Genomic DNA, 115,343 nt, shown 5'->3' on the forward strand with positions numbered 1-115,343 from the left:
AAACACCTTTGAGACGTTCCCTCTGTTTAGCTCATCAATGACCATAACGTAGGGTTTATCGTCCTCCTTCTGCTCTATAAACACTCCGTACTTCTCAAGGATGGCCTCTACATCTTCGACATGTATCGACTTCAAACGATAGACAGTAGACTCTACCATCTCCTTACCATCGTTTGTCTCCACGATATTCTCTCGCTTACCTTTTATTAGCCAGTGTACTGGTCGGATACGCTTATAGGCTGGTAGGCTTTCATCATACCGATAGTCATCCGTGATAACACCTATCGCATCTATCTCTTTACTTGAATAACAAGACATTACAATATCCCCTACTTTCATCTTATTGATGTAGGCATCTAATATCAGCTTACCCTTCTCATTGCGACTACTACCATCTGTCTCGTCTGAAATGTCAGTTCCATACTCATCCCAACCGATACGGATATAGTCATTCTCCATACAGTCTTTGCGCACATCATTGTCTCCTGTCCGTTTAAGCGAAACCTTCCAAACGTCAGACTCCGAAGTGATACCGTACTGATTACCCTCGAGTTTAGAACGTTCGGCAGCCTCGCAAAGCCTCTTGAACACACCGTTCTCTATCTCGTAGGTCACCTGACTCGCCTCGTTTACCACAGGGCGCAATCCCTCAATCCAGTCCTCATAGTCTAAAGACTGATGGAAGGTAGTGAACATAAGGCGCCCATCGTCCTTAAGCTGATTGTATCTGCTTACTATCTCCTCCCTACTCCGTCCATTGCTCATAAAGCTTGGGTCGCATAGCCGCACAGCCAATTCAGGTACATCGTAAGTCTTACCTGTACCCGGTGCACCGTGCAAAACGATGTTCTTACGCCGTCTCCATATACCGACAATATCGTCATACCGAGTACTTTTTGAGCTATTATTTGTATCTGTATTCATCTTCTTATCCAATTTATCTTGCATATAGTCTTTCATGCACCAGAATAAAGTCTGAACCGCAAGGTTGAGTGGTTTGTTTTTGAATCGTTCGATTTCTTTCAGCATAATCTGCTGTATCTCTTCTCCATAATGTTCTACAAAGCCATTAATAAGTTCCATAAAATGGACATACTTCTCCCCTGCCTTTCGAGGAGTATAACCAAAATAGCGCCAAATATTACGATAGATTTCATCCTTATAGAAGGTGTATTTCTCTGGATAAACACATGTTAGCAAGGCTGCGGCTGTACGTTCATCATTTGCATTGTTCTTCCATTTACCTGAACATAATGATTCCATCTCTGACTTAAAAGCAGCCAATCGAGTCGTCAATGGGATAGACTCGTTAATCAAATGTTGACAACAAACACTTGTCTTGTCGGCTTCATTATCCACCAAATACTTAATAACAGTATCAACACGAGGGTTGTCTACTATGTTTTCTCCCCTAAGAGAGTCAAAGACTTTAAGAACTTCTTTTCCCTCCACCCTATCGAGTAAGTCCCATTTATAGTATTCTCCATATTCTATAAATAGCTTTTCTTTCTCAAAGATGTCGATGAGTTCTTCCATAAGATAGACTCTGAAAGCATCTACAAGTTCATCACGCATCTGCCATAGGAAACCTTGTCTTGTCTCCCGACCTTTCTTCATTGCAATGCACCAGTAGGTTTCTTTATTATCTGCCCCTACTACTCTAAATCTATTTAATCGCCTTTGTACCCACTTAGAGAAGTTATATACCTTACTGTTATAGTACTGGGCAGGTTTTCCATACTGTTTAGAGACCTTTGTACAAGTTGCCATATTCCCATCTTGACGTAGGAAACACAGCAATGCTTCATGATATGGCATCGACCGCTCATCACGTAATATATCAAGCCACTCAGCCGTAGTGATTCCTATATCACCACAACTATAATCTCCGTTTGTATTGACAGTTTTATATAATGTCTTTATTGCCATAACTCAACAATCGTATGTTGTTTATTCATTTTATTATCGTTTCAGACCCAAGATTAAAATCATCAAGATAGAAAACAGCCCACCATCAAGCAATTAAATGTAGTCCTCTCTCACAGCATTTGGCTATGGGAAGAGCGAGAGGAGGGCTGGGGGAAGAGGCCACCCAGCCTATTCTTTCTCCGAGGTGGTAAGCTTCTTTCTATTCTGAATCCACCATTTCACTGCGGCTTGCATGATAGCTTGCATACCATTGCAGATTTCGTCGATATTAGCTTGCGTCAGTTCACCATTGCCCTCGCCACCCGCATGCTTCAAGATGAAGGTCTTGTCTTGTAGAGAATAGCCACAGAGCGAACGGCTCTTCACCTCCTTCAAGTCTGCTTCGAAGCGTTCTGGCGTGGTGTGTAACACTTGTACATTAAGGCGAGGCCACGTAGTGCACTCAATTAACTCAAACTCTTTTCCGTCTACTTCACGAACGGAATAATGGAAATCAAATGTTTTCATTGTCTTATTTTGTCTTTATTAAACTCATTTTGTCGCCTGTTCTCCCTTGCTTCCAACGCTGGTGTTCTCCATAAACTCACAAGAGTTACAGCAGTACTAAAGCCCATCCACAAAGTAGCAACAGCCCATGTATGTAAATATTTTTCATCCCCTCCCTATCAGTGTACGCCCTTCTTGCTTCAAGCGGACGCCCTTCTTGCCTGCAGAACATGCCCTTCTTGGGTATTGCGAAGGCCCTTCTTGATGCTTACTAAGGCCCTTCTTGCATCGAGTTTATAAGTGATTGATATCTTGTTAGTTGCGATTTCGGTTTTTAATCATATCACTCTAAATTCATAAGGGGTTTCTCGTGCGCTTTTGTCAGGTTTTTTCATGAACTCTGTAAAACCCTTGGAGTTTTTTCTCTCACAGAGTTTAGAACGCAAGAGGCTCGTTAGGTATTTTGTCTCTCACAGATTTTCACAGATGAACAGAAGCCTTTCTGCGAACGTTTAGAACTCACAAACGCCTGCAAGCAGGCGACAGATATCACAGAATTTACTGCTAACGTGAGCTGAAAGGCTCTGTGTTTTCGGTTGACTTAATGTCTCTGTGCACCCTTGTAAGTTCTGTTCTTCTGTGTAGTTCTGTGAGAGAAAGAACGCAAGAGGCTCGTTGGATATTTTATCTCTCACAGATTTTCACAGATGAACAGAAGCCTTTCTGCGAACATTTAGAACTCACAAACGCCTGCAGGCAGGCGACAGATATCACAGAATTTACTGCTAACGTGAGTTGAAAGGCTCTGTGTTCTCTGTATGCCGGAGGCCTTCTGTGGGCTCGAAATGTGCGCCTAAACGCTCAGTGAACTCTGTGCGCTCTGTGAGAGATAAAACTCCCCAGGTTGAGAGAAAAAACTCCCCACGCCTCATGCAAGCAGCCCAAAAGGGGTAACCTCACATATTAACTGCCATCGGCCCCTCCCCCATCCCCTCCCCCGAAGGGAAGGGGCGTGATCACCGAGATACCCCTATAAGCTGGATGTAGGCTTCGTTATGCCTCTTATTGGTAGTCTTGTAGGGGTAACCTCACATATTACTCCCCTCCCTATGGGGGAGGGGCAAGGGGGAGGGGCCTGCTGGTTTTGCACCCTCTACCACTCGTTTACAGTATCATTTCACCCTCAGCAAGAGGAACAAAAAAAGCCTGCTACGACCATGCAGCAGACTTTCAAACTAATACCTTATGCTTTTAACTTAAACGAGTTTTCAATACTTGCGAGCTCAGCATGGAAGCCCTTGTCAACCTTCAGACGGTCTTCTATCTTCGAACAACTGTGGATTACGGTGCTGTGGTCGCGGTTTCCGACCAGCTTACCGATACGGCTTGCAGGCATCTTAGTGTATTTCTGCGCCATATACATGCTCACTTGGCGTGCCATCACTATGTCTTTCTTACGCGAACGAGAGTTGACAGCTGTCATCGTAACATTATAATGCGAGCAAACCTTATCTAAGATATCATCGATGGTCAGCGGTTCATCATCAATCTTCACGGCACGCTTGATGACACGCTCAGCCAGTCGCATATCAATATTACTGTTATAGACAACGCTGTAAGCAAGGAGCGAGTTGATAACACCCTGCAGATCGCGCACGCTACCATTAGCTGTTTCGGCAATGAAGCGCACCACGTCCTCTGGTATATTGAGTCCGTCGCGTTTTATCTTACTATGGAGAATATCCACACAGAGCTGTACGTTAGGTTTTTCTAACTCTGCTATCAAACCACAAGAGAAACGTGTTAGCAGGCGGTCGTTCATTCCCTTGAGGTCGACAGGTGGTCGGTCGCTTGCTAAGATAATTCGTTTACCGTTACGGAAGAGGTGGTTGAAGATATGGAAGAAGGTGTCTTGCGTCTTCGTAGCAGTAACCCATTCCTGTATGTCATCGACTATCAAGACATCAATCGTTTGATAGAAATTAATAAAGTCGTTGGTAGTGTTCTGTCGAACAGAGTCTGTGTACTGCACCTGAAAGAGGCGAGCAGAGACGTATAACACACGTTTCTGCGGATAAAGCTGCTTAGCTTTTAATCCGATAGCATTAATAAGGTGGGTCTTACCGCAGCCCGATGGACCATAGATGAACATAGGGTTAAACTGCGTTGTGTTAGGGTGCTCTGCGATAGAAAGGCCGATAGAACGAGGTAGCTTATTACTGTCACCTTCCACATAGTTGCTGAATGACTTATGAGGGTCGAGTTGTGAGTCGAGGTCCTGTGGTACAGTGTCGAGCACTGTTGGGCTCTGGTTAGCCCGTGCGGTAGGGCGTTGTGAAGCCACGTCCTCGATGGTGTCCTGCTCTAAGTCTTGTGATAAGTGATTTTCCTGGTCAACCATCACGCGGTAAGTAAGCTGTACTCCCTGTCCAAAAACACGTGTGAGGACCTTACGTAGCAAGTCTACGTAATGTCCTTCCAGATACTCATATACGAACTGACTTGGGACCTGCACTAACAAAGTCTTTGATGCTGGCTTGTACGATTGGAGTACAATCGGACGGAACCAAGTGTCAAATTGCTGCTCGGTCACATTCTCCTTTATGAGCTGGAGACAACTATCCCAAAGTGTTTTAGGACTCGCGTTCATAACTGGTTGTCTATCGTTTCTATGTCTTTCTATGGGCTATTGGCATGCCAACTACCCCTTGTTTATTATTTAATAGTGCAAAGATAGTAATTTATTTATAAAGAGAACTATCGCTAACTCTATACCTCTTAATTATAAAAAGGTGTAAAACGTTATATTTGTGGACTTTGCGTCATCTTGTATCTCAGGTAGCATATAAGCGTAGTTGTGTATTTCTAAGTATTTGAAGAACAAGTACTTTACTACTGCTAACCACAAAAACGACCCAAGTAGTGAAACAATAGCAAGGGAGACGGGAAGGAGCTGATACTCAAAAGGCTTCAACACGCATCCCTTGTGTGTGAAACATCGACCGTTCTATTTAGACCTTATTTAAATTACTTGTCCTTTCTTCCGAATAGAGAGAAGTGTACATAACGTTTCGGATGAGCCTTGACATTGATCAAAAGACTATCTGCTGTGCGCACTGTATTATTCAGATTATTATACAGATTAGCGTCGTTAAGCATTAAGCCTAATGTTCCCTCGTTGCTATTCAGCTTAGCTGTAAAGGCGTTCATATTGTCGATAGTAGCGTTCACCTTAGCCATTGTCGTCGCAATGTCAAGTTCGTTCACCTTATTATTAAGGTTGCCCATCATCGTGTTAGCACCACGGATGGCCCCACGAGCCTCTGTTATGCCCTTGTTAGCATTGAGCATTACGCCGTTGGCATTGTCCATCACTCGGCCAGCCTTCCCTACCACAGTAGGCAAAGCACCATTGGCTTGTGCGAGCAGTTGGTTGAGTTCGCGAGAGGTGGTGGTGAGGTTGGTGGTTATATCTTCCACATTATGAAGCGAAGTACGCAGGGCTGGGTCGGCAAGGAGGCTGTTCACGCTTCCAAGGATGCTATCTACCTTAGGTAACATCTTCTGAATAGCAGGCACCATACCCTTTATGTCGCCCAAAGTACCATCGTTGATGCACCCATCTATCCACCCATTAGCAGCCAACAACTTCTTGCTGTCGCCAAGTTTCAGGACTACCTTCACATTACCCATAATGTCGCTAATAATCTCAGCAGTAGTACCTTCTGGCACCTTCATGGTCTTGTCTACATCGATATCAACGGTGATAGACTCGCCTAACTTATCATAGTTGTAGTCGATATCACGCACTACACCGACCTTAAAGCCGCGAGCGTAGACAGGAGTAGACGTGGATAAGCCCGTGATATCATTGAACTTAATCCTATAATGCGCATCATTCGAGAAGAGAGACAGACCTTTCAGGAACTGGATCCCAAAGAACAATACAACGATCGCAAGTAGTGCTACTACGGCAATCTTTACTTGTGGCGTAAATACTTTCTTCATATCTTGTTTACTTTACTTATTCTTTTTATTCCTTAGAAACTCTGATATCGCTTGGTTGACATCCATTCGTGAGCCGTCTTTATAGGCAATAATAAATGATTGTGGGAAGTCTTTTAATAGATTGTTACGCATGCGCGCTATCTCATTATAATTCGTACTTGACCCTACCGTGTACTTATAATAATTGCCCTCTTGCGTACAGTTGATGTCTGTGCGGCCTCGGAACAGCGGACTACCAGCGCGTAGCTGTTTGTTGGAGGCCATGACCTGTATCTTAAACACTGGTACGCTCGTCTGGGCAGTAGTACGGTCGTCGCACGTCGGCAGGAGGTCTTTGATAGCAGCCGATATCCGCTTCTTAGCCTCTTCCACCTTACTCATACGACGGGGCTTCTCAGTCTGTGAGACAGTCTGACGTCGCTCCGTTGGCACAACCGTACGAGGTTTGTCGACAGGGGCCGTTGGGATGACACGATCGATGACTATCTTCTTATTCTCAACAGGCCGGTAAGGGACAACGATGCGGGTGTCGTACTTGTTCTTATACTGTACGAAAGCATTGTAGATACCCTTCGCCATGGCATCAATACCCTCTGGTGAGTTAAGATACTCCTCCTCGTCTGCGGCAGTGATAAAGCCTAACTCTATCAGACAACTCGGCATATAACTCTCACGAAGGACGAGGAAACCAGCCTGATGAACACCCTTGTCGATACGACCAGCCGATGAGCAGACAGCGTTCTGTATCATTCTTGCCAGCTCAACACTCCTTTCCATGTTCGCATTCTGCATGAACTCGAACATAATATAGCTCTCTGACGAATTAGGGTCAAAGCCCTGATAGGTCTGCTGATAGCCTTTCTCCATCGAGATAACGCTGTTCTCTCGCTTAGCCACGTCAAGGTTATCCTTCGCACGGTGCATACCTAAGGTGTAAACTTGGAACCCTTTCACATACCGACCAGAGGCAACTGAGTTCGTGTGGACCGATACAAAGAGGTCGGCCTTTGCTTTGTTGGCTATATCAGCACGCTGATGTAAAGGAATGAACACATCGCTCTTACGCGTATATATCACATTGACGTCGGGCATATTACGCTCTACATAACGCCCAAAAGCCAAGGCTATATTCAAGTTGATGTCCTTCTCTTTGGATATAGCACCTATCGCACCAGCATCATGACCACCATGACCGGGGTCGATAACCAGTGTGAAACGCCCGTTTGCAGCCCATGTAAGACCAGCAAACATGACCAAGAAGACAAAGAGAAGCGATATTTTCTTAAACATACTTAATTCTTTAGGGAACAAAGATACGGCTTTTCGGTGGGAAACCATGGCTCTAATCTTTGGTTTTATCATTTATTAAGTGTAATTCAACGCCTGCCCCTTCACTATCAGCACCCATGGGTGGGTTTTTCTTGACTATCTTTAAGTCGATACTACTTATCTCTGGGAAGGCGACTGACAGCTCTTTAACAAGGGAACCAGCAGCTGACTCTAACAGACGGGCGGGTCGGCTCATCACTTCTCTAACGATGTCGAATACCGTTGCATAGTTCAGCGTGTCGGCAACATCATCGCTCTCCATGGCCTTAGCAAACGGATAGCCTATACGGAGATCGACAACATAAAGATTACCAACAACACGCTCCTGCGCTCCAACTCCTATGCGAGCATGGAAGTGGAGACCCTGCAGAAGAATGTAACTTGTCATTATTTTCATCATTACTTACGAGAAATGAGGACAAAAGAAGGCCTTTGTCCTCTGGGTTCATACTGACTGCTATCCGCAACGTGAGGCCCCACAGTTGGTGCAGATAAGGCAGCCTTCTTGATAGACAAGGGTCTCCTGCCCACAAACAGGACATTTTAAGCCTGAAGCACTGGTCCCATCAGTGACGTACTTCTTCAACGCGCGCTCCACACCATTCTTCCATGTATTAATGCTTTCACTCTTTAGTTGCAACGAGCCAACGAGCTTGATGACATGATCGATTGGCATTCTGTAGCGTAAGACACCAGAGATCAGCTTCGCATAGTTCCAATACTCTGGATTAAACTTCTCTGATAAGCCCTCGACAGTGGTCTTATAACCACGCTTGTTCTCAAACTGAAAGTCGTAACGATGCGTACCGTCTTCTGCGGTCTGCTTGATAATCTTACCCTTTGTAACGCTCTTTGGCAGGGCAATACCCTCCTCGTCATCTTGCAAGCCCGTGAAGATCTCGTAGGGATAACCATCTAACAAACCAACGAAGGCCACCCATTTCTCTTTGTTGTTTTGGAACCTCACGACATCACACTCCAGTTCCTTTGGTCGTACCTCAATGACTTGTGGATGATTGCAGATGTGCTCGTGATGCTCTTCGGCTGAGTTTAAGTCCTTTGCCTTCTCCTCATCAGCAGGCTTGTCCTCCTTGGTCTTGTCTTTCTTTGACACTGATATCATCACACCCGAACGGCTTCCATCACGATAGATGGTGCAACCCTTGCATCCACTACGCCATGCCTCGACATAAAGCTTATTAACCAGAGCCTCATCAACTTGGTTAGGTAGGTTCACTGTCACGGATATGGAGTGGTCAACCCATTTCTGTATCTCACCTTGCATACGCACCTTCATCAGCCAGTCGACGTCGTTTGCCGTTGCTTTATAATAAGGAGAGCGTTTCACAAGTTCGTCTATTTCTTCTTGGCTATACCTCTTTTGTGTGTCAATCCCGTTCACCTCCATCCATGTAAGGAACTTACGGTGGTAGACTATGTACTCTTCGAAGGAATCGCCAACCTCGTCGACGAAGTCTACATGTACGTCTGTATCATTAGGATTAACCTTACGACGACGCTTATAGACAGGCATGAAGACTGGTTCGATACCTGATGTCGTCTGTGTCATGAGCGAGGTTGTACCCGTAGGGGCTATCGTCAAGCAGGCTATATTCCTACGACCATACCTCTTCATATCCTCGTAGAGCTGCGTATCGGCCTCCTTCAATCGTAGAATAAACGGATTGTTCTCCTCACGCTTAGCATCATATATCTCGAAGGCACCACGCTCCTGTGCCATTGTCACTGATGAGCGATAAGCATTCAGGGCTAATGCACGATGAATGGAAACGGAGAAATCGGTTGCTTCCTGCGTTCCATAACGTAGCCCCATAGCAGCTATCATATCGCCCTCGGCCGTGATACCCACTCCTGTGCGTCGGCCCAGACAACTCTTCTTCTTTATCTTCTCCCAGAGATGATACTCTGCACTCTTCACCTCATCTTGCTGTGGATCGCTCTTAATCTTCGTTAGGATGAGGTCTATCTTCTCCATTTCAAGGTCGATGATGTCGTCCATGAGTCGCTGTGCGAGCTGTGCATGACGTTCAAACAACTCTTTGTCAAAGCGTGCATGGTCTGTGAATGGATCGATAACGTAGGAGTAGAGGTTCAATGACAAGAGTCTACAACTATCGTAAGGACAGAGGGGTATCTCTCCACATGGGTTTGTTGAAACGGTCTGGAAACCAAGGTCAGCATAACAGTCGGGGATACTCTCACGGATAATCGTGTCCCAGAACAGCACGCCTGGCTCGGCACTCTTCCATGCGTTATGTACTATCTTCTCCCACAGTTCCTTGGCCGATACCTCCTTGGTAACGGCTGGCTCATCGCTATCAATAGGGAACTGCTGTACGTAAGGTTTACCTTCAACGACGGCTTGCATGAACTCGTCGGTTATCTTCACAGACACATTAGCACCTGTCACCTTACCTTCTTCCATCTTGGCATCGATGAATGCCTCTGAATCGGGGTGTTTGATACTTACCGAAAGCATCAAGGCTCCACGCCTACCGTCCTGTGCCACCTCACGTGTACTGTTTGAATAACGCTCCATGAAAGGGACAAGACCTGTAGAGGTCAGGGCTGAGTTGTTCACTGGCGAACCTTTCGGACGAATGTGAGAGAGGTCATGACCAACGCCACCGCGGCGCTTCATCAACTGTACCTGCTCTTCGTCGATACGCATGATTGCACCGTATGAATCGGCATTACCGTCTAAGCCGATGACAAAACAGTTAGAGAGCGATGCCACCTGATAGTTATTACCGATACCAGTCATCGGACTACCAGCTGGGATAATATATCTGAAATGGTCTAAGAGGTCGAACACCTCTTGTGCCGTCAATGGATTCTTATATTTCTGCTCAATACGTGCTATCTCGTTAGCTATGCGCCAGTGCATCTGTTCTGGCGACTTCTCGTAGATGTTACCATAGCTATCTTTCATCGCATACTTATTGACCCACACTCGAGCAGCAAGTTCGTCGCCACCGAAATAAGCTAAGGTAGCTTGAAAGGCTTCGTCGAAAGAGTAAGTTTGATTGGTTGTCATTATCGCTGTTTTAGATTTTTTTCGTCTGCGAAGTTACGAATTGTTTTCCAAAATAGAAAACATTTACTTAACTTTGTAGCATTAAAATCATCTAAAATGGAAATGTTTAATAACAGAAAGACTATAAGGAAATATACCTCAAAGGAGGTGTCTGAGGATTTAGTAAGAACTTTGTTGGAGAAGGCGGAACGTACCCCTACAATGGGTAACCTGCAGCTCTACTCGGTTGTCATTACTCGGGAGACGGAGAAGAAGGCGCAACTTGCACCGGCTCACTTTAATCAACCGATGGTAACTGGGGCTCCAGTTGTTCTCACATTTTGTGCTGACTTTCGTCGTACTACACTCTGGGCGGAGAACCGTAAGGCAATGCCTGGCTACGACAATTTCCTTTCGTTCCTCAATGCGGCTACTGATGCGCTGCTCTACTGTCAGACCTTCTGCAACCTTGCCGAGGAGGAGGGATTAGGCACATGTTTCTTAGGAACAACCATCTATAACCCACAGTCGATTATTAAGACGCTCGGTCTGCCTCGCCTTGTGATGCCTGTTGCAACCATCACCCTCGGTTGGCCTGATGAAAACCCACCCCTCACCGACCGCCTGCCTATCGATAGTATCATCCATAACGAGACTTACAACGATTATACTCCAGCCCGCATTGATACGTTCTACACCCCTAAGGAACAACTCGAAGAGAATAAACACTTTGTGGAAATCAACCATAAAGAGACGCTCGCACAGGTGTTCACTGACCTAAGATATACTAAGGAGGCGAATGAAGCAATCTCGGAAGTGTTACTGAAGACGCTGAAAGAACAAGGTTTTATGTAGGATTAACAACCCACTAACAGCCCACCTTCAACACCCAACACCTAACACCCATCACCCAACAGAGAACCTCTCCCCAACCCCTCTCCGAATGGAGAGGGGCGTGATTACCGTGATACCCCTATTTACTCGATATAGTTATCCAAATTACTCTCCCTACTTTTCGAGAGAGACGGCTATTATTATGCTATCTATCATCCCATACTTTACACACTACCAGACAATTACAACGCCATCCCCTACCCTATCTTATTATTACACCAATACTCCGCACGTCACATAGTTACACCCAACATTCTCCGTGCTAAGACCTAACACATCATGTACCAATATCCTGCACGTACTTAGTCAATGTACTTAACACCACCTGTTAACAACCAACATTCTGGTAGCTAATATCTAATACGTAAGCCACTAACGCTCCCCTCATATTCTATTATTGTCATCCGTCAATATTCTTAACCAACTACTCCTTATTATATATAGCCAAGTTAGGGGTTGAGTGGTGGGTGTTAGGGGTTGAGTGATGGGTGTTAGGTGTTGAATGTTGGGTGTTAATGATTAGCTTTGGTGGGTGTTAGCTGTTGAGTGTTGGGTGTTAATGAATAGCTTTGGTGGGTGTTAGGTGTTGAGTGTTGGGTGTTAATGAATAGCTTTGGTGGGTGTTGGGTGATGAGTGTTAGGTGCTGATGATTAGCTAACGTTGGCTGTAAGGTTCTGTGAAATCGGTTGACTTAATGTCTCTGTGGAAACCTGTGTATTCTGTTCTTCTGTGTCTTTCTGTGAGAAATAGAACGCACCCACTCTATGAGATGACACACAAACAACTCGCTGGAGAGTTTTTTCTCTCACAAAGGACATTTCTTTCTCTCACAGAACTCACAGAACCAACAGAACCTTTTGGCGCACATTTCGAACCCACAGAAGGCCTTCGGCATACAGAGAACACAGAACGTTACAGCTAAAGGTGGGTGTTGGGTGTTGGTTGTTAGGTGTTGATGATTAGTCAAAGAGGCGTCAGAGTAAATGCAAGTTCCTATCACGACACAAGCAGCGAAGTAGGGGTAACCTCGGTAATCACTCCCCTCTCCATTCGGAGAGGGGTCGGGGGTGAGGTCCCAGAACGCCTCCGGCATACAGAATTCACAGAACGTTTCAGCTATCGTAAATACCGATAAGGGGCAACAAGTAGCCTACATCCAGTCCATAGGGGTATCTCGGTGATTACGCCCCTCCCTTTTGGGGAGGGGACGGGGGAGGGGCCAGCTGGGGACGGGGGAGGGGGCCGCTATTTTTCTGACCCCTGTGTATTCTGTTCATCTGTGTTTTTCTGTGAGAAATAGAACGTACCCTCTGGATGAGTAAAACGCTAAACATTCAATAGGGATTGTCAAGATATTTCAGTTGTCATACCCCTCTCTTTTCATCGAAAGGCCGGGCTTGATGCAAGAAGAGGGCTTTCAACGTTCGAGAACATGGCTTTCTTGTCCCATGAAGGGCGTCTTCTGCAAGCAAGGAGGGCATATACTCAAATGCTAAATGTAATTAGCTGATTTCTTGTGGGTTATATGCTTGGTTGTAAATGATGATTTTTGCTTGTCTTGTGGTAGTTAGTTTGATAATGTGTAATGATTTTTCACGACAGGGAAGAATTGTTGCATGGAGAGGAAGGGGGCTACGAGGCAGTGTCTCGGAGGTCTGAACAGCAGGACACGGAGGGGTGAATGGCAGGGGTCGAGGGAGGGCAAACCTCTCTCTATGAGCCCTGTGCGTTCTGCTCATCTGTGTTCTCTGTGAGAAAAAGAACGTTTTTGAGATTCGCTGGGGAGTTTTTTCTCTCACAGAACTCACAGATTTAACAGAACATTTTGCGCACAGTTTCGAACTCATAAGAGAGTGGCCCCTCCCCCAACCCCTCCCCCGCAGGGAGGGGCGTGATATGTGAGGTTACCCCTACAAGACCGCCATTAAGGGACATAACAAAACCTACATCCTTTTTATAGGGGTATCTCGGTGATTACTCCCCTTCCCTTCGGGGGAGGGGAAAGGGGAGGGGCCGCTCTCTCTCTCATGTTTTCTCTTTTCTTTCTCTCACAGAGTTACACAGAAGAACAGAGCGTACAGGGTTGCACAGAGACATTAAGTCAACCGATAACACAGAGCGTTTAAGCTAATCTCAGCAGTAAATTCTGTGATATCTGTCGCCTGCTTGCAGGCGTTTGTGGGTTCCCCCTGTTAGCAGAAAGGCCTCTGTTCATCTGTGAAAATCTGTGAGAGATATAATTTCCAACGAGCCTCTTGCGTTCTTTCTCTCACAGAGTTACACAGAAGAACAGAACGTACAAGGGTGCACAGCCCCATTAAGACACAAGCAGCGAAGTAGGGGTAACCTCGGTGATCACGCCCCTCCCTTCGGGGGAGGGGAAGGGGGAGGGGCCGCTAACCAATAGGGGTATCTCGGTGATCACTCCCCTCTCCATTCGGAGAGGGGCTGGGGGTGAGGCCGATTGGGGGTCGGGGGTGAGGTCCTTTATAGCTTCATTCAATTTTACTATGGCATTTTCTCCTATCTTTTTTACCCCAAATCACTTGACAATCAATATTTTTTTATATATTTGCGACATCTTTGAATCTATTATAACAACAACCTAAAAACTTCGAATTATGGAACACATTCCACTAGTCTTTTGGCTTATTCCCATCGCATCGGTGTGCGCCTTGGGGATGGCATGGTATTTCTTCAAATCTATGATGAGGTCTGAAGAGGGCACACCCCGCATGATTGAGATTGCTGAATACGTGCGTCGTGGTGCTATGGCCTACCTGAAACAGCAGTACAAGGTCGTATTGATTGTCTTTATTATCCTTGCGATTGTCTTCGCAATCATGGCTTACGGCTTCAATGCACAGAACGAATGGGTGCCGTTCGCATTCCTTACTGGTGGTTTCTTCTCTGGTCTTGCAGGCTTCTTCGGGATGAAGACTGCCACCTACGCCAGTGCCAGAACGGCCAATGCAGCACGTAATGGACTCAACGACGGACTCAAGATTGCCTTCCGTTCGGGCGCTGTCATGGGTCTTGTTGTCGTTGGATTAGGCTTGTTAGACATAGCCATCTGGTTCATTGTCCTCACTTGGTTCTATGCTGACAAGATGACGACAAGCGAGATGCTCATCACTATCACGACTACGATGTTGACCTTCGGTATGGGCGCTTCGACGCAGGCGTTGTTTGCTCGTGTGGGTGGTGGTATCTATACGAAGGCTGCCGATGTGGGGGCCGACCTCGTTGGTAAGGTGGAAGCAAACATCCCTGAAGACGACCCACGCAACCCGGCTACGATTGCCGACAACGTGGGCGACAACGTAGGCGACGTCGCTGGAATGGGTGCCGACCTATACGAAAGCTATTGTGGGTCTATCCTCTCTACGGCTGCCTTGGGTGCAACGGCTTTCGCAGCATCGTCAGGTGATATGCAACTAAAGGCTGTCATCGCGCCAATGCTCATCGCTGCAGTCGGTGTCTTCCTTAGTCTCTTTGGTATCTTCCTCGTGAGAACGAAGGAGGGAGCTACGATGAAAGACCTTCTCCACGCTTTAGGTCTTGGTACGAATACGGCGGCTGTACTCATTGCAGCTGTTAGCTTCCTCATTCTCTACCTCTTAGGACTGGAGAACTGGCTTGGTGTTAGCTTCTCGGTCATCACGGGCTTGGCGGCAGGAGTTATCATCGGACAGGCAACGGAGTACTATACCTCACAGAGTTACATGCCTACGAAGGCTATCTCTGAGGCCAGTCACACGGGTGCGGCAACGGTGATTATAAAAGGTATCGGTACGGGTATGATTTCTACTTGTGTCCCTGTCCTCTCTATCTCAGTGGCTATCATGCTGAGTTATCTCTGTGCCAACGGCTTCGATATGTCGATGTCAGCCCTCTCTATTCAGCATGGCTTGTATGGAATAGGTATCGCTGCAGTCGGCATGCTATCTACTTTAGGTATCACCTTAGCGACAGATGCCTACGGACCAATTGCTGATAATGCAGGCGGAAATGCGGAGATGAGCGAGTTAGGAGCGGAGGTGCGCCATCGCACTGACGCCCTCGACGCCTTAGGTAACACTACGGCTGCTACGGGTAAGGGCTTTGCCATCGGTTCGGCAGCACTGACGGCTTTGGCGCTGTTGGCCTCTTATATCGAAGAGATAAAGATTGCCATGGCACGTGTCGGTACACAGATGACGAACGTTGCAGGCGAGACCATCGATGCCACAAAGGCTACTATCCCTGACTTCATGAACTTCTTCCAAGTGAACCTGATGAACCCGAAGGTGCTTGTCGGTGCTTTCATCGGTGCGATGGCGGCCTTCCTCTTCTGCGGACTAACGATGGGCGCAGTGGGTAGAGCTGCTGGTAAGATGGTGGCAGAGGTGCGTCGTCAGTTCCGTGAGATTAAGGGTATATTAGAAGGAACAGGTACACCAGACTACGGCCGATGTGTGGAAATCAGTACACAAAGTGCTCAACACGAGATGATTATCCCATCGCTCTTGGCCATCATCATCCCTGTCATCGTGGGTCTTCTGCTCGGAGTGGCAGGCGTATTGGGTTTGTTGGTAGGCGGTTTGGCCGCTGGCTTCACCCTTGCTGTATTCATGTCGAATGCTGGTGGTGCATGGGATAATGCAAAGAAGTATGTCGAAGAGGGTAATTTCGGTGGTAAAGGCTCTGATGCTCATAAGGCTACTGTGGTCGGAGACACCGTTGGCGACCCCTTCAAAGACACTTCTGGGCCATCGCTCAACATCCTTATTAAACTCATGAGCATGGTCAGCATCGTCATGGCGGGTCTCACTGTCGCTTGCCTCTAACGGTCTGCTCGGATTTATTTTCACGAGTGGAAAGATTTTTTTTCATGAAAAGAAATATTTTTCTTCACGACAAGAAATATTTCTTTTCATGAACATAATTCGTTGTGATGTTATTTTTCTACGGTCAACATCTTTGTTTTCAGCATACTGCCGACAAAGTTCTCAGACCGTTAAGGGGCTTGTTATGCCTCTAAAAGAGAATATGATAAGAACTTAAAAACTTTTCTCTGAAATATTTGCGAGCATCGTCTCCTTTCCTTATATTTGTACGCAACATTGATAAAGAACCTAAAAAAGAGTCATCATGAGAAGAGTTATATTCCTTCTGTCTATTTATATCCTTGGCCTTGTATTACTGTTATTAGGAACAGAGGGCAGACTTTCTATCCCACTCATTACTTTAATCATAATGAGTTCGTTTGGTACGCTCTACCTTATTAGGCATCCTAAGAAGGACAAAGAGGCTTAACGAATAAGAAAGGAGAAATCATGAACCGTCACTAAACGGCTCATAACCATGCAATTATGATATCAGCATCACGCTTATCTATAGCATTCTGACAAGCGTCAAAGTCCATGAAAGGTTTGATGAGTCCCTATTCAGTCAGGCCCATCAGCTGCTTTGCTGCCTGAAGAATCTCTTTATGGTCGAACGCTAAGTCGGGTAATTCGGTCAAGAGGAACCACTTTGCTTGTGCAGCATCATCCAAGCCGCTGACCTCCGCAGGCTTATCAAGTATCGTGTAATAGGCCACCGTGATAACTCGCTCACGTGGGTCGCGGTCGACAGCATCATAGACTCCCACACGGTGAAGGTCTTCAACGATTAGTCCCGTCTCTTCTTTCAACTCACGACGAGCAGCGTCAGCGGTCGTCTCGTCGATATTCATAAAGCCACCAGGGAAAGCCCATTTCCCTTTACAAGGCTCGTTTCTACGCTGAATAAGCAACAACTCCAAGCCGTTTTCAGTGTGTGCAAACACCAAGCAGTCGGCCGTCACTGCTGGGTGTGGATATTTGTATGTGTACATTTCAGTCCTCTTTTGTTTATAAAACACCTTTCTCTCAACACATGTCTGTTAGGTTATCCATCATATAAATCCGTCTATGTGTTATCACTTGTTACGATAGCTTCAATATAACTGACAACTACACGATTTGTAAAGCGACACCTGTAAAGGCTAATTGAGCCACAACGATATACGAACTAAGATTTTCGAGCCTAATAGTAAGGCAAATATACAAATAATATATGAAATGATAACACATCCAAGAGATTATTTACAAAAGGGAAATATTTAGACAAATAAAAGTATTCAAAATAATCTTTAAGGATAAACATTCTCTATTTATTTTCGTTAACTTTGCGTCTATGGAATTTAGGACCATTGTCAACATCCCCCGTCCGACATTCGAATTGGAGCCTTGCGAACGCATCCTTTTCGTCGGATCATGCTTTGCCGATAATATTGGCAAGCGTTTCGAAGAAGAGAAATTCCGTGCTGTGGTAAACCCCTTTGGCGTGATGTATAATCCTGTGTCTGTGCTACATACAGCAAGGAAGATGGCAGGTACGCCGTTCGACACAGCCGTCTTCACCTTAGGAACCAACCATGTCTATGTGGAGCGAGCCACAGGCGAGATTGTAGACAACTGCCAGAAACGCCCTCAACGAGCATTTGAAGAGCGCGAGCTAACGATTGACGAGTGTGCTGATGCGCTACGTGAGGCCATCAGCCTATTGCGAACAAGTAACCCGAGACTTAGGGTTATCCTTACCGTCAGCCCTATCCGCTATGCCAAATATGGCTATCATGAGAGCCAACTATCGAAGGCTGTGTTGCTGCTTGCTGCCGATAAGCTAACGAAGGAAGCCAGTGGGGAGGTCTATTACTTCCCTGCCTACGAGATAGTGAACGACGAGTTGCGCGACTATCGGTTCTATAAAGCAGACATGCTCCACCCCAACGAGCAGGCAGTGGCTTATATATGGGAACAGCTGGTGGCAACTTGTTTCTCTGCCACAGCCAAGCAATTCCTCAAAGAATGGCGTCCCATCAAAGAAGCCTTAGCCCATCGTCCATTCCATCCAGAGGCCGCAAGCTATCAAGACTTCCTAAAGAAGACAAAAGAAGCAGCACGATTACTGAAACAAAAATATCCCAACTTGGAACTGAAAGAATAATTATGGAAGAATTAAATGATAAGCAGACAGAACTGCTACTTAAGGAACATGGCATCAGATTGACCGCTAATCGCATACTCATCGCACGTACCTTATCCACAATGAGCTATCCTGCATCAATGAAGGAACTGGAGGCTAAGATTCAGACAATCGATAAGTCAAATATCTTCCGAACCTTACTACTGTTTAAGCAGCACCATCTTGTTCATCAGATGGAGGACGGCAATGATGTAGTACGCTTCGAACTCTGCCAGAGTCAGGACGAGAATACCGACGACGACATGCACGTACACTTCTATTGCGAACGCTGCCAACACACCTACTGCCTTAGTGACACACCCATTCCACAGGTCGAACTACCTGCAGGATTCGAACAGTCATCCGTCAACTACATGGTGAAAGGACTCTGTCCTAAGTGTTCGCACAGATATTATCTTAAGTGAAATGACAAAAAACAGCCCATAGAATAGGCCTGTCTTAAGACTTTTCATTACCTTTGCAAGAGATATAAAAAAATATAAATAGTAATGAATTATACTATTGAGAAAGTAACGACGCTCATCGGCGCACGCCGTTATGGTGACCAGGACGCAAACATCAGCTTTGTACTTACCGACAGCCGTTCTCTTTGTTTCCCTGAGGAAACACTCTTCTTTGCCCTCAAGTCTGAGCGCAACGATGGACATAACTATATCCCAGAACTCTATGCAAGGGGCGTGAGGAACTTTGTTGTGGAAGTAATACCAGATGATTGGGCTACACGCTATCCTGCTTCTAACTTCTTAAAGGTCGTTGGCTCGTTGGAAGCCTTGCAACGACTGGCTGAACGTCATCGTGATGAATACTTGATACCGATAGTCGGCATCACAGGTTCTAACGGTAAGACGATGGTGAAAGAGTGGCTTTATCAGTTGCTCTCTCCGCAGATGATTGTCACACGCTCACCTCGTAGTTATAATTCTCAGATAGGTGTTCCACTGTCTGTATTGCTCTTGAACGAGAATACACAGGTCGGTGTCTTCGAGGCGGGAATAAGTCAACCGGGCGAGATGATGGCTTTGCGCGATATTATTCAGCCTACCATTGGTGTGTTCACTTCCCTTGGTACGGCCCATCAGGAGAATTTCTCTTCTATTGAAGATAAGTGTAACGAGAAGATAAAACTCTTCCATGACACGGAGGCCATTGTCTATCCTGCTGATGAAGAGGTCATTACACGCTGCTTAGCACCCTACGATTATAAGGGAAAGAAGCTGGACTGGTCTGTAAAACAGCAGCAGGCAGCTTTCTTTGTGACGTCTATTGAGAAGAAGGACATAGCGACCACGGTCTCATACGTGTGGCAGGGAGAGACGAAAGGACAGTATATACTACCGTTCATCGACGATGCCAGCATAGAAAACTCAATCACTTGTGCGGTCGTCTCACTCCATCTTGGTATTACGCCTGCCGTCCTCAGCGAGCGAATGGCACAATTAGAGCCTGTTGCCATGCGCCTTGAGGTGAAGGAGGGCCAGCATGGCTGTACGCTTATCAACGACTCTTATAACTCTGACTTCAACTCCTTAGACATAGCACTCGACTTTATGAATCGTCGTCCCGACCACAAGGGTCGCAAGCGCACATTGGTGCTTAGCGACATACTACAGAGTGGTGACACGGATAAAGACCTATATAATAAGGTGGCATTCCTATGTGAGAAGCGTGGTGTTGAGAAGTTTATCGGTATTGGCGAGGGCCTGTTGTCACAGCGTTCTGCCTTTAAGCACCTGAGAGAGAAGCATTTCTTCGCTACGGTCAATGCCTTTATTCATAGCGACATCTTCGCTAACCTCCATGACGAAGTAATCCTATTAAAGGGCGCACGACAGTTTGGCTTCGACCGTCTAACAGAACTCTTGGTGAAGAAGGTACATGAGACTGTGTTAGAGGTGAACCTCAATGCCGTGGTTGACAACCTCAACTGGTATCGCTCTTTCCTCAAACCTACGACCAAGTTGGTATGTATGATAAAGGCCGATGCCTATGGGGCTGGCGCCGTAGAGATAGCCAAGACTTTGCAAGACCATCGTGTCGACTATCTTGCTGTGGCTGTGGCTGATGAGGGTGTGACACTCCGTAAGAATGGTATCACAAGTAATATCATGATTATGAACCCAGAGATGACGTCCTTCAAGACGCTCTTCGACTACGACCTTGAGCCTGAGGTGTATAGTTTCCGACTCCTCGATGCGTTGGTGAAGGCGGCCCAGAAGGAGGGTATCACGGGCTTCCCTGTTCATATCAAGCTCGATACAGGTATGCACCGATTAGGGTTTGACCCACAGAAGGATATGGACGAACTCATTAAACGGCTGAAACAACAGAACGCTATCATCCCTCGTTCGGTCTTCTCTCACTTTGTTGGATCTGATGCCGATAGCTTCGATGACTTCTCTGCACGTCAGTTTGCACTCTTCGATGAGGGGAGTAAGAAACTGCAAGCTGCCTTCAGCCACATGATCATACGCCACATGGACAACTCTTCTGGCATTGAGCATTTCCCTGAACGTCAGATGGATATGTGTCGATTGGGCTTGGGCTTATATGGTATCAACCCACGAACGAATAAGACAATCAACAATATATCTACCTTGAAGACGACCATCCTTCAGCTACGTAACGTACCGGCTGGCGACACGGTGGGCTATTCTCGTAAGGGAACCATCGACCATGACAGTGTGATTGCAGCCATCCCTATCGGCTACGCTGACGGTTTGAACCGCCATTTAGGTAATCGTCACTGCTATTGTTTAGTGAACGGTAAGAAGGCAGAATACGTCGGTAATATCTGCATGGATGTAGCGATGATCGATGTCACAGGCATTGACTGTAAAGAAGGCGACAGTGTTGAGATCTTCGGCGACCACCTTCCTGTGACCGTCCTCAGCGATGCCCTCGACACCATCCCTTACGAGGTTCTGACCACCATCAGCACCCGCGTGAAGCGAGTTTACTATCAGGACTAAAAAAGGAAACACCATACTATCTGGCCCCTCCCACTTCTCTCACAGGGAGGGGTTCAATCACAGGGATGTTCCCAATCACTGGAAGAAATGCTGGGGGCTATCTTTTCTCACAGAGAACACAGAAGAACAGAACCTACAGACGTCTTTCACAGAGCCCTAAAGGATACAGATTTCACAGAACATTACACCCAAAACAAGGAACGACACTACCTACAACCGATACTATACATATAACCTTAGCTCATTTATCATGAAAGAGAACGATATCACATATCGCATTATTGGTGCAATCTACAAAGTTTACAGAGCCTTAGGACCCGGCTTACTTGAATCAATCTATGAAGAGGCTTTAACCTATCAGCTGGTGTTGGATGGTCTAAAAGTTGAACGACAAGTGAATATCCCTATAATATATCAAGGTAAAGAACTTGCTGATAAACTAAAGTTAGACATCTTAGTTGAAGACCAGATTATCGTAGAATTAAAAGCTGTAAAAGAACTATTAGATGTACATTATAAGCAGTTACTGACTTATCTCAAACTTGCTAACCTCCATATTGGGCTACTTGTAAATTTCCAAACAGCAAATATTCAAAATGAGATTCATAGGGTTATCAATGGCTATCGATAGTATCCTCACAGCTTACACCCCGTTAGGCTCTGTGACATCTGTATCCTTTAGGGGTCTGTGAGGGACTTCTGTAAATTCTGTTCTTCTGTGTGCTCTGTGAGAGACAGAAACATCCAACGCATCCCATGTGCGTCACCTCATAAAGAGGAAACGCCTCTCTCTCACAGAGTAACACAAGGGTATGAACACAGGCAGGGGCAAAAAGAGATCTGCACAGGCACATGAGAGCAAAGAACTCCATAGCATTAAGAATGTTATTAAGGATATTCACGCAGCTTGCACCCCGTTAGGTTCTGTGACATCTGTATCCTTTAGGGGTCTTGTGAGGGACTTCTGTAAATTCTGTTCTTCTGTGTACTCTGTGAGAGACAGAAACATCTAACGCATCCCACGTGCGTCGGCTCATAAAGAGGAAAAGCCTCTCTCTCACAGAGGAATGCAAAGGCATGAACACAGGCAGGGGCAAAAAGAGATCTGCACAGGCACATGAGAGCAAAGAACTCCATAGCATTAAGAATGTTATTAAGGATATTCACGCAGCTTACACTCCGTTAGGTTCTGTGACATCTGTATCCTTTAGGGGTCTTGTGAGGGACTTCTGTAAATTCTGTTCTTCTGTGTGCTCTGTGAGAGACAGAAACATCTAACGCATCCCACGTGCGTCGGCTCATAAAGAGGAAAAGCCTCTCTCTCACAGAGGAATGCAAAGGCATGAACACAGGCAGGGGCAAAAAGAGATCTGCACAGGCACATGAGAGCAAAGAACTCCATAGCATTAAGAATGTTATTAAGGATATTCAAGCAGCTTGCACCCCGTTAGGTTCTGTGACATCTGTATCCTTTAGGGGTCTGTGAGCGACTTCTGTAAATTCTGTTCTTCTGTGTGCTCTGTGAGAGACAGAAACATCCAACGCATCCCATGTGCGTCGGCTCATAAAGAGGAAAAGCCTCTCTCTCACAGAGTAACGCAAGGGTATGAACACAGACAAGGTACAAAAGAGTCCTGTACAGGCACATGAGAGCAAAGAACTCCATAGCGTTAAGAATATTATCAAGGATATTCAAGCAGCTTACACCCCGTTAGGTTCTGTGACATCTGTATCCTTTAGGGCTCTGTGAGCGACTTCTGTAAATTCTGTTCTTCTGTGTGCTCTGTGAGAGACAGAAACATCCAACGCATCCCATGTGCGTCACCTCATAAAGAGAAGACGCCTCTCTCTCACAGAGGAATGCAAAGGCATGAACACAGACAAGGTACAAAAGAGTCCTGCACAGGCACATGAGAGCAAAGAACTCCATAGCGTTAAGAATATTATCAAGGATATTCAAGCAGCTTACACTCCGTTAGGTTCTGTGATATCTGTATCCTTTAGGGCTCTGTGAGGGACTTCTGTAAATTCTGTTCTTCTGTGTGCTCTGTGAGAGACAGAAACATCCAACGCATCCCATGTGCGTCACCTCATAAAGAGGAAACGCCTCTCTCTCACAGAGTAACACAAGGGTATGAACACAGGCAGGGGCAAAAAGAGATCTGCACAGGCACATGAGAGCAAAGAACTCCATAGCATTAAGAATGTTATTAAGGATATTCACGCAGCTTACACTCCGTTAGGTTCTGTGACATCTGTATCCTTTAGGGGTCTTGTGAGGGACTTCTGTAAATTCTGTTCTTCTGTGTACTCTGTGAGAGACAGAAACATCTAACGCATCCCACGTGCGTCGGCTCATAAAGAGGAAAAGCCTCTCTCTCACAGAGGAATGCAAAGGCATGAACACAGGCAGGGGCAAAAAGAGATCTGCACAGGCACATGAGAGCAAAGAACTCCATAGCATTAAGAATGTTATTAAGGATATTCAAGCAGCTTGCACCCCGTTAGGTTCTGTGACATCTGTATCCTTTAGGGGTCTGTGAGAGCATTCTGTAAATTCTGTTCTTCTGTGTGCTCTGTGAGAGACAGATAGACCCTACGACACTCCTAAGATGTGAAGAGGACTCTATTCGGCAATTTGTTTTTTTGAGATTATTTATTATTATTATAGCACTATGTCTATCTTTTATTTCCTTATCGGTATCTTCATCGGCGCAATCATCATGCTGCTGTGGATGAAGAACAAATCAACACAAGACTTGAGGACGGTCAGCGAGCAACTGGCTGTGGTACGTAACCAACTCGAAACGGAGCGGAAAGGCGTCGACGAACGTATCGCTGCGGTGAAAGAGGCGGCTCGACAACAATTAGAGGCAGAACGGAGACATGGCGAACAGCTGCGTGATGAACTGCAAAAACAGGCTGAAGCGAAGAATAAACTCCTGCAAGAGGAGGTGCGCAACATGGCTGCAAAGATGTTAGATGAGAGTCGGGAGAAGATGAATACGGCTGACAAAGAACGCTTGGATGCCCTCCTCTCACCACTGAAAGAGCGCTTAGAGGCTTTTAATCAGACTGTTACGAACAACAGCAAAGAGAATACTGCGAACAAGACGGAGATTAAGACGACCTTTGAGGAGGCGATGAAACGACTTCACACAGAGCAGGAGATGACCATCAAGACGATGCGTGAGGACCAAGAGCGGGCTGTGAAGGAACTGCGCGAACAGACGGAACGTATCGGCAATGATGCTGCCTCGCTCACTCAGGCCCTCAAAGGCGACTCTAAGATGCAGGGCGATTGGGGTGAGATGATTCTTGAGAAGACCTTAGAAGACTGTGGACTCACGAAAGACTCGGAGTATTTCTTGCAGAAGAACTATAGGGACAATGACGGTAATAACTACCGCCCAGATGCTGTGATAGCCTTCCCTCACAACGAGTGTGCCGTCATCGACGCTAAGGTTTCACTAACGGCTTACCAGGCGGCCATCAAAGAGGAGGATGCTGCGAAGCGTGAATGCTACCTGAGAGAACACGTCGCTTCTATCAAGAAGCATGTCGACGAGTTGGCAAAAAAGGACTATGAGAGTCTTGTACCGCATTGTATCGGTTACGTACTGATGTTCGTTCCTTACGAGAGTGGCTATTCTGCGGCTTTGAAGAGTGACCCATCCATCCTTCAATACGCTTATCAAAAACATATCATCATACTGAGTCCGAGCAACCTGCTCATGGCCTTGCAACTTACACACGCCATGTGGCAGAATTTCCGTATAACAGAAAACGTAGAGAAAATACTCAATGAGTCGAATGAACTGTATAATAAGTTTGTCAACTTTGCTGAGTCTTTCGTTAAGATAGGTACAAACATCGAACGACTACAGCAAGATTTCAATCGTGCAAAGGGCCAGCTTAACGAGGGCAAAGGTAATATCGTTCGCCGCTTGGAGGGCTTGCGCACATTGGGTATCAACCCGAAGAAGCAAATACCGGAGGGGTTGTAACTTTCTTTCTCACTATTTATTTATCTTCGTTTTCTCACAGAACAACACAGATAAACAGATTTCACAAAGGTGCATAGAGGACTATTTTCTTTGTATTTCTGTGTTACTCTGTGAAAGAAAAAACATTGGAGACTCGTCTGGGGAGTTCTTTCTCTCACTGTGAGTATTTCTTTCTCTCACTGTGAGTATTTCTTTCTCTCACAGAGCGCACAGAGTTCACTGAGCCTTTTGGCGCACAGTTTCGAGCCCACAGAACGCCTCCGGCATACAGAGAACACAGAGCGTTTCAGCTATTGTAGATACTAAAAAGGAACATAACGAAGCTTCCATCCACTCTATAGGGGTATCTCGGTGATTACTCCCCTTCCCTTCGGGGGAGGGGAAGGGGGAGGGGCCAGTTTCTCTCTGCGTGCTCTCCCTATTAGCAAGTAGGCTTCTGTTCATCTGTGAAAATCTGTGAGAGGGAAATTTCCAACGAGTAGTTTTAACCTATGAAAAAACTTAACAAGAATACATGCAAAAGTCCTTACTATGAGAGAGAGACATGAGCAAAGGCCAAGAACGCAACTAACAAGATATCAAACAGATACAGAACCGAAAGGAGAAGGGCATGTTCAAGGGTGAAGAAGGGCCTCTTCATGGGGCAAGAAAGGCATGTTCTTGAACGCTGAAGGGCCTTGTCTTGCACACTGTTAAGCCTTAGCAATAATAGAGGAGAGGAAATAATTTTACAGTACCAAGCCCTACCTGTAAAACTATCTACCATTAAAGCCAACGATGACCCTACTTCAACAGATACTTTCTTCTCGACTCAATAATATCATCCATGTTCTCGCTCGCCCATGAAAGGAGGTTATCAATAAGCGGCAGAAGACTTTTCCCCTTCTCTGTAAGCGAGTACTCGACACGAGGCGGCACCTCTGGGAACACTTCACGATGGATGAGTCCATCACCCTCCAGCATCTTTAGTGTTGTCGTCAACATCTTTTGAGAGATGTCTGGTATATTGCGTTGCAGCTCCTTAAAGCGTTGGCAACGGTTGTTTTCCAACGTGAAAAGCACCAACATCGACCACTTGTCTCCTATTCTCGACAGTACATTTCGAACAGGACAGTTTGGGTAAAGGGCATCTCTGACCTCATTTCTATTCATACTCATAAACTCTTTTGGACATATTAGTAAACAAAAGTAACTATTAAAAGCTAAGGTTCGCATCTTAATGATGTTAAACTATGTAAAACATCCACCCTTCAACCACCTTATTTTCAGCATTACTTACCTCGAAGTAACCGACTGACATTTACGTGCCTACTTGTAGAATCGCTTGAAGATCAATACCTTTGCAACATCAAAACAAACAAAACAATAAAACAAAAAAGAATTATGAAAACAGTTGAAACAATTCAGAGCGGCAAGAACTTCACAGCAGTTAACGTTGGTAAACTCAGTGATATCAAGGATTATGTACTCCCTTTCGGAGACATCGAGATTCCTGGTAAGGTATTCGTTGGGCAGACATTACAGGCAACAGGGAGTGAACTTTCATTCCAGACTCTTGTTCCTGGGCAGGATAGCGGCTTCCTTCACAGCCACAAGACACACGAGGAACTTTACTTTATCCTCCGTGGTCAGGGTGAGTATCAGGTAGATGGTGAGGTCTTCCCAGTGACAGAAGGCAGTATTATTCGTGTTGCTCCAGAGGGCAAACGTGCGTTGAAGAATACGGGAAATGACGAGATGTTAATGCTTTGTATTCAGCATAGAGCAAACAGCTTTGGCAAGGACGACACACCAGCAGATGACGGTGTGATACTGAATGAAGAACTGAAATGGTAATAGACCCACTGTTTCCAACGTGTCCGATACGTAATATTCTCTCACGGATATGCGTTGCGGACACGCTTTGCCTTATCCAAGCGCTTGGTAAGAGAGGCAGAGCAACTTACGAAGAGTTAAGGCATAACCTGCCCGACTCTTCCTTATCCACCTCGCTAAATGTACTAAAAGAAGATCGAATTATCGTTGAAAGCGACAAACAATATATGCTTTCAAACATTGGGAAAGAGCTTTTTCCACTCATCTCAACGCTCATCGCTTGGTGTGAGAGGAATGTTTCCCCATCTCTAAGGCAATAGTTCAAATGAAGTGTAATATTGTATTTTGCAACATTTCAGGCTTTCACGAAACGAAAAGGAGTGAAAGAAAACGTCGTTTCTTCCACTCCTTTTTTGTTATATAAATATAGTCTGTTAGCTAAAAGATCTATCCGTTAAAAATATAGGATAACAAAAGCGCTATAGCTATATGCTTAATATACTTCTTATCATTTGTCAACCAGCACTATTTATAGACCCCTTGTCTAATAAGAAATCATAGATATCTATAAATAAAATACCATCTTCATTCTGATAACGAGGACTATGATCACCAATTATAACCACTTTCTGAAACGAATCATCAATTCTTCTAAGTGATTGTAATTCTTGGTCACGTTTCGTATCGTCAGGAATACTGAAAGCAGACTGGATATAAGCTCTCTTATAACCTTGGTTACAAACAAAGTCTACTTCAAGTATCTTTCTAATCTTCTTCCCATCTTCGTCCTTAGTATTCCAAATAACCTCACCTACATCAACAGCCATTCCACGAGTACGTAATTCGTTGTAGATGGCATTTTCCATCAAGTGAGTTTTTTCTACTTGTCGGAAATTAAGAAGCGCATTCCTCAGTCCTAAGTCTTCAAAATAAAACTTAGAAGGCGTATCTATATAACGTCTACCCTTAATATCATAACGTAGAGCGCGTTCAATAATAAATGCATCTTGCAAGTAATCAATATAAACTTTGATGGTATCTTGACTAATCGTACTTTTCTTTACTGTTCGGAAAGTATCAGCAAGCTTTCTTGGATTAGTCAAGCCACCCACTGTAGAAGCTAACGTGCTTATGAGTTCTTCAAGATCACCATCTAATTTTATATCATAACGCTCCTTAATATCCTTTAAATAAGTATGCTTAAACAAACTTTTTAGATAGACTACTTTCTCTTGAGCGGAAGTCATTGTGACTACTTGTGGTAATCCACCATAAGTCATATATTCCACCCAAAGATTCTCTACAGGTTCATCTGGTCTTGCATCACGTATTTCAAGAAAAGAAAGAGGATGTACTTTAATCTCTAATCCACGACCGCGAAACCCAGTTACTATATCCTTAGATAAGAAACGAGCATTAGAACCTGTGACATATAGATCAGCATTCTTTACCTGTAAGTATGAATTAAGTACGTCTTCAAAATCACTAACAAGTTGCACTTCATCAAGTAAAACATAATGCATCTGATCATCCTTCAATTTACTATCAATATATTCAAGTAACTTATCAGGGTCTCTTAACACTTTGTTTCTGCGGTCTTCAAGATTTACCATAACAATGTGTTCATCACTCACACCTTCAGCTTTTAGAGCCTCAGAGAATAACCTAAAGAGAAGATATGATTTACCACATCTCCTCATACCAGTAATGACCTTAATCATTCCATTATGTCTCAAATCCATCAATCGTTTGAGTAATGCATCACGTCTTATCTCCATTCTATTGTATATTTTTGCACCTATCCGCATTTTTATCGACTACAAATGTAATCAATTATTGAGATAAAAGCAAATCTATTTTAAGATAATTCTAACGTATGAAAGAAAGTATCTGCTTTGTGTTACATACATAAATAAAAGACTTCATGCACTGCATAGCTGAAATAGAACGACGAGTGGATGCAAATATGATTCGAACGGATTACAGACAATTAGTAAGAACGCAAAAAAGATAGGGAACGACAAATTGTGATTCCCTATCTTTTTATTTATAAAATGACTATAATAAGCTATTTACTTCTCCAATACTTTGAACTCAGCACCTGTTGCGAAGTCCTGACCCGACTGTTCGCTGAGGGCAGTCAGACGTACGAAGCGGGCCTTGACAGGGGTGGTGAGGAGGACGGTCTTTTCTTTTCTGTTGTTCTCAAACTCACCTTCTGCAACGGCTTTGCCCCATGTCTTGCCGTCATTACTTACTTGTATGCTATACTTCTTGATGTTACCATTATTGCTGTCTTGGCGTGGCAGATAGGTGAAACCCTTGATTATCTTCACGCCACCACAGTCGAAATCAACCCAGTGAGGGTGGTTCGCTACCGTAACAGAATACATGGTGTGCCAATAAGTACTTGGGTCGCCATCGGTGAGGTGGCTTGCGTCGCCCTCACCACTCTCCTGACTTGATGCGAAGACAACCGATAGTGGGATGCTCTCGATGCGTGAGAAGGATTGAGAAGCTACGAGCCAGTCGTTCTCCTTGGCCCAAGCTGAGATCGTTCCACCCTCGCGCAGGCTGACAGGACCAGTGTATTTCACGGCCTTCTTACTGCCATTGACACGATAGAAAATGTCGTCCTTCGCACCGTTCGCATTGATTGTCACATTGCCCTCAGCGTCACGCACTATGGTAAGTGGCGTTGAGCCGTTCAGACTAACGTTCGCATTGCTAACGAGGTCATTGGTCTCAACAGAGTTCATTGGACGTATCATGTAACCGAAGGTATGTGGCGTTGCCATCACACGGTCGCGCTGTAACGGTCCACCCTGCCCACAGCTGTTACCACCAAGACCCGTGATAGCCATGTCGAGGTGTAGGTAAGTGTAATCACTCTGAGGCAGTTCGTGTGGGTGGTTAGCCATAGCGATGGTGTTATCCGACCATGGAAGGGCAGAGAAACTCATCTTGTCTTTGGCCACGAAGAGGGCCCCATAGAGCGCATCCTGTCCACCATTGCCAGCGAGCGAGAGCCAACGAGTGTCCTGATGGTTACCCGTGTCTTGTGGTTTAGGGAATGCCACAAACTCTTCCTCCACGTCCTGCTGCTCATAGATACCAATCATCTGGCCCGTCTTACGGTCTGGATAGTTATCAATAGTACCACGTCCATAGTAATTCAACAGTCTGAGTGCCTTTGGAAGACGTACCGTATAACCGAGTTTAGCGAGCGTCAGATTAGGCTTGTTGCTGGTGATTGCGCTCTCACTCTCAATACTTCCATCAGGGAAGATGGTGTAGACAACCTGCGTCGTAAAGCGGAAGTCGTCCTTACCGAAAGGCTTTTCTTTGTTTTCGATGAGCTTCTTCCAGTTGGCATTACCGCCCTCAAGGCGATAGCTATAGGGTGCTTGCGACTCTACGTTGCACACAACAGAGACAGAGCCGTTGGCATTAGCGTGGGTAGTATAGCTCGTACACTTGTGTTGAAGATTATTCAATCCGTTCGCATACCATCCTTCGTAAGCCCAGTTATCATTGTTGACCCATGCACGGAAGGCGTTCAACTCTGGTCCACAACCGTCTGGAATGATGGTCTTACCATCGTACTGAAGGTTATAGATCGTACCCTTCGTGAGGTCGAAAGTGGTTGTGAAGGCTTTTCCAGAGAGCACTATCTTATTGTCCTTCACGGCCGACATGTTCACCTTACCAGCCGTTGCGATAGCTGGACGAGCTGCTGCTGCCTGCACAGGAAGCTGCTCCTCGGCCTGAATATAGCCCGCCTTCGCCCAAGGCATATCCTCTTTAAGACGATAGACAATGTGTAGGAGATACTCCTTATTAGGGTCGAGACCCTCGTTGAGACCCGTGATGGTGATTGCCTTATGTGTCCTTGCGGGTACGCTACCCAAGTCAAGTTCGCCCTTCTTAACGGCTACTCCGTCGGCAGTCAGCACGTAAGACATAGCATAACCACTGAGGTCATCTGTGTAGTAGTTCTTATTAAACACATCCAACGTGGCCGTCTTAGCATCCTTCCAACTGGTACCAATATACTGATAGACCTTCTTCACCTCGTAATACTGCGGTTTAGGCTGCTCGTCACCGAAGATGATACCGTTCATAACAAACTGTCCGTCGTTAGGCGTATCACCAAAGTCACCACCGTAGGCAAGGTATCTCTTGCCCTCTTTCGTGTAGTTATACATACTCTGATCAATCCAATCCCAGATGGCACCACCCATGAAGAAGTTCGTAGACTCCATCGCTTCCCAGTAGTCAACGAGGTTTCCTACGGCGTTACCCATCGAGTGAGCGTACTCAGAGATATGGAAAGGATACTTAATGCCCATCCTTCCCTTGACCGCATCACGGGTCCATGCGATACTTGGATACTGGTTAGAACCCATGTCGACAATGTCGTTGTTGCGCTCATATTGTACTGGTCTTGAAGCGTCGTAAGCCTTCAGAGAGTCGTAGGCAACAACGAAATTATGACCAGGACCAGCCTCATTGCCTAAGCTCCAGATAACTATTGAAGGATTATTAACCAACTGATGCGCCATTGTCATCACACGGTCAACATGCGCCGCTTGGAACTCTGGCACATGAGACAACGATGCCTTCCCATAGAAATATTCGTGGCTTTCGATGTTGGCCTCGCTCTCTAAATAGATACCATACTTATTACAGAGATAGTAGAAGTAAGGATCATTAGGATAATGCGAGGTTCGGATGTGATTGATATTAGCCCGTTTCATCAGCATAATCTCATGTTCCATCTGCTCACGAGAGATGACCTTACCCGTTAATGGGTTCGTATCATGGCGGTTGACACCCTTGAGTTTGACGGGTTTACCGTTGATGTAATAGTATCTTCCAGCCAGTCCGAACTCGTCCTGACTTGCTGGTGTATCCTTAATCTCCACTGTTCGGAATCCAGTTTGGAAACTTATCGTCTCAAGAACTTTCTTTCCTTGCATCAGTTCACCCACGACAACATACACGTTAGGTGCTTCTGCGGTCCAGGCAGCCACGTTGTCGACCGTTAAAGTCTGTCGGATAGCAGCCTGACCCTTGCTGTTACAAGTCGCTTTAGCCTTAGCATCCTCGAAGGTAGCCACCAACTCGTTGTCATCCGCAAAGAGTCTGTTCTTATAAAGACTCCATCGTATGTGCAAGTCCTTGGCTGTCTTCGCTGTAAGGTTCTGCAGTGTTGTGTTGAGGTTCACGGTTCCCTTGCCGTCAGTATATGCAGGGATAGCCTTCACGTCGGCAACATGTACCTTCGGAGTAGCCGTCACGCTGACATTACGGAAGATACCCGGAAGGCGGAACATGTCCTGTGCTTCGAGGAAGCTACCGTCTGACGAGCGATAAACCTCAACTGCTATCTCGTTCTTACCCTTGTTAATATAAGGGCTGATATCGAACCGTGCCGTGTTACGAGAGTTCTTTGAGAAACCAACATAACGGCCGTTAATCCACAAATAGAAGAACGAGTCGACACCATCAAAGTTCAGATAGACCTCCTTACCATCCCATGTAGCAGGGATGTCAAAGCTCCTTCTGAACGAGCCAACCTCGTTTCGGTATTCGTAAGTGGTGTAGTTCTTTGGCGGTTCACGCATAACTCCCTTCTTCCAGTCGCCCGGCTCGATGTTATACTTGAATATAACCCACTGATTAACATAGATAGGTACACCATACTTCAGCGTACCGTCCTTCTGAATACCCGCCATATTCCAACTTACAGGCACCTGCAGACGGTCCCACCGACTATCATCGTAGCCCCTTGTGAAGAAGTCTTTTGGACGCTCATCAGGGTTCTTTGAGAAGTGAAAACGCCACTCTCCGTCAAGCGAGAGATAGTCTTTTGCAAACTCTGGTAATACCTTCCTCGCCTCGTCGACCGATGAGAAAGAGGAGAATAACGCACGTGCTGGCAACTTGTTATAGCCTAACTCGCCCGGAGCCTGCCACTCATTACCAGTTGGTGCTGCCGCCTGTCCGAAGAGATAACCACCTGTTGGGTGGTCGTCAGCATGCACAGGTGCAGCCATTAATGACGATAATAATAATCCGAATAAAAATTGTTTATGCATAATAGTTAGGTGTTATACTTTATCAGATTGCTCTTGCGCCCTATCGTGACGACCCTCCTTAGCCTGCTATATCGACACTGCTTACACGCTACATCGACTCTGCTTACACGTCTCATCGACATTGCTTACATGTCACATCGGCACTGCTCAGCACGCTATAAGGTCGTGACTCAGAACACAAATCTTACCCTTCTTCCATCGAAGGCAAAGTTAATAAAAAAAAACAAATATCCCACATGAATGAAAGGATATTATGTAAATAATACACTGTAAAGCACTCTGTCTACAAATAAATGGCTTTGTGTCGTTGATAAGGAGGCCTCTTCTTTACAGATAAACGCAGAGAATTACAACGAGAGAGAACCCAAAGTAAGAGAGGGAATCTCTCCTCCATACCCATCCCCAAAGGGAGAAGAAACATCCTCTCCAGCCCCTTTCCATTCGGAGAGGAGTTGGGAGTGGCGTAAAAAAGGTCCTTGTGACCAACCGATAACACAGAGCGTTACAGCTAACGTTAGCAGTAAAGTCTGTGATATCTGTCGCCTGTTAGTAGGCGTTTGTGGGCTCTAAACGTTAGCAGAAAGGCTTCTGGTCAATCTATGAACTCTGTGAGACAAAAAAATCCCAACAAGTATATAAAGTCGTAAAAAGACATTACATAACACCCTGCTAAGCACCCACAAAACAAGAGCATATCATCGCCCATAGCCAAACTCATAACCCACAAGTATTCAGCCTATTACAAACAGCGATTAAGAACATGCTCTTCTTGCATGAAGAAGACGCCCTTCTTGAACGTTGAAAGGCATGTTCTCGAACATAGAAGGGCCTCTTCTTGCTTCAAGCACAGCCCCTTCTTGAAAAGAGAAGGAAGCTCTCTGTAAAATATCTTGACATTCTCTGTTTATATAGTTAGTATTCTGTCTCTCAATGATGACCTTTTTTCTCTCACAGAAGAACACAGAAGAACAGAACACACAAAGGCCCACAGAGACATTAAGTCAACCGATATCACAGAACCTTACAGCCACCTTTAGCAGTAACGCTCTGTGAACTCTGTATGCCGGAGGCCTTCTGTGTGCTCGAAACGTACGCCAAAAGGCTCAGTGAACTCTGTGCGCTCTGTGAGAGATAAAACTCCCCAGCGTGTTGTTTGTGTGTCATCTCATCAAGTGGGTGCGTTCTATTTCTCACAGAAAAACACAGATGAACAGAACACACAAAGGCCCACAGAGACATTAAGTCAACCGATTTCACAGAACCTTACAGCCACCTTTAGCAGTAACGTTCTGTGAACTCTGTATGCCGGAGGCCTTCTGTGGGATCGAAATGTGCGCCAAAAACGCTCTGTTAAATCTGTGAGATCTGTGAGAGAAAAAACTACCCAGCAAGCCTCATAGGCCTAATCTCATCGAGAGGGTGCGTTCTATTTCTCACAGAAGAACACAGAAGAACAGAACACACAGCATTCCACAGAGACATTAAGTCAACCGATTTCACAGAACCTTACAGCTAACGTTAGCTAATCATCAACACCTAACACTCAACACTCAACACCCGTCTTTAGCTGTAACGCTCTGTGATATCTGTATGCCGAAGGCCTTCTGTGAGCTCGAAATTGTGCGCAAAGAGGTTCTGTTAAATCTGTGAGATCTGTGAGAGAAAAAACTCCCATGCATAAGAGAAAAACCTCATAACAACCCATGCAAGCAGGCCAGTAGGGGTAACCTCACATTTCACTCCCCTCCCTGCGGGGGAGGGGTTGGGGGAGGGGCCAGTCGTTTCGGGACGAGGGGCCAGCTGCTACCAAGTTTATACTCACCTCTTTAACCTCACCCACGTACCCTTCGGGAGGTTATAACCAGCACAGATACCCATGCCATTGAGGACATTGCTGTAGGTAGTACGGATTGAAGACAGACCTGCCTGGGCAAGGGAATTGTTAGAGACATCGTTTAACGCTTGTAGGAAACGGTAGTATTCGGGTGTGAGGTGATAGAACTCTAATATGAAACCCTGCTCTATTCCGTAGCGTTCCTTCATCTCTTTCAGAGCCTCATCAGAGAGGTTCATCAACGCAGTGTTGGGTTGAACGTTCAGGTGGAGTGTGTATTCTCTGCCGTTGATCGTAGCGTCATCGAAGATATAGAAGTCCTGATAGAAGTCACTACTAAAGTCGAAATCATCGTCAATGTCCGACAATGGGTTGAGTAAAGGTTCACTTGCCGTATAGATAGGTATGTCATCCTCTTGCAAGAGGTAGTTGACCGCCACCGAATCCCACTGTTCGTTCTGCCGCACCTGCAAGTAGTTATCATAGTCGAAGAAGGTAGCCACCTCGTTAAAGTCGCCCACAATGTCCCTACGGAAACAGTCGATACGACAGCTCATCAGACGTTTTATCTTGACACGCACAGCATAGTAGTCGTGCGACTGAGCAGGGTCGGTGAAGGTGGCCTGCACCTGCAGGAAGTCTCGCAAGTAGGATGAGGGATCTTCCTTCATCCTCACCATACGTGTAGAAGTACTGCTGATGGCTACTGGTTGAGGTATCTCAGTTGTCGACTCAACCGTCTCCAATCCCTGCGCCTCAACCTGTAAGTGCACCTTATCACCCGCCTTCTGCTGTCCGACGACATAGTATCGTCCTTGTCCCACGGCCGTTACAGGCAACGACTGTCCGTTGAGTTGATAGCTGATGTTGGCATCGTCGATAAGAACATTCGGTTGTGTCGCATTATAATGCTTCAAGGGAACACTCCGCAAGACGGTGATATAGGTGGTATCGGCAGTAGAAGGCATACAATAGACCACCATCTTTGGTTTCGCATCGGGGAGGTTGCTAACACTAAAATCGTCCTTACACCCTGTCATCAACAAGGCGAGGAGAAGGAAAAGATATATCTTTCTCATGTTCAGAACTTAAAATTTTATGGTGTAACTAAAGGACGGTATCACTGGGATAAAGGCATTATTCTTTATCATAATCTTGTTTTCACTATTGACTTTCACACGCACCCAGAGTGAGTTCAGATGACAATAAGCGTTATAGAGACTAATGTTCCAGATGCGCTCGTGCCCCTTCTTGGTGGTATGACGGAAGTCTATGCCTAAGTCTAAACGGTGATAAGCCGGCAAGACAACGTTGTTAGGCTGCTCGTAAGCAAAGTTTAAGAGATTGTCATCGGGCGAGGTAAAGGTGATGCCCCCGCCAGTCTGTGCCGGAACCGTTGGCAGACCGATATACTGAGTAGGGACAGTCATGCGGTTACCCGTATGGAACGTCCATGCAGCGAAGGCCGAAATCTTCTTCGTAATGTTCCATCTTCCACTGAGCGTAAGGCGGTGTCGGTTGTCAAACTTATCATAGTACCAATCGTTATGGAAGTCATCAAACTTCTTCTCGGCCCATGAGAGGGTGTAAGAACCGTGCAGGGCAAGGTTAGCGATGGTGTAGTCGGCATCCAACTCTACGCCATACGAGCGTCCTTCTCCCTCCATTACCATATAGTCCCAGTTGGCTGCGGGCGGCTCTAATCCAGCCCAGCTGGCATACTGAAGGATATGACTTGAGTGTTTATAATAGCCCTCTAAGGTCAGCAACCAGTGAGCGTTAGGTTTCAGATAAGCTCCGGCAGCCAACTGCCAAGCCCGCATAGGATGGAGGCGAGCTGTGGTTGGCACCCAATAGTCGGTTGGGAGGTCGAGAAAAGAGTTCGCTATCTTATGCACAAATTGGCTCATAAGGGTGTAGCTGGCCTTGAACGACAGGCGGTCGGAGGGTTGGAACTTCATCGACAGACGTGGACTAAGCGTTGAGAAGGTCTTACCACTAATACTGAACAGGTCTACGTTCAGTCCGCCATTGACGCTCCATCGTTCGTTGAGCGTCATCTCGTCCTCGGCATAGAGCGTCACTTGGTGGGCGATGTTCTTGTTATGACTATGGATAGCAATCGTGTCACCCTTCTCTTCTCGACCGCCTTGATAGCCGTCGAAGCGGTTGAATGTCTGTGGTTGGAAGCGATGGTAGGTGTACTCCTGACCGAAGAGGATGTGGTGACGAGGCGTGGGTCGGTAGTCGAAGGCGGCCCGATAGCCGATGTCATCGATAGCCGAGCGGTAGCCATGCGACGTCGTTGTCAACTGGTCCTTACCATCAGAACGCCTCACAGTCCACTCGTCCGAGCTGCTTACCGACGAACGGTTATGGGTGTAGAAGGCTGTGAAATTAGCGAAGAGCTTCGGTGAGAACTGGTAGTTCCAGTCTAAGGCAGCATTGAAGTTACCCCAGTGGAAGGAGTTCTTATATATGTCGTATTCACCGTATCCATTGTCGTCTCGGTGGTCGCCCCACTCGTCCTTTGCGTCTAAACGGTCTTCACCAGAGTAGACACTCAGCGACATTCGCGAGCGTTCATTGAAGATGTTGGTCAGTTTCAGGTTCATATCATGGAAGAAATAAGCCATACTAACCTTGTCTTCGTTGTCCCTCCGACTATTAATAATCGCAAAAGCAGGCCGTGTGAGGAGGTCTAACCAACTGCGTCGTATGCCGATGTTATAGGAAGTCTTACCTTTTCTGAGGGGTCCTTCAAGGTGGACTGATCCGTCTAAGAGACCGATACGGTAGCTGCCGTGTGTGTGATAGAGGTCGCCATCGGCCGTGCGCACATCCGTGACACTCGATAGTCTACCGCCATAACGGGCAGGGAAACCACTCTTATAGAAGTCTACGTTCTTCACTACATCTACGTTGAACGAAGAGAAAAGACCTAAGGTGTGATTGGTATGATAGAGCGGTGTACCGTCGAGCAAGAAGAGGTTTTCATCGTTGTTACCGCCATGTACGTAGAGACCGCTGGTCAGCTCCATTCCTTCCGCTACTCCACTCGTACGCTGTAAGGTCTTGATAACGTCAGGACTACTCATCAGTGCGTACTCAGTCATGATGTCTTTCTGTGAGAGAGAGAGCTTACCTGTCTGCGTCTTCAGTAGTGGCGAGTTCAAGTCGGTCGTCACCACCACCTCAGTAAGCTCTGCATCGTTCTGCAGCGTGATGTCATAGTTTCGATTGGCCGTGAGCGTCACCGCATCAGTCAGCGTCTTATAGCCCACGTAACTACATCTTATTTCATGGTTGCCCTCGGTCAGTGTGAGTGAGAAATGGCCGTATGCGTTCGTCATCGTACCCTGTCGTGTGGTGAGGTCGTAGACAGTTGCGTTGATAAGCGGTTCCCCATTGCGGTCCTTAACATATCCACTCAGCGTGAAGCGTCGCCGCCCCTTGTCCTCATCAGTAGATTTGCTTGTCGTCACGACCATCTCCTTATTCGTCATGACCATCGTCTTATTCGTCGGGTTTGTATGCTTCCACCCAGCCGTTTCATGTGCATATAGCATCAAGGGGGACAGCCAGATGGCAGCCAATAATAATGGTTTGTTCATAAGATATTAATTTGTTTAGGCTACAAAGATAAACATTTTTTCCGTTTCCAGCTGCTTTTCAGGTAATGTTTGGGTATTTTTTTTGGACAGAAGGGAGATGGGCTCAGTCCAAGCCCCTACTGGCCTCACCCCCAGCCCCTACTGGCCTCAGCCCCAACCCCAACTGGCCTCACCCCCAACCCCTCTCCGAATGGAGAGGGGAGTGATATGTGAGGTTACCCCTTTTGGCCTGCTGAAAGAAGGAGAAGGGATGCCAAACGGACGGAGGGAGAGCTACGAGGCAGTGCCTCGTAGGCCTGAACAGCAGGGAACAGAAGGACCAGCGCTTTCTATGAGCCCAGTGTTCTCTGTTCCTCTGCTACCCTGTCTCAACCATACCCTATCCCTGTCTTAAACATACCCTGCCCCTGTCTCAGACCTCTGTTACTCCCAGAACCTGTTCATCTGTTACCATGTCTTTCTCATACCCTGTCCCTATCTCAGCCCTCTGTTACTCCCAGAACCTGTTCATCTGTTACCCTGTCTCCTATTACAAGCAACTTGTTTACCCGTCTACTCGTCCACCTGTCAACTTGCCACGTTACCTTCTCTTTCTCATACCCTGACCCTGTCTCAGCCATACCCTGTCCCTGTCTCAAACATACCCTGCCTCTGCATCAGCCCTCTGTTACTCCCAGAACTTGTTCATCTGTTACCTTGTCTCCTATTACAAGCAACTTGTTTACCCGTCTACTCGTCCGCCTGTCAACTTGCCACGTTACCCTGTCTTTCTCATACCCTGACCCTATCTCAAACATACCCCGTCCCTCTCTCAGCCCTCTGTTACTCCCAGAACTTGTTCATCTGTTACCTTGTCTTTCTCATACCCTGTCCCCTATCCTCCTTACCCTATCCCCTTATCCACCTTACCCTGTCCCTATCCTGTCACAAAAAAAGTGAAGCCTTACAGCTTCACTTTCTTTTTCTTTCCGCTACTCTCGTTACTCATACGGTCGAGGGCAGTGACAACAAAGACGTATTTCGTTTGTCCACCTTGATAGTTGAGACGCAGTCTATTCTCGTAAGGCATAGCGACAATCTTCGACGGGTCGTCGAGGTTGATAGGTTCATGCGGTTGGAAACAATAGACAACATATCGGTAAGGAGCATCATTCCAGCCCTCTCCCCTTGGAGCCTTCCATGTGAGGTAATAGCCATCATCCTCATGTCGAGCCTTCACCCGCTTAGGTTTTGACGGAGCATCATCGTCGATGAACGGCATAGAAGGCTGCAGAGCAGGATAGCGCCAGTAGTTCGTGCGCAAGAGCGTACCGTAGTTACCAGGGTTATCGACCACCGACTTCGCATACCAAAGGACAGTACCATTGACGTTAGCCGACTGCTGATGCAAGTGACGTTTCGCTGGTAGCTGATTAGAGTTAGGGTTCTGTGGGTCGGCAAACTTCACCGTGCGCAGCACATCCTCACCTATATATAATGGTCGCTTAGCCGCATTACGGTTCCACCAGCCAATGAGCTCCTTATAGTCAGCAGCCTTATTACCAATCTCCCAATAGAGCTGAGGCACACAGTAGTCTATCCATCCGTTGTTAACCCACTTAAGGACATCGGCGTAGAGGTCGTCATAGTTCTGCAAACCATTGGTTCGACTGCCAATGCGTGGGTCGCTCTTTTGGTTGCGATAGATGCCGAAAGGCGACACACCAAACTTCACCCAAGGCTTACGACGATGGATAGTTTCGCCCAACTGCTTGACGAAGAGGTCCACATTATTACGTCTCCAATCATTGATATTCGTAAACCCTCGCCTGTCACGTTGGAAGTTCTGCTGGTCGGGAATGGTCTGTCCTGCAGCCGGATAGGGATAGAAGTAATCGTCAATATGGAGTCCGTCGACATCGTAACGGCTCACGATATCATCCACCACCGTACAGATGTAATTGCGATTCTCAGGTAGGGCCGGATTGAGAATATACTGCCCATCGTAAGAGAAGACACGGTCGGGGTGGGTTATGGCAACATGGTTGACAGCAAGCTGATTGGTGTTCTTCGTCTTAGCACGATAAGGATTGATCCACGCATGTAGCTCCATACCCCGCTTGTGGCACTCGTCGATCATCCATTGCAACGGATCCCAGTAAGGAGAAGGAGGTGTACCTTGTCGGCCGGAGAGGAACTTGCTCCACGGTTCATACTTACTCGCATAGAGGGCATCACACTCCGGACGCACCTGAAAGATGATGGCGTTGACCCCATCCTTCTTTAGTTCGTCTAACTGATAACGTAACGTACGCTGCATCTCCTGTGTGCCGAGTCCTTGGAACTGACCGTTGACACACTGAATCCACGCACCACGGAACTCTCGTTTCTTAGGCTGTGCCTGTGCGGATGTGGCATAGCTAAGGCCGATGAATACTACTGCGGCAATCAATAATCTCAATAGAGAATTAAACTGTCTCATGTCTTTTTAGCATTTATAAAGAGTAGCCTTGCTGCCTGTCTCCGCTCCGTAAGAAGCTGATGGTGCGGTATTTACACACCGCCACAGGGCATCAAGGCATTGAAATCACATCTACTTGTTTCTTATAACCTATTTAATGGTTCTCCCGTCGACCCTTTCCTTCTCCAGCCATCTTCCTAAACATCTGTCGATGGAAGCGCCGTTCGGCCTCTAATATTTGGAGTAGTTTGTCGGCAGGTATCACCTTTAGCATCTCTACATGATAACGTTGTTCTATATGCTTTAATTGTATTTCGAGCATATCCGACTTTGTTATGATGTCACTTGCCTCTCGTGCCGACTTCGGTTTGGTGTTATGAAGGGTTCGAATGCGGTCGAAATAGACTCGTTGTTTACTACGCATCTCATCGTAGATGAGGAAGAAGCGCGACGCTTCCTGTGCACTTAGATTAGCCTCTTTTGTAATGAATTTATGCGTCTCCAATCTTACCTTGTTCGGGTCGAAGCGCCCTTGTGCACAGACAAAGGCTGCATTGAGGATAAGACAAAGCATAAGGATTATTCTTTTCAGTCTCATATTGGTATCCTCCTTTCTATTGATTGTTTTCCATGTAAGCATACATATCCGACTCGTCAATCATGAAATAGTCGGCAGCCTGGTCGAATCCGTCCTCTGAAGTGGCCGAAAGTGCTGTCGATGCCTTCGTCCCATTGTGTCCAGTCAATGCGCTCTCGTCCTGCTGACCCTCGAAGGCATGATAAGAGAGGAAGCCGACCAATACGATACCCACCGTCACGGCTGCGGCAGCCAACGGACGAAGATAACGGAAGGTGGTATGTTGAACGGTCGTAGGGTGTGTAGTCTCCTTCTGTTCCACAGCCGACAGCTGCTCCATCACACGTGTTGACAGGTCAGAGAAATAACCGTCAGGCACTGTGAAAGGGCGTTTATTGCCATATTGCGTTTGTAAGTGATTCGTTGATTCCATAAAGTTTTTTCTTTGATATAACTTAGACTACAGAAAGAAGAAATGGTTTAATCATTAAGGAGAGAATATTACTCATTGCGTTTCAGATAGTCTGTAACCTTCTGTACGGCAACATGATAGGAGGCCTTTAACGACCCCTCACTCGTCCCTAAGAGCTCGCTCATCTCCGAATACTTCATCTCGTCATAGTAACGAAGGGTGAACACCGTACGTTGAACATCGGGGAGCATGGCTATAGCCTGCTGTAACAAAGCCTGCGACCTATCGCCATCAAAGTAGTTATCAGCCATGAGCTGGTTGGCAATAGTCAGGTCGGCATCAGCACTGGCAAGCGTCATAGCCTTCTGACGACGTAGGAAATCAAGGGCCTCATTGATAGCGATACGATAGAGCCAAGTAGACAGTCTCGACCGTCCTTCGAACGTAGGAAGATTCTTCCAAGCCTTTAAGAACGTGTTTTGCAATACGTCATCGGCATCGTCATGAGTAAGTATAATACTACGAATCTTCCAGTACAGCGGCTCACCGTACTGGTCAACAATCATGGGGAAAACCTTCCGTCTTCCTTCAGGACTCGCCAACAAGCGAATCACTTCATCTTCATCAAGGGAGGACACTGCGCTTCAGATGTCGGATAAGAACGTGTGTGGACGTATCAGCCGTTTATCGGATAGAGACCTTACGTACTACGTTGCCCACCTTAACAATATAACAACCCTTCGGGAAATTGAGTGTGTAATGCTTATCGCCACCGTCAACTTTCACGCTCATCACGCGTACTCCCGTCACATTATATACTGACAGTTGTTCGTCTTCGGCCCCTACGACATGCAAGACGTTGCCGAGGACAGAGATAGAGATTGTCTGAACATCTAAGTCTATCAGGTCTATCGCTGCGCGCGCCTGTACTGTTGAGGTGAAGCCAACAGATAGTAGTAATGTGAAAAGGAAAGGAGTAAATATCTTTTTTATCATAGATTATGCTTTTATGTCAGCCACAAAGATAGTAAATTTCAAGTAGATAATGAGCTTTATTGCCTTAGAGGGGAAAGATTTAATAATTATTAATAAACAAACACAATCCTTCTCTTGTCCTTCTAAACTCCCTCCTGCGTTCTCCTTGACACCTTATTTATATTATCAGCATTGCCTTATTGCATTATCAACATAGCCATATTGTATCTTTAGCATATCCTTATGATATTATCAGCATAGCCTTATTTGTGGTTCTTCCGTTAAATGTGTAGATTGTTAATAGAATGAGATTAATCCACATACATGGTAAGCCTACCTCCAATAAGATTGTTTTATAAAGGGGGTAAACTATATGATAAATGTGGTTCTACTGTAATTAGTGTGAGTTAACATGTGTCTAGACCACCATAGAAGAATAGAATCGCTATCCGATAGCGTTCGGCAGTACCATATCCTCTGCCAATGGTCTTGATTTCTTCATACTGACTACAAAGATACGAATTTCGTGCCGCTTAATGCGGGATACGGCATGTTAATTCACACTAAATCCCGCAGAACCATGATTAAAGACTACGAATTTCGCAAATTACACGAACCATTGTCGCAACAAATAACTCGTGAACTTGTAAACTTGTTAACTCGTAAACCAATCAAACTACACAAACCATTATCGCAACAAATAACTTGTAAACTCGTTAACTAAACAAACTACAAAATAATTATCACAACAAATAACTTGTTAACTCGTTAACTTGTAAACTCGTAAACTAAACAAACTACAAGAAAAAGTTTTATTCTTATTTGCTGTCATTTTTAACATTTCGTGTAACCCAACTGTGTACTAACGAGTTAGATGGAGGCAATGGCTGACAGGAATGACAGGAAACTTCGTTTTGACTGAATAGCATCGTTTAGACAGGATTAACCGAGGACAGGATACGGGAAGAGACAGGGTAACAAAGTGAACGGATTGTAGACAGGGTACGAGAAGACAAAGTAACAGGGTTAACGCCTTTTGGCGGAGTAACAGATTTCTATAACCAATTTAATATTGTAAGGGGTGAGTAACTTTATCTATTACAATCAACCTTATATATTTCTCCAACTCATACCACATAACAAAAACTTGGTTATTCAGAGTTTGGGAGTGATAATGATTCGCCTAAGCATAAGTCTCTGACGAAATGTCACACAGAGAAATGGAGACTACGAAGGGTTATTAAAACAAAACATTGGTAGCCACGAAGGCACCGTCGGTGCCCGGAGCGACGGAGATTGTTTGCCTGTTTTATTAGAGATTCTATGCTCAAAGCATTTATCTCAAGAGTTATTAGGAAGCTGTATGCTACACCCCCATCGCTCTTTGTGTCATCCCCACCTCCGTGACATAGCCTTTATCTCCATCCTCTCCGTAACTCTGTGTGCCCTATTATATACTACTTCGCAACTACGTTTTACCTTTTCCTTTCATTGCCTTATCCTACTTACGATGATTTAAAAGAGAACTATATTATATTTGTCATTCGCCTGATAATCACTTGTAGTACGCTTTCATTGCTGACAAGTATGGTTGCTGTACCTGTCATTCCGCCTATGAGTTGATACTTGCAATCCGTTATCTTTACTTGCGCAGTGAACACACTGCCTTCTGCCAAATGGTGGGGAGTATGTGATGTGGTTACTATTGTGCTACTAGCAACTCCGTAGGTTTCTGCATCATAGCCCTCAAGCTCAATATTGGTTGTCATTCCGTTTTCTATCGTATTGACATACCTGTAAGGAATGATTAGTGTGCCTTGACGGGTATTTGTCATTTGTACCTTTGCACTGATGGTTTCTGGATAGGGGATAAAGTATGCACCTGCCAATAATCCTAAAATCACGATAGTAATAATTGTGATACCATAACGCACGATGCCTGAAGGAATTTCGCCAATGATATGTCTTACCTTCTCGCTGCGGAGTTCTATTTTGTCATCTGCCATAGTTGTACTTTCTTTATATTAGTTTCCTAACTCCAACTGATTCTTTACAAGGTTATAGTATGCGCCACGTTTCTGTGTAAGTTCCTCGTGGTTGCCTATCTCTACCACCTTACCTTTATCTAATACCACTATCTGGTCGGCATTCTTTACTGTACTTAATCGATGTGCCACGATAACCACTGTCTTGCCCTTGAAAAATTCATCAAGATGCTCCACAATCATACGTTCATTGTTGGCGTCGAGCGAATTGGTGGCTTCATCAAGGAAGATGTAGTCGGGATTTTTATACACGGCTCTTGCTATTAGGATACGTTGCTTCTGCCCTTGACTCAAGCCTACACCATCACGACCTATCTTGGTGTTGTATTTTAAGGGAAGTCCCATTACATAATCATTGATGCAAGCTATCTCGGCAGCTTTCTGCAATCGCCCCTTATCAATTTCCCCATCATCCACGGCAATGTTGCGAGCTATCGACTCGGAGAAGATAGCGCCGTCCTGCATAACCACTCCACACTGTCTGCGCCACCATTTCTTGTTAAGTGTATTTACATCAGTTCCACCGATATTGATTTGCCCGCCCAATACGGGATAATAACCCAACATCAGTTTAATGAGCGTTGTCTTTCCACTGCCCGACGCACCCACAATGGCTGTTACCTTGCCTTTGGGAATGGTGAGGCTTACATTATCAATGATAGTTTTCAGTGCGTGAGGGTCGTATTTGAAGTTTACGTTTTCCATGTCTATACCACTATCTTCTTCTTTCACTGAAGTTTCCAATCCTTGTTTTCCGTTCTCATCGTCCATGCGATGTATTTCGTTAATGCGTTCAAGACTAATCCTCACGTCCTGCACAGAATAGAAGAAACTCATAAGTTGCTCAACAGGAGAATTGAGCTGACCGATGATGAATTGCACGGCAAGCATCATACCGAGTGTGAGTTGTCCGTGAATAACGGCTGTTGCCGCGACTACTGTAATAACGATATTCTTGAGTTCGTTGATAAAGATGCTGCCTGCCTCCTGTGTCTGCTGGAGTTTCAGCGATTTCATCTGTACTCCAAAGAGGTCTGCTTGCACGTCTTCCCATTCCCAACGACGGCGTTGTTCACAGTCTTGCAGTTTTATCTCCTGCATAGAAGTGATAAACTCGTAGGTCTTGTTGTTGTTGATGGCTTGCTGCTCAAAGAGTTCATAATCCAGAACCTTTCTACGTCTAAGGAAGAGCGCAAGCCAACCACCATAAAGCAAGCTGCCCACCATAAAGATGGTAAAGATGAGCCAATTGTAAGAAAGCAATACGATGCTAAATACCACAAAGGTAAAGAGCGAAAACACGATACTGAGTGTCTGTTGGGTCAAGAATGTGTTTACACGGCTATGGTCGCCCATACGCTGCATAAGGTCGCCCATCAGTTTGGTATCGAAGAACGACATAGGGAGCTTTAAGAGCTTAATGAAGAAGTCGCTAACCAAAGAGATGTTGATGCGCAAAGAGATATGCAGCAAGAGCCAACGACGGATAAAATCAATGGCAGTACGGCTCACGGTCAAGACCAGCTGCCCCAAAAGTATCAGCCATATAAAGCCGATATTCTGATTTTTGATACCCACGTCTACAATGGCTTGCGTGAGGAAAGGTAGGATGAGTTGCAGCAGACTGCCCACGAGCAACCCCAAGACAATCTGTCCGAAGTACTTGCGGTATTGCTTGATATAGCCAAAGAGGAACTTAAACGAGCGTTCCTCCGTTGGCTGTTCGTCTATCTGCTTTTCATAAAAGGCAGGGGTGGGTTCTAAGAACATAGCGATACCCTTTTCCTCACCTCCCGATTGGGTGCTAATCCAATGCTTCTTGAATTCCTCAAGGTTGTATTTTACAAGTCCTTTTGCAGGGTCGGCAATATAAAATTCTTTTTTATGATTAACTTTATATAATACAACAAAATGATTTTGATTCCAATGCAAAATTGAACATAATTTATTGGACATCAATTCGTCTAATGTTATTTGAACAGAAACAGAATCAAGTCCTATAGAGCGTGCCGTTTCCGCAATAGCTTTTAATGAAACACCTTCCTTGGTCGCTTTGCAAATTTTATAAAGTTCGGAAGTGTCGTATTCTTTATCAAATTTTTTACACACCATTGATAAGCAAGATATACCACATTCCATTGAGTCATGCTGTCTTACATATTGTATCTCGTTCATTACATGGTACGTTGTATAATACTTTCATTCTTCCTGCTTGTCCTGACACTCACTTCTTTATTGAAGATTGTGTAAGATATTGTGAGTTCCACGCCTCGCATATCATTTTTACCTCTCGTTCCCCAATCTATATTATTGAAGTGATATAGAATGTTGTTGTAATTAGCCTTTCCCAAAATATCATTTACAGCTAAATTGATATTCAGCCTGTTCTTCAGCAATGATGCTGCAACACCCATATTCCAACTATGAATACTCTTCTGATTATACAACAAATACTCATTTCTGCCTTGATAAGTATAATCTGTAAACAAATAAATACTCGGTGTCAGAGCATAATTGATATTCACCTGCCCATTGAAAGCAACTTTGTCATTTCTGTATTCTTGTTCTTTAAACACATATTCTCCATGTGGGAACACCACTTCACTCTCGCATGAGAGTTCAATATTACCAATAGCTTTAGAATAATTCAATATCACCCTGAAATCGCTTGCTTTCTTCATATTCATGGAATAAGAAGAGAGGATATTGCTCGTTGCATCTATCTGTTCAAGCACACTCACAAGCGGATTCTTTCTATAAGTATAGCGCAATGAAAGGGTTAAATCTTTCCATGTAGAACTTAGTGTGTAGCGATCCATAGTTTCGTTTTCAAGATTTGTATTTCCCTTGCTGTATAGAAGTGAATCCTGATAAACAAGTCCAGAGTTTAGTTGGGCAAAGTTAGGTTGTGTAAGATTTCTTCTATAATTAAACTGGAAGAACCAATTATCATTCGGTCGATACTTTATAGTGATTACAGGGCAGAGCGTAGAAAAGTGTTGTTTGAATTGATTTGCCACCGTGTTTGTTCCCGAAACACTGCTAATGGTTCTATGCACATACTGATAGCGCACCGCAGGCATGACTGTCCATTTGCCAAAACTTTTAGCGAATGACAAATAGACCTGCGGATTTGATTCTTTTACACTGATATCGTTGATATAACTATGCACATTCAAATACGGTATTTCTGAATTTGTTTTGGACTTTGAATCCACATAATTATATAGAACTCCCGCCATAGCACTGATGTTCCATGGAAGTTTAAATCCATTGTCAATACTTGTTGTATAGACAGTATAACGGCGGTTGCCATGACTCTTGGTATGCGAAGACAAGCTTGCATCGCTTTCCAAAGTTTGCAGATTATGATTAATATTCGTGGAAGCTATTTCCTGAGAAATGTCAAGATTATAATTATTGCTTGCATAAACATATTGCAACGTTCCGCTATGTATGTTCTCTAAGTTTCTACCTTGTCTATCTATGTTCCTCCATTGCTTTTGTTGCTGTTGCCAGCTCGTCAAATTTGTGCCAAATGCCTTATTATCCTCATCGCTGAATTGATAGAAATAATAAAGCCCTAATCTACTTTTGGCATTCAACTGATAATCCGCAGAGAAATTTACCTTATGAGCTAAGGTTGTTATAGGCGTTTCTCGCTTTTGCTCAATGGAGAATATGTCATCACGATAGATGTTGCGAAAATATGTTTCCTTATTCTTGTTACCATCTTTGCCACCCATATAGGATAGGTTAGCAGAAAAGTCCTTATATTGTCCCATCACATTGAGAATGCCTACATCTGAAAACATTCTTGTTTGTTTCAAGTAGTTGCCAACGCTAAGAAATATAAAATCATTAATATGCTTAATGGTTGTAATGGTAATAACGGGTTGTCCGTTGGGACTGTACTTTACAGAGGGGGTTCTGTCTATCTCTATACTCTTAATATTGTCGGCTTGCAGCGTGGACAGAACCTTTGCATCGGACAAAAGTCGTCCGTCCAAAACATAAATAGGTTCGCCCAATCCATTTACTTCTATATTGTCATTAACCGAATGCAGACCCGGTGTATGCGACAACATTCTCATTGCCGTACCCATTTTCGATAGCACAGTATTGGCAACCTGAATCTTGGAAACGCTCCCTTTGGTTTTCACACGTGGCATATGTCCTTTCACCACAACATTGTCCAATTCTATGGTTGTAAGAAAAGTACTGTCTTTTATTTCGTCTTGACCGAAACAAAAGGAAAAGTTTACACAAAAGGCTAATAAGGTTAATATCTTTTTCATCGACTTGAATATTTATACATATAAAAATCTGGAAGGATTTCTGATAGATTCCTTTTATACATTGAACAGTATTTTTTATTTTTCCCCCAATTCTTATTTCTATCAATGGGACAACCTCCTCCACATATAGGAAATACATTGCAATTGACACATTCATCAGAATCAAAAGGGTTGTGACCAAACATTGTTTCTGATAATTTTTCAAGGGATAGAGTCCCTTTTGCCAAGTCTCCAACTTTATTATTGGGAACTCCTAAATGTTCTAGACACTTATATATATGTCCTTTAGAATCTATTGCCAATGAATTTTTACATCTAAACATACATGGCATGGCTAAATTTGGAAGTTCAGGATATACTAATGCTTTCTCTTTATTCCTAAGTGCATCTTGGTCTTGCTTTAATAAATCTTCATGCGTAAAGCAATTTCCCGATTTATCAAAATCTGTACGATCACGTACATAATTATGACTGATTGCTATTTGTCCCTTTCTAAGATATTCTGAAAAATTATTATTGAAATAATTTGTAATATCGCTAAGCGAAGTAGGATTAGTATGATCCATCGTAACCTTAATGCTTAGTGGAATATCTGTTAATGATACTAATTTCCTAATATTTTCAATGATTAGATTAAAAGAAGGTGCCCCATTGTTAAATATCCTACGTTTATCATGAGTTTCTGCAATACCATCAAGACTAATTTGAATATATTTTAAATTTAAAATATCCAATTTTTGTATAATAGACTCATTTAACAAACTACCATTTGTAATCATATCAGACGCAAACTTAATTTTTAATTGTCTTAAATGCTTACAAATTGAGTAAATTCTATCAAAACCAAGTAAAGGTTCTCCTCCAAACCATGTAATATGAATTTCTTGCTGTCTATGTAAAGATATAAATTTAATAAGTCTACTTTCAATATCATCGGACATTAAGCCAATGTTTTTTTTACCGTCTTCGAAACAATAAAAACAATTGAAATTACATTTCATCGTTGGGGCTATTGATAATATCAGCGAAGAGTTTTGGAACATGCTGCTATAACACTTGTATTTATAAACATTTAGTTCATTATAATCATCATCTACTAAGATGCCAGCATTCTGCAAAATAGCACATACTTTATCTTCAATAACATTGCCTTTCTTTTTGATATTTTCATATATAGAAAACCATTGCTTTGTTTCCATTTTGACAAATCCTGTTGTCAAAGTATTATAAATAAATGTGCTATTATTGCAAGTGTTTATAACATTGAATTTAGATATTTTCATACATAATTTACATAAACAACAAGTGAAAAAGAACCTATTATTATTATCCATCATAAGATGATGGATAATAATAGTAAATATAGACCTAAGTAATGAATATAATACGCTTTAGTAAGTGAATTATATTAAAAACTATGGTTTTTGAGAGCCGACTTGTGTATTATTCGAAGTTGGTGGTTGACTTACATGTCCATTATCATATCCACAATCGCATTTAGTTCCATACAAAAGACTGTGTCTATAACCTTGATCACATTTGGTTGCACCACCAAGAATATTTTCCTGCTCCTCGGGTTCTAGAATGTTAACATCTGAGTTAACACCACTCTTCAACAAAATAATGTTTGAATTTTCCATAAATATTGTTTTTAATTAATACGTTGCAAATATACAAAATCTACAGAAATATGCAAGAATATATATGTTATCCTATTAAAAAAAGACTTTTTTAACATTTCAGGTATAACAAATAGCACAGAAGTGAACAAAAATCTGTTTCTTTTGTTTTGATTACTTACCATTTAACCCAAGTTTAACGGGCATAATTATTTTTCATAAATTTTCAGTATTTTTTGAGGGTTTCAGGTTTGCTAAGTACTTAATAATCAGCCGTAGCGTTTTCTGAATACGGACTAAATCTGATTTGTAGGACACCAGCATATCAATTTTTTTGTGGTTCTACTATAATTAGTGTGAGTTAACATATGCCTAGACCACCATAGAAGAATAGAATCGCTATCCGATAGCGTTCAGCAGTACCATATCCTCTGCCGATGGTCTTGATTTCTTCATACTGACTACAAAGATACGAATTTCGTGCCGCTTAATGCGGGATACGGCATGTTAATTCACACTAAATCCCGCAGAACCATAAATGTAATTAGGTGTGATGTCTATCTGTCGTCAATAACCTGCTTATTCCCTTATTAAATCATGTTTGTAAACTATTTTTATACAGCTCAGACCCAATACATGCTCTTTTGGCTTCTAAAAGACGCCCTTTTGGGTTGCAGAAGATGCTCTTTAAGACCCTTGCTAACGCCCTTTTGAAGTCCAACTAAGCACCTTTTACTTTACACCTGGTAACTAATTGATATCCTGTTGATTGCAAACCTGCTTCATGTGTGTATTTTTGTCGTTAGTTATAGGTATTTTCCTTGAAATTATGTAATGATTTTTCAACCCCTTATCTACAGATTTTCGAAGTCTTAAAACGAAAAGATTTTCAATGAAAGAGGATGAAAATAGGATAGATAGTTGACTGTCTCAGCCATATTTTTGTTTAATGAGTAACTTTGGCTCTTACGTTAAAGCACTACGAAAAGCGTCCACACATTTAACGGAAGAACCTTATTTGTACTATCACCATAGCCCTTTTTGTACTATCAGCATAGCCTTATTTGTATTATCACTATAACCTTATTATATTATTAGAATAGCCTTATATTTATCATCATCACATTCTTATTTATATAACTATCCCATCTTTACCTCTCTGTTACTCCCCGAACTTGTTCATCTGTTACCCTGTCTTCTTTCACAAGCAACCTGTTCACCCGTCAACTGTCAACTTGTCAACTTGCCCTGTTACTCCCCGAACCTGTTCATCTGTTACCTTGTCTTCTAACACACGCAACTTGTTCACCAGTCTACTCGTCAACTTGTCAACTCGCCATGTTACTCTCCGAACTTGTTCATCTGTTACCTTGTCTTCTTTCACACACAACTTGTTCACCAGTCTACTCGTCAACCTTATTAACTTACATCGTTACCCTGTCCCTCGTTAACTTAGTCACAAAAAAAACGGAAGAGCGTTAGCTCCACCGTTATCTCCGAATTACCATCGTCTCACGACGCTGATTTTTCTCAATCTTTACCTAAAATATAACTAAAAACCTAAATCTATTACTAACCTAAACAAATCTTCTTTCTAACATGAATAATCCTGAGCAATCTTCAATACCTGTAAAAGACTAAACCTTGTAATCAGCTATGTCGCTCTTGAATTACAATGCAAAGGTAGGAATAATACACATATCATCAAAATTAAACAGCAAAAAATAACAATCTATCAGTTAATTCTTGATTTACATCAAAGGCGATGTGCAATTATAGTAGACTTTTTCTTGTTTTCTTATATTATATCCCCTCATTTCCTTATAATATATAAGGTGGAACAAATCGACCGTCTTTACCCCACAAGCAAAGCAGACAGAGCAAGGCCGAAGAGATTAGGAAACAAAAGAGGAAAAGACCACCTCGCAGCAATAAAACCCCTTGAAGTAGGACAGGCAACCATCGACAGGTGAAAAAACAAAAAACAACTTTCCTGTCATATCTGTCACGCTATAACCTTGTCTAACCCATTCACTCACAGTAGGGTTACACGAAATGTTAAAAGTGACAGCAACTTAATTATAAAAAAAACTCGTATATAAGCTGTAATAATTCCTCCTTTTCTTTGGCACCATCACCCCCTTCATAATTCAAAAGAATCAAAGGCTAAAATCCTCCCCCACCCTTCATCGCCCATCACAACAATTCATCACCACCCAACACTCACCACCCAACACCCAACACCCACCACCCAATAATTATCCCCCAAAATGTTTCTTTTTATAAGAATTATTGTACTTTTGCATGCTAAAAGATACAAAGGACGTTTATAAGACATTCTCTTATAGACAGTAAGAATTGCTTTCAGATAACAGACAAGACAATGAGCAAGCAAGTATTTCAGACAGACTCCCGTCAGCGTTGGAGTTATTTTAAGTGGACCCTACGTGTAGTCCTTACGATTCTCTCACTCTTTGGAATCGTTTTCTTAGCAATGTTTGCCTTGGAGGGTAGCCCGCAGATGCCTTTCCATCACGACTATCGAAATGCGGTGTCAGCCTCATCTCCTTATACCAAGGACAACAAGACGGCAACACTCTATAAGTCGTTTCGTGACTTCTTCAAGGAGAAGAAGATGCATAATAACTATGCGAAAGCTACCATCAAGAAGCAACGATTTGTGGGGAAGGCGGACAGTCTGACGCAGAAATACTTTCGGGAGTGGGACGACCCACGGATTGGTGTGCGCTCGGCATGGTATGTTAACTGGGATAAGCACGCTTACATCTCTCTGAAGAACAATATACGACACCTGAATATGGTGTTGCCTGAGTGGTTCTTTATCAATCCTAAGACCGACAAGGTGGAATATAGGCTTGACAAGCAGGCGCTGCGCTTGATGCGTAAGGCTGGTATTCCTATCCTTCCAATGCTCACGAATAACTACAACTCCGACTTCCATCCAGAAGGTATCGGACGTATCATGCGTGATAGGAAGAAGCGTACAGCACTCATCAATGAGATGGTCAAGAAATGTAAACATTATGGTTTTGCAGGTATCAACCTTGACTTAGAGGAACTCGACATACAAGACAACGACCTCCTCGTTGAGTTAGTCAAAGACTTCGCACGTGTTTTCCATGCAAATGGACTCTATGTAACACAGGCTGTAGCACCTTTCAACGAGGATTATAACATGCAGGAACTGGCTAAGTATAACGACTATCTCTTCCTCATGGCCTACGATGAACATAATATGGGGAGCCAGCCAGGAGCTGTCAGTTCGCAACGTTGGGTGGAGAAAGCTACCGACTGGGCGGCTAAGAACGTCCCGAATGACAAGATAGTACTCGGTATGGCAACTTACGGATATGACTGGCCTAATGGGGAAACGGCTTCGACGGTATCATTCGACCAAACAATGGCTACCGCACTGGATGCAGGAGCAAAGGTAAAGTTCGATGATGACACCTACAACGTTAACTTCTCGTATCAAAACACTGATGATGGAAAGATTCATCAGGTGTTCTTTACTGATGCAGCGACCACCTTTAATATCATGCGCTTTGGTGCTGAATATCATCTCGCAGGCTATGGTCTGTGGCGTTTGGGCACAGAAGACAAACGTATATGGCGCTTCTACGGTAAGGATATGTCGTGGGAGAATGTGGCAAGGATGTCTGTTAAGAAGCTGATGCAGCTTAACGGCACCGATGATGTTAATTTCGTTGGATCTGGAGAGGTGCTGGAAGTGACTACGGAGCCGCACCCTGGAAATATATCAGTGACTATAGATAAGGATAACCGCCTTATCTCTGAGGAGTATTATCACTCCCTTCCGTCAACATATACCATCCAACGACTTGGTAAATGTAAGGATAAACAACTCGTTATCACCTTCGACGACGGACCAGACAGCCGCTGGACACCTACCGTGCTGAGTACGCTGAAGAAATATAATGTACCTGCTGCGTTCTTCATGGTGGGACTGCAGATGGAGAAGAACCTGCCTTTGGTGAAGCAAGTATATGACGCCGGGCACACTATCGGCAACCATACCTTCACCCACCATAACATGATTGAGAACTCCGACAACCGCTCTTATGCTGAGTTGAAGTTGACAAGAATGTTGATAGAGAGCGTCACAGGACATAGTACAATCCTGTTCCGTGCTCCATACAATGCCGATGCCGACCCGACAGACCATGAGGAGATATGGCCAATGATAGTGGCAAGTCGACGCAACTACCTCTTTGTGGGTGAGTCTATCGACCCTAATGACTGGCAACAAGGCGTAACGGCTGACCAGATTTACCAACGTGTCATCGATGGTGTGCACCATGAAGACGGACATATCATCTTGCTCCATGATGCGGGTGGTGACACACGTAAACCTACGATTGAAGCCCTCCCTCGTATCATTGAGACCCTACAACATGAAGGTTATCAGTTCATCTCTTTGGAACAATACTTAGGGATGAATAAGCAAACCCTGATGCCTGCTATCAATAAGGGAAAGGCTTACTATGCCATGCAAACCAACCTTTGGCTGGCAGAGATGATTTATCATGTATCCGACTTCCTCACGGCTCTCTTCCTTGTATTCCTTGTCTTGGGTATGATGCGCCTCGTATTCATGTACGTGTTGACGTTCAGAGAGAAACGAGCAGAGAACCGACGCAACTATGCACCGATTGATGCTGCTACGGCACCAGCTGTTTCTATCATCGTACCGGGATATAATGAAGAGGTGAATATCGTGCGCACCATCACTACGCTCAAGCAACAAGACTATCCGAACCTACATATCTACTTCGTCGATGATGGTAGTAAAGACCATACCCTCGAACGTGTGCGTGAGGCTTTCGATACCGATGATAAGGTTACTGTACTTGCTAAGAAGAATGGCGGTAAGGCTTCGGCACTGAACTATGGTATCGCTGCTTGTCGCTCAGAGTATGTGGTTTGTATTGATGCCGATACTCAGCTGAAGCAGGATGCCGTAAGTAGACTGATGAAGCACTTCATTGCCGACAAGGATAAACGCATTGGTGCTGTGGCAGGAAACGTGAAGGTGGGTAACCAAAGGAATATGCTCACCTACTGGCAAGCTATTGAATACACCAGCAGTCAGAACTTTGATCGCATGGCTTACTCTAACATCAATGCCATTACCGTTGTACCTGGTGCTATCGGTGCATTCCGTAAAGAGGTGATTGAAGAGGTGGGAGGATTTACCACTGACACCTTAGCAGAAGACTGCGACCTGACGATGAGTATCAACGAACATGGTTACATCATTGAGAACGAGAACTATGCTGTGGCAATGACAGAAGCCCCTGAGACACTCCGCCAGTTTGTTAAGCAACGTATTCGTTGGTGCTTTGGAGTGATGCAAGCCTTTTGGAAACATCGCTCCTCACTCTTCTCTCCATCGAAGAAGGGCTTCGGACTATGGGCAATGCCTAATATGCTTATCTTTCAGTATATCATCCCAACGTTCTCACCATTGGCAGATGTACTGATGCTCATAGGTCTCTTCTCTGGCAATGCCTTGCAGATATTCTTCTATTATCTCATCTTCCTTCTCATTGACGCAAGTGTGTCTATCATGGCTTACATCTTTGAAGGCGAGCGGTTATGGGTACTCCTATGGGTTATCCCGCAACGTTTCTTCTATCGTTGGATTATGTATTACGTCCTCTTCAAGAGTTATCTCAAAGCAATTAAGGGCGAGCTGCAGACATGGGGTGTCCTCAAACGCACTGGCCACGTTGGTGAGTAGCAGCCTTACCCTTGCTGCTAAGGGTGGTAATCCATAAGTGTCTCCATACAAACAGGGGGGAGGGCTTTTTATTAAGCTATCTACGACAAATTACTTATTCTCCATGGTTTTTAATCTGTCCTCCATCTCTTTAAGGAGCTGTTTTCGCTGTTTCATGTTCGTTATTGCCTGTTTACTACCATCTTCCAAGCTCGTTTGATGAATATGGACATTGTTCTTTTCATCGTGTTTCACGAAGAAGACGCCACCAAACCGTTGATACACATTGATTGGGAAGAACTCTTGTAAGACATGATAGGCACCCTTAAAGCGTATCGGTATCAGTCTGTTGAAAGCAGGAGTCATGGGGAGATAGACAGAAGCATCGGTCGAAGCGTTAAGACAATACTCTAAACTATTAGCTGGTGCTTTGTTTATTGCAGCGTCCTTCATGCCGAATGTTATATCTGTCGCAATCGCATCGCCACCTTCTGTGACGAGGAGTAAGGGACAATAGTCGTCGCCATACGCCTTTCGCAGATAACTTCCCATAGGCAAGCAAGGTACGGCAGGATAGGTCGACACGGGGTTTACATGTGCAGCATGGGAATAGATAAACACCTTCTCACGCTTATCTTTGGCACACCTATCTATTAAGAACTTCGCACAGAGAGCCATCGTAGAGTCACGCTGGACAAACCTTTCAATAGAAGGAGTCTGCTGATGCTGTACATTCAGCTTTAAGATAAAGTCAAAACAGGCCATTTCGTCATCTGAAAGTAGCTTAGCTATTTCCGCACGGTGCTTATCAAGATAATTGACAGCGTCAGCCAGTTTATCTTTCATTATCATTACAGCGAGTCTGTCAGCCTCTGGGATGTGTTGTTCCTTATTTAGTGCAGCGATGAAATCAAACAGATGGAGGGTAGACGACATACTTATCGTCTTTTGATGTGTATAGTCAATACCAAACAACCGCACCTTATCACTATCTGCCCTACCCCGATTATAAGTCCTAAGTACGTTTAAGAGTGTACTTACTGTTGGGTGTGGTATCAAGGAGGAGTCCATTGTGAAGCTGTCATCTTGTATATAACGATTAAAGAAGAGTGATTTCCCTAAGGGGAACTCCATCAAGACCAATCTACAATCATGCCGTTTGACAGACGCTTCAATCAGTCTGGTAACAAAGCTTTTAACGTCAGAGTTACCATGTAAAGACTCTCCTAAACCAATTATTCGCTTGTCTCTAAGTCCGTCTATCTGTGCCAGGTCGAAACAATGATTACTGTCCTCACGAATAAGGTTGAGACCACCCTCCACCCTCAAAGGAGCAAGTGTCCTAACGGGATAATCGTCGATAGGCTTATTATCAAGTGTCACCTTCAGTTTTGAGAAGGCGATATACGCATCTTTCCTCTCCTCGCCTAAGACGTTGATACCTATATTCAATGAAGACGCATTAGTCAGGTTAATATGTGTCGAATATGTTTTGAGGACAGAGTCAGGCTTACAGATGAATGAACCTGTTGCCACCACCTTCTCTTCTTCATCAATCGCTTGCAGCGTTAGGACCACACGCTTTAGTCCACTCCCCTTACATTCAAGGCCTACCACACCCTCTTTAAGATTGTCGTGGGGCAAGAGGATTCTATGAGAGATCTCCGTTCTTAATCTGTCTACAATTGGAATTTCCTTTATATACCGCCTTGTGTACAACGTTCGCATTGGTCCTTTAACATCCCAAGGTATTGTGTAGAGCGCAAAGGCACCGTTCTCTATCCAGCGATAGGGGCGCAAAGAGTCTGGTACCATCTTAAAGTCTAAGTCATACGCCCTTGTGTAGTTTTGCTTTCCCGACTGTGCTATACATGGTATTGCAGTGCTGATAAGGATTAATATCACTAAGAGCTTGTCTTTCAATGTAATATTTCTAATATTCATTTTATGCTATTTATGTATAAACGAGTAGCTTAGCAGACCTTACCCCCAGCCCCTCTTCGAATGGAGAGGAGAGTGATTACCGAGTCCTCCATGCGCTTGTCTATATCCTTCCTTGTGTATCAGTTTATGCACCGACAGGCCTCCCTGTGCGTTCAGGGAGGACCATTGTCAACGGCAGTTATCATTCTTTTATGATGCTGATAGGCCTTCTGTCCGTAGCATTACTTTATCTTGAAAACCGAAGCACCCGTTATATAGTATTCTTTCTCTTTAAAGGTTCCTACGACAGGGTGCACTGGCAGCTTACATTTAGAGTATAGTCTCAGAATCTCATAAATCTGCTCATGGGTTAAGTACTTCGCTGTGCTGCTCATCATTTTTATCTTTACAAACCTCTTCTTGCTATTTATAAAGACATAGAACTTAGACCACATAATATTACTTTTCTTTCCAATGAGGTTTAAGAGTTTCTTTTGTTCTTCTGTAAGAACCGCACTTATGGACTCAGCAAAGCATTCGTCGATTAAAGGTAGTGACACATTATTGTAAGGTGTATATCGTTTCTCATAGGCAGGCTTCCAGTTTCCTTCCTTGATAAAACGTTCTGTACTATCCGCATCTGCAGCAATGTAGTAGGTCATGAAGGTGTCGCGCTCCCAAGTTGAAGGGAGGGACTCTTGAATGAGTTTCCCCACCCTTGTAATCTTCACATCATTTTGTCCCCATGTAGGAAGGCAAAACAAGAATGCTAAAAGAAAAGCATAACAAATGTTCTTAATTCTCTTCATATTCAAACTTAGATTAGAAGTTAATAATTAAAAAACAACTTGTTCCAATGAGATGTCGCTCTGCTTTTCTCTTGAAGACTCCCCTCCACCCTGCTTAGGGTGGAGAGGAAGACCCACCTCTGCCCTCTCCGTCCCATCCGTCAAAGACCGAAGGGAACAGTGGAGAGGGACAGTGATTATCAACAACCCTCCTTCTCTTTTTCTATAACATTATTTCTCTATATCCTTTCTTGTGTATCAGTTTATGCGCCGACAGGCCTCCCTGTGCGTTCAGGTCAGCATCGTCAGCTGCGGTTATCATTCTTTTATCCCACCAACAAGAGCACAGTGAGCGTGATTCAGCCCCATCCGTATTACCCGAGGAGCGCCCACTAATTGAACCATATCATCCCCTTCAGCTGAGCAAGATACTTGTTAAGGTCTTTTGCATTATCGTCCGTTAAGAAGAAATACATAAAGACAAATCTATAATCCTTACCTATCACAACACAACGAGCACGGGTGAACTTATCCCTACACTCCTGTTGTTTTGTGTCAATAGGATACATCAGCATATAGTCAGCATTAAAGTACTGCTTGGCAAGAGAGGCTGGATAGTCAGTGACAAGCATCTTTATTTCGTCAACCTCACACGGTTCAGCAACTTTACACATCTTATCCACCTGCCATTTCAGGTCGCACTTAATATCGCTGTAGATGTCCATATTTATCTTTCCACCCGTAGGGAGCGGTGTGAGGTCAGCCCCACTGTCCACACTCCTAATCGATGTCTTCAAATAGAGCTCACAGTCTTTATCTTGATGAACGATACTGGCATCCGATTGAGCAATAATATGTCTAAATATACACCCCTTAGTGTCACAAGGCAGTTGACTGGGTACGTATCCCCTACTCCTTATCAGTTTGTAAGGTTGTTTGATGTTAAGTCTGATGTTCTGCTGTTCGCACTTGCCCTCTATCGTGGGTGGGAACGTTTTGAAAAGTTCTACGGTATCAAGGTCTTCTACTGTCACCTGTGCCCAAACAGTTGGTACACAAAGGAGTTGTAAAAGGATAATACAGACAGCTTTCATCCCTCTTGAGCCGAAGAATGACACAAGTCTTGTTCTGAGATCTTTCTTCATAACCATAATGTATTAAGTTAATAAGGCAATTGTCTTAATTATTCTCAATTACAGAAGACTACTTTCTCAAGTCAGGCTTCTTCGTTGTAGCATCTTCGATAACGAACGACTTGCCCTGTTCCTTCACCTTAATATATACCACCGTGCGCTTTGTTCCCACATTCTTATAAGGTGAACTCCACAGAAAAGAGACGCAGAGCCAATCATTATTCAGCGGTACAACCTTCAGTGTTCGTATATTTTCTTCAATACAGTCCTGCGCATCGATAAGGACATCAGCGTCCATATCAACACTCTTCTTCATGACCGATGGACTAACAAACTTCTTTGCAATCACCATGTAAAGGTCTGAGAGCTGAGAATAGATAAGGCTGTTCATATAGGTTTTGTAGAAACCATAAGCAAACAGCTGTTTCTCCTTTTGGGTCTCATTCAGCTTACATACTGCAGTCTTTGACTTGCCCTTCTGTGCATAGAGGGTCTGGGGTGCAACAGCCAAGCATAGCGCTAAGCTTATTGCAAGATACAGTTTTCTGATCATTGTGTATAGCATTAATATTGGTAAAAATTGTCTGTATTCTTTCTCAAGTAGTATTACGACAGGCACGTAAAGGCTTAGCGACACGAATATAACTATCCGTCTTCTATCTCACTGACCACCGTCGAAATCATTAATCACCTTAGGTTTTTATGTTTCTGATTGTTTATTCGGGCCAAAGATATAAAATTAAAATACGTAAAACAAATTTAATGACAATTATTTTCGGGTGGGAGAGGAAATTAGAAGGGCAGGGGGAGGAGAGGAGGGAAAACCGGGAAGGAAGACAGGGGCGGCTGAGGTCGAAGCCTACGAGGCACTGCCTCGTAGGACAGGGGCAGCTGGGAACGGACAGGGGACAGGTGGAGACGGAGGGAAGACAGGCTGGGAACGGGAGCAGGGGCAGGCTGGGAACAAGGGCAGGAACCGCTGGCGACGGCCTGCGCCCACTATCAGCTGTCCCCTAAAAGCTCACGACAAACGAGGAGCCTAACTCTAAGGAATGGAAGCAAGTATGCTTTCCTAAGGCACGATAAGGCTGGAGGTTATAATCTACCAAGAAGCGAACACTGTAATGCTGGCGTGCTCTGAACATCAGTGACAGACCTGTTCCGAGACCCATGCCATGGCGCGAATCGATCAACTCGTCCGTCAACTGTATATTAGGATAGAACACTGACGAGGCTAAGAGTTTACTTCCAAGGAGCCAGCGGGACGTTAGCGGATAAGAGAAATAGGCACCACCGCCTACTTTCCACGTATCGAAGACATTATCCTCGGCCTTGACACCATCGACGATAACCGATGTGCGGGTCACTGAGAACCGTCCACCAACACCGACATAGGGGTTGAAGAAATACGCACCCTCCACTGCTGACGTACAACCACGTGACACTTTAACATGCGACCCCTTCCCATCAGGATACTTCCCCAGCGGTTCGTTGATAAGAAAATTCAGTCCGATGAACGAGGGACGATACTTCTCTTCAAACGTCTCCTCCGTTGTAGCCTTGTTCAACCCACGTTGCTTAAAGATAAGATCAGTAAGATAATAACCCATCTCAGTGGCTACGATGCCCACGCCAGCCCCTGTCATCACATCACTCAACCAGTGTTTGTTATTTGCCATACGCATAAGACCAGTCGCAGCGGCTACGCTGTAGGCTCCAATACCTATCCATGGACTCCGATAACCATACTCCTTATTGAGCATGGTGGCGGTCATGAAGGCGGTGGCGGTATGACCAGATGGGAACGAACGGAGGTCGGTTCCGTCGGGTCGCTCTACCTGTGCCGAGTATTTCAAGGCGTTGACAATTCCTGCCATCAACGCTACCGACATGGCATGAGAGGCGAGCATGCGCCCCCAACTGCTCCTTCCCTTCACCCCTCCTAACTTGAGTCCTAACATGACGGCAGCTGGGAGATACTGCGTGTAATTGTCTAATCGTCTGTCGAAACGTGGTATATAGTCGTTCCGCAGACCACGAAATCGCTTGCTCTCGCTACGCATGAGAAGTCCGTTGAGGATAAGGGGTGCACAGGTGTAGACGACCCTGTCGAGGCGTGTGTCATTCTTGTATCTTACCTTCTCACACGCCTGTCTGACCGTAGCTGCCGTGTCGGCCACGGCACATGTGTCTGCCGTCACGCCCACGCTGTCGTCTACTGCGATGGAGGATGTGTGCCGTAGGCTATCAGACAAGGCAACAGAGGCCTCAGCGGGATGGCTAAGACTTACGAACGAGAGGATTACAAGGGTTGTTCTCAGGACTTTTAACTTTGGGCATGAAGCACAGAACGCAAGTGACAAAACGTCGAACATGGGAGTTAGAGGTTTGAGTATTGAGGTTTTAACATTTCTATCTGTGGGGGACATGATACCCCCAGAGATACTAACGGATGGGGTAGTAAGATTATTGTGAGACGATAGTAGAAAATATTAAGAGAACAGGGGACAGGGTATGGGGGGACAGGGTATGGTTAAGACAGGGTAACGAGGCAAGTTGACAGGTGGACGAGTAGACAGGTGAACAAGTTGCTTGAGATGGGAGACAAAGTAACAGAGGAACGGAGGAAAGTAACAGAGGGCGTTCTTTCTCTCACAGAACTACACAGAAGAACAGAACACACAAAGACGCACAGAGACATTAAGTCAACCGATAACACAGACCGTTACAACTAATGATGGGTGTAACGTTCTGTGATATATAGCTATAACGCTCTGTGATATCTGTCGTCTGCTTGCAGACGTTTGTGGGTTCCCCCTGTTCGCAGAAAGGCTTCTGTTCATCTGTGAAAATCTGTGAGAGAAAAAAGAACCAACGAGTCTCTTAGGTGTATGAAAAAACTTAACAAGAACGCACACGAAAGCCACTACGCAGGGAGGAAGGAAGGATGTGAAACGGAACTTGCAACTAACACGAAACCAAGCAGATACGGAGACGGGAGGAGAAGGGCGTGGTCTTGAACGTTGAAGGGCGTGTTCTTGGGGCAAGAAGGGCGTTGTCTCGAACGTTGAAGGGCATGGTCTCCAACGTTGAAAGACGTGTGTCGGATTTGAGAGAAGCGAAAATAACTGACAAAAGGGGAGAGAGGATGAGGAGGGAAAAGAGCTGACTACGAGGCAGTGCCTCGTAGAAACGGACCAAAAGAAACAAGAAACAGACCGAAGAAAACGAAAGAGCAGACCGAAAGAAACTAAGAAACGGACCGAAGAAAACGAAAGAGCGAACCGAAAGAAACGAAGAAGCGAAACAAAGGGAACGAAAGAGCGGAACAAAGGGAACGAAAGAGCAGACCGAAAGAAACGAAGAAGCGAAACGAAGGGAACGAAAGAGCAGAACAAAGGGAACGGAGGAGCGGACTGAAAGGAACGAAGAAACGGAACAAAGGGAACGAGGAAGCAGACCGAAGGGGACGGGAGAGAAGATTGCTGGAAACTAAAAAGCGGACTGATGGAAACAAAAAAGCGGACCGCTGTGGATTGGGAAGCGGTCCGCTGAAAACGGGAGGGGGGATAAGGGATGAGGGGTAAGGAGACAGCTGGTGGGGCGAGGGGCAGCTGGTGGGGGATGATGATTGCCACCAGCTGCGGGTAGGTTTTGTGGTTCTACCCTACTCTACCTTTGCTACTCTACCCTATTCTCCCCTCTCATCTCGGCTTATTTACCAACAACAACCTTCTTGCCACCAACGATATAGATGCCGTTAGGTAGGCCTTCGAGGGCTGTCTCTGGGTTCACCTTACTACGAAGGAGGGCACCATAGATGCTATAAACATCGACCTTACCACCGTTAGCCTGAGCTGAGAAGGTCTTGATACCTGTTGTTGGAACAGTACCTGGGTCAACCTCAGAACCGTCTGAGCCACATACCTTAACTTGGATGTTATTCCCTGCAGCCTCCATCACCTTCTTAGGAATAGTGAATGTCTTGGTGTTCGCAAAGTACATGAGGTTACCCTTACTATCGTAGATCTTGAAACCTACCACGTGGCTGTTCTTAGCCTCCATAGTATAGGTGCGACGGCCATTAACGGTCTTCTCTTCCTTAACAACAGCCCAGCCCTGTCCGAGACTATCCTTCTTAAACTGGTCCCATGAACCGAAGTCGCCCATAGAACCAATGCGTACGGCACCATTGAAGTCCTGACGCATTGTGCCAGGGGCCGCATTAGGATAGATAGCTGGGGTAGGACGGATATGATCATCAATGAAGATCATATTGTTCGCAGGCCCCTTAGGGAACTTCTGCATGAACTTCTTCGCCTCATTCCACTGTGCTCTTGTGGTGTACATGGTTGTGTTACTGTAGTCACCGATGACAGATCCGTTCACATCATAGAAATGTCCCCATGCTTCAAAGAAGCTTGAAAGGTCTTGCTTGGCTGCTACACAACACGCTTTAGCAAAGAGTAAGTAGTCGTTCTGGCCCTGACAGTTGGCTGTACCCTGTCCTTCAAGACGGTTCTTACGGAGATAATCGAGGCAATTATGCCAGAACTGATCATCAAGACCAGTCGCATGGAACATCATATAGAGCTTGTAGTACATCTGCGTTGTGCCCCATGTGCCATATTCAAACCACTTCTTCTTGTTAGCAAAGCGGTCAGCATAGGTTGAGACAGCACTCTCGCAAACCCCATCATACTTCTTACCATCAACATCTGTATAAGAACAGTTTTCAGAGCGGCTGGTTACGCGACCCGAAGTAAACATCACCATGTTAGAGTACATATTGACCGAAATCTCCGTCATACCAGCCGTATTAAACAGCTGCTGATGGTTATGACCGAACTCGTGAGCAGGACCCCAGAGTGTACCATTGCCCCACTTCACCTTATCATAGTTGAGTACATCAGCCAAAGTGTTGTAGTTATAATAGGTACCACCGGTCGTAGCATACATATAACCATGGTCGACAGCAGTCGCATTGAGCACGTTGTTGCACTTATCACGCTTAGCAGCACGGAAGCCCATGAGGTCGTCCTCACGCTGAACGATGCTGTTCCAGATTTCAACCAACTCCTTCATGTGAACAGGAGTATAGCGTTTGCAATCAGCACCAGGCATGTTCATAACAACCAGTTCGCCCTTCATATTGAAAGCCTTAGCCCATACAAGGCCGTCAGACTGCATTGTCTGCCAGTCTTCATTGGTGTTACCCTTAGTGAGGTCGAAGTATCCATTCACCTTACCACCCTCGATGTGGATGTTCATAGGCTTATAGTCTTTGAGAGACTTACCGTTGTTGAAGGTACGACCGATATAGTTAACAAACACGTTGTTCTCGCCCTGATTGAGGATAATGTTCAAGCCCTTCTTCAAGCTATAGTACTTGCCAGCACTGCGTGTACCCAATGGTACGAGTTCGATCTGTACCGTTGCATTCTGTGGAATATCATCGCCAAGGAAGATGAAGAGGTCCTCGCCATCACGAGCCGTGATACCTGTTGGGTTCGTCATACTACCATAATCGTAGCCGATACCCATTGAACGCGCCCAAGCACCATAGTTATTCTCGCTGTAAACCTTATAGTCAGCGATGCGGAAGAGCTTCTCCCAGTTGCGACCACTTGGATAACTTGTCCAGCTCTGGTTCTTTATCTTCAACACAACCTCCTGTAGTCCCTGTGGCACACCCTCGGTAGTCATCTGAGCCTTCAACGCCTCATCAGTCATCGCCTTAGTAGCGGCAGTAACCTCCGTAGCGGCACTGTTAGTGAAATACTTAGCCACCTTCTCAGCATAGACATCCACATTCTTGGTCAAGTCGACACGAGTCTTGTAAGCATCCTGCTGTTCCTTGAGCTTAGCAGGGTCGAGTGTAGCCTCCTTAAAGACCCACTTATTAGCCTCGTTGTGCGTGTACCAGCCAACAGGATGGTATCCCTGACTCTCCGCACAATGGATACCAACATTATTGGCATCGACCATCTCGAAAGCCAACACGTATGGATCGTCCGTGTTACGTTGGAGGTCAAAGCCAGTGCCCTTCCCCTCAGCTGTCGTATAAGAGCGACTTGTCTGCCCATTCTGAGGAACGATATACTTTCCTGTCACGGCATTCTGGAACACGTAGCGGCCGTCAGCCAACCTTTCTAACTTCCAATAATAAGAGTAATCACTGCTGTTAAAACCCGAGGTAGACAATTCGCCAACTATAAAGTCCTCACGCATCGCCCTGCCATAAGTGTCAGAAACAATCTGATAATACTTTGTGAGGTCCTTTGTTGGGTCTACCACCTTGGTCAGTTGAGCCAGACGGGCAAGCACCTGCTCGTTTGTAAGCGTCGTCACAGGGTCGAAGCGGAACTCACTTGGGCCGAGTGCTGTTATACCATTGTCTCTCAAAGGATACCAACGAACGATATCCTTCTGAGCATCGAGGTGCCAACACCATTCTTCAGCATTACTATTATAGATATTGAAGTAAGACTTACCTGTCCCACTTGACTCTGTCTGATAAATAATCCTGAACTTGTAAGCATCATCGGCTGTCTTATAGACCTCATTATTTTGACCCACACTCTGAACGTACTTAGCGTCCTTCAGACTCTGAATGGTGTACCTGTCGCCCTTAGCATGTAGTAAGAAGAGATCAGAGAAATCGGTTGATGGACTGCTATAATGCTGCCCATGTAAGGTGCCTTTACCATCGACAAAGACATGAAGATCAGTACCTTTTTGACGCTTGTCATTAACAATGTAATAAACTCCTGGTTTGAGTTTCTGATTCTCTCCATCAGCAGTTGGCGCCGCAGAGAGCATCGAAGCTTTCGCAACACTTGGCACAGCAGCGGTCAGAGCCAGTGCTGCCATGAGTGTCTTCTTGCGTAAAAATCTTTCGAATAACATAGATGTATTTAATAAGTAGTTGTTTTTTAGGTTTCTCTTCGGTAAGTATCAAGTTTGCTTTCACCCCTTTTTAGGACAGTGCGGAGGCTCCGCACCCGTGGTGTTCACGCCCCGCACCTTTCGTGCGAAGGTGTAGCACATCACCTGAATAGTATATTAACGAAGACAACCCACTGGCATAGGGGGACTATGCCAGTAGGTTGGTAAATAGAGATTAGAGACCTAACTGCTCCTTCTTCCAAGCCTCATCGTGATAAACATAGAGGTGGAGTTCAGCGAGATACCAGTAAGATGAGCCACCACCATTATTGATATTCGAACCATTCTTACGCTGTGTAGGTTCGAAGCGGATATGGGTGATAGTAGCACCATTGGTCTTTGTGTAAGCGAGTGGTTCGCTCACAGCATTCGCAGAACGGTAGTTTGTCTGTGTTGAAACAGGCGTAGCAGCAGTGATGACATCTGATGAAGCGTAGATATTAGCACGCTTAGGGTTGCGGTCGTTACTGCTAACTTTATACTCATCGAAGCCAAGGTAGAACGTACCATTGATACCTTCGTTCAGCGTAATATCAATGTGAGGACGTGGATCGCTCGTGTTTCCGTTGCTCTTCGTCTGGAAGTAAGTAGTCTTATTACCATCGACAGCAGCGCCAATCTCGTGCCCTGGCTGCATAGAGTTAGCTGATACCATAGCCGCAGTGAGCGGTATCTCAACAGACTCAGACCACTCGTTAGCCTGAGCAGTAGCTGTTGCAGGGTCGTGGGTGTTCTTACCTCTGAGGCCCTGGGTCGTCACAGTGATGGTATAGTCGCCTGCAAAGTTGAAGACATCATTGAGAACACAAGACGTCTCGTTCGCTGCTACCTCCTTTACTGACTCTGGTACACCCGGCATATTACTCTTTGCTCTAACGATAACCTTCTCATAGTTGACCTCGTCAGGAGCCTTCCATGTCACAGTGAACTGGCCCTTACCAGGCGTAACGTTCACATCGTTGACACCAGTAGGTACGATGTCTTGGAACGGCTGTTGGGTCACATGGATAGTGAAAGGCTGTGCGCTGCTATTAGAAGGCTTACAAACCACATCACAAGAACGTGCGTTATCAGTACTGTTGAGCGTTGCAGTGAAGTCAACCTCCGCACCAGAGATATATTTCTTAGGTGATGAAAGCCAGCTCTTAGCCTCCTCAGGGATGATAATCTCATAGTTACCATCAGCCGTAGAACGCTGGAATGGTACACGATAAGTACGACCGAGGTCGACCATCTCAACGGCTGCCTCCTTCGTCTCCATAGGATAGATAGGACGCACCTTATAGCCCTTAGCCGACTGCTCGATGACATACTCGATAGAAGCATCCCAGTTGTCAGAACTCTTCAGACGAACTGTACAGTAGCGAGTCTCGGCAGTTGTGTTAGCATCCATGTCGAAGTGAAGCTTCACAATACCATTCTCTTTGACGGTCTTCGTTGTGTCCAAGCGAACAAACGATACTGTGTCAGGAACAATGATATGGTCGAGATGGAGGTTGGTCTCAACTGGTACGTCGATACTTGTCACCTTACTCTCAAGGAGAGAATAGAACGTACCCTCACGATTGAAGAATGGGTTCTGCTCAGGAATACGGAGAACACTCTCGTAACCCATCTGTGACACCTTAATCTCATAGGATGCACGCTCGCCATGAGAGATAGTTACTTTTGCCTCACGAGCCTTGAAGCCATCGTAAGCCGGAGCCTTAACCGTAACGCCCTTACCGTCAGGATTCTTCGTGACAGTGAGCCACTCGGCATTACTCTCCGCCTTCCAGTCTTCCAAAGCTACGTTTGTCTCTACAACAATCTGCTGTTCACCGCCCTCTTTATTGAATGCTATCATTCGTTGGGAGGAATGAGGAACCTCAAGCTCCTTGCTTGTAAAGTCTGTGTCATAGTCAGCTGCACAGGATGCGAGGCCTAATGTCCCCACAAACAGCACTGACAGTATGAATAGGAAATTAATCTTCAGTTTCATTATTCGTCGTTATTTATACGGTTAAAGTTTGTCTGCTCTTGGGTTATACTGGTAGCGCATCTTTGCTAACACTTCCTTCCATGGGCCAACCTTCCATGTTCCATCGCTCTGCTTAGCGTTCTTCATCACGCGATAACGATAGTGGAGGCGGAACTCCTTAAAGTAGGTTGGATTGGTTGAAGCACTACCACCTAACTCATTAAGCAAGAATGTGTTGTTATACTCACCAACTGGAGTAAGCATCTCTACCTCGAGTGAGTCCTGCTTGAAAGGCTTCAGTGTAACGTTGTAAGCTGAAGGATTAGTAACAGTCTTTGAACCGATAGTAGCAACGATACTCTTCACATTAATGTCATGGAGCGCCTTTTCGTAGTTATCCCACTTCTCGTCACCAGCAAGGAAACGAACAGCATTAGCCGCTACAGGGAAGGCACGGACAGTATTGGTAGGTCGAGTGGTTGACTTTGTCTCAACGTTTGTCACCTGAGAAGATACTAACTGGTAGTTCCAATTCTCTGCTGTTGAGCCGTAATTGTTCTTCCATAGAATCTTAACCAGTACGTGATTCAACTGAACACCTAACTTATTATTGTCGGTTGCGATTGCACTTGCATCATGGCTGACAATCTTGTAGTCGAGGAAATAGACACTGTCAGGAGACAGAGTACCAAGGTTCTTCAACTTGATATCAAAGTAGCACTTGTTTGACCCAGCTGGGATAGTACCCGCCATCTGTGGGTCTTCATAGCAGTCGGCTGGGAGAAGACGCGCAAACTTAGTACTGTCGATATCGAAGTTTGATTTGTTATACGCATTGAAGAGTGAGTCGTCATGAGCGATAGACACGTGATAGTCACGGTCGGCAAGCTGTGAACCACTCAAGTTAGCCACTAACTTGACAGAAGCCGTCCCCTGCTCCACAGCAGAGAGTTCTACTGTGGTGCGGTCATAGATACGGTTGGAACCTGCCATCAAGCCTACCTTGTGAGGATAGAAGTTCTGCTCAAAGTCATAATTGTTACATGATGACAATGCTACAGCAGCCAAGGCACATCCTAATATATACTTGTATTTTTTCATAAATAGTTACAATATTAACGTTATTAACGATCCCAACCTGGGTTCTGATCCATCTTAGGGCTCTTAACCAACTCACGATGTATGAGTGGAAGGAATACCATTCGTGGGAGAGCCTTACGGTCGCGGATATTCTGTTCGTTGATAGTTACGAGGTTGAAGAATGGACCATCGTTGTTACCTTTCTTCTCGCTGTAAACATCAAGACCACGCCAATTAGAGCTGTTAGCGTCTTCGGTGAAGTAAGTACCCCAACGACGTGTGTCGAAGTAACGATGACCTTCATTGAAGAGCTCAACCTGACGTTCGTTCTTGATAACCTCATCGAAAGCATTCTCAGAGCTGAGTGTAGCAGCCTCAACACCTGGCAAGCCCACACGATAGCGTATCATATTGAAGTAACGGGCCATAGCTGCCTCGTCACGGGTCACTGCTACGTCTACGAGACGACCGTTTGCATCCCATGTCTTCACATTCTCTGAACCTTGAACATGGTTGTCGGCCTCACAGAAACTCAACAGTATTTCTGCATAACGGATGATTGGGAATGGCTTAGGAATAACCGAAGCACCATCCTTACCATGCCAAGAGTCATCTGGGTGGATGTACTTGAATGGTACGTAACCACTGATACAGTAGTCGTTAGGGTTGTTACCTGCTGCGTTCTTACCAGCCTTAGAGTCATCAATAGAGTACCAGAAAGTCTGGTTGTTATAACTTCCATCGGTGGTAGAGTTCATCTTCCAGATACGACCAGGGAAGCCAATGCTTGCATAGAAGCGTGCTGAGCGGTTTACGTAGGCTAATGGTGTTCCGTTGGCCATGTCACAATCGCCGATAGACTTCTTCTGATTGATGTGCTTGGTTAGGTCGGATTCATAGAGTGGAGACTCTGCTGGCTTCTTACCATCCTTCATCAAGAAGCAATCAATCACACGCTGAGGTACTGACATACCGCCCCATCCACCATAGTTAACAGGGAATGAGTGACGAGAATAGGTCATTACAGGACCAGAGTACTCATCAGCCCAGATAAGCTCACGGTTTACCTTTGCTGTACCCTCGCCATTGAACATATCAGCAAAGGAATGATATGGGTCGATACCACCAGCACCATCAGGGAACTTAGCCGTTGGAACTGATGCGTCGAGTGGATATGGATTATCCTTATCAGCGTCGACTGTGTAAAGCGTATAGTAGTTTAGGTCGATGACCTGCTTTGCTGCGGCTGCAGCGACAGCCCAACGCTTTGCGTCGTAAGTCTGGTTTACATAATACTTGCCATCGCTCTTACGCTTCCACTCACCAAAGCAACGCTTAGCGTAAGTACCACCATTGAAGGTTGGTGAAGCCTGCAAGAGGCGAAGACGTGCGATAAGTGCTAAGGCAGTACCCTTTGTTGGACGACCGAAGTAGGCTGTTGACTGCTCACTTGGACGTTTCAAACCCGGAAGTGACTGTGCAAACTCATTACAGATATAGTCGATTGACTCATCCATCGTAGCACGCTCACGGTCGTAGTACTCGGCCTTCTCACTGGTAGAGATTACCTCATCATTAACAATAAGACAAGGTCCCCAGTTCTGCAACAATACGTAGTAAGCATAACCACGGATAAAGTGAACCATTGCCTTATAGTCTTCTTTATCATTGGTAGACATGTCAGCAATCTTGTCGACATTAGCCAACATACGGTTACAACGGTTGATAACCTTATACATCTGGTACCACTGTCCCCAGTTAGGAACGTTCTCCGCATTGACGTTACCTACTGTGAACTTTGCTCCCCAGAACTCGTTGGTCTGCCAACGTACACAGATCTCATCAGAGGCTGTCTCACCTGGATTCCAAGAGTTACCCCAGATGTTACCAGCTGACGGGAACATCGTTGGTGTAGCAAAGAGATAACCATTTGCATTCTGGGCTGAGTGGAAGACAGAGTCTTCCTTGAAGATAGCATTAAAGTTGTCGTCTTGGTCCAAGAAGTTACATGACGTGAAGGTCATTCCTGCGAACAAGGCTGCAACAGTGCCCAAAGCTAATATATGTTTTTTCATTATTACAATCTAATTAAAGAGGTGGAACCTTTAGAATCTAAAGTACATTTGCAATGAGTAGGTGGTTGGGATTGGATAAGCCGCACCATTGTACCAAGCCTGCTCTGGGTCGAAGTACTTTGCACTGTCGATAGTGAAGAGGTTGTTAATTACAAAGTCACACTCTAATGAACTAAGTCCTGCTGCGCGCAACCACTTACGATGGCGGAATATATAGCGGAAGTTCAACTCTTGGAAACGAAGGAATGAACCGTTCTTCTTCCAGAATGTGGAGAGTTGTGAGTTGTTTGTATTTGAGCCGTAAGACAGACGTGGGAACATGGCGTTAGGGTTCTCCGTTGAAGGATCGCCTGAGTACCATGCTGGTATCCAACGGTTCTTTGGATTGTTCACCATCTTCAACACATTACCCATCTCACCATTATAGAATGGAATCCAGCCTGCGTCGTGACCCATACCTACACGGTAGTAGTTTACACCGGTGTTACCTTTGAAGAGCAAACTTACGGTAAAGTCCTTATAGTTGAACTCTCCACCAATACCGAACATGACACGAGGAACGTTATTACCGTAAGATAGTGGCACACGGTCGTCACTGTTGATGACACCATCACCATTCACGTCGCGGTACTTGATATCACCAGGACGCACAACGCCGAAGGCTGCTGTCTGGTCTGGGCTCTGACGAATATCGTCTTCATTCTTGAAGAGACCCTCAGAGATGTAACCACGCAATACACTGTAAGGCATACCAGTTACGCTCTGATAATCGTAAGCAAGCTTATTCTCCTCGAAGTAGTCTACAATATTCTGTGACCATGTATAGTTAGCACGAACAGTATAGTTCATGTCTTTGCTTATCTTGTGGAAATAAGAGATGTTTCCATCTGAACCAAAAGAGTGCATACGACCCACGTTAGACTTTGGATAGGTCACCATACCAGCATACTCTGGCAATGTAACACGGTTCTGGAAGATGTGGTCACGTGTATCACGGAAGAAGTCAACTGTCAACTTGATGGCATCGTTGAAGAAGTTAGCATCGATACCGACGTTCAATTTCTTAGCAACCTCCCACTTCAAGTTATCAGCACCTGTCTGCTTCTCAACGATACCTTGTCCGTTATAACCCCATGTAGTACCAGCGTGGTTATTAATAATGGTCAAGTATGGGAAACGAGAATCTTTATCTGCAATCTGGTCGTTACCTGCAAGACCGTATGAACCACGAATCTTGAAGAAGTTAACGAATGGGAGGTGTTGCTGTACCCACTTATAGGATGTTGGAGCCCAACCCACAGCTATTGATGGGAAAAAGCCGAAACGCTCACCCTTAGGGAAGATGTCTGAACCAGTGTAACCGAAGTTAGCATCTACGAAGTAAGTAGAGTTATAACCCCATGACAAACGACCTGATACGTTCTGACGACGCTTAGGAATAGCTGCGATACCGAGTGCATCACCATTGCCCCACTCTGACCCCTTTGTGTCTTCCATGTAATAGAAGAGGAGCGCACCGAGGTTATGAGCACCGATACTTGTGTTATAGTCTAACTTAGCCTCCATGTAGTACTTTCTCCAAGATTCATTGTCTGAAGAGTAGAACATATCTTGCTGCTTAGAACGTAAGGTCTTGATGAGGTCACCTGTTGATGTACGACCTGTTGCACGATAGTAGTCTGGCCTAACGAAACGGCGCTCACTGAAACCTGATGTGCGGTCATTAACAGCCTGAACAGAACCCACGAGTCCCTTGAGAATACCACCGAAGCGGTGTGTGAACTTCAAGGTAATCATGTTACGGGTATTGTCAGATGATCTGTAACCCTGATAGTTAAGGGCAGCAAATGGAGAGATAAGGTCGTTCTGACCGTATGTTGGCAATGTTCCGTCAGCGTAAGTAACAGGGAACATCAATGGATTCAGCTGGAGTACATCCTCCCACACTTGGTTGGTATTCTTACCTCCCGGAGTTGTATAGTTTGATATGCTACCATCAACACCAAAGTAAAGCTCAGAACGCTTGGTGAGGTTCATGTTAATATTTGCACGATAAGTCAACTGATCGTAGGACAATGGCTGATGGAACTGGTTTTCTTTCTGACGATAAGCAGCACCCTCATGGCGATAACCTACTGATACGAAGTATTGTGCAACATCTCCACCACCACGTGCACTGGCGTAGTAGTTTTCCTGCAAAGAGTTCCTCTTGATAATCTCGTCAATCCAGTTTACGTTTGGATAAAGCTCTGGATCGAGGTTGTTCTTGATGATATCCAACTGAATTGGCGTATAGATGTCGGCCTCTCCTGACATTGCACGTGCCTCATTAGCCAACCTTGCATAGTCGTAAGACGATAGATACTCTGGTAACTTATTGAGATGTGAGAGCTTAACGGTCGCACGAGCTGTAACCTGTATCTTCTCCTTTGAACCGCGCTTGGTAGTTACCAATACAACACCGTTAGCACCACGCACACCATAAACGGCTGTTGCTGCAGCATCCTTCAATATTGAGATGCTCTCTACGTCGTCTACATCAATATCATTGAGGCTACCCTCGATACCATCAATGAGGACCAAGGCGCTTGCACCAGCACCAAAGGTTGACACACCACGTACCCAGAAGTTAGATAGGTTCTGACCTGGCTCTCCTGAGAGCTGCATGGTGATCACACCTGGCATACGGCCTCCAATCATGTTCACAAGGGAGGTTCCTGGCGTGCGCAACTCATCCATATTAATAGTAGAGACAGCACCCACTACTGACACCTTCTTCTGTGACACAAGACCAGTAACGACCACTTCGTCGATAGCATTGGTCTTGGCTACCTTGAACTTCACCGATAGTGAAGGCTCGTCCTTAAGGATTGTTCGCTGCACAGTCTCCATACCTACGTACTCGAACTGAAGTGTAGCACCTGGCTTAACCTTAATAGCAAACTTACCATCCAGGTCGGTTATGGTTCCTGTTCCTGGTTCGTTCTTTACACGAACGGTAGCACCAATACATGGCTCACCCGTATCATCATAGACGACACCTGCTACCGAGAACTGCTTTGCAGTACTATTATCTTGCGAATAGGCTTGGACTCCATAAGTTAATAGAGCCAACATGAGACACAAGACATATAATGTTCTTCTCATATATATCTATGTTTGTAGTATTTATTAGGCTTTTAGCTATTTGATTGATAACTCTCGTATCACTTGGTTCTTCGAGTCGGCGACATAGACCGTACTCCCGTCGGCACTCACCGCGACGCCCGTCGGCCAATTAAACTTGGCTAACTCGACACCACCATCTTGGAAACCTGCACTCTGTGGAACACCGATTGGGGTGGTTACACGTGCGTTCTTGCCTTGCGTGGTATCAATCATACGGATACACTGGTTACCTGAGTCGGCAATATAGAGCTTGCCGTCCTTGGTGAAGGTCATCTGACGTGGATAACAGAACTTGGCATTCTTCAATGCTCCATCTTCCCATCCCTTACCTTCGGTGACGTTTACTGTACCGAAAGAAGAAATACCTGCGTATGGCTCACCTTGGTAAGTCAGAGAATCCTTGTCTGACAACTGGTCTACATCAACATACCATATCTGATGGGCATCAGTGAAGGAGATGAACAGACGGTTAGGCTGTGTAGGGCTGAATGTACAGAAAGCATCTGAACCACCTGAACCCTTAGGACCATCCTTACCTACACGCTTCAACAACAGCTCAGCCTTACGTGTTTTAGGATTAATACGGATAAGCTGACCCTTAAACATCACAGAGTAAATCATCTGGTCGTTCTTATTAATCACGAAGCAGTACTTCCAGTTGCTATTATCAAGGTCAGAATAACCGTTAGGATTAATGAACTGCTGCTTGTGAACGGCATAGCCTTGGTCTTTCAACAAACTATAATACTTACGCCCACTATCGTCTGGTACGTAAACACCCTCATAACCATCAAGTGTTGAGTAAGCTGGTGCATTAATCTTGTCGCTATTCACCTGAAGGATAGAAACCTCATCCTTCTTCAAGTTAGCCTTCAATACCATACCACCAATATTCTCATTCTTCTCATTACGGCACTGAATATCACAGTTTGTACCGTTTGCGTTAAGACCATCATTGAAAGTATGCTGTACAACAAAGATATTGTTATCATTGTCGATACAAAGGTAAGCAGGAGCTGAGAGGTTTGAAGTCAACAGTTTGTCAGCCTTTGTAGCATGTGCATCACTTGTCTGTGTACCCACGATAGTCGTTACGGCAGTCTGTGTGATGTACTTAAAGTCACGGTTTCCTTCACCTTTAATAGTGTCGTTACCGTTCGCACGTGTCACTTCAAGCTTGATGTTACGCTTGTAAGTCAAACCGGCTGGCACATAACAATAGAGCTTCTCGCCATTAGAGGATACAAGTCCACCTCGGTGACGACCTCCATCTTCATCAACATACCATAGTGAAAGACCAGTGGTATCAGTACCAAAGTTCTTACCAGTGATAATCATTGGCGTAGCAATACCACCACTGTCGGGATAGAAATCACTAATGACAATTGGCTGTGAAGGGTCAAAGGAGCCTCCAACACGACCCCCTACTTCCTTATCAGAACAGGAGGCCCATGCAAGTGAACCCAATAAGACCATCCACAAATAAGATTTGAAAAGTCTCTTCATAGAAATGGTTTAGTTTAATTGATTATTGTTTTTAATTATTTCATTGCTTCTTTTTAGGTAAGTTTCTGCCTTTAAGTAAATAGTCAGTACTTTATCTTTTTGAAGGTTGACAAATTTAGAAAATAATTTTAAGATATGTATTCAGTACAACTATTAATTAACTATTTTTAATCAAATAACCCACTTTTCCGTGCATATCCACCTTATATATCGTATGCTTATACCAAAAAATCCTAAATTAAAGGGTGTGGAAAGGACCAGAGGACAAGGTGGCCTCACCCCCAGCCCCTCTCCGAATGGAGAGGGGAGTAGTATGTGAGGTTACCCCTACTGGCCTGCTGACGTGATACGTGGGTAGGTTCTTCTTTCACGCTGGGGAGGTTTTTCTCTCACAGAACTCACAGATCTAACAGAGCGTTATTGCGCACAGTTTCGAACTCACAGAACGCCTCCGGCATACAGATTTCACAGAACGTTATAGCTAAAGAAGGGTGTTGGGTGATGAGTGTTAGGTGTTGATGATTAGCCAAAACGGGTGTTGGGTGATGGTTGTTAGGTGTTGATGATTAGCTAACGTTGGCTGTAAGGTTCTGTGAAATCGGTTGACTTAATGTCTCTGTGGAATGCTGTGTGTTCTGTTCATCTGTGTTCTTCTGTGAGAAATAGAACGCACCCTCCATGTGAGAAAGGATGCTTGAGAGTTGCTGGGTAGTTTTTTCTCTCACAGAGCGCACAGAGTTCACGGAGCTTTTGGCGCACGTTTCGAGCCCACAGAAGGCCTCCGGCATACAGAGTTCACAGAGGCCTTTCAACTAAGATTAGCTGTAACGCTCTGTGATATCGGTTGACTTAATGTCTCTGTGGGCCTTTGTGTGTTCTGTTCTTCTGTGTTATTCTGTGAGAAAAAGAACATTGTAGGTGTGTGTGGATAGGTTTTTCTCTCACAGAGCACACAGAGCGAACAGAGCCTTTTGGCGCACGTTTCGAGCCCATGAGGAGGTGGCCCCTCCCCCAACCCCTCCCCCGCAGGGAGGGGCGTAATATGTGAGGTTACCCCTATTGGCCTGCTAACACAGTTCTTGGGGAGTTTTTTCTCTCACAGAACTCACAGATCTAACAGAGCGTTATTGCGCACTGTTTCGATTCCACAGAAGGCCTCCGGCATACAGATTTCACAGAACGTTACTGCTAAAGATGGCTGTAAGGTTCTGTGAAATCGGTTGACTTAATGTCTCTGTGGGCCTTTGTGTGTTCTGTTCTTCTGTGTTTTTCTGTGAGAGAAAGAAAGGTCCTTCGTGAGAGATATAATGCCAACTATGCAAACAAAGAATGTCAATATACTTTACAGACTGTTCCCTTCTACAATCGACAAGGGACTGAGTATGAATCAAGAAAAGGCCCTTCTACGTTCGAAAACATGCCCCTCTTGCACATTGAAAACGCCCTTCTTGAAGCAAGAAGGGCATGTTCTCAAATGCTATTTGTAACATTCTCATTTCGTGTAGGTTACAAATGTAATCGCAAAAGACGTTATACTTTAATTTAGGGGGATTTTTGCTCTACTCAATGTAATGATTTTTTATCATTCTGTAAACTCTCCTCTTTCTCAGATTTCACCCCATTGATAGCTGTAACGCTCTGTGAACTCTGTATGCCGGAGGCGTTCTGTGAGTTCGAAATAGTGCGCAAAGAGGCTCTGTTAAATCTGTGAGTTCTGTGAGAGAAAAAACACCCCAACAACTCTCAAGCGCCCTTTCTCTTACAGTGGGTGCGTTCTATTTCTCACAGAAAAACACAGATGAACAGAACACACAGCATTCCACAGAGACATTAAGTCAACCGATAACACAGAACGTTACAGCCAACTTTAGCAGTAACGCTCTGTGAACTCTGTATGCCGAAGGCGTTCTGTGAGCTCGAAATGTGCGCCAAAAGGCTCAGTGAACTCTGTGCGCTCTGTGAGAGAAAAAACCTCCCAAGCAAGTCTCAAGCGCCCTTTCTCTTACAGTGGGTGCGTTCTATTTCTCACAGAAAGACACAGAAGAACAGAACACACAGCATCCCACAGAGACATTAAGTCAACCGATAACACAGAACCTTACAGCCAACATTAGCTGTAACGCTCTGTGAACTCTGTATGCCGGAGGCGTTCTGTGAGCTCGAAACGTGCGCCTAAATGCTCCGTGAACTCTGTGCGCTCTGTGAGAGAAAAAACCTCCCAAGCATAAGAGAAAAACCTCCCAAGCGTGAGAGATAAACCTCCCAAGCATGAAAGATAAACCTCCCCACGCCTCGTATTGGCAGCCCAATAGGGGTAACCTCACATATCACTCCCCTCCCTACGGGGGAGGGGCCGGGGGAGGGGCCAACTGGTGTAGAGTGTAGTGCCAGCGTGTTTCTGGCGCAGTGCATTTACTTTATCTCCACCTCCCTCAACTCTTTATCCACCAACAAGCCCTTGGCTGCTGTGTTCTTAACGGTGAATGGCTTAAGTGCCTTCATACGGATAACGAGGAGATCGGCGTCGCCATTGAGCGTTGGGTGGTCGCCCACGTTCACAAAGGTTGGGTAGAGCACCTGCGAACCATCGCTGTGATGACGGTCGTAGGTGAGGTTGCGCATCACCATTGATGGGTCGGTTTCAACCTTAACGAACTGCAATTCCTTCGGACTATATGGGAAGATAAGGTTGAAGGCATTGACTGACTGCAGGTCCTTACCCTTCACCTTGATGATGACATCATCGCCTGCAGCGTAAGACTTACGGTTGTATTCGTAATAAACCTTACCACCAACAGGGACTAAGTCATCGTCGTTCCAACCACCTTCGAGCTGTGCAGCAACATTCGAAATGTCGTAGGCATCAATCATGCCGTTGCCGTTGATATCGCCACCAGAGATATAACCGTCGAAGTCGGCATCGCCCTTCTTAAGACCAGTATAGTTCATATAAGAGGTGAAGTCGTTCTCGTCAACCTTACCATCGAGGTTGATGTCGCCAGGAAGGATAGTCTTTGTGCCAGGCACCTTGAAGACATAGAACTCACGACCAGAGCCGAAGTTGCCAACAGCCTCCTTCACACTCACCTTCACATAACGTGCTACAGGATGGGTAGACAGCGTCACCTCCTTCGTTCTTCCGTCTCGTGCCCATTGCTGCGGACCGATTTCTGTCCAGTTTCTACCGTCTTTGCTGACAGCGATGTCACACTTGGTTATCGTACCGTTACCGCCATTTGCACGTGGAACATACTGCAGTTTGTCGAGCGTGTTAGTGCTATGTAGGTCGACAGTAAAGTCGAATGGCACTGCCTTCGTATAATAATAGGTGTGCCAAATGTCGCCAGTTGTACTGAAGTCAACGAGTCGATGGATTTCAAAACCTTCCATATCACGGGCCGTTGAGGTAGCGGTAAGCCCCTTGATAGCGTACTCCAACGGATTGACAGCCGTCTTCACGTGTAGGGGCGTCCATTCGCTCGCACCCTCACTATTGACCGCCCGCACCTTAAAGTCGTAGTCGGTAGCAGGCTGAAGGTCGTCGAAGAGGAGCGAGTTGTGGCGGATGGTGGTGTAAGTCTGGCCGTTGAAGGCTATCTCATAGTAGTCAGCATTCTGCACAGGAGCCCACTTCGGTGTGACACTATACGACTGGACATCAGCCTCAAGCAGGTTGGGAGCAGTCAAGACACCCTTCTTTCGCAAGGTCTCGTTTGACTTTCTCAACTGCTCAAAGCCGTCCACACGGAGCGTCACGGCCTCCTTCGTGATGTCGCATGACGCCAAGCGCACGATGATTTGGGAATTTTTAGTTACCAGTAGGCGTTCCATCTCGCTGCCAGCCGTTGCGAAACGATTGATGTTAGAAGCCTGAACATACTGCCACGTGTTGTCGCCCTGCTCTGCTTCTGTTAGTCGAATCTTCTTTCCACCGACAATGGCTATGACCTTCTTAGGCTTTGCGTTGGTGTTCAGATAGAAAGTTGTCGACTGATTTTTGACCATTCCATCGAATGTTCCCACGGTTTTGTCGATGCTAACCGTCAGCACCTTCTTGTCGTTAAGGTCGGAGGTAATGAGCGTAGTAGCCCCCTCTCCGTTGAGATACTTCTGTGTCGTACCGTCGTCATCATAGAGGGTAAAGGTCGTCTTACCGTCTGGATAGAGTTCAAAGATGCGTCGACTCTTATCGACCTCAGAAGGGTTATTATTCGGATTGACCATCGGAATGATAGCACCCGACTTGACTAAGACAGGCAACTTCCATATCGGTGCGAAGTAGTCGTTCAGTATGCAACCTCCTTCGTAGGTAGCTCCTGTGAAGTAGTCGTACCATGTTCCCTTCGGTAGATAGATGCCATTGCGCACGTCGTTGCCCTCCTTATCGGCCGAGGTGTTCTGATAGACGGGTGCAACAAGGAATGATGGACCGTACATATATTGGTAGCGTGTGGCACTGCCGTGGGTGTAGTCGTTGCTATCATCAAGGAACATCGCACGCATGAGGGGCTTTCCTGTCACGGCCTCATGGGCACATGAGTAGGTATAAGGGAGTAACATCGACTTGAGTTTAAGGTAAGAACGGTTGATACTCGTCGCTGGCTCGCCCAAAGCCTGCGGATACTTAGGGTTACTACCCCATCCATCCATATTCAACTGCATAGGTGTAAAGGTCTTCCATTGGAAGTCTCGGATGTTTACCGAGAGGTTTTTCCCACCAAAGATACCGTCCATGTCACTCGTGATATTGCCCATTCCGGAGAGGCCTGAGCCTATATAGGTTGGGATATGGAAACGAATATACTCCCACTCGCCGCCGGTCTGGTCGCCCGACCATACTCCGCCATATCGCTGTGTACCTGCCCATCCGTCCAAAGTGATGATGAAGGGACGAGCATCGCTGCCGTAGTAAGGCATGATATGGGCCACATCGGCGATACCATTCAGACCAAAGGAATAGCCTGCACCAACCCATGCTACGTCGGTCTTCAGCACACGCACGCCCGCATCACGCACCTCCTTAACGATGTCACGTTGCAGGAGAGCTGAGATACTGTCCACTGGATGGAGGTTTGACTGGGTCCATAGACCTATCTCAACACCGTTCTTACGGGCATAGTCGCCTAAGCTCTTGAGATTGGCAATATTACCATCAAGGGTCGTTGTCTGCCCATATCCTGCCCCGTAACCATCGTTAGGAAGAATCCATCCTAACGGCATATCGTCTTTCTTATAACGGTCGATGACGGCACGAGCAGAGAACTGATAGTTCTGCTTCTCACCATTGAGGCTCTCCTTGATACCGCCATTGTCTTTCTGACTCTCTACATATCTCTTTCCGTCTTCGAAGCTTATTCCCTTGCCTTCCTCGGTGGTCTCCTTCCAATAGTCACGATTGTAGGCATTGAGGTGGCCCTCATAGAAAGCAAACTTAGGCAATAAGACGGGATTACCGGTCAGTTGATAATAGTCGCGAAGCAAAGCGACAGGGGTCGTATCGACCATCAGGAAGAGGTCGAGATAGGGCATGTCATGACTGATCGTCACCGTGTTCTTGTCCGTACTACCAAAGTCGTAAACACCGGGAGCAAACGTGTAAGGCATGGCCGCATAGCCCCCCGTCGACCAATAGAACGGTGCTGGCGAAGCCACACCACCATCGGTCCAACTGTTGGTATTGACGATCTCGATGCGTTTACCACGATGAGAGAAGCGTCCGTTCTGTACTCCTCCACCATAGAAGAACTCTCCCACGGCATTACGAAGCGTCACCGTAGTGCGATTCTTCTGAAAGTCAACACCCTTAACCTCCTTAATAACCTCCTTACCATTGCGAAGGTCGGTGACAGTCATGAGTCCTGTGCTGCGGTCGAAACGCACACGTAGCTCGGCAGTAGACACAGCCACATCGGCATCCGACGCATTGATACTCAGCTGTCCTGCGTCCTTACGTGGGTTGTCAACGAGGATTTGCGCTGGAGGAGTGCTGGATGGGTCGCGCACAATGCCCCCCTTAGGGTCGCGGAAAAGGCGGAAGACGTTCTTACCATAGAAGTCAACCGTCATCACACCACCATCGCTGTAAGTAATCTCTACCGTTGTTGGGTTGATTTGTCGAATACCGCTTACTACCGTTCCATCAGCAAAAGCGGTCTCGCCCACTGCTAATAACAGGGCAGCAAGCAGCATCTTTGCTCTTTTCTTTTTCATCTTATAGATCTTCGTTTTCGTCCTCCAAGCGTAGGTTTAGGCCTGGTCAGCGAACTACTTCTGGTTTTTAGCTTATGATTGTTATTGTTACGTAGTGGCAAAGGTACACCATATTTTTATAATTTACGATGTTTTAACCAATAATTTTCATACTCATCAGCTTTTTACGTCCTCCTCCCCCTTCCTGCTCCCGATTGTCTTCCCCATTCTTCCCCCACCTTTCCTCCCGTCCCCTCCCCCCTTCCTTGCCGTCAGCGACAGCCTTTCCTGCTATCTGCTCCGCCCTTTCCTACTATCTTCGCCACAGTATCCTGCCAGCTGTCCCAGCCTTTCCTACAGCATGCGTCACACTGTCCTCGTTTCTCACATGCCCCGAACGTGTAAACATTTTTCGTCTCTCTCCTATCCTGTCTACGCCTTTCTACACTCAAGAACATGCCCTTCAACATCCGAGAACATGCCCTTCTTGATGCAAGAAAAGGCTCTTCTTGATGCAAGACAGGCATCTCCTCGCTCCATACTCATAACCATCTGAAAACGTGCCGGTTATATTCAAACTTCTTACCAACATTCCCATCGTAAATAAAGAGCCACCTCGCCGTATTTTATAAATATTTTTCATAAAAGCTAAGAACAATCGGTGTCACCACGAAAAGGTTCATTCGCCGATTCTTGGCTTAGCTTCCTCACTCGTTGGGGAGTTTTTTCTCTCACAGAGCGCACAGAGTTCACGGAGGTTTTTGGCGCACAGTTTGAGCCCACAGAACGCCTTCGGCATACAGAGGTCACAGAGGCCTTTCAACTAAGATTAGCTGTAACGTTCTGTGATATCGGTTGACTTAATGTCTCTGTGGAATGCTGTGTGTTCTGTTCCTCTGTGTAAATCTGTGAGAAAAAAACGCTTGAGACTCGCTGTGGGGAGGTTTTTCTCTCACAGAACTCACAGACTTAACAGAACCTTTTTGCGCACTATTTCGAACTCACAGAACGCCTCCGGCATACAGATATCACAGAACGTTATAGCTAAAGGTGGCTGTAAGGTTCTGTGTTATCGGTTGACTTAATGTCTCTGTGAAACATTGTGAGTTCTGTTCTTCTGTGTTTTTCTGTGAGAGATAGAACGCACCCACTCTATGAGATAACACACAAACAACTCGCTGGGAAGTTTTATCTCTCACAGAGCGCACAGAGTTCACGGAGGTTATTGGCGCACAGTTTGAGCCCACAGAACGCCTTCGGCATACAGAGAACACAGAGGCCTTTCAACTAAGATTAGCTGTAACGTTCTGTGATATCGGTTGACTTAATGTCTCTGTGAAGCTTTGTGTGTTCTGTTCATCTGTGTTTTTCTGTGAGAAATAGAACGCACCCTCGCTATGAGATAACACACAAACAACTCGCTGGGGAGGTTTTTCTCTCACAGAACTCACAGATTTAACAGAACTTTTTTGCGCACTGTTTCGAACTCACAGAACGCCTCCGGCATACAGATATCACAGAACGTTATAGCTAAAGGTGGCTGTAAGGTTCTGTGTTATCGGTTGACTTAATGTCTCTGTGGAATGCTGTGTGTTCTGTTTCTCTGTGTAAATCTGTGAGAAAAAAACGCTTGAGACTCGCTGTGGGGAGGTTTTTCTCTCACAGAACACACAGACTTAACAGAACCTTTTTGCGCACAGTTTCGATTCCACAGAAGGCCTCCGGCATACAGATATCACAGAACGTTATAGCTAAAGGTGGCTGTAAGGTTCTGTGCTATCTGTTGACTTAATGTCTCTGTGAAATGCTGTGTGTTCTGTTCTTCTGTGTTCTTCTGTGAGAAAAAGAAAACACTTGAGAGTCGTGGGGAGATTTTTCTCTCACAGAGCGCACAGAGTTCACTGAGCATTTTGGCGCACATTTCGAGCCCACAGAAGGCCTTCGGCATACAGAGTTCACAGAGCGTTACTGCTAAAGAAGGGTGTTGGGTGATGAGTGTTAGGTGTTGATGATTAGCCTTGTTGGGTGTTAGGTGTTGAATGTTGGGTGTTAAAGAATACCTATAGAGGGGACAAGCCAATGGCACATCCCCATCACGACGCAAGCAGCGTAGTAGGGGTAGCCTCGGTGATCACTCCCCTCTCCATTCGGAGAGGGGCTGGGGGTGAGGCTCCAGAACGCCTCCGGCATACAGATTTCACAGAACGTTATAGCTAATGTTGGCACGAATAAGGGACAACAAGTAGCCTACATCCTTCTTATAGGGGTATCTCGGTGATCACGCCCCTTCCCTTCGGGGGAGGGGAAGGGGGAGGGGCCATCATCTTTCTGAAACCCTGTGTGTTCTGTTCCTCTGTGTTCTCTGTGAGAAAAAATATGTCATTCCTTATTTGTCATTATGTCATTCTGTCTTACAAAAATCACCAGTTTCTCCCCGTCACTCTGTTATTCTGTCTTCAAAAAAAACATCTGTTTCTCTCCGTCACTCTGTTATTCTGTCTTCAAAAAAAACATCTGTCTCCCTTTGTCATTATGTCATTATGTCTTCAAAAAAACATCTGTCTCCCTTTGTCATTATGTTATTCTGTCTTCAAAAGAACATCTGTCTCTCTCTCAGTCACTATGTTATTCTGTCTGAAAACGCCCCAGTTGGGGACGGAAGCGGGCCCAGCTGTTGTTATTGTTATTTCTTTTCTTTTTGTCTTATATCAATATTTCATAAGCTGTGCTACGTCCTCCCCCACTACCTTTCTTCAATATATTCTTTTTGACAAGGTCGTTGAGATCACGAGTTGCGGTATCTTGCGAACAGTGAGTTATCTTGTACCACTTAGAGGAAGTAAGCTTTCCTTCAAAACCATCGAGGAGCATGTTGAGTACCTTTCTTTGTCGGTCGTTTAGTTGAAGGTCCTTATGTTCATCCCAAAAGCGCACCTTACGGATGATGCCCTCCGTCTTTTCAAGTGCAGTATCTAAAGCCTTACGGAGTGTTTCAAGGAACCATACAATCCATTCTGTGATGTCTAATCCACCGTGTTGTGCCTTCTCTAATTGTAAATAGTAGTCTTTTCGATGGTTGAGAATCTCAGACGAAAGGCTATAATACCTTTGTGAGGTGTTGTCAGCCCTTGATAGTAACATCTCAGTTACCGTACGGCAGAGTCGTCCGTTACCATCGTCAAAGGGGTGGATGGTGACAAACCAGAGGTGAGCCACTGCTGCCTTTATTAATGGATCAATACCAAGTGTTGCGTCATCAATCCATGTCAATAGCTGTTTCATCAGCTGTGGCACATCACTACTTGGTGGTGCTTCATAATGCACTTTCTCTCGTCCCATAGCTCCCGACACTACCTGCATCGCCTCTTCACCCTTTCGCCAATCGCCCACGGTAATCTTATACATTCCACTATATCCTGTTGGGAATAGGGCAGAATGCCAGCCAAAGAGTCTCTCTTTGGTAAGTGAGTCTTGGAAATGCTGGGTAGCATCAAGCATCACTTGTACGACACCCTCGATATAATGGTCGGTCTTGGGTAAACCATCATGTTCGAGTCCTAACTGTCGAGCGACAGACGAACGTACACTAACCCTATTAAGGTTTTCTCCTTCTATCTCAGATGAATGAATGATCTCCTCCGTTAGCGAGTCCAACATAGACTCTCCTTGCTCCTTAAATCCGAACATAGAAAGTCTACCGAGTAAACTTCCACGTCGAAGACTTACCTCGGAGATAAGTGAACTAAGGGCGTTGTCTTGCCATGTCATCTTACGCAAATCCGTGTTCTGCCATATATATTGATGCTTCATAGACCTCTGTTTTAGTGCAACAAACTTACAACTTTTTTGCTATAATGACAAGTGTTTGCGGAGAAAAAAGCAGTTATTCTCCGCAAACTTGCGGAGAATATGCTTTCTATTCTTGGTATGAGAGTGAGTAGACGAGTGAACGAGTGGACAAGTTAACCAGCTGATTGTAGACAGGGGAAATAAAAGACAAGGTAACAGGAGAACGGGAGCTTTAGAGGAGACAGGTAACGAGTGGCAAGTTAACCAGCTGATTGAAGACAAAGGAAATAGAAGACAAAGTAACAGGAGAACGAGGGCTTTAGAGGAGACAGGTAACAAGTGGACAAGGGAGCCAGTTAATTGTAGACAGGGGAAATAGAAGACAAAGTAACAGGAGAACAGGGGCTTTAGAGGAGAAAGGTAACGAGTGGACAAGGAAACCAGTTGATTGTAGACAGGGGAAATAGAAGACAAAGTAACAGGAGAACGGGGGCTTTAGAGGAGACAGGTAACAAGTGGACAAGGGAACCAGTTGATTGTAGACAGGGGAAATAGAAGACAAGGTAACAGGAGAACGGAGGCTTTAGAGGAGACAGCTAACAAGTGGACAAGGGAACCAGTTGATTGTAGACAGGGGAAATAGAAGACAAAGTAACAGGAGAACAGGGTCTTTAGAGGAGAAAGGTAACGAGTAGACAAGAGAACCAGTTGATTGTAGATAGGGGAAATAAAAGACAAAGTAACAGGAGAACAGGGGCTTTAGAGGAGACAGGTAACGAGTGGACGAGTTAACCAGTTGATTGTAGACAGGGAAATAGAAGACAAAGTAACAGGAAAACAGAGGCTTTAGAGGAGACGAGTGAACAAGTTAACGAGTTGACCAGTTGTTTGCGACGAAAAATCACTGCTAATAGTAGTAATAAGAATTGGTAGTTGACGAGTTACGAGTGGACAAGTTAAGCAGTTGCTTGCGACTATAAAACACAGCTAATAGTAATAAACATAATAATGAATAATGACTGATGAATGGAGAAAAGATTGTGAATTATGGTTGAATTATGGACTACAAAAAAGCCTCCGAAGTAAGGAATACTTCGGAGGCTAAAGCTGTATGCGCTACTATGAGCGGATAGAAGTTAACGCTTACTCATAAGTTCCAATCAAGATACTCGTAAGCACCAATCTCACCAATCAAGAAACGTGGGTTCTCGCTTGTGTCAAAGCTCTGGAGGATTGTCAGCTTAACAAACTTACATGTTACTGGAGTATTAAATACAATTGGGAATGGAGTATCATCATCATAGGTTGAGGCTGCAGTGGCAGTACCCATGTTTGTCCATGTCTTACCGTCTAAGCTGGTAGCTACAGCCACCTTCTTCACACCATATCCGTAGCTTGTGTAGTTGCAAAGGATACCAACACCAATCAGTTCCTTTGTGCTATTGAATGCCATTGTAAACTCTGGCTCATAATAGGTATATGAATACACATAGGTGTTGTTATCGCCATCATTCAACTTTGCTGCATTAGAACTGCTGAGTGTAGTTGACATCTGATATTCGTTCAATGCAATCTGCTTGTCTGCATTGAGCGTACCAGATGCATTGATGTTATCGAAGGTGAAGTTAGTTGCTACAACCACCTTAGTGTTTGTCTTTGCTGTTTCTGCACCATCAACACTCTTCATAACAACAGATGTCACACCGTTCTTCAACATTGTCAGATTCTTGAGTGCATCGCCATTGACCAACTTAACAGTGATGGGTTCAGAGGTCAGCTGTCCCTTTGCGATGGTAACAGATGTCTTGTTAAGACGGATTGCGTCAGTGCTCATCACCTCTTCGCTACTGTTAGCCTCAACACCGTCAGATGTAGCAGCCAATGTAACAGTAACATCCTTCTCAGATGGAGAAGACAGTCTTACGTAGAACTGTGCGCTATCACCTGTCAAGGTAACAGCTGTTGCCGACTTCTCACCTGCAAGCGACACCTTGTTGCCCTCACTGCTACCAGTGTAGAGATATGCCTTTGCAGAGTAGTTTTCTTCTGCAGTAGGGTAGAGCGTGCTACCAACTTCTGGCTCGCTCTGACATGATGCCAGTGTGGCAGCAACCAAAGAGGCTGCCAACACTGACTTGAATACGTTTATTTTCATATTTGAGTTTCCTTTTGACTTATTTACCATCAATTCTTACGTTCTGCTCCCAAGTAGGAACAGCTACACACTTACCTGTGTTGTTATGACCAGTAGCGTCCTTGAAGGTATCGCCCTGACCCTCGTTGAGCTTCCAATAAGCCTCCAAGTCGGTGCTCTTAGCGTCACAAGCATACATGTTATTAGCAATCTGAGCCTGTGTACGAGCCACTGTCCAGAAGCGTAACTCGCTCACCTTCACGTTTGCCTTGAGGTAGTCTGTGTTACCGAAGTTAAAGGTGTTGCTGAGGTTAGTTGTCTTACCAGGGAGGTCCATAGAGTTATCAAGCGCACCGTTAACATAGAGGTAGAGTTTTGTACCTGTGCAAACGAATGCGAGGTGATACCACTGGTTCTCGTTGAAGAGCTGCTTACTGTTCATCTGTGTACCTTGCGTCTTAATCTGCAAACGGTTACCCTCGATAGGAGCATCACCGAAACGAGTATAAATCTCGCCCCCATCGTTACCCCAAGCACCGAAGAGCGTCTGGTTGTTAAGTTCGCCAAGCGCCTTACCGAGCTTACTGATGTTCACATTCATCTCGACAGTCCACTGTGAAAGGTTATAGGTCTGACGCATTGCGAAGTGAATGTTATGCGTAGCGTTAACGATTGGCACAGCCTGATAAACAACCTGATCAAGGACGTAAACCATAGTACTACCAGAGTTCAAGACGTCATACTTACCATCTTTACTCTTCAGACGAAGGGCAACAGCATATTTCAGACCGCTGTCCTTCAGTGCCTGTGTCAATGGGTTGATTGTCAGTGTCACCTCAGAAGAGACCGACTTACCATTCTCAATCGTCACCTCATTAGAAGAGAGAGAGTAGAGATTAGCAGGCAGCGCCTTGTAAGAAGTCTCGTTACGCTGGTTGTATTCAGCCAGAGCTGTTGTGTCAGCAACAATCTCGAAGGTATAGTCCTGTGTAGCAGGGTCGGACAGACGCACATTCACAGAAGAAGTGACAGCCGACGTACCGATAGTAATATTCTGGCTTGAGTTGCCGTTAGTATTGGTCTGTGCGATATACGCCTGATTAGAAAGAGGCGAATATTCAGCATTGTTACATGCGCCCAGCAGTGTCAGAGAGGCCATAGCCACAGCTCCGACGAAAAGCTTAGAAATATTGTATTTCATAATTTGAATATCTTGATTATTGGATTGATGGGTTCATAATCTGAATAGCCTTACGCAAGAAAGGATAGTTGCCAGTCTTTCCAGACACGTTATATTCGTACTCCATGTGATAGGTTCCTACACCACCCTTGCGGTAGGTTACGTTATTGTAAACTGGGTTCCAGTAGGCCATACCTAAGAGTGAAGGAACAGCCTGACCATTGTCTAACCAGAAGTTTACACCACCCTTACCAGCATAGTTCTCAAAGTTCTCGCAGACGATGAGCTTCTTAGCCACCTGCTCTGGTGTGAGATACTGCTGGAAATGAGTAGCCTGTGTAGCAAAGCGACTGTTCAGATCACTGTTACCAGAAGAGCTATAAGCCTGAAGGATGAAGTAATTGAAGTATTCGCCATACTCAGCAGCCATAGCGTCAGGCTCACCATCGATAACGAACATCTTATCAGTACCCGACTTAGGACCGATGCGCTTGCCCATAGTCTTTACGAAAGCCTCCATCACCTTAGCGTTCTGCCAAAGCTCCTTATCGGTTTGGAAAGGCTGAGCGTATGAAGGTTCAGCATCGAGGTCGAAACCGTCATAGCCATACTTAGCGATAGTATCGCAGATAGCATTTGCATACTTCTCAGTAGCAGCAATCTGTGAAGCCTCATCATTGCCCCATCCCCAGAACTTATGACGCCACTCTTTCCATGTGAGGGTAGAGTCTGTCTTGGTTGGAGTAATCTGGTCGCCAATGTCGAAAACAAGGCAGCTGATGAGCACCTTCGTACCCTTAGTCTTCTGAACAAAACGCAAGTCTTTCAGCATCGCCTCAGAAGGGTTTTTCCAGTTACCCCATAGAGAAACGAAATCAGTACTATCAGGAAGACCCGCCAAAGAGTTCTCGTGGGTAACACCAGAGCCTGTCCAGTTGCCAAACCAACCGAAAGCAACAGAGTGGTCAGTCTTCTTATAGTTACGGAGTTGCGCATAGTAAGCCTCCGACTTATTTGAGTGAGTAAGGTCAGCTCCGTCCTTAGCCTCAGTTTCAGTCCAATCGCTGCAGGCTGTGAAAGCCGTTGCAGCGCAGGCTGAAAGCAAGAATATCTTTATTAAATTCTTCATTTTTTATCGAATGTTTATTATATAATAGATAATGTATTAACGCTGCCACCACATCTTGGTTGCATAGTCGTCATTACCCTTTAACAGCTGTACAGCCTTAATATAGTTTGCCTTGTTATTGGTAGCCTCATCAATATCAAATGGGATACGATTGGCAACTTGGATGCTATAGTCTGTTGACTGTGCTAAAGGGAATACCTTTGGATAGCCTGTACGACGGATTTCGCTCCAGCCTTCCTGTCCGTTAGGGAACATTGCAATCCATTTCTGGGTAATCAGACGCTCCATCTTCTTCTCGTCAGAAGCTGAGTCGTCCCACTTGATTGTGATATTGCTGACAGCATTAACATTCCCACCGTAATCGCTGATTGGGTCGACATAGTTTGCCTCAGTTAATGTGTTATTGGCCAAGTAGGTCGTTGCATCGCCAGCACCCCACTGTTCGAAGGAGAGTTTCACACCCTCTTCATAGAGACTCTTAGCGGTACCACCCATATTACTCCATCCTGCCAACGCACCTTCTGCACGACAGAAAGCCATCTCAGAAGCAGTGAGCCATACGCCCTTGCTGTCTATCTTGATGTTAGCAGCAGAGTAAGCCTTACCTGCAGTGGTCTTATTACCAATCTTTGCAGCGGCACGACAGCCGATAATAGAACGGCTGCCAGCCTCTTCTGTTGGCTTAAAGAACTTTGTCAGACGTGGGTCGTTGTAACCTGTGAGGTAGCTCTCAAGGTCGGCACAAGCACGGCTATCGCCCCACTCTACGGATGTCTTATACTGTCCGTTTGGTGTGTAAGCTATAGCGCAGTTGTCATCGTTGCTTGTGATGACGCCGTCCTGTACTGCCTGCTCACCTAACTGCTTAGCCAATGTTGGCTCAACATAGCGGATGCGGATAGCAATACGGAGCTTCAAAGAGTTCGCATACTTCAACCATTTAGCCATCTTACCCTGATAAACCTTGTCTAACTCTTCTGCAATAGTAACATTAGGGTTAGAAGCAACCAATGGTTTGATGACGTCTGTAGCCTTGTTGAGGTCAGCGATAAGGCTCTTGTAAACATCCTCTTGAGAAGAGTAAGCATTACCGTCAGTAGCATCAGCACCGATAGGAAGTGGTCCGTACATATCTGTAAGACGCATGAACGACTGTGCACGGAGAATCAATGCCCAAGCATAAACTGGTCCTTCGCCCTTTGTCACATTGTCAATTGCCTTGAAAGCAGACACCGTCTTTGTCATAGAATCCTTGAACGGATAGCGTACCCAACCATTAGGAGCATTGAGACGAGCAAAGTTCTTCTCAGCGAAACCATTGTTAGCATAGGTCATGTAACGACCCAAGTAGTTACCGATAAGGTCTTCGTTCATCTGGTAAGCATTCTCCTGCTCAGGGAAAGCCTCGTTCTCCATCTGTACGAGGAAAGAAGAGGTTTGATAGTTGTCGCGCGACAAGTCTTCGAGAGAAGCACCCGTTCCAGGACGGTTTGCCTCCTGAAAACCATCTGTACAAGATGGCATTGAGATTAACACCGCACTTGCGAATGTGCAGGCAGTGATGGCTTTATATATATTAATCTTTTTCATTTATATTTCGATTAAATGAGTGGAATTAGTTTTAGAATTTCAGCTTCACGTTGAAACCAAGTGTGCGAAGGCTTGGCTGCATGAGGTAGTCGAAGCCCTGATAGTAGGTACCTGTTGATGCTGTTGCCTCTGGATCGAATGGTGCCTTGTTGTAAAGCATGAGGAGGTTGTTAGCTGTCAAACCGAGTGTCAGCTCCATACCGCCCAACATTCGACGTGGGAAGGTGTAAGCGAGGTGTGCCTCTTGGATACGTGCGTTGGTTGCACTGTAGATATACTCTGACCAGATTGGGTTCTCACCACCTACTACAGCATAGTAGTTTTCTGCTGATACCAAACCATTGTTTACTGCGATACCGCCCTTGTCGCGAGCGTCAGCAGATGCCTTAGACACACCGTAAGCGTCCATCAACGCCTGTGTCTGTGACATTACGATACCACCGAAACGTGCAGTTACAACGAAGCCGAAGTTGATACCCTTCCAAGAGAAGTCGTTAGAGAAACCAATGTTACCCTTTGGAAGTACTGAACCACGATAAGATGGATTAGAGAGGTTCACCTGTGATACAGCTCCGTCTTTTACAGCGATGTTGCCTTCTGCGTCGCGCTTGAAGTCGCTGGTCATATAGAGGTCGCCCATCGTACCACCCTTCTTAAGGATGATGTTAGCACCACTCAAACCACCTTGGTTGATAACCTCGTTTGGATCGTCGAGCAACTCAACAATCTTGTTGCGGTTAGCACTGTAAGTGAAGTTGGTGTTCCATGCAAAGTCGCCCCATGAATGGCCATAACCCAATGAGAGCTCAATACCACGGTTTCTTACGTTACCCGTCTGAACATACTCTGAAGAGTAGCCCTGACCGCCTGTGATAGGACGAAGGAAGGTCTGGTTGCGAGTGTTTGACTGATAGAGTGTGACGTCTAAGGTCAATGCGTTATTGAAGAAACGTGTTGTCAAACCAGCCTCCCAAGAGTTGGTACGCTCTGGTCGGAAATTGGATGGGAACTTATAAGTTACGGTGCTATAAGTACCTGACGCTGGGTTATACTGATAACGCCATGGTGAGGTGATGTTTGGAGAAATAGCTGAACCTACTGATGCCCATGAACCACGAACCTTCATGTAGCTTATCCATGATGGAAGTGTTGCCATCTGTGAGATGACTGCTGACATACCTACTGATGGGTAGAAGAAAGATACGTTGTCGGTACCGTCCAAAGCTGAGTCCCAATCGTTACGACCTGTTACAGTCATAAACAGCATACTGCGCCAGCCTAACTCGACATTAGCAAAGAGTGAGTTCACCTTGTGAGCATTGTCGGTAAAAATAGGACGGTTGTCGGCTGTTGCTGTACCGTAGTCGATTGCGTTTGGAGTGAACAGGTTAGATGGTGCCTTCAAGCCGCCTTGGAATCCTGTTACATTATACTTATGGCGTGTGAACGAACCACCGAGGTTGGCTGATACTGAGAAATCGTTTAATGTCTTGTTGATATTAAACATCATATCACCATAGAGTGAACGGTCGTTCACCTTATCGTAACCATAGAAGCCATAGTTTGAGTGTGCGAAGAGATTAGTCGTTGTTGCGTAACGCTTGTCCTGCTGTTTTGTGTTAGCATCGTCCCAACGCAGACGACCCACAACGTCCATCCAATCGAAGATCTTATACTTAAGACTTGCACTAACCATGTAACGGCTACGATTGTTTGAACGAACCATACGGTTGGCTACCCAGTATGGGTTCTGCATACTCAACGCATCACCGAAGTTCCAGTTCTGAACATTGATACCTCTGGCTGCATCATAAAGCTCGTAAGTACGAACGGCATCGAAGCTCTCACCACGTGGGAAGAGATAAACAGCGGTCAATGGGTTGAAGTACTGGCCCTGAGCTGTCAAGTTCTTATCGTGCTCCTTGATGTAGTTGAAGTTGAAGTCGAAGGTCATCTTGTCGTGCAAGAACGTTGTTGTATTGCGGAATGCAAAGTTGTAACGGTCGTAGCTGTTATTAGGAATGATACCCTTTGCATTGGTTGTACCTACTGAGATATAGGTCTGGTTCTTGTCTGTACCTGCTGTCAGAGCTACGTTGTTCTGAATGTTCGTACCAGTATTGAAGAAGTCCTTTGGCTCATAGTTTCCATAGACTGATGGAGTCTTTGCACCCCATGACTTCACTTCGCCAGCACGGTTTACGTATGAGTTCTGGAACTCTGGCATGATAAATGGGTTAGCAAACTGTGAACTGTTACTTACTGTCACGCTTACCTTACCCTCCTTACCTTTCTTCGTGGTAATCATGATGACACCCTGCGCAGCAGCTGAACCGTAGAGGGCAGCAGCAGCAGGACCACTGAGGACGCTGATTGACTCGATATCCTCTGGGTTGATATCGGCAATACCTTCTGAACCTGGCTGTGAACTGAACGCACCACCAGAAATCTCTCCTTGACTGGTGTTGTTGATTGGCACACCGTCGATTACATACAATGCTTGGTTGCTACGGGTAATTGACTTAGGTCCACGCATCACAACACGAGCGGCACCACCCATACCGGTTGATGACGCATTGATGTTCACACCGGCTACCTTACCAGCGAGGGAGTTCATGAAGTTAGGGTTCTTAACCGTTGTGAGGTTCTCACCGCCTACCTTCTGAACGTTATAGCTCAACGCCTTCTCTGAACGCTTGATACCCAAAGCGGTTACCACAACCTCCTCAATCTGATGAGCCTCAGCCTTCAAAGTGATGTTCAATGGGGCATCACCAGTTACCTTCACCTCCTCGGTGTTCATACCGATATAGCTGATGATAAGGGTAGCACCCTTATGAGTCGTAATCTCAAACTTACCATCGAGGTCGGTGGTTGCACCATTCTGCGAATCCTTTACGCGGATAGTAGCACCAATGACAGGCTCTCCGGAGTTGTCAACGATTGTTCCGGTAACCTTCACGTCACCACTTGATTGCTGTGTCCCCATTACCTTTGCGGCATTGGCCTTGGTAGCTGCAATGATTACGTTCTTGCCAATATTATCAGACGAACTGACGTGATTGCTGGCATAAACGCTCAAACAGCAGCAAGATAGGAAAACACTTACTGGTAGAATCTTTCCTTTTCTCATTAGTTATTTTATATATTTGTTGATAATCTTATTCTGACTTAGGTAAACCTATTTATATCTTCAGGGCTTCCCTCCTCCACTAAAAGCTCCCCTCAACATAAAGAACTCGCACACTGTAGAGGTCCACCTTATATATATTGGAACTCCATGTTATATATATTAGGACTCCATGCTATATATATTAGGACTCCAGCTTAATATATATTAGCATTTCATCTTATATACATATCAGTGTAGTTCTCATTCTCTTTACGGTGTCCCTTATGGTAGAGGTATTCCCTATACTAAATAGGTATTGTCCAAAAGTTATCCATGACTACTCATGCGCTTACGGTTTTTTCTGTAGCTTTGTTATTACAAAGATAACACTTTATACAGCTATAACACTTAATCTATATCAATACTTTAACAATAATAAACACTATTATCCTGTTTTTTATTCCCTTTGCGAATAGTTAACACTATCCTGTAGACAGAATAACATTACTCGAATTACCAGATTTGCTAGTCATGCTAGCCCTGCTAGTCCCGCCAGTCCTGCTAGCCCCCGCCAGTCCTGCTAGTCCCGCCAGAACAGCCACCCACCCCTTCTAAGCACTGTTAATACTAATTATTCGTTGTCTAAATAGGTCTGTTTATGCGAAAAAAACGACCGTTAACATTGACAGTTTGGAAAATAATCTCTACCTTTGCACTCGCAAGATTGTAATGATTACAGGGTATAAATATCCCATATATAGAGTTGAAAATCAGCGGATATTAGTCTACACGCTCGTGATAAGCGAAACAAGAAATAACATTTATAATACAAAAACATTATGAAAAAGAAATTTATTTGCACTGTTTGTGGTTATATCTACGAAGGAACAGAGGCACCAGCAGAGTGTCCAGTATGTCACGCTAAGGCAGAGAAGTTCAAGGAGTTCGACCCAGAGGCATTGAAGGGTACTAAGACTGAGCAGAACCTCAAGACTGCTTTCGCTGGTGAGAGCCAGGCTCACACTAAGTATCTCTACTATGCTTCAAAGGCAAAGAAGGACGGTTTTGAGCAGATTGCTGGTTTCTTCGAGGAGACAGCACGCAACGAAAAGGAGCATGCTAAGATTTGGTTCAAGTTCCTCCACGGTGGTGATATCCCTACAACAACTGTAAACCTCGCTGACGCAGCAGCTGGTGAGAACTATGAGTGGACTGATATGTACGAGCAGATGGCTAAGGATGCTATGGAAGAAGGCTTCCCAGAGTTGGCTGTTAAGTTCCGCAGTGTTGGTAAGGTTGAGAAGCACCACGAGGAGCGTTACCGCAAGCTGTTGAAGAACATCGATGACAAAGTCGTATTCTCACGTGACGGCGACTGCATCTGGCAGTGTCGTAACTGCGGTCACATCGTTGTTGGCAAGAAGGCTCCAGCTGTTTGCCCTGTATGCAACCACCCACAGAGCTTCTTCCAGATTGAGGAGACAAACTACTAATACAACGCAAGCATAATTCCAAAATGCGTTTACCATATCATGCCAAGGTCCGTAAGGGTCTTGGCATTTTGTTTGTCCCCTCTCTCCCACATATCTCGTATTTCTTTAATTAATCGTTTTAATCTACTATTCTTTATTTCTCCAACCCATGAGGATAGCATGAACCTTCCTTTCCCATCGATACGATAGCTCTATTTCCAAAGAATGCCTCGGTTAAACATATTAACGTATTTCATTCCACGCATAGCCTCAGCAATAATTGGATTACGATAATCATTGACCGTAGCGAAGTTTTCAGGATGAGACTCTCTATAACTTTCTTTTTTTCATTTATGCTTATTCTTTAATATACCACCTTCTTCCCATCAACAATATACACACCACGGTGCTGGAGAGAATGGGGACTGAGACGCTGACCATGGAGGTTATAAATGGTATGGGGAGCGGTGGAGAGGACAGGAGCGAGGCGGATGGCATCGTCTGTCTCGTGATAGTCAGTGGGCTCAATGAACCATTGGGAGGCATCAGAGGTGATGGTCCATGCGACGATGTTACCGTTGTTATCGGCATGGATGGCTGGGTAAGCCGCTTGGGCAGGGTCCATGCTCTGTAGATAACTGCGTCCGTCTATCGTCGACACGATGGTGTATCGGCCCGCATCAGCCTTATTATCAGTTACTAACAGCGGTGTGTTCGTTCGTAGCGTAGGCTTAGCGAACACCTTATGCTTCGCATTCTTTATCGTCCAATACCCCTCGGTAGTCTCAATGAACTGGAAGAGTACGGCCGGATCGGTCGGTGATGTACTAACAGAACCCTGCTTGAGTTGCGTGCCATCCGTCGTTAGTACCACATTACGCTTTAGGTTGTTTGTCAGTCGATACCACCTCCCACGCTCAATCTTCACACGTGTCACACCGCTAAGGAGCTGCTTTTGTGCTGCAGCCATCGCCTCTTGTGCATGAAAGTATGCTGTCTCATCGCCACCTGTCGCAGCCGTAGCGAGGGCCGCACCGACCCCATCGAGCGAAGTCTCAACGCCTGTCAATCCCGCAGCCACAGGCATACCGACATATTTCCCATTAGCCTGTCGATAAGTGTGAACACGTGAGCGAAGCATTTCGGCAGCCTGTTGGATATAAGGACCACGGTCGACAGTGTGGTCGATGACATATCGTCCGTTCGTCAAGTCCTCCAAAGGAATCTGCTTGAAGATGATGTTATATCCCCCGATACCGCCTGTTGCCTCCTCCTCGTAGACGTATCCTATCTTATCATTCGACAACAGTTCCATCCCCGTATAGCATGATCCAATCTGGCTCACCTGCTTTCCTTTGTGCCAATCAGCTGCTAAGGCCGTCGCTGTAGCGTAACTCTCGTAGTTAGCAAGTTCCTTGAAATACACGCCCACACGCTCTCGTGCCGTAGAATGGGTGATACTCTGTAAGGCTACAAAGAGTTTCCTGCCATCCGACACACGCCGTGCTGGGACAATGAGTATCTCGCCATTGACCGCATTGACCGCATTGTTCATCGCTTCAGCATTCGTTTGAAACTCCCATCGGCCCTCTCCTTTGGCGATGTCGGTATAGGTGAAGAGACTATACCCACGTGAGTTTGAACCACGATTGCGCACACTCACCAGCACACTACCGTCTGGTAACTCCTCTACCTTAGACTCGTCAGCGCCTGCACTTGGCAACTGCATCGGTCCACCGAGTAGTTTCCACGTTGCACCGAAATCGTCGGAAAAGACAACAAAGGTGGCGTTCTGCTTGGTATTATTCGTTGGATAAGCGATATACAAACGGTTATAAGCCCCCTGCTTAACGTATCGGCTCTGCATAATCTTCCCACTTGTCAGGAACAGACCATTCGTCTTACCGCCCAAACTGTTCTTTGTCAAGTTGTATATCTGGTAGGTCAACGAGTCCTTCGTCCATGTTTCTCCACCGTTACTACTATGCAATCGCACCACATGTTGGGGTTGTTCGTACCGACTATCAAAGAAGCTTGTGTGTCCACCGACGCACATCACGAGTACATTCTGCGGATTGTTCCGATCGACAACGATAGAGGGATCGCCAAAGCTGTAAGTCCACTGCTTCGAACTATGGTCTTGTTGCGCATCACCAGCAGCGATGGTACGATAGTTAGCATCCCATGTTGCGCCATGGTCTGAGCTGGTTTTCATAACAATATCGTTATGTCCATTCCCCATACCGATGTCCGACCCCGTCCGACGGAGGTCTACCGCCACAAAGAGCTTACCGTTGCCATCCTGCCCCAGAGCAGGGATACGATAGCCAAAGGGCGACTTCGTGTTATCAAAGACGATTGCTGTCTGATATTTCTCATTGTCGGCTATCTGCTTCTTCAGCACCTCCCCGACGGCAGGGGCTATCTGTATCGTCAGCTGTTGGATATGGGCTGCGTCCGTCAACACCTGAAACGGAATACTCTGCAAGGCTATGCCGTCCACCGAGAAAATCTTTGCAGCGGTCTTCGTTGCCGTCTCTGTCTTCGCTGTCGTCACATCCTTTACCGTCGTCGAAGCCGTCTCTCCTTTGAAAGAAAAGCTATAGCCCGTAATGACATAGCCTTTCTCCACTGAGAGCGTATAGTTCTGACTATTCTTACTTGAGATGATAATCGTCTTTGGCGACGTCGCACTGCTATATCCGATATTGTTTTTTCCATTCGCATTGGCCAAGGTCACGACCGGATCACCAGCGTTAGAAATGAGATAAGTGTTCCATGCTTGTCCCTTTGTCTTCCTGTCTTGTCGATAGAAAGTGGCGTTATCAGGGTCGAGCACACGTGCCTCAAGCACCGTCGCAAAGGCAGGTTCGATGAGAACCGTCGACCCATTGTCCTTTCCACCAGTCCAGAAACAGATCTGACCCGACTGCCCGCTGAGGTTTAAGGCGTATCCATTGGCATCTCGCAATTGCATATAAACAGGGTCGGTGAAGGCTGAAGAGAGGTTGGATGATGCCGAGAACCACCACTTAGCACACTTCGTATTACCCTCCAACGGCTCCATCGTTGCCTCAGCCGTATTCGTTGCAGGGGCCACAGCGACAAGTGCTTTCGTCGTACCGAAGGCTTTGTTGTATAGTGTATAGCCTTCCTGCTCATTACCAACAAAGCACCAAAGCTGATTGTCAGGCTGCTGCGGCATCGTGCGGTCCACATTCCCCGCCGTTGCAGCCACCTCACTGATACTCCCATCAGCCGCAGCAACGGCCAAGGTGGTGTTCTTGAACTTCAATGTGTACCATCGTGTGCCCTCCGCAAAATCACCTCCTACAATGGTTGTGGGCACAAAGGGATGAAGTGACGACGCTCCTGCCGCCTGCACACTCAGCCCATTAGTCATCATACGCTCCCCTGTCATCATCTGAGTCTGCCGATAGTTTGCGTGTAGCAGTAGCCCATTCGCCATCTTACTCTCCCCTGTCATCATCTGAGTCTGCCGATAGTCTGCGTGAGTCCGTTGGTTATTAGTCCTCATGCGCTCCCCTGTCACGATCCGAGTCCACGTTCTGTCCCTCCTCCTTTGGGCAACAAGCAGAGAAGACCATACATTCCCTTTCCTGCTCAATAAGGCTAATTGAGGCTCACAACTACTGACCGCAGTGGGCATCCCCACCCCATCAGACATCCGAGAAGAACACGTGTTCGAGGCCCAAGAAGTTGTAGTAAGGCCACAAAGGACGATTGCTATAAAATGTTTATACATCTACTATTTAGTTTGTTTTTAGTTTGCTGTCACATTTAACATTTCCTGTAGCATCCTATCTCACAGTCTGTTACGAGCGAGAAAAGATGACAGAAGTGACAGGAAAATCGAAAGTTATATTTTAGAAGATTGTTTCTACATAGGATGAAGGGCCTGTTAAAACACATCATCTAAGAACTCCTCCATCCTTCCCTCCTTAGCCGCTGGCAAGCTATCGCCCTGCCTCAAGTGATGATCAGACGCTGAGATATGGATTGTCTCATCAAATCCATGGATATAGCGCAGGGCGATACGGTAGATACACTCGGTTGGGGCAAGTCCATACACTTGGTGTTTGAAGATATGGCGGATACGTTCCTCCGAGTCTGGATAAGCCTTTTTCATACCCTTACTGTTATAGAGTCTCTTCACAATCTCAGTAATGTATTGCCCCGACTTCATATACAAGTCGGCGAACGTCTTACGTGGGTCATCGAAGCAGCCGGGGTTCTCCTCTTCAAGTAAGTCTACCATTCTGCGTACCGTCTCCTTAGGTGTGAAGATCTGATTCGTACGTTGTGCGGGGATGTAATTGAATATATCTTCCTCGTTGGTAGGCTCGAAGTAATTGGCTAAACGCCTCCGCAAGGCCATGAACTCTTTAACGGAATCATTAAAGACCACCTCATCGAAGAAGTGACCCCTACTGTGTTCCTTCTCGCCAGTGTCCTTATTAATATAGTCGCCTCCGTCTCTCAACAATCGAAACTCCTCTTTCGTCACACTCGTTACCTCTAAGAACACCTCCTCTGGAATATCCTTATCAAAGTTCTGCAAGGTTGTTTCTTCATTACCATAGGCCATCAAGAACGATGGTATCGTACGTGAGAAGCCTCGTAGATGATTACGAACAAGCTCGTTCACATCCCCCTTCTTCTTGTCAATGCGTTGCTGCTCATAGACCTCGGCAACGATTTCCACACTTGCATTCAAGAGTTCTGTCTTCTTCTCTTGTACCTTCTTTTCTAACCTGTCGTCGATAGTCTGCTTCTTTGCATCATATCTCTTCTGAATATCGTCTTGCTGTTGTGTTGTCTTCCCGACACACTCCTCCTTACACCGTAGGTCTAACTTATTCTTATCAACGGCTGCTTGATAACAGTCTTTACCTATCTGCTCGTTTACAGCCTTTCTTATTCTCAAGGCAGCAACACCCTGGTTACGCTTCGTGAGGGCGTCCTCCTTCGACTCCTCGTGTGTCTTAGCATGGGTTATCACTGTGCCTGTCAGGACTTTAGTATAATTGTCTATCAACTGTTCCTCGGCACTCTTTCCCTTCTTCTCCTTTGCTTCACGATATTTTTGGAGCGTTTCGTTAATCTGTTGTTCTACGTCTTCATCGTCACCGAAGATCTTTTCTCCGAACAGACGCTGCTGTCTTTCAGCTATTTGTTCAGCACTCGGTTGTGCATTACCATCGGCATCCACCTCACGAGACAACTGCTCTACATCGTTCGTGTCAATGCTCTTATTCTTTGCTTCCTTTACGTCTTCAAACTTATTGATGATATTCATCAAGCCTGGAGAACTACTATATATATTAGCGATATTAGCGAAGAGGAAGTTACTCATAAAGCCACTTCTCACCACCTCCTTAGAGCGTATTCGTCGAGGGATGAGCATCACCTGTTCGGCATCCAACTCCTCCATCTCTCCCTGCTCATCCTCGCCTATCACGGGGAAGAAGTTCAGCAACTCTCTAATATGCGCCTTTCTCGTGTCTACATCACCACCCCCCGAAGCCGTGTCAACCGATAGTCCGTTGGCCATCTCCTCATAGATTGTCAGCGTGCGGGCTGGGTCAAAGTCAAAGACGTAGGCATTCTCTTTCCTATGATACCGTCCGTCAGTGTCCATATAGAGGTGGGGCGTCTGTGCTCGGAAGGCTGTTTGCATATATTGTGCAGGGCTTTTGATATTACTGAGTATCAACACAGCCGTCCATTCAGGGACTGTTACTCCCGTCGTCAGCTGACCCACAGAGAGGGTTATCGTCCCTTGTGGATGCTCCTCAATGGCTTTGCGCACACGAGCCAATGAGCTCTCGTCTTCTATAACCTCGTCTTCATCACTCTTGCCATCACCTGCCGCAACAACTATCTCAATGCTTGCGAACTCTGGATGTCGTTGTGTGTCTCTTAGCTTCTTTGCCAATGTCTTGGCCGCATCAACACGGTTTAATAGCCAGAAGCTATGCCTTATCTCTTTGCGCAAAGCCTCGGTTGAGAAGGGATAACGGGGTTGACGGCTCAGAGCGTCGAGCCATTTATCAACCGACTCATCATGCACAAAGCGTCCATGCTCTACTCGGAAGAACTCGTTAAGGTCGAAGGCAAAGGCCTCCGTGTCGCCATCTATCTCCACACCTTGGCTCACCTTCTCTATGACGATGTCGCTCATTCGATAGGTGTACATATTGAGTCTTGGCAGCTCTATATAGGGGTTATGACCCTTTGACTCGTCCCACTGTGCCTTAGCACGGCACTCGTCAGCATAGGTCCAATTGAAGATTGAGCCCGGAGGGAACTTGTCGTTAGCCAGTGCCTTGAATGGAGTTCCACTCAAGTGGAGCGTATGCTTGCGGTGTATATGGTCGAAGGCTACATCGGTCTTATAGGTGTCTACGCCTTCATGGGCCTCATCTATAACCAGCAAGTCCCACGTTAGTTGGGCCACTTCCTCCAGTTTTCTATGACTGCCACCAAAGTCGATTGAGCCCTTCAAGTCCTGTAGACTGACAAACTCAATACAGTTCTTTGTACCCTTACCATGCTTTATCTCCTCTACATACTGCTGACGAGTAAGACAGGGCTTAGGCTTGCGCTGTAGCAATGCCTGCACACGACTCACAAAGAGATATTGCTCTTCACCGACAAACTTTAGGTAGTCAGAATACCATGAGTCGGCAATGGCTGGGCGATTTGTCACGACAAGCACGTTACGAAACTGCATCTTCATGCAAAGGTCATAGACGGCGAGTGTCTTACCAAAGCGGGGCTTTGCGTTCCAAAGGAACTCCGTCTCAGGACAGTGCTTAAAGCTGTCTATCGTCATGCGCACAGCCTCTCCCTGGCTGTCCTCGCGTAGTTGATATTGCTGTATGGCCTTTCCTTTGACAATACCACGGTTCTCTCGGAACTCATAAAACTTATACTTCGACTCGTCCGTACCAATCTTAAACCACTCGGTCAGCGGCTCTTGCGCATAACCTAACTTGCTTAGATAAGAATGGAAAGCCTTGTCTAAGAACGTCTCGTTCGTCCCTTCATACACAGCATTGCCCTGCCACGCTAATATCCAAGCGATATTAGCCGTGTGACACTGCTGTCTGATTCTATCTTCAACACTGTCTTGTTCGGTATAGCCAATCTTCACCCAACCATCATGGTAAGTAACTCCAGGCGTAGTGTAAGCATATATCTTAGGTAAGACAACGTGGCTGGTCTGTATCTTAGGTGTTCTCATTAGTCCATCTCCTTAACGTGTGTTTCAATAAAGTTGCGCTCCTCCTCCGATAGTCCATACTTATCATATAGCTGCAAGTCTATCGATGAGATAGACTGCGACCAGTCGATGTCAGAAGACATAGTAAAGTCTTGGAGGGGGACATACTTGAACTTAGACGGATTTATCTCTTGCGTTACTTTTAATATACTAATCAATGTTCTTACAAACTTTGTAGTAATATATTTTTGACAAGATAGTGCTTCTTCCTCCGTATCAAAAGCTCCTATACTAATAAAGGACTCAGTCGTTCCCTCTTTAGGACACTCTATAAGTGATTTGCCAATGACCCTTGCAGGGATAGGTTTACCTATAGTTCCCGCTGCACCATCAGCCTTAGATAGGACTACCTTATATTTATCTACATTACAGATCCTACTTGTGTTAACATAATCTCGACGTATAAACATATATTCTCTCTTACCTTCTTTTCTTCCTAACATCCGAATATACTCATTATCGTCACATGGTTTTTCTCCATAAAAGACTTGTGGCAAAACATCAAATACGTTTGAAGACATATCATAAGCATGCCCTTTACTTAATTGACCCTTTGCTTCTGGGAAATCTTCATGAAGCTTATCTGTTAACCTATATATCGTCCTTGTAATAACTATGTCTTCCATGGACTTAAACTCTAAGGAGGTATTAACTTTTCGAAGGATACTATTTAGTTCTTCGTAGGCAGCAAAGACTCCAATCGCTCCAAAGTCTTTTGTAGTATCATGATATGATATAACAACACCTCCAGTTAATTCTATTCCAGGGAAAACACTGGCGGCATTTGGATAGAACTCAAGTACTTTAAATGATTTATCCTGTAGCATTTTACGGTTCCACTCTTTCGGTGTTGAGCCTGCATCAAATAGGAATCTTGCAGGATGAACCAGCTCTACTCTGTCTGATACCTTATATGATGCATCAAGGAAAACATGATAGATTTGAGGAGCAAAAGAAGTATTACCTCCTACTGTCTCATCCTGATATGGTGGATTTCCAACGACGAAATCAAATCTCATAAGCCATTTTCTTTTATGGTATGTTTTATGTTTTTTGGTAATAAAGTCCGTGTAATTGCACTCGAAACTGTCGGGTGTCTCTGTTGCTGATGGCAGCCATCTACGCAGTCGACATTGCTGTCCGTTATGCTGTAAGACATCGTCCTTCAGACAACCTGCGCACGGTGTGATGGTCTCAATGGTCTCAAACAATCCCGCCTCAACCGTCTTCTCGTCATGACAAGAGGCTGGGACAACGGCTTTCAGACCGTCCATCTGCCATACGTTCCATGCTATTATCTCTGCCGCCTTACGGATGATGTCCTTTGCTGGTCGGCATGAGAAGCGTTGTTCGTGATAGTCTACAAAGGTGGCAAGGAGGGCTTCACGTGCCAAGAGGAGGTTGTCGCCTTGCCACTCATAACCGTAGACATGTGCTAAGGCAAGAAGTGCCCAACGTGTCCATTCGGCATCGGTAGCGAACGTGTTCACCCTCTGCAACTTGCGGTCTAATAGTCCGACACGCTCGTCAATAGGGATAGGCTCGGCCGTAACAGTGTCGTATCGGGATGTGAGGAAAGGTGCTTCGCCACACGAGATCTCCAACTCTGTAGTCAGAACATAGCGTTGCCACGGCTCCAACCCGTCCTTCGGTCCGTCCTGTGCACGATTCCATTCGTCGTCGATAGCGTCGTTCATCTTCTTAACGAGCCATGCAGGCGTGAACACCTCAGCCATCTGTCGCGAGCGTCGCAGCTGTTCGTCCTTTGTCTTCAAGGCTCTTGGCATGATAATACTACCATGCTTGCCCGTGATAGCCGACACGGTGATACTATCGTGCCAACCGTAGCCATCGCCCTCAGCGACGTAACTATCCGTAGCCCAAAAGATATTCTTTTGAGTGGAATGGTCGACTAAGAGCACTTCAAGCAGCCCCGGTTCGTCTCGTAGCAATCTATCTTCAAGGATGTCTATAGGTTCTGACATGATGTTATTAAAGATTTGTTTCCTGCAAATTTACAACTTTCTTGGGAGTTATGCAAGAGTGGAAAGGGGTCTGATGGGTGTTGGGTGTTGGGTTATTGGGTGTTGGGTGATGGGTGTTAGGTGTTGATGAACAGCTAACGTTGGCTGTAAGGTTCTGTGAAATCGGTTGACTTAATGTCTCTGTGGGCCTTTGTGTGTTCTGTTCTTCTGTGTAAATCTGTGAGAAATAGAACGCACCCTCGCTATGAGATGTCACACAAACAAATCGCTGGGGAGTTCTTTCTTTCACGCTGGGGAGTTTTTCTCTCACAGAACTCACAGATTTAACAGAACCTTTCCACCCACGTTTCGAACCCACAGAAGGCCTCCGGCATACAGATATCACAGAACGTTATAGCTAAAGGTGGGTGTTGAGTGATGGGTGTTAGGTGTTGATGATTAGCTAACGTTGGCTGTAAGGTTCTGTGAAATCGGTTGACTTAATGTCTCTGTGTACCTTTGTGTGTTCTGTTCTTCTGTGTAAGTCTGTGAGAAATAGAACGCACCCTCGATATGAGATTAGGCCTATGAGACTTGCTGGGGAGTTTTTTCTCTCACAGAACTCACGGATTTAACAGAACCTTTGCGCACTATTTCGATCTCACAGAACGCCTCCGGCATACAGAATTCACAGAACGTTACAGCTGATGTCGGGTGTTGAGTGTTGGGTGTTAGGTGTTGATGATTAGCTAACATTAGCTGTAACGCTCTGTGTGATCGGTTGACTTAATGTCTCTGTGGAATGATGTGTGTTCTGTTCATCTGTGTTTTTCTGTGAGAAATAGAATGCACCCACTGTAAGAGAAAGGACGCTTGAGAGTTCTTGGGTAGTTCTTTCTCTCACAGAGCTCACAGAGTTAACAGAGCCTTTTTGCGCACATTTCGAGCCCACAGAGGGCCTCCGGCATACAGAGTTCACAGAGCGTTTCTGCTAACGCTGGGGTGAAAACTGTGAGAGGTGAGGCGCAGTAGAACGATAAAAAATCCTTATAACCCACCAAGCTGACCACTCTCGACACACGCATATATCATCGCCTACAACCGAGGATGTAACCAACAAGAAATCAGCGTGTTACGTTTTGCGTTCGAGTATATGCCCTTCTTGCTCGTAGAAGACGCCCTTCTTGACGCAAGAAAAGCATGTTCTTGAACGCAGAAGGGCATGTTCTTGTTGCATACTCAGCCTTTTCTCGAATGTAGAAGGGAATAGTGTGTAAAATATCTTTACACCTTCTATTTGAATGATTAGTATTCCTGCTAATGGTGGCCCCTCCCCCTTCCCCTCCCCCGAAGGGAGGGGCGTAATCACCGAGATACCCCTATGGCTAATCATCAACACCTAACAACCATCACTTAACACCCATCTTTAGCAGTAACGCTCTGTGAACTCTGTATGCCGGAGGCCTTCTGTGGGCTCGAAACGTGCGCCAAAAAGCTCCGTGAACTCTGTGCGCTCTGTGAGAGATAAAACTCCCCAGCGAGTCTCGCAATTGTTCTTTTTCTCACAGAAGAACACAGAAGAACAGAACACACAAGGTTCAGAAAGATGATGGCCCCTCCCCCTTCCCCTCCCCCGAAGGGAGGGGCGTAATCACCGAGATACCCCTATGGCTAATCATCAACACCTAACAACCATCACTTAACCCCCATCTTTAGCAGTAACGCTCTGTGAACTCTGTATGCCGGAGGCCTTCTGTGGGCTCGAAACGTGCGCCAAAAAACTCCGTGAACTCTGTGCGCTCTGTGAGAGATAAAACTCCCCACTGTGAGAGAAAGAACTATCCAAGAACCATGTTAGCAGGCCAGTAGGGGTAACCTCACATACTACTCCCCTCCCTACGGGGGAGGGGCCGGGGGAGGGGCCAGCTGGTGTAGAGTGTTGGCCAGCTGTAGTTGTGTGTTGGCCACTATCTTGTGTGTTACAACTCCTACCTCACCTTATACCCTGCAAGCCCATAATAGAGGATAAAGAGGAAGCAGGGGACGCTGACCCAATAGGAGGTTTGATAGGAGAAAGCGTCTTGTACGAGTCCTTGCACCCATGGCATGACGGCACCACCAGCGATGGCCATGGTCAGTAATGACGAACCTGCCTTGGTGAACTTACCAAGGTCGGCCATTGCCAAAGGCCATAGTGCAGGCCACATCAACGAACATCCTAAGGCCATGAGGAAGATGCAACAAACCGAGAAGACGGGGTTGGGGACTACGGCTACGGCTATACTACCCACAAGGGCGATGATGGCACAGATGCGCATGGCCGCTGCCTGAGAGAGATAACGTGGTATGAAGATGACTCCACAGATGTAGCCTACGATCATTCCCACGGATGGGATAAAGCCATAGTTATCGCCTTCTATGCCCAAGGACTGTGCATAACCTGTCGCTGTGGCAAGTGATATCGTCTCGACACCCACGTAGAGGAAAAGGGCCAGACAGCCCAAGAGGAGGTGAGGGAACTGAAGGATGCTCGTCTTACCATCAGCGTAAGAGTTAGAGCTGGCCGTTGTGTCGCTCTCGTCCTCGCCTGCTGCCTTCACGTCGGGCAGTGGTGCTAAGAGTGCAATGACGCCTAAGAGGAGGAAGATAGCGATGATGATGGTGAAAGGCAGGTACAGGTCGGAGAGCTGAGTGTCGCCAATTCCCTTTCCAATCACCAAGGTGATGAAGAGAGTCGTCACTGGCCATGCGAGCTTATTACTGATACCCATGCACGAGATACGGCGTGCGGCAGAGTCGAGCGGACCCAAGATAGTCACGTAGGGATTGACCGATGCCTGCAAAACAGCATTGGCTGCGCCACTGACGAAACTGGCGATAAGGAACCACGTCAGCGAGTTCTGCTTCGCAGCAAGGATGAACAAAGCGAAGGCTGCAGCAAAGATAGCAAACGAGAGTGCCATCGTACGCTTGTAACCTATCAGTCGGATGCAATGCGTAGCAGGGATGCCAAAGAGCAAGAAGGGAATGAACGTTGCTGCAAGCAACAGACTTGACGCTGCACCAGAGATGTGCATAGCGTTCTTCAAGACTGGCATAAGATAGGAGTTGATGCCTAATGCGAAGCCAATAGAGAAGAAGAAGAGGCCGATAATGGCCAATGGAAATAGATAGTTATTCTTTTGTGTCATATTAGATAAACATTAGTTTAGGTGAAAAATTGTATTGTGAGCTTGTTTATAGCTTGTTAAATCGAAGAGAGTCGGACGACAGATGGACGTCCGACTCACCTCGAGGAGTGTAGAGGGAGCGGTCTACTGACATGGAAATCAGTTGGCTCTGACCTTCCCACCTTGTATATAAAGCCCCTTGGCAGGTGCTTGTGCGAGTCTACGACCAGCGAGGTCGTAGACTTGCGATGCGTTTGTAGTGTCGGTGTTCACGGCAGATATTCCGTTAGCAGGATTATCTGCCGTTTCTAAAAAAGGGATGAAACGCACGGTATTAACGTATTGCTTACCCTTTTCGATGGTGTACTTGGATAGAGGACCTGGTCCACAAGAGCCATTACCGAGTCCACGTTGAATGGCATCAAAGTGGGCTACGGTGCGATTAGACGTTGGTAGCTCCCATTCGTGGCGTGATGTGCGCAATTCAGCATCGCTCCAAGGGTTGAGGGAGAAGGCTACGTCGCCCGCAGTCTCAATCTTCATGCCCGTACCATCAGCCTTTGTCAGCGTCAGCCAACGCAGTCCTACGCGGTTACCATTGCTCTGTGGGTGTGCGAAAGGCTCATACATATCCTTCACGTCAGCCTCATAGATACCGTAGTCCTCGCCATCGAGGCGGTCGATATAGCTTGCTCGTGGACCACGTGCATAGTAGCGTACGTTCGTCAGGTCGGTTGGCAGGTCGACAGTGAAGCCCAATCGTCTTACGCCATCAGCCTGCGCTTCAAACGTACTGGTGAGGTCGATAGTGCCATTCGCATATACCGTGTATTGATAAGAAGCCTTACCATACTTGCCATTCTGGTTCACGTTGACCGTAGCCGACTTGCCGTCAGCAGCGAGTTGGAACTTAGCTGTCGGCGCTGTCACGCCATTGTCGGTAGCAGCATCGCCGTAAGCCTCCATCGGACCATCGTTCTCAATCCAGCGATAGCGGTCGAATTGTGGTCCACTGTTTGGTCGGAAGACATTATGACCATCGTAAGTCCAAAGCGTGATATTGCCCTGTCCGTCGAAAGTAACCTTCTGCTTATCGTTCATATAGGTATATCCACCGTCATTGTTCTTCGTAGCGTGGAGGGCAGCGGCCTTATTGTTATCCACCTTGGCAAGGGTCTCTGTGCGTTGAGCCAACTGCTGTTGATACTCCGCAACAGGATAGTTAGCGGCACACCAGTTCGTTGCCTCCTTCGTATAAAGGCCGATGTTAAGGAAGAGTTCCTTATTCGCATATTTCGAAGGGTTATACTTCAAGACGACTGTCTGTGTACCGCCAGCAGCGCAGTTCAGGTCCTTGAAAGTGCCATCCTGTACCGGTTTACCATCAGCAAGGAGCGTCCATTTAAGATAGAACTGGTTGAGGTTGCGGTCGAGATACTTATTTGTCAGTTTGACCTGACGCTTCTCAGTATTCAAGTCGAAGCCCACCCACTGATAAACACGCTTCACCTCGTCGAGCTCAGAACTCCATGCACGATCGGCATTGACCAGTCCGTTGTTAACGAAATTATACTGGTGAGGACCCGGACAGTCGTATCCCGTGATGTAAGCAGGGAACCCATTCTCAGTCAGCTTATTGTTCTTTATAGCGTCGAAGGAGTAGATGCTCTGGTCAACCCAGTCCCAGATGCATCCGCCAACACCCATCTGAGAGCCCTCCATAGCCTCCCAATACTCACGCAGGTTGCCCACGGCATTACCCATAGCATGGGCATACTCGCACATAAAGTAAGGCTTGTTCGTGTTTGGATGGTTCACATCAGAGGTCACCGGACCCGTTGTTCCGCTGCGCCAAGCATCCATTGCAGGATACATAACAGAGTGGAGATCAGTGCCCTCAGCATTGTCTCGCGTTGCACCCTCATAGTGGATATAACGGTTATCGAGCTTACGAACGGCCTTGTAGGCCGCCATGATGTTCAGACCAGAGCCACTCTCGTTGCCAAGACTCCAAAAGACAACACTCGGATGGTTGCGGTCACGGAGCGTATTACGTACGTTTCTGTCGACGATAGCACCTGTCCAATTAGGGTTGTTGATGATGGTCTTTGGTCCATCCCAGTTCTTATGCAACTCCATGTCAGCCTCATCAACAACAAAGAGACCGTAGTAGTCGAACATAGCCATCATCTTTGATTGACGAGGATAGTGGCTGGTACGAACGGTATTCATGTTACACTGCTTCATCATCGTTATATCCTTTAACATAAGGTCGGTGGTGATGCTGCGTCCATGCAATGGGTCGGTGTCCTGCGTGTTAGCCCCTTTAAGATAGGTGCGGCGGCCGTTCACCTCAAGATACCCCTTACTGAGGTCGATCTTCCTGAAGCCATATTTCGTAGAGAAAGCCTCCTCCTCGTTGCCATCTTGCGACTGACTGAAAGTGAAGGTATAGAGCGTTGGCGTCTCAGCCGACCATAGTCTAAGGCCAGAGAGAGTTCCGAAATCGATGGTCTTCGTCATCACGCTGTCGCCAGCAGCAAACCGAAAGTCGGCTGAAAGGGCCTTTATTTCCTTCCCAGATGGGTCGTAGAGCGTCACAGTAACGGTCTTCTTCGCAGCGAGTTTATCACGATTGCAGACAGTAAGGTCTACTGTTGTAGCCGCACTACCCAGCCCAGCAGTTGTCAAGCCCGGTGTGACAGTCGACTTAATATAATGGTCGGCAAGATAGGTCTTAGGCGTTGCCACGAGGTAGACATCACGGTGAATACCACTCATGTGCCACATGTCCTGTCCTTCAAGATACGACCCATCGCTCCATCGAATAACCTGTACAGCAACATTGTTCTTGCCTGCATGTACGTATCTCGTTATATCAAACTCACTGACGTTATTAGCTCCTTGGGTGTAACCCACCTCATGTCCGTTGACATAAACGTATGCTGCCGAGTAGATACCATCAAAGTGTAGGAACACACGCTTGCTCTCCCAGCCTGCAGGTAGGGTGAAGTCGCGACGATAAGAACCCACGGAGTTGGTCAAGCGCGGCTTCATAAGGATGTGAGGTTGCTTATCAACAAAAGGATAGTCAACGTTGACATACATCGGTTTACCGTATCCGTTCATCTCAAGACAAGAAGGGACTGTGATGTCGCTCCATGCTGAACCGTCAGTGTTAACACCATCGCCCCAACACTCGTCCTTGCTTAAGAGCACAGGCTTAGGGCCTTCGCTCCACCGCAGTCGCCATGTTCCATTGAGGCTGAGGTAGTTTGCCCCCGTTGGTTCCAACCATGGTTTGTCATAACGCTGACCGTCGGCCTTCATCGCAGCCGTTGATGGGTAAGGCATGTAAGTAGCGTGTCCCTGCTCCTTATTGCGCTCATAGACGGTAGCATTCTCCCAGTCGGCTGCCTGCGGAATAACGACTGGTGCCACCTCTTTGAAGTGTGCTATGGCAGCGCTACTCGGGTTTCTTTCCCATCGACAGTACATGATGTCGTATCCTTCTTGCGTCCCTGTTGTCACATAATAGGTCTGACCATTCCTACCAGAGACGGCACTCAGCTGATAGCCATTGCCTTTCTTCGTGATGTAAATCTGCTGGTTAGGATTCGTAATGGTCTGATCCCACATACAAGTGTAGCCCGAAGCCTGTTTAGGATCATTAAGTGCCATGTCAAAGGCCAGCTCGCCCTCGGCATTAACCAACTGATAACAGTCCTGCTTATTAGGCACTTCAACGAGCTTCCACTTCTGTTTGTCTTTGCCATCGATATACTTCTGGAACGCTATTCGTGTCTCACTTTCCCAATAGTACTTGAAGGGAACGAGCACGTCCTGCGTGTTCTTGCCCACAGAGATGACGTAGGTCTTACCGCCTTGGGGCTTCGCATCCCACGCTTGTGCCCATAGCACGGAGGGTGCTAAGGCCATAAGCGATACGAGAAGACCCATTTTTCTGATTGTTTTCATATCCATGAAAGATAATAGTTGTTGTTAGATGAACCCACACTCGGGCCTGTGCCGGAGTGTGGGTAGGATATTTTACGTGTGATTAGTTGATTACCTTGGTTGTAGACGTCGTACCGTTACTATACTTCATCTGCTTGATGTAGACCCCATGAGAGGGTGTGCTGTTGGCCTTTGCACCGTTAAGACTGTAATAGCATACGGTGGCGATGTTGCTCTCTTGGCTGCCTGTGACAGCGGCAATAGCGTTAGAGGTTGTTGAGACGATGATATACTTGCCTCCAGCAACGGTTGGGAAGCTAATCTCATCAGCACTGATACGCTTAGTCTTCACACTCTTTCCGTCGGCAGTAGTCACCTTATAGTCCTTTGCAATACCTGTATATTTAACGACGCAAGGGGTTCCTACGTTTGAGACAACCCTTATCTGCGTTGCTTTCGCATTGTCCCAATCAATGTCAACAGTGAAGTTACCAACCGCCTTAAGGCCCTTCACTGAACCTTTCTGCCAGAAGCTGGTAGGCAAAGCAGGGAGAATA

Annotated in this window: 61 protein-coding genes (2 of these 61 cut by a window edge); 13 read left to right on the top strand and 48 right to left on the bottom strand. The window is 45.7% G+C overall.

Going from position 1 to position 115,343, the window contains the following annotated elements:
• The 7 genes from AXF23_RS01470 to AXF23_RS01500 form a co-directional block, all read right to left on the bottom strand.
• Positions 1-1,929: the 5' portion of an AAA family ATPase gene (locus AXF23_RS01470; RefSeq protein WP_107624054.1), read on the bottom strand. The gene continues 534 nt to the left of window position 1, outside the view; only the first 1,929 of its 2,463 coding nucleotides appear in the window; the start codon lies at positions 1,927-1,929; its stop codon lies off the left edge, out of view.
• A 168-nt stretch (positions 1,930-2,097) separates the two neighbouring features.
• Positions 2,098-2,436, bottom strand: coding sequence for a hypothetical protein (locus AXF23_RS01475; protein WP_107624055.1), 339 nt, complete (start codon positions 2,434-2,436; stop codon positions 2,098-2,100).
• 1,222 nt (positions 2,437-3,658) lie between these two features.
• Positions 3,659-5,065, bottom strand: coding sequence for a chromosomal replication initiator protein DnaA (gene dnaA / locus AXF23_RS01480; RefSeq protein ID WP_009013059.1), 1,407 nt, complete (start codon positions 5,063-5,065; stop codon positions 3,659-3,661).
• Positions 5,066-5,442: 377 nt separating this feature from the next.
• Positions 5,443-6,423 carry an MlaD family protein gene (locus tag AXF23_RS01485; RefSeq protein WP_107624056.1) on the bottom strand — a complete coding sequence of 327 codons (981 nt, stop codon included), beginning with the start codon at positions 6,421-6,423 and terminating at the stop codon, positions 5,443-5,445.
• Positions 6,424-6,435: 12 nt separating this feature from the next.
• Complete coding sequence (locus AXF23_RS01490; protein ID WP_107624057.1) at positions 6,436-7,713, bottom strand: N-acetylmuramoyl-L-alanine amidase family protein; 1,278 nt, start codon at positions 7,711-7,713, stop codon at positions 6,436-6,438.
• 52 nt (positions 7,714-7,765) lie between these two features.
• The gene (gene folB, locus AXF23_RS01495; RefSeq protein WP_107625759.1) at positions 7,766-8,149 is read right to left on the bottom strand and encodes a dihydroneopterin aldolase; all 384 of its coding nucleotides are present in this window, start codon (positions 8,147-8,149) and stop codon (positions 7,766-7,768) included.
• A 60-nt stretch (positions 8,150-8,209) separates the two neighbouring features.
• Positions 8,210-10,684, bottom strand: coding sequence for an adenosylcobalamin-dependent ribonucleoside-diphosphate reductase (locus tag AXF23_RS01500; protein ID WP_370445509.1), 2,475 nt, complete (start codon positions 10,682-10,684; stop codon positions 8,210-8,212).
• Here AXF23_RS01500 and AXF23_RS16545 point away from each other — a divergent pair.
• The 4 genes from AXF23_RS16545 (at position 10,619) to AXF23_RS15900 (ending at position 16,982) form a co-directional block, all read left to right on the top strand.
• Positions 10,619-10,762 (top strand): hypothetical protein, encoded by a 144-nt coding sequence (locus AXF23_RS16545; RefSeq protein ID WP_370445510.1) that lies wholly within the window; start codon positions 10,619-10,621, stop codon positions 10,760-10,762. The two genes, AXF23_RS01500 and AXF23_RS16545, sit on opposite strands and share 66 nt — an antisense overlap.
• A gap of 144 nt (positions 10,763-10,906) precedes the next feature.
• Positions 10,907-11,644, top strand: coding sequence for a nitroreductase family protein (locus AXF23_RS01505; RefSeq protein WP_107624059.1), 738 nt, complete (start codon positions 10,907-10,909; stop codon positions 11,642-11,644).
• Positions 11,645-14,305: 2,661 nt separating this feature from the next.
• A complete protein-coding gene (locus AXF23_RS01515; RefSeq protein WP_107624061.1) occupies positions 14,306-16,513 on the top strand; it encodes a sodium-translocating pyrophosphatase in 2,208 nt (735 codons plus the stop codon).
• A gap of 304 nt (positions 16,514-16,817) precedes the next feature.
• A complete protein-coding gene (locus tag AXF23_RS15900) occupies positions 16,818-16,982 on the top strand; it encodes a hypothetical protein (RefSeq protein ID WP_158267674.1) in 165 nt (54 codons plus the stop codon).
• A 127-nt stretch (positions 16,983-17,109) separates the two neighbouring features.
• Here the strand turns inward: AXF23_RS15900 and AXF23_RS01520 are convergent, their stop codons facing one another.
• Positions 17,110-17,544 carry an NUDIX domain-containing protein gene (locus AXF23_RS01520; RefSeq protein WP_107624062.1) on the bottom strand — a complete coding sequence of 145 codons (435 nt, stop codon included), beginning with the start codon at positions 17,542-17,544 and terminating at the stop codon, positions 17,110-17,112.
• A 341-nt stretch (positions 17,545-17,885) separates the two neighbouring features.
• Here AXF23_RS01520 and AXF23_RS01525 point away from each other — a divergent pair, with 341 nt between their 5' ends.
• The 5 genes from AXF23_RS01525 (at position 17,886) to rmuC (ending at position 25,713) form a co-directional block, all read left to right on the top strand.
• Complete coding sequence (locus tag AXF23_RS01525; RefSeq protein WP_107624063.1) at positions 17,886-18,698, top strand: GSCFA domain-containing protein; 813 nt, start codon at positions 17,886-17,888, stop codon at positions 18,696-18,698.
• Between the two features lie 2 nt (positions 18,699-18,700).
• Positions 18,701-19,141, top strand: coding sequence for a Fur family transcriptional regulator (locus AXF23_RS01530; protein WP_107624064.1), 441 nt, complete (start codon positions 18,701-18,703; stop codon positions 19,139-19,141).
• 84 nt (positions 19,142-19,225) lie between these two features.
• Positions 19,226-21,706: a bifunctional UDP-N-acetylmuramoyl-tripeptide:D-alanyl-D-alanine ligase/alanine racemase gene (locus AXF23_RS01535; RefSeq protein WP_107624065.1), complete on the top strand. Its 2,481-nt coding sequence runs from the start codon at positions 19,226-19,228 to the stop codon at positions 21,704-21,706.
• 250 nt (positions 21,707-21,956) lie between these two features.
• On the top strand, positions 21,957-22,337 hold the full coding sequence (locus AXF23_RS01540; RefSeq protein WP_107624066.1) for a GxxExxY protein: 381 nt from the start codon (positions 21,957-21,959) through the stop codon (positions 22,335-22,337).
• A gap of 2,044 nt (positions 22,338-24,381) precedes the next feature.
• A complete protein-coding gene (rmuC, locus tag AXF23_RS01545) occupies positions 24,382-25,713 on the top strand; it encodes a DNA recombination protein RmuC (RefSeq protein WP_107624067.1) in 1,332 nt (443 codons plus the stop codon).
• A 783-nt stretch (positions 25,714-26,496) separates the two neighbouring features.
• On the opposite strand, the gene AXF23_RS01555 is transcribed toward rmuC, so the two are convergent.
• Positions 26,497-26,865, bottom strand: coding sequence for a winged helix-turn-helix transcriptional regulator (locus tag AXF23_RS01555; RefSeq protein WP_107625760.1), 369 nt, complete (start codon positions 26,863-26,865; stop codon positions 26,497-26,499).
• 231 nt (positions 26,866-27,096) lie between these two features.
• Between AXF23_RS01555 and AXF23_RS01560 the strand changes: the two genes are divergently transcribed.
• Together AXF23_RS01560 and AXF23_RS01565 are read left to right on the top strand one after the other, a co-directional pair.
• Positions 27,097-27,549, top strand: a complete 453-nt coding sequence (locus tag AXF23_RS01560; RefSeq protein ID WP_107624068.1) for a cupin domain-containing protein — start codon at positions 27,097-27,099, stop codon at positions 27,547-27,549.
• Positions 27,543-27,848: a winged helix-turn-helix transcriptional regulator gene (locus tag AXF23_RS01565; protein WP_107624069.1), complete on the top strand. Its 306-nt coding sequence runs from the start codon at positions 27,543-27,545 to the stop codon at positions 27,846-27,848. Before AXF23_RS01560 ends, AXF23_RS01565 begins: the two co-directional genes overlap by 7 nt.
• 195 nt (positions 27,849-28,043) lie before the next feature.
• On the opposite strand, the gene AXF23_RS01570 is transcribed toward AXF23_RS01565, so the two are convergent.
• From AXF23_RS01570 to AXF23_RS15905, 15 genes are all read right to left on the bottom strand, one after another.
• On the bottom strand, positions 28,044-29,306 hold the full coding sequence (locus tag AXF23_RS01570) for an ATP-binding protein (protein ID WP_107624070.1): 1,263 nt from the start codon (positions 29,304-29,306) through the stop codon (positions 28,044-28,046).
• Between the two features lie 294 nt (positions 29,307-29,600).
• The gene (locus AXF23_RS01575) at positions 29,601-33,632 is read right to left on the bottom strand and encodes a glycoside hydrolase family 2 TIM barrel-domain containing protein (protein ID WP_107624071.1); all 4,032 of its coding nucleotides are present in this window, start codon (positions 33,630-33,632) and stop codon (positions 29,601-29,603) included.
• 1,818 nt (positions 33,633-35,450) lie between these two features.
• The gene (locus tag AXF23_RS01590) at positions 35,451-36,545 is read right to left on the bottom strand and encodes a DUF4249 domain-containing protein (protein WP_107624072.1); all 1,095 of its coding nucleotides are present in this window, start codon (positions 36,543-36,545) and stop codon (positions 35,451-35,453) included.
• Between the two features lie 9 nt (positions 36,546-36,554).
• Entirely contained in the window at positions 36,555-39,080 is a 2,526-nt protein-coding gene (locus tag AXF23_RS01595) for a TonB-dependent receptor (RefSeq protein ID WP_107624073.1), read from the bottom strand.
• A 943-nt stretch (positions 39,081-40,023) separates the two neighbouring features.
• Positions 40,024-41,541, bottom strand: a complete 1,518-nt coding sequence (locus tag AXF23_RS01600) for a glycoside hydrolase family 10-like protein (RefSeq protein ID WP_107624074.1) — start codon at positions 41,539-41,541, stop codon at positions 40,024-40,026.
• Between the two features lie 133 nt (positions 41,542-41,674).
• Positions 41,675-42,118, bottom strand: a complete 444-nt coding sequence (locus AXF23_RS01605) for a hypothetical protein (RefSeq protein WP_107624075.1) — start codon at positions 42,116-42,118, stop codon at positions 41,675-41,677.
• A gap of 16 nt (positions 42,119-42,134) precedes the next feature.
• The gene (locus AXF23_RS01610) at positions 42,135-42,530 is read right to left on the bottom strand and encodes a hypothetical protein (protein WP_107624076.1); all 396 of its coding nucleotides are present in this window, start codon (positions 42,528-42,530) and stop codon (positions 42,135-42,137) included.
• A 68-nt stretch (positions 42,531-42,598) separates the two neighbouring features.
• Complete coding sequence (locus AXF23_RS01615; RefSeq protein ID WP_107624077.1) at positions 42,599-43,147, bottom strand: RNA polymerase sigma factor; 549 nt, start codon at positions 43,145-43,147, stop codon at positions 42,599-42,601.
• A 46-nt stretch (positions 43,148-43,193) separates the two neighbouring features.
• On the bottom strand, positions 43,194-43,505 hold the full coding sequence (locus AXF23_RS01620) for a T9SS type A sorting domain-containing protein (protein WP_089366260.1): 312 nt from the start codon (positions 43,503-43,505) through the stop codon (positions 43,194-43,196).
• Positions 43,506-45,010: 1,505 nt separating this feature from the next.
• Positions 45,011-45,490 carry an HlyD family secretion protein gene (locus tag AXF23_RS01625; protein ID WP_107624078.1) on the bottom strand — a complete coding sequence of 160 codons (480 nt, stop codon included), beginning with the start codon at positions 45,488-45,490 and terminating at the stop codon, positions 45,011-45,013.
• A gap of 18 nt (positions 45,491-45,508) precedes the next feature.
• Positions 45,509-47,704 (bottom strand): peptidase domain-containing ABC transporter, encoded by a 2,196-nt coding sequence (locus AXF23_RS01630; protein ID WP_107624079.1) that lies wholly within the window; start codon positions 47,702-47,704, stop codon positions 45,509-45,511.
• Complete coding sequence (locus AXF23_RS01635; protein ID WP_107624080.1) at positions 47,704-49,827, bottom strand: outer membrane beta-barrel family protein; 2,124 nt, start codon at positions 49,825-49,827, stop codon at positions 47,704-47,706. Before AXF23_RS01635 ends, AXF23_RS01630 begins: the two co-directional genes overlap by 1 nt.
• On the bottom strand, positions 49,824-51,026 hold the full coding sequence (locus tag AXF23_RS01640; protein ID WP_158267675.1) for a radical SAM/SPASM domain-containing protein: 1,203 nt from the start codon (positions 51,024-51,026) through the stop codon (positions 49,824-49,826). The genes AXF23_RS01635 and AXF23_RS01640 overlap by 4 nt, the downstream gene beginning before the upstream one ends.
• A gap of 216 nt (positions 51,027-51,242) precedes the next feature.
• Positions 51,243-51,467 (bottom strand): hypothetical protein, encoded by a 225-nt coding sequence (locus AXF23_RS01645; protein WP_107624082.1) that lies wholly within the window; start codon positions 51,465-51,467, stop codon positions 51,243-51,245.
• A 1,195-nt stretch (positions 51,468-52,662) separates the two neighbouring features.
• Positions 52,663-52,830 (bottom strand): hypothetical protein, encoded by a 168-nt coding sequence (locus tag AXF23_RS15905; RefSeq protein WP_158267676.1) that lies wholly within the window; start codon positions 52,828-52,830, stop codon positions 52,663-52,665.
• 999 nt (positions 52,831-53,829) lie between these two features.
• On the opposite strand from AXF23_RS15905, the gene AXF23_RS01650 reads away from it, so the two are divergent.
• A complete protein-coding gene (locus AXF23_RS01650) occupies positions 53,830-57,231 on the top strand; it encodes a trifunctional glycoside hydrolase family 18/polysaccharide deacetylase/glycosyltransferase family 2 protein (RefSeq protein WP_107624083.1) in 3,402 nt (1,133 codons plus the stop codon).
• 90 nt (positions 57,232-57,321) lie between these two features.
• Here the strand turns inward: AXF23_RS01650 and AXF23_RS01655 are convergent, their stop codons facing one another.
• The 18 genes from AXF23_RS01655 to AXF23_RS01795 form a co-directional block, all read right to left on the bottom strand.
• Positions 57,322-59,154: an erythromycin esterase family protein gene (locus tag AXF23_RS01655; protein ID WP_107624084.1), complete on the bottom strand. Its 1,833-nt coding sequence runs from the start codon at positions 59,152-59,154 to the stop codon at positions 57,322-57,324.
• A gap of 221 nt (positions 59,155-59,375) precedes the next feature.
• A complete protein-coding gene (locus AXF23_RS01660; protein ID WP_107625761.1) occupies positions 59,376-59,942 on the bottom strand; it encodes a hypothetical protein in 567 nt (188 codons plus the stop codon).
• A 371-nt stretch (positions 59,943-60,313) separates the two neighbouring features.
• On the bottom strand, positions 60,314-61,066 hold the full coding sequence (locus AXF23_RS01665; protein ID WP_146156719.1) for a hypothetical protein: 753 nt from the start codon (positions 61,064-61,066) through the stop codon (positions 60,314-60,316).
• A gap of 58 nt (positions 61,067-61,124) precedes the next feature.
• Positions 61,125-61,607, bottom strand: a complete 483-nt coding sequence (locus AXF23_RS01670) for a hypothetical protein (protein ID WP_107625762.1) — start codon at positions 61,605-61,607, stop codon at positions 61,125-61,127.
• 460 nt (positions 61,608-62,067) lie between these two features.
• The gene (locus AXF23_RS01680) at positions 62,068-63,429 is read right to left on the bottom strand and encodes a phosphatase PAP2 family protein (protein WP_107624087.1); all 1,362 of its coding nucleotides are present in this window, start codon (positions 63,427-63,429) and stop codon (positions 62,068-62,070) included.
• 1,339 nt (positions 63,430-64,768) lie between these two features.
• Positions 64,769-67,963, bottom strand: a complete 3,195-nt coding sequence (locus AXF23_RS01685) for a M60 family metallopeptidase (RefSeq protein ID WP_107624088.1) — start codon at positions 67,961-67,963, stop codon at positions 64,769-64,771.
• Between the two features lie 214 nt (positions 67,964-68,177).
• On the bottom strand, positions 68,178-69,983 hold the full coding sequence (locus AXF23_RS01690) for a BACON domain-containing protein (protein WP_107624089.1): 1,806 nt from the start codon (positions 69,981-69,983) through the stop codon (positions 68,178-68,180).
• Positions 69,984-70,004: 21 nt separating this feature from the next.
• The gene (locus AXF23_RS01695) at positions 70,005-71,063 is read right to left on the bottom strand and encodes a DUF1735 domain-containing protein (protein WP_089365581.1); all 1,059 of its coding nucleotides are present in this window, start codon (positions 71,061-71,063) and stop codon (positions 70,005-70,007) included.
• 23 nt (positions 71,064-71,086) lie between these two features.
• Complete coding sequence (locus AXF23_RS01700; protein WP_107624090.1) at positions 71,087-73,117, bottom strand: RagB/SusD family nutrient uptake outer membrane protein; 2,031 nt, start codon at positions 73,115-73,117, stop codon at positions 71,087-71,089.
• Between the two features lie 30 nt (positions 73,118-73,147).
• Positions 73,148-76,264, bottom strand: coding sequence for a SusC/RagA family TonB-linked outer membrane protein (locus AXF23_RS01705; protein WP_107624091.1), 3,117 nt, complete (start codon positions 76,262-76,264; stop codon positions 73,148-73,150).
• Positions 76,265-76,300: 36 nt separating this feature from the next.
• Positions 76,301-77,791, bottom strand: coding sequence for an IPT/TIG domain-containing protein (locus AXF23_RS01710; RefSeq protein WP_107624092.1), 1,491 nt, complete (start codon positions 77,789-77,791; stop codon positions 76,301-76,303).
• Positions 77,792-80,203: 2,412 nt separating this feature from the next.
• Positions 80,204-84,001, bottom strand: a complete 3,798-nt coding sequence (locus AXF23_RS01735; protein ID WP_107624094.1) for a TIM-barrel domain-containing protein — start codon at positions 83,999-84,001, stop codon at positions 80,204-80,206.
• Between the two features lie 2,682 nt (positions 84,002-86,683).
• The gene (locus AXF23_RS01770; protein WP_107624097.1) at positions 86,684-87,790 is read right to left on the bottom strand and encodes a Fic family protein; all 1,107 of its coding nucleotides are present in this window, start codon (positions 87,788-87,790) and stop codon (positions 86,684-86,686) included.
• A 1,126-nt stretch (positions 87,791-88,916) separates the two neighbouring features.
• On the bottom strand, positions 88,917-89,924 hold the full coding sequence (locus tag AXF23_RS01775; protein ID WP_107625763.1) for a discoidin domain-containing protein: 1,008 nt from the start codon (positions 89,922-89,924) through the stop codon (positions 88,917-88,919).
• A 19-nt stretch (positions 89,925-89,943) separates the two neighbouring features.
• Entirely contained in the window at positions 89,944-91,104 is a 1,161-nt protein-coding gene (locus tag AXF23_RS01780; protein ID WP_107624098.1) for a BT_3987 domain-containing protein, read from the bottom strand.
• Positions 91,105-91,120: 16 nt separating this feature from the next.
• On the bottom strand, positions 91,121-92,212 hold the full coding sequence (locus tag AXF23_RS01785; RefSeq protein ID WP_009010232.1) for a glycoside hydrolase family 18: 1,092 nt from the start codon (positions 92,210-92,212) through the stop codon (positions 91,121-91,123).
• Positions 92,213-92,248: 36 nt separating this feature from the next.
• Positions 92,249-93,802: a RagB/SusD family nutrient uptake outer membrane protein gene (locus AXF23_RS01790; RefSeq protein WP_107624099.1), complete on the bottom strand. Its 1,554-nt coding sequence runs from the start codon at positions 93,800-93,802 to the stop codon at positions 92,249-92,251.
• Between the two features lie 31 nt (positions 93,803-93,833).
• Positions 93,834-96,935 (bottom strand): SusC/RagA family TonB-linked outer membrane protein, encoded by a 3,102-nt coding sequence (locus tag AXF23_RS01795; RefSeq protein ID WP_107624100.1) that lies wholly within the window; start codon positions 96,933-96,935, stop codon positions 93,834-93,836.
• Positions 96,936-97,753: 818 nt separating this feature from the next.
• Here AXF23_RS01795 and rbr point away from each other — a divergent pair.
• Complete coding sequence (gene rbr, locus AXF23_RS01800) at positions 97,754-98,407, top strand: rubrerythrin (protein WP_107624101.1); 654 nt, start codon at positions 97,754-97,756, stop codon at positions 98,405-98,407.
• 343 nt (positions 98,408-98,750) lie between these two features.
• Here rbr and AXF23_RS01805 read toward each other — a convergent pair whose 3' ends face one another.
• The 6 genes from AXF23_RS01805 to AXF23_RS01845 all read right to left on the bottom strand — a co-directional run.
• Positions 98,751-101,924, bottom strand: a complete 3,174-nt coding sequence (locus tag AXF23_RS01805) for a sialidase family protein (RefSeq protein WP_158267677.1) — start codon at positions 101,922-101,924, stop codon at positions 98,751-98,753.
• A 384-nt stretch (positions 101,925-102,308) separates the two neighbouring features.
• Positions 102,309-105,656, bottom strand: a complete 3,348-nt coding sequence (locus tag AXF23_RS01810) for a DEAD/DEAH box helicase family protein (protein WP_107624103.1) — start codon at positions 105,654-105,656, stop codon at positions 102,309-102,311.
• Positions 105,656-107,680: an Eco57I restriction-modification methylase domain-containing protein gene (locus AXF23_RS01815; RefSeq protein WP_107624104.1), complete on the bottom strand. Its 2,025-nt coding sequence runs from the start codon at positions 107,678-107,680 to the stop codon at positions 105,656-105,658. Before AXF23_RS01815 ends, AXF23_RS01810 begins: the two co-directional genes overlap by 1 nt.
• 1,967 nt (positions 107,681-109,647) lie before the next feature.
• Positions 109,648-110,850: an MFS transporter gene (locus AXF23_RS01835; RefSeq protein ID WP_107624106.1), complete on the bottom strand. Its 1,203-nt coding sequence runs from the start codon at positions 110,848-110,850 to the stop codon at positions 109,648-109,650.
• Between the two features lie 138 nt (positions 110,851-110,988).
• Complete coding sequence (locus tag AXF23_RS01840; RefSeq protein WP_233251214.1) at positions 110,989-114,807, bottom strand: glycoside hydrolase family 2 TIM barrel-domain containing protein; 3,819 nt, start codon at positions 114,805-114,807, stop codon at positions 110,989-110,991.
• Positions 114,808-114,889: 82 nt separating this feature from the next.
• A protein-coding gene (locus AXF23_RS01845; protein WP_107624108.1) for a glycoside hydrolase family 95 protein crosses the window boundary here: on the bottom strand, positions 114,890-115,343 show its end. 3,038 nt of this gene lie beyond the right edge of the window; the window shows 454 of its 3,492 coding nt (coding positions 3,039-3,492); its start codon lies off the right edge, out of view — the gene reads right to left on this strand; its stop codon occupies positions 114,890-114,892.

The organism is Prevotella sp. oral taxon 313 (assembly GCF_003043935.1).
GTDB lineage: Bacteria > Bacteroidota > Bacteroidia > Bacteroidales > Bacteroidaceae > Prevotella > Prevotella jejuni.

What these genes read in the sequence shown, in the direction of transcription:
- AXF23_RS01790 (WP_107624099.1), bottom strand. Translation starts at nt 93,802, where the DNA reads ATGAAAAAGATTAATATATATAAAGCCATCACTGCCTGCACATTCGCA.
- AXF23_RS01640 (WP_158267675.1), bottom strand. Translation starts at nt 51,026, where the DNA reads ATGGAAACAAAGCAATGGTTTTCTATATATGAAAATATCAAAAAGAAA.
- AXF23_RS01685 (WP_107624088.1), bottom strand. Translation starts at nt 67,963, where the DNA reads ATGTTATTCGAAAGATTTTTACGCAAGAAGACACTCATGGCAGCACTG.
- AXF23_RS01805 (WP_158267677.1), bottom strand. Translation starts at nt 101,924, where the DNA reads ATGAGGACTAATAACCAACGGACTCACGCAGACTATCGGCAGACTCAG.
- AXF23_RS01665 (WP_146156719.1), bottom strand. Translation starts at nt 61,066, where the DNA reads ATGAAGAAAGATCTCAGAACAAGACTTGTGTCATTCTTCGGCTCAAGA.
- AXF23_RS01810 (WP_107624103.1), bottom strand. Translation starts at nt 105,656, where the DNA reads ATGAGAACACCTAAGATACAGACCAGCCACGTTGTCTTACCTAAGATA.
- AXF23_RS15900 (WP_158267674.1), top strand. Translation starts at nt 16,818, where the DNA reads ATGAGAAGAGTTATATTCCTTCTGTCTATTTATATCCTTGGCCTTGTA.
- AXF23_RS01570 (WP_107624070.1), bottom strand. Translation starts at nt 29,306, where the DNA reads ATGGAGATAAGACGTGATGCATTACTCAAACGATTGATGGATTTGAGA.
- AXF23_RS01680 (WP_107624087.1), bottom strand. Translation starts at nt 63,429, where the DNA reads ATGTTCGACGTTTTGTCACTTGCGTTCTGTGCTTCATGCCCAAAGTTA.
- AXF23_RS01695 (WP_089365581.1), bottom strand. Translation starts at nt 71,063, where the DNA reads ATGAAAAAATACAAGTATATATTAGGATGTGCCTTGGCTGCTGTAGCA.
- AXF23_RS01650 (WP_107624083.1), top strand. Translation starts at nt 53,830, where the DNA reads ATGAGCAAGCAAGTATTTCAGACAGACTCCCGTCAGCGTTGGAGTTAT.
- AXF23_RS01670 (WP_107625762.1), bottom strand. Translation starts at nt 61,607, where the DNA reads ATGATCAGAAAACTGTATCTTGCAATAAGCTTAGCGCTATGCTTGGCT.
- AXF23_RS01660 (WP_107625761.1), bottom strand. Translation starts at nt 59,942, where the DNA reads ATGAAGAGAATTAAGAACATTTGTTATGCTTTTCTTTTAGCATTCTTG.
- AXF23_RS01795 (WP_107624100.1), bottom strand. Translation starts at nt 96,935, where the DNA reads ATGAGAAAAGGAAAGATTCTACCAGTAAGTGTTTTCCTATCTTGCTGC.
- AXF23_RS01560 (WP_107624068.1), top strand. Translation starts at nt 27,097, where the DNA reads ATGAAAACAGTTGAAACAATTCAGAGCGGCAAGAACTTCACAGCAGTT.
- AXF23_RS01565 (WP_107624069.1), top strand. Translation starts at nt 27,543, where the DNA reads ATGGTAATAGACCCACTGTTTCCAACGTGTCCGATACGTAATATTCTC.
- AXF23_RS01645 (WP_107624082.1), bottom strand. Translation starts at nt 51,467, where the DNA reads ATGGAAAATTCAAACATTATTTTGTTGAAGAGTGGTGTTAACTCAGAT.
- AXF23_RS01815 (WP_107624104.1), bottom strand. Translation starts at nt 107,680, where the DNA reads ATGTCAGAACCTATAGACATCCTTGAAGATAGATTGCTACGAGACGAA.
- AXF23_RS01630 (WP_107624079.1), bottom strand. Translation starts at nt 47,704, where the DNA reads ATGAACGAGATACAATATGTAAGACAGCATGACTCAATGGAATGTGGT.
- AXF23_RS01535 (WP_107624065.1), top strand. Translation starts at nt 19,226, where the DNA reads ATGAATTATACTATTGAGAAAGTAACGACGCTCATCGGCGCACGCCGT.
- AXF23_RS01590 (WP_107624072.1), bottom strand. Translation starts at nt 36,545, where the DNA reads ATGAGAAAGATATATCTTTTCCTTCTCCTCGCCTTGTTGATGACAGGG.
- AXF23_RS01555 (WP_107625760.1), bottom strand. Translation starts at nt 26,865, where the DNA reads ATGAATAGAAATGAGGTCAGAGATGCCCTTTACCCAAACTGTCCTGTT.
- dnaA (WP_009013059.1), bottom strand. Translation starts at nt 5,065, where the DNA reads ATGAACGCGAGTCCTAAAACACTTTGGGATAGTTGTCTCCAGCTCATA.
- rmuC (WP_107624067.1), top strand. Translation starts at nt 24,382, where the DNA reads ATGTCTATCTTTTATTTCCTTATCGGTATCTTCATCGGCGCAATCATC.
- AXF23_RS01515 (WP_107624061.1), top strand. Translation starts at nt 14,306, where the DNA reads ATGGAACACATTCCACTAGTCTTTTGGCTTATTCCCATCGCATCGGTG.
- AXF23_RS01600 (WP_107624074.1), bottom strand. Translation starts at nt 41,541, where the DNA reads ATGAGACAGTTTAATTCTCTATTGAGATTATTGATTGCCGCAGTAGTA.
- AXF23_RS01785 (WP_009010232.1), bottom strand. Translation starts at nt 92,212, where the DNA reads ATGAAGAATTTAATAAAGATATTCTTGCTTTCAGCCTGCGCTGCAACG.
- AXF23_RS01655 (WP_107624084.1), bottom strand. Translation starts at nt 59,154, where the DNA reads ATGAATATTAGAAATATTACATTGAAAGACAAGCTCTTAGTGATATTA.
- AXF23_RS01525 (WP_107624063.1), top strand. Translation starts at nt 17,886, where the DNA reads ATGGAATTTAGGACCATTGTCAACATCCCCCGTCCGACATTCGAATTG.
- AXF23_RS01490 (WP_107624057.1), bottom strand. Translation starts at nt 7,713, where the DNA reads ATGTTTAAGAAAATATCGCTTCTCTTTGTCTTCTTGGTCATGTTTGCT.
- AXF23_RS01775 (WP_107625763.1), bottom strand. Translation starts at nt 89,924, where the DNA reads ATGAAAATAAACGTATTCAAGTCAGTGTTGGCAGCCTCTTTGGTTGCT.
- AXF23_RS01625 (WP_107624078.1), bottom strand. Translation starts at nt 45,490, where the DNA reads ATGGCAGATGACAAAATAGAACTCCGCAGCGAGAAGGTAAGACATATC.
- AXF23_RS01635 (WP_107624080.1), bottom strand. Translation starts at nt 49,827, where the DNA reads ATGAAAAAGATATTAACCTTATTAGCCTTTTGTGTAAACTTTTCCTTT.
- AXF23_RS01735 (WP_107624094.1), bottom strand. Translation starts at nt 84,001, where the DNA reads ATGAAAAAGAAAAGAGCAAAGATGCTGCTTGCTGCCCTGTTATTAGCA.
- AXF23_RS01520 (WP_107624062.1), bottom strand. Translation starts at nt 17,544, where the DNA reads ATGTACACATACAAATATCCACACCCAGCAGTGACGGCCGACTGCTTG.
- AXF23_RS01770 (WP_107624097.1), bottom strand. Translation starts at nt 87,790, where the DNA reads ATGAAGCATCAATATATATGGCAGAACACGGATTTGCGTAAGATGACA.
- AXF23_RS01540 (WP_107624066.1), top strand. Translation starts at nt 21,957, where the DNA reads ATGAAAGAGAACGATATCACATATCGCATTATTGGTGCAATCTACAAA.
- AXF23_RS01620 (WP_089366260.1), bottom strand. Translation starts at nt 43,505, where the DNA reads ATGATAAAAAAGATATTTACTCCTTTCCTTTTCACATTACTACTATCT.
- AXF23_RS01575 (WP_107624071.1), bottom strand. Translation starts at nt 33,632, where the DNA reads ATGCATAAACAATTTTTATTCGGATTATTATTATCGTCATTAATGGCT.
- AXF23_RS01835 (WP_107624106.1), bottom strand. Translation starts at nt 110,850, where the DNA reads ATGACACAAAAGAATAACTATCTATTTCCATTGGCCATTATCGGCCTC.
- rbr (WP_107624101.1), top strand. Translation starts at nt 97,754, where the DNA reads ATGAAAAAGAAATTTATTTGCACTGTTTGTGGTTATATCTACGAAGGA.
- AXF23_RS01505 (WP_107624059.1), top strand. Translation starts at nt 10,907, where the DNA reads ATGGAAATGTTTAATAACAGAAAGACTATAAGGAAATATACCTCAAAG.
- AXF23_RS01840 (WP_233251214.1), bottom strand. Translation starts at nt 114,807, where the DNA reads ATGAAAACAATCAGAAAAATGGGTCTTCTCGTATCGCTTATGGCCTTA.
- AXF23_RS01485 (WP_107624056.1), bottom strand. Translation starts at nt 6,423, where the DNA reads ATGAAGAAAGTATTTACGCCACAAGTAAAGATTGCCGTAGTAGCACTA.
- AXF23_RS01595 (WP_107624073.1), bottom strand. Translation starts at nt 39,080, where the DNA reads ATGAACAAACCATTATTATTGGCTGCCATCTGGCTGTCCCCCTTGATG.
- AXF23_RS01700 (WP_107624090.1), bottom strand. Translation starts at nt 73,117, where the DNA reads ATGAAAAAACATATATTAGCTTTGGGCACTGTTGCAGCCTTGTTCGCA.
- folB (WP_107625759.1), bottom strand. Translation starts at nt 8,149, where the DNA reads ATGAAAATAATGACAAGTTACATTCTTCTGCAGGGTCTCCACTTCCAT.
- AXF23_RS01710 (WP_107624092.1), bottom strand. Translation starts at nt 77,791, where the DNA reads ATGAAGAGACTTTTCAAATCTTATTTGTGGATGGTCTTATTGGGTTCA.
- AXF23_RS01610 (WP_107624076.1), bottom strand. Translation starts at nt 42,530, where the DNA reads ATGGAATCAACGAATCACTTACAAACGCAATATGGCAATAAACGCCCT.
- AXF23_RS01705 (WP_107624091.1), bottom strand. Translation starts at nt 76,264, where the DNA reads ATGAGAAGAACATTATATGTCTTGTGTCTCATGTTGGCTCTATTAACT.
- AXF23_RS01690 (WP_107624089.1), bottom strand. Translation starts at nt 69,983, where the DNA reads ATGAAACTGAAGATTAATTTCCTATTCATACTGTCAGTGCTGTTTGTG.
- AXF23_RS01475 (WP_107624055.1), bottom strand. Translation starts at nt 2,436, where the DNA reads ATGAAAACATTTGATTTCCATTATTCCGTTCGTGAAGTAGACGGAAAA.
- AXF23_RS01605 (WP_107624075.1), bottom strand. Translation starts at nt 42,118, where the DNA reads ATGAGACTGAAAAGAATAATCCTTATGCTTTGTCTTATCCTCAATGCA.
- AXF23_RS01780 (WP_107624098.1), bottom strand. Translation starts at nt 91,104, where the DNA reads ATGAAATACAATATTTCTAAGCTTTTCGTCGGAGCTGTGGCTATGGCC.
- AXF23_RS01530 (WP_107624064.1), top strand. Translation starts at nt 18,701, where the DNA reads ATGGAAGAATTAAATGATAAGCAGACAGAACTGCTACTTAAGGAACAT.